Source organism: Burkholderia ubonensis (assembly GCF_902833085.1).
GTDB lineage: Bacteria > Pseudomonadota > Gammaproteobacteria > Burkholderiales > Burkholderiaceae > Burkholderia > Burkholderia ubonensis.
The window spans coordinates 112,565-224,662 of the sequence record NZ_CADFEB010000012.1 but is presented as its reverse complement, the minus strand read 5'-3'; the positions used below and the strand labels follow the sequence as shown (position 1 = coordinate 224,662).

The window sequence follows — 112,098 nt, the reverse complement described above, 5'->3', positions numbered from 1 at the left end:
GTACGGCGGCCAGGCGATCAACGCCGGCGGCATCATCGTGCGTCAGCGCGGCACCCGCATGCACGCTGGCGAGAACGTCGGCATGGGCAAGGATCACACCCTGTTCGCGCTGGTCGACGGCCACGTGAAGTTCGCGACGAAGGGCGCGGACAAGAAGCATCTGGTCATCGTTGTCCCGGCGGCTGCCTAAGTTCAGGCACCCACGGGCTTCGTAGCCGAAAGGCCCCGCAGTTGTCGCGGGGCCTTTTTTATTTTGTCGCTGCGCAAGCGCGGGCGGCCGGTCGCGGCGGTTGGCCGGACGGCCGATTGTTCAGGCGCGGCGGAGCGCGGCACAATAGCGAAAATACTGGGCGGAGTAACGAATGAAGTTCATTGACGAAGCGCGAATCGAAGTCATCGCCGGAGACGGAGGCGATGGCAGCGCGTCGATGCGCCGCGAGAAATTCGTTCCGTTCGGCGGGCCGGACGGCGGCGACGGCGGCCGGGGCGGCAGCGTCTACGCGGTCGCCGACCGCAACATCAACACGCTGATCGACTACCGTTACGCGAAGAAGCACCTGGCGCGCAACGGCGAGAATGGCCGCGGCTCGGACTGCTACGGCAAGGGCGGCGACGACATCACGCTGCGCATGCCGGTCGGCACGATCATCAACGACATGGACACGGGCGAGCTGATCGCCGACCTGACCGAGCACGACCAGAAGGTGATGCTCGCGCAGGGCGGTGCCGGCGGCCTCGGCAACCTGCATTTCAAGTCGAGCACGAACCGCGCGCCGCGCCAGAAGACCGACGGCAAGCCGGGCGAGCGGCGGATGCTGCGCCTCGAGCTGAAGGTGCTGGCCGACGTCGGCCTGCTCGGCATGCCGAACGCGGGCAAGTCGACGTTCATCTCGTCGGTGTCGAACGCGAAGCCGAAGATCGCCGACTACCCGTTCACGACGCTGGCCCCGAATCTTGGCGTCGTGCGCGTCGGGCCGAGCAAGAGCTTCGTGATCGCCGACATTCCCGGGCTGATCGAGGGCGCGGCCGAAGGCGCCGGCCTCGGGCATCAGTTCCTGCGTCACCTGCAGCGCACCGGGGTGCTGCTGCATCTTGTCGATCTTGCACCGTTCGACGAAAGCGTCGATCCGGTCGCGGAGGCGACGGCGATCGTCGGCGAGCTGCGCAAGTACGACGAGGCGCTGTACGAGAAGCCGCGCTGGCTCGTGCTCAACAAGCTCGACATGGTGCCGGAGGACGAGCGCGAGGCGCGCGTCGCGAATTTCCTCGAGCGTTTCGGCTGGGACGGCCCGGTGTTCGAGATCTCGGCGCTGACCGGCCAGGGCTGCGAGGCGCTGTGCTACGCGATCTACGACTACCTCGCGGAGCATTCGGATGCGCATCGCGCGGCCGAGGCGGAAGACCTGGCGGCGGACGTGCGCTTCCGCGACACGCCCGCGCGCGACGGGCAGACGGCATCGGACGCCGACGCCTGAGCGTCAGGTGCGCGCCGGGCGCGAGCCGCCCGGCGCCGGAATTCAATCGCGCCCGGCCAGGCCAGGCATCACATACAGGAGACAGCGCACGATGCGTTCGATCATCGCGGATTCGAAGCGACTGGTGGTGAAGGTGGGGTCCAGCCTCGTGACCAACGACGGTAAAGGGCTCGATCACACCGCAATTGGCCGCTGGGCCGCCCAGATCGCCGCGCTGCGCGACCAGGGAAAGGAAGTGGTGCTCGTCAGCTCGGGCGCGATCGCGGAAGGGATGCAGCGGCTCGGCTGGAGCAAGCGTCCGCGCGAGATCGACGAACTGCAGGCCGCTGCCGCGGTCGGGCAGATGGGGCTCGCCCAGGTGTATGAAAGCCGCTTCTCCGAGCACGGGATCCGCACCGCGCAGATCCTGCTCACGCACGCCGACCTCGCGGACCGCGAACGCTACCTGAACGCACGCTCGACGCTGCTCACGCTGCTGCGGCTCGGCGTCGTGCCGATCATCAACGAGAACGACACGGTCGTGACCGACGAAATCAAGTTCGGCGACAACGACACGCTCGGCGCGCTCGTCGCGAATCTGATCGAAGGCGATGCGCTGATCATCCTCACCGACCAGACAGGCCTGTTTACCGCCGATCCGCGCAAGGACCCGGCCGCGACGCTCGTCGCGGAAGCGAGCGCCGGCGCGCCCGAACTCGAGGCGATGGCGGGGGGCGCGGGGTCGAGCCTCGGCCGCGGCGGCATGCTGACGAAGATTCTCGCGGCCAAGCGCGCGGCGCACAGCGGCGCGAACACCGTGATCGCGAGCGGGCGCGAGCCGGACGTGCTCGCGCGTCTCGCGGCGGGCGAGGCGATCGGCACGCAGCTGATCGCGCGCACGGCGCGGATGGCGGCGCGCAAGCAGTGGATGGCCGATCACCTGCAGGTGCGCGGGCATGTCGTGATCGACGCCGGCGCGGTCGAGAAGCTGACGTCGGGCGGCAAGAGCCTGCTGCCGATCGGCATCGTCAACGTGCAGGGCGTGTTTGCGCGCGGCGAGGTGATCGCCTGCGTCGGGCCCGACGGGCGGGAAGTCGCGCGCGGGCTGACCAACTACAGCAGCGCGGAAACGAAACTGATCCAGCGCAAGCCGAGCGGCGAGATCGAAGCGGTGCTCGGCTACATGCTGGAGCCGGAGCTGATTCACCGCGACAACCTGGTGCTCGTGTGACCTGTCCGGTCCGGTGATCGTCGATACGCAAAAGCCCGCGAAACGCGGGCTTTTTGCATGGCGGCTTCGGCCGGCCGGCGCGATCAGCGCAGCTGGTTCAGTGCGGTGCGGTGATACTTGATGTTCTCGAGGATCGACTGCGTCGTGCCCAGCGGCATCTTGTTCGCGCAGAAGTAGTCCTGGTAGAGCGCCGCGTGATACGCGTTCAGCTCACCGTTCTCGATGCGGCGCCAGTCGTTCTCGACCGTGCGGTCCCAGCCGTCGTGATCCGCATTGAGACCCGCATACTGGCGCCATTCATACGTGTCGCAGCGGATGCCCTCGTAATTGACGTTGCGCGCGCCGGCCGGGCTCGTGACGACCACCGTATACCGCACGATGCCGTCGGTGCCGACCGCCAGCGACTTCGCATCGACGAAGAACTTGAGCGGCGTGTTCTGCGACACGTTGAACGACAGCAGGTCGCTCGGCGTTGGCAGCGCGGGGAGCGTGTCGACCTTGTTTTCCTTCCATTCCCCCTGACGGTCCAGCAGATAGACGAACGCGCTGTCGTCCTTGTTGGACGGCGTGTTCGAATGCGCGCAACCGGCCAGCACAGCCGCTGCGGCGATCGACGTGAGCGCGAGAGCAATCGCTTTCAATATGCATTCCTCGTAAAAAAAGGGCGCGACACCAAGGTCGCGCCCGGTCATGCAGTCCGACTTGTCATTCGCCGAGGATCAGGCGAGGAGGCGTCTCGTCGAGCGTGCTCGCTTCCACTTCGATCTCGGAACAGACCACCGATGTGTCGACAACCGTCAACGTCTGCCGGGGCTGCGACTCCACGACGCGCGGATAGCGCGGACGCGGACCCCGCGGCTTGTCTGCCCGCTGCGCCGGGCGGCGCAGGAAGCGCGACAGTTCCGTCAGCGCCAACTGATAAACATCCCGCTTGAACTCGATCACCGCATCGAGCGGCACCCAGTACTCGTTCCAGCGCCACGCATCGAACTCCGGGTGGTCGGTCGCGCGCAAGCAAATGTCGCAATCGCGTCCTACCATCCGCAGCAGGAACCAGATCTGTTTCTGGCCGCGGTAATGACCGCGTACTTCACGCTTGATGAACTTGTCAGGCACCTCGTAACGCAACCAGTCGCGAGTGCGGCCGATTATCTTGACGTGCTCCGGGTGCAGGCCGGTTTCCTCGTGCAGCTCCCGGTACATCGCCTGCATGGGGGTCTCGCCGTACTTGATCCCACCTTGAGGAAACTGCCAGGAATGCTCGCGGAGCCGCTTGCCCCAAAACACCTCGTTGCGCGCGTTCAAGAGGATGATGCCGACGTTCGGGCGAAAGCCTTCACGATCCAGCATACAACCACCTTCGAATCCTTTAAAATTGCTTTGATTATAAACAGATAACGGGCGCCGCGCACCGTAACGGAGCGAATCCGCGCCGGGCGCGCCGGTTGAACTGTCCCTGATTTGTCTGCCAAGTCATCTGCGCGATCGTTGTTCGCCGCGCGCAGCTTTTTCACCTTGAATCTTTTTCGGGCGCCCCGCCTGGGGGCGCCGTTTTTGGAACCGTCCGCATGAAAGCTTCCCGTTTCTTTATCGGCACCCTGAAAGAAGCACCCGCCGACGCAGAGATCGTCAGCCACAAGCTGATGGTGCGCGCCGGCATGATCCGTCGCGTCGCCGGCGGCATCTACAACTATCTGCCGATCGGCCTGCGCTCGATTCGCAAGGTCGAGGCGATCGTGCGCGAGGAAATGAACCGGGCCGGCGCGATCGAACTGCTGATGCCGGCCGTCCAACCGGCCGAGCTGTGGCAGGAGTCGGGCCGCTGGGAGCAGTATGGTCCCGAGCTGCTGCGCTTCAAGGACCGCAAGGACAACGAGTTCGTGATCGGGCCGACGCACGAGGAAGTGATCACCGACATCGCGCGCAACCAGATCAAGAGCTACCGGCAGATGCCGGTGAACTTCTACCAGATCCAGACGAAGTTCCGCGACGAGATCCGTCCGCGCTTCGGCGTGATGCGCGGCCGCGAGTTCATCATGAAGGACGCGTACTCGTTCGACAAGGACGCCGACGGCCTCGCCGAGTCGTATCGCAAGATGTACGACGCGTACGTGCGCATCTTCACGCGCCTCGGTCTCGAGTTCCGTCCGGTTGCGGCCGACAGCGGCTCGATCGGCGGCAACTTCTCGCACGAGTTCCACGTGATCGCCGACACCGGCGAGGACGCGATCGCGTACTGCCCGAGCTCCGATTTCGCGGCGAACGTCGAGGCGGCCGAAGCGCTGCCGCTGATCGCCGAACGCGCCGCGGCCGCCGAGCCGATGGCCAAGGTCGCGACGCCGGGCAAGGCAAAGTGCGAGGCCGTCGCCGAGCTGATGGGGATTCCGCTCGCGCGCACGATCAAGTCGATCGTGCTCGCGACCGACAACGAAGGCGCCGAACCGACGATCTGGCTGCTGATGCTGCGCGGCGACCACGACCTGAACGAGATCAAGGCGTCGAAGCTGCCGGGCCTGAACAACCACCGCTTCGCGACCGAGCAGGAAATCGTCGAGTGGTTCGGCACGCCGCCGGGCTACCTCGGCCCGGTCGGCACGAAGAAGCCGGTGAAGGTGATCGCCGATCGCACGGTCGCGAATATGAGCGATTTCGTCGTCGGCGCGAACGAGGTCGACTACCACATCGCCGGCGTGAACTGGGGCCGCGATCTGCCGGAGCCGGAAGTCGCCGACATCCGCAACGTGCAGAAGGGCGACCCGTCGCCGGACGGCAAGGGCGTGATCGACATCTGCCGCGGCATCGAGGTCGGCCACGTGTTCCAGCTCGGCACCAAGTACTCGGAAGTGATGGGCGCGACGTTCATCGACGAGTCGGGCAAGCCGCAGCCGATGCTGATGGGCTGCTACGGCGTCGGCATCACGCGCATTCTCGGCGCGGCGATCGAGCAGAACTTCGACGACCGCGGCATCATCTGGCCGGAGTCGATCGCGCCGTTCGAGGTTGTGCTGTGCCCGATGGGCTACGACCGCAGCGACGCGGTGCGCGAAGCGGCCGACACGCTTTACGCGGAGCTGGCCGCGGCCGGCATCGACGTGATCCTCGACGATCGCGGCGAGCGTCCGGGCGTGATGTTCGCCGACTGGGAACTGATCGGCGTGCCGCATCGCCTCGTGATCGGCGAGCGCGGGCTGAAGGAAGGCAAGCTCGAGTACCAGGGCCGCCGCGACGCCGAAGCGACGCTGCTGCCGGCCGACACGGCCGCGGCAACGGTCGTGGAGAAGGTCCGCGCCGCGCTTGCGCGCTAAGCCGGCCGACCGGGGGACACGGTGGAATACACCTTCCTGTCGGCCACCGTGCTCCTTCTGCTGATCACCGATCCGCTCGGCAACATTCCGCTGTTCATCTCGGCGATGCGGAGTGTGCCGCGCGAGCGGCGCGTGAAGCTGATCCTGCGCGAAGTGGGGATCGCGTTCGTGATCCTGCTGTTCTTCATGGTCGTGGGCGACCGCTTCCTGCGGATGATGAACCTCACCGACCTGTCGCTGCGCATCGGCGGCGGCATCGTGCTGTTCCTGATCGCGCTGCGGATGATCTTCCCGCATCCGGACGGCGCGCTCGGCAACGATCCGCGCGCCGGCGGCGAGCCGTTCATCGTGCCGCTGGCGATTCCGGCGCTGGCCGGACCGTCGGCGCTCGCGACGGTGATGCTGCTGACGTCGCAGGCGCCCGGCAAGATGCTCGAGTGGGCGGGCGCGCTGACGGTCACGATGATCGTCTGCGCGGTCACGCTGGTGCTGGCCGAGCGGATCCAGCAATGGCTCGGCGAGCGGACGGTCGCCGCATTCGAGCGGCTGATGGGCCTCGTGCTCGTCGCGATCTCGGTCGAGATGATGCTGGGCGGCATTCGCGTATTCGTGCACCAGCTGTAGCACGGCGACGCCCCAACGTAAAAAGCGGCGCTCCGGAAGAACCGGAGCGCCGCTTTCTTTATGCGGACCGCGCGGGCGTCAGGCGTTCGCGGTCAGTGCGCGGATCGTCGGCAGGTTGCGCCAGTAGCCCTTCGCGTCCATTCCGCAGCCGAACACGTAGCGGTCGGGCACGGCGAAGCCGCAGAAATCCGGGTGCAGCGGCTTGGCCTTCGTGAGCGTCTTCTCGCACAGCACGGCGGACATGAAGCGCGTCGCGCCCATGTCCAGAATGCGGTCGCGGATCGCGGCCATCGTCTCGCCTTCGTCGAGGATGTCGTCGAGCACGAGCACGATGCGGTCCTTCACCGATTCGCGCGGCGCGACGCGCCAGTGCATCTCCGGGCTGCCCTGCGTCGTGTTGCGGTAGCGGGTCAGGTGGATGTAGTCGAATTCCAGCGGGAAATCGAGATGCGGCAGCAGCATCCCGGTAAACACCGCGGCGCCGCCCATCACCGAGAGGACGAGCGGGAACGCGTCGCCGATCTCGGCGCGGATCGCTTCGGCCATCCGGGCGATCGACGCGTTGACGGCGTCCGCCGAGACGATCTCTTCGGAGTGTTCGAAAATGTGGAGGGCTTCTTCGCGGTTCATGAGTTCTGGCGGGCAGTCGGTATACAAATAAGAATGAAGCAGATCGGGCGGCGCGCGCTACAGCAAAAACCCGCGCGCCGGCCGACGGGCGGAATCAGCGCAGGCCGGGCATCATGCCCTTCAGGCCGCGCATCATCTTCTGCATGTTGCCGCCCTTCAGCTTCTTCATCATCGTACGCATCTGGTCGTACTGGTTCAGCATCCGGTTGACTTCCTGCACCGGCACGCCCGCGCCGGCGGCAATGCGGCGCTTGCGCGTCGCCTTGATGATCTCGGGTTTCGCGCGCTCGGCGGGCGTCATCGAGCTGATGATGCCTTCCATCCGGCGGATCTGCTTTTCGGCCTGGCCCATGTCGGCGCCGGCCGCCGCCTGCTGGAACTGCGCGGGCAGCTTGTCCATCAGCGACGACAGGCCGCCCATGTTCTTCATCTGCGAGATCTGCGCACGGAAATCGTTCAGGTCGAAGTCGCCGCCTTTCTTCACCTTGTCGGCGAGCTTCTGCGCGGCCTGCACGTCGACGCCGCGCTGCGCTTCCTCGACGAGCGCGAGGATGTCGCCCATGCCGAGGATCCGGTTCGCCATCCGGTCCGGGTGGAAGATCTCGAGGCCGTCGAGCTTCTCGGCGACACCGACGAACTTGATCGGCTTGCCGGTGATGTGGCGCACCGACAGCGCGGCGCCGCCGCGCGAGTCGCCGTCGAGCTTGGTCAGCACGACGCCGGTGAGCGGCAGCGCGTCGTTGAACGCCTTCGCGGTGTTGACCGCATCCTGGCCGAGCATCGCGTCGACGACGAACAGCGTTTCGGCCGGCTTCAGCGTGGCGTGCAGCGCGGCGATCTCCTGCATCATCGCTTCGTCGATGCCGAGACGCCCCGCCGTGTCGACGATCAGCACGTCATGGTAGTGGCGCTTCGCCCAGTCGACCGCGGCGAGCGCGATATCGACCGGCTTCTGGTCCGGCGTCGACGGGAAGAAATCGGCGCCGACCTGTTCGCTCACCGTTTTCAGCTGCATGATCGCGGCGGGGCGGTACACGTCGCACGACACCGTCAACACTTTCTTCTTGTACTTCTCGCGCAGCAGCTTCGCGAGCTTGCCGGCGGTGGTCGTCTTGCCCGCGCCCTGCAGGCCGGCCATCAGGATCACCGCGGGCGGCGTGACGGCGAGGTTCAGCTCGGCGGCCTTGCCCTCGTAGTCGCCGCCGATCACGGCGGTCAGCTCCTTCTGGACCACGCCGACGAGCGCCTGGCCCGGCGACAGGCTGCTGATCACTTCCTCGCCGAGGGCTTTTTCCTTGACCTTGGCGATGAATTCGCGGACGACGGGCAGCGCGACGTCGGCCTCGAGCAGCGCGAGGCGCACCTCGCGGAGCATCTCCTGGGTGTTCGCCTCGGTGAGCCGGGCCTCGCCGCGCAGCGTCTTGACGACGCGCGCCATCCGTTGAGTGAGATTGTCGAGCATGGGGAGCGATGGACAGTGGGGCCCGAAGGCGGCGGAACTCAACAAGGGAGCCGTCGCGGGAAGGGGGCCTAGTGTAAACTTCGAACATGGATATTGTACTGTATGCCCTCACCGCATTCCTGTACGGCGGCCTCGCCGTTGCCGGCTGGCGCACGCACCGTCAGGGCGCGGGCTCGCCGCTCGTGGCGAGCGTGCCGGCCGTGCCGGTTCCGGCTTCCGCCGCCTCCGGGATGAGCGGGCCCGGCCGCACGCTGCTGTTTGGCGCGCTCGTCGCGCATGGCGTGCTGCTGCACATGACGATCTTCCCGCACGACGCGATGGTGTTCGGCTTCGCGTTCGCGCTGTCCGCGATGTTCTGGCTCGGCGCCGGCATCTACTGGATCGAGAGCTTCTTCTTCCCGCTCGACAGCCTGCGGCTGCTCGTGCTGCCGCTCGCGTGCGGCGCGTCGCTGCTGCCGCTGGTGTTCGGCGGCGTGCGGGTGCTGCCTTATGCCGCAGCGCCGTTGTTCAAGCTGCACTTCCTGATCGCGAACATCGCGTACGGCCTGTTCGCGATCGCGGCGCTGCACGCGGTCCTGATGCTGATGGTCGAGCGGCGCCTGCAGTCGCTGCGCAGCGGCGGGCGCGACGGCTCGACGGGCTGGATCGCGAGCTGGCTCGAGACGCTGCCGCCGCTGCTCACGCTCGAGAAGCTGCTGTTCCGCCTGATCGGCGCGGGCTTCGTGCTGCTCACGCTGACGCTCGCGTCCGGGATCCTGTTCAGCGAGCAGATCGACGCGCGCGCGATGCGGCTCGACCACAAGACCGTGTTCGCGATCCTGTCCTGGCTGATGTTCGGCGGGCTGCTGGTCGCGCGCAGGACGTCGGGCTGGCGCGGGCGGGGCGCCGCGCGTTGGGTGCTCGTGTCGTTCGCCGCGCTGTTGCTCGCGTATGTCGGCAGCCGGTTCGTTTTCGAGGTGCTGCTGCACCGCTCCGTGGTTTGACCGGCTGATTCCCGATGCGACAGATTCTTCTCCTCATCCTCGTGTTCTTCGCGACCTCGTGGGTCGCGCGCAAGCTGCGCCAGGCGCAGGCGCGGACCGGGCAGGGCGCCGGTCGCGAAGCGGGCGCCGGTGCGCAAGGCTACGGCGGCGCCGCGCGCCCGGGCGGCGCGCAGCCGCTTCCCGAGCCGATGGTGCGCTGCGCCGAGTGCGGCGTGCACGCGCCGAAGGGCGACGCGGTCGTCGCGGGCGGCGAGTATTTCTGCAGCGCCGAGCACGCGCAGCGCCACGCCGCGCGTGCGGACGACCGCGGCACGCGATGAGCGGCGCGCAGTTCCTGTCGATCGACGCGAACGGCTGGGTGCGCGATGCGCGCCATGCGCCGTCGCCGAACTTCGAGGCGCGGCCCGCCGGTGCGGTGCCGACGCTCGTCGTCGTTCACAACATCAGCCTGCCCCCCGGCGAATTCGGCGGCGACGCGATCGAGGCGCTGTTCCTGAATCGTCTCGACTGCGACGCGCACCCCTATTACCAGGCCCACCTGCGCGGCGTGCGGGTGTCCGCGCACTTCCTGATCCGTCGCGACGGCGAACTCGTGCAGTTCGTGTCGTGCGACGAGCGAGCATGGCACGCGGGCACGTCCGAGTTCTTCGGCCGGCCGCGCTGCAACGATTTCTCGATCGGCATCGAGCTCGAAGGCGCGGACGACGTGCCGTTCGAAGCCGCCCAGTACGCGACGCTCGGCACGCTCGCGCGCGGGCTCGCAGCCCGCTATCCGGTCGACGCGTTCGCCGGTCATTCCGACGTCGCGCCGGGCCGCAAGACCGACCCCGGCCCGCACTTCGATTGGCAACGCTTTGCAAGCGATGCAGGCTTTTCCGCCGAATACTTTCCTTTCCGGCAGCACTGATCGCGGGGTTTTTTGACGCGCGGGAACTATTTTTCCGGCGAATGCCTTGTCGCGTCTGACCGTTCGCGATGTCAAGGGCTCTATCGCAAATTCTCTGGTTGGACGTGGTTCGAATGTCCACTATACTTGGTGCCGATTGAGCAGTTCTGCACTAGATATAGTGTGTGCCGCGGGGAAAACCCGGACGGCACGGACCGGCGGGCAACGCCGGCGGAAAGAGTTCTCAGGGCGACGCGTCAGGCCGGCGGTCCGGGCGTCGCGATCAGCGCAGCAAGTGTCGACGGGGCGCAGGACACATGACGAAGCACCAGGCCGGATCACGTGCATCACGACGACCGAACCGGCCCCCTCGACGCGTCGCTCGCGTCTTACCGCTCGCGCACCGCATTGCGCAGCGATCGTTTTAATCCGCGGTTCCCCCCGCATCACCCAACACCAGGAGCTTTGCACATGCAAACCACCGACAACGCGACGTCCCAATACGAGAGCGCATCGAGCCGCCCTCTCGGCGGGACCGAACAAGGCGCGCAGGCGCTCGCGCCGCAGGCCACGTTCGCCGACTACAAGGTGATCCGCCGCAACGGCAGCGTGGTGTCGTTCGAGCCGTCGAAGATCGCGATCGCGGTGACCAAGGCTTTCCTGGCCGTGAACGGCGGGCAGGGCGCGGCCTCGGCACGCGTGCGCGAGCTGGTCGAGCAGCTGACGCACAACGTGGTGCGTGCGCTCGTGCGCAGCCGTCCGAACGGCGGCACGTTCCATATCGAGGACATCCAGGACCAGGTCGAGCTCGCGCTGATGCGCGGCGGCGAGCACAACGTCGCGCGTGCGTACGTGCTGTATCGCGAAAAGCGTCACCTCGAGCGCCAGCACGCGGGCGAGGAAGCGCCGGCGGTCGAATCGAGCGGCGGCATCAACGTCGTCGACAACGGCGTGACCCGTCCGCTGGACCTGAACGCGCTGCGCGCGCTGATCGTGTCCGCATGCGACGGCCTCGGCGCTGCGGTTAACCCTGACCCGATCGTCGCGGAGACGGTGAAGAACCTGTACGACGGCGTGCCGATGAGCCAGGTCTACGACTCGGCAATCCTGGCCGCACGCACGATGATCGAGAAGGACCCGGCATACAGCCAGGTCACGGCACGCATCCTGCTGCACACGATCCGTCGCGAGATCCTCGGCGAGGAAGTGATCCAGGCCGAGATGTCGGCCCGCTACACGGAGTACTTCCCGCAATTCCTGAAGCGCGGCGTCGACGCCGGGCTGCTCGACGACAAGCTGCTGCAGTTCGACCTGAAGCGCCTCGGCGACGCGCTCGACGCGAGCCGCGACCTGCAGTTCGGCTACCTCGGCCTGCAGACGCTGTACGACCGCTACTTCCTGCACGTCGACGGCAGCCGCATCGAAATGCCGCAGGCGTTCTTCATGCGCGTCGCGATGGGCCTCTCGCTGAACGAGATCGACCGCGAAGCGCGCGCGATCGAGTTCTACAACGTGCTGTCGAGCTTCGACTTCATGAGCTCGACGCCGACGCTGTTCAACTCGGGCACCCACCGCTCGCAGCTGTCGTCGTGCTACCTGACGACGGTCGCGGACGACCTGGACGGCATCTATGAGGCGCTGAAGGAAAACGCGCTGCTGTCGAAGTTCGCCGGCGGCCTCGGCAACGACTGGACCCGCGTGCGTGCGCTCGGCTCGCATATCAAGGGTACGAACGGCAAGTCGCAAGGCGTGGTCCCGTTCCTGAAGGTCGTCAACGACACCGCGGTCGCGGTCAACCAGGGCGGCAAGCGCAAGGGCGCGGTCTGCGCGTACCTGGAATCCTGGCACCTCGACATCGAGGAATTCCTCGAGCTGCGCAAGAACACCGGCGACGATCGCCGCCGCACGCACGACATGAACACGGCGAACTGGATTCCCGACCTGTTCATGAAGCGCGTGATGGAAGGCGCTGACTGGACGCTGTTCTCGCCGTCGACCTGCCCGGACCTGCACGACAAGTTCGGCGCCGCGTTCGAGACGGCCTACACGGCGTACGAGGACAAGGTCGCTCGCGGCGAGATCAAGCTGTTCAAGAAGATCCCGGCGCAGCAGCTCTGGCGCAAGATGCTCGGCATGCTGTTCGAAACGGGCCACCCGTGGATCACGTTCAAGGATCCGTGCAACGTGCGCTCGCCGCAGCAGCACGTCGGCGTCGTCCACTCGTCGAACCTGTGCACGGAAATCACGCTGAACACCAGCGACACCGAGATCGCGGTCTGCAATCTGGGCTCGGTGAACCTGGTCGCCCACCTCGTGAAGCAGGCGGACGGCAGCTACGCGCTCGACCACGACAAGCTGAAGCGCACGGTCAGCGTCGCGATGCGCATGCTCGACAACGTGATCGACATCAACTACTACGCGGTGCCGAAGGCGCGTAACTCGAACCTGAAGCACCGCCCGGTCGGCATGGGCATCATGGGCTTCCAGGACTGCCTGCACCTGCTGCGCACGCCGTATGCGTCGCAAGCGGCGGTCGAGTTCGCCGACCGCTCGATGGAAGCGGTCTGCTACTACGCGTACTACGCGTCGACCGAGCTGGCCGAGGAGCGCGGCCGCTACTCGAGCTACCGCGGCTCGCTGTGGGATCGCGGCATCCTCCCGCAGGACACGCTGAAGCTGCTGACGGAAGCCCGCGGCGGCTATGTCGAGGTCGACACGTCCGAGTCGCTCGACTGGTCGGAGCTGCGTTCGCGGATCGCCGCGCACGGGATGCGCAACTCGAACTGCGTCGCGATCGCGCCGACGGCGACGATCTCGAACATCATCGGCGTGTCGGCATGCATCGAGCCGACCTTCCAGAACCTGTACGTGAAGTCGAACCTGTCGGGCGAGTTCACGGTGGTCAACGAGTACCTGGTGCGCGACCTGAAGGAGCGCGGCCTGTGGGACGAGGTGATGGTCGCCGACCTGAAGTACTTCGACGGCATGCTGTCGCGCATCGACCGCGTTCCGGCCGACCTGCGCGCGATCTACGCGACCGCATTCGAGGTCGATCCGACGTGGCTGGTCGAGGCGGCGTCGCGCCGTCAGAAGTGGATCGACCAGGCGCAGTCGCTGAACATCTACATGGGCGGCGCATCGGGCAAGAAGCTCGACGAGGTCTACAAGCTCGCATGGCTGCGCGGCCTGAAGACGACGTACTACCTGCGCACGATGGCGGCGACGCACGTCGAGAAGTCGACGGTCGCGCACGGCGCGCTGAACGCGGTGCCGACGAGCGGTGGTGCAGGCGGTGCGCAGGGCGCGGCGGGCGGCTTCGGTGCAACGGGCGGCGAAGCGTCGGCAGCGGGCACGGTGAATGCGGCGCCGGTCGAGGCGGAAGGTCCGGTATGCATGATGCGTCCGGGCGACCCGGGCTTCGACGAGTGCGAAGCGTGCCAGTAACGCGGCGCGACTGACTCGGCAGGGCTCCGGGCGGCGCGCACGGCAACCGATAAAGGTTGAAGTGCGCGCCGCTCTCAACTAAAAAAATGATAAGGAATCTGTAACGCGGCAAGCGCGTTGCAGGCAGTGACAAGCGATCGAAGCAGCCCCGACGGCGTCACGTTTCGATCCGCGTTCGATGCGTCGAGCGCACCTCGCGATACATGTGCGACACACGTCGCGCGCTGCATGAACGACGAAGCGTTGCTCAAAGTGTTGTATCGAGGTCGCAACGCGAATCGAAAAAGGGATTTTTCGTGAGCGAGCCCTTTTATCGCTCAGGAAAAGATGGTACAAACCGTTCTAAATTGATGGTGAGAATTTATGCTCAACTGGGATGACGAGAAGACTGCCGTAACTCCCGCGAGCGGAGCGCAGCAGAACGCGATGCGCACCCCCGCAGGAATGGCTGTCGGAATGCAGGCTGCAGCGCCTGCCGCCCAACAGGCTCGTGACATTTTCGAAGGCGATCTCGCGGTCGCACCGCACGCATCGGCTGCTCCCGCTGCCGGTTCGGAAGCGCGCGTGAATGTCGCCGACAAGCGCATCATCAACGGCCAGACTGACGTCAATCAGCTGGTGCCGTTCAAATACAAGTGGGCGTGGGAAAAGTATCTGGCCGGTTGCGCGAACCACTGGATGCCGCAGGAAATCAACATGTCCCGCGACATCGCTCTGTGGAAGGATCCGAACGGGCTGACCGAGGACGAGCGCCGCATCGTCAAGCGTAACCTCGGCTTCTTCGTGACGGCCGATTCGCTGGCGGCGAACAACATCGTGCTCGGCACGTACCGCCACATCACGGCGCCCGAGTGCCGGCAGTTCCTGCTGCGCCAGGCGTTCGAAGAGGCGATCCACACGCACGCGTACCAATATATTGTCGAATCGCTCGGTCTCGACGAAGGCGAGATCTTCAACGCGTACCACGAGGTCGCGTCGATCCGTGCGAAGGACGAATTCCTGATCCCGTTCATCCATACGCTGACGGACCCGGCCTTCAAGACCGGCACGCTCGAAGCGGATCAGAAGCTGCTGAAGTCGCTGATCGTGTTCGCCTGCATCATGGAAGGCCTGTTCTTCTATGTCGGGTTCACGCAGATCCTCGCGCTCGGCCGCCAGAACAAGATGACGGGTGCTGCAGAGCAATATCAGTACATCCTGCGCGACGAGTCGATGCACTGCAATTTCGGCATCGACCTGATCAACCAGATCAAGCTCGAGAATCCGCATCTCTGGACCGCGGAATTCCGCGCGGAGATTCGCGAGCTGTTCAAGCAGGCTGTCGATCTCGAATACCGCTACGCCGAGGACACGATGCCGCGCGGCGTGCTGGGTCTGAACGCGTCGATGTTCAAGAGCTATCTGCGCTTCATCTGCAATCGCCGTTGCCAGCAGATCGGCCTCGATCCGCTGTACCCGAACGAGGAAAACCCGTTCCCGTGGATGAGCGAGATGATCGACCTGAAGAAGGAACGCAACTTCTTCGAGACGCGAGTGATCGAGTATCAGACGGGGGGCGCGCTGTCCTGGGAATGACCCGCAGCAGCGACTCCGTCACGACGACGAGAAGCCGGCCGCCTCACGGCGCCGGCGCAAGGTTTAGGAGCAAGAACGCCTGATGCAAAGCACGCCCGGTGCCTTAACGGCCCAACGACATGACAGGCACTTTGCGAACCCTTCAGTGGGATGGGCAAACTTCCCTCCGGAAAAAGCGAACCGCCGTGTGGCGGTCCGCTTGATCAAGCGATCTGGGGTGGCGGCGCGTGGCGCGCCGGCCACCGACTTGATTTGGCGCGCGAGGCCCGATGGCCACGCGCGCCATACCGTATTCATTAGCGTAAGCGTGTGGTATCCGCGTACGCCGATGAATAGCCCGCTTCGAAGCGCACGTCCTGAACAGCGTCCGCGGGAAGCGGGTTTTGACGAAGGGTGTAGTTTGAACTGACTCTCATCTGAACCTGAAGGAGAAAAAAATGGCTACTGCCAAGAAGAAACCGGCTGCGAAGAAGGCAGCTGCGAAGAAGGCTGCTGCACCGGCGAAGAAGGCCGCTGCAGTGAAGAAGGTTGCTGCGAAGAAGGTCGCCGTGAAGAAGGTTGCTGCGAAGAAGGCGGCACCGGCGAAGAAGGCAGCAGCGAAGAAGGTTGCTGCGAAGAAGGTCGCAACGAAGAAGGTTGCTGCAAAGAAAGTCGCCGCGAAGAAAGTCGCGGTGAAGAAGGTTGCTGCAAAGAAAGTCGCTGCGAAGAAAGTCGCGGTGAAGAAGGTTGCTGCAAAGAAGGCGGCGCCGGCGAAGAAGGTTGCCGCAAAGAAGGTTGCGGTGAAGAAGGTTGCGGTGAAGAAGGTCGCCGCGAAGAAGGCTGCACCGGCGAAGAAGGCCGCTGCGAAGAAGGCGGCGCCGGCGAAGAAGGCTGCTGCGAAGACCGCGGCGCCGGCGAAGAAGGCTGCTGCGAAGGCGGCAGCGCCCGCCAAGAAGGCTGCTGCGCCGGCGAAGAAGGCTGCGGCTCCGAAGAAGGCTGTCGTGAAGAAGGCCGCACCGGCGACGACCGCGTCGACGGCATCGGTTGCACCGGCATCGGGCGTGAAGACCGCGCTCAACCCGGCAGCAGCATGGCCGTTCCCGACCGGCAGCCGTCCGTAATCGCGGATCGCTTTGCCACCCGGACACTCAAGCGGTGTCCGCGGGTTGAGTAGCGCTACTCAATCGGTCCCGCCACCTGGTCTGGGTGGCGGGATTTTTTTCGTCTGCACGCGGCAGCGTGGGACGGCCGGGCGAAAAAAAACGCATGCGCAGCTTCGCGCATGCGTTCGACCGCGGCTTGCGCCGCGTGCTGAGGATACCGGTTAGTGCGTGACGCGCGTGACGCCGCCGCTCGACAGCAGCCGCACGCGTTCGCCGGCGCGGAACGCCTCGCCGCTCGCCGCTTGCGTGATCGAGCGCAGGTCGCCGTTGTCGAGGCGCACGGTGATTTCCACACCGTTCGCGGTGCTGAGGTTTTCGCCGATCGCATTGCCGGCGACCGCGCCGGCGAGGCCGCCCGCGATCGCCGTGATGATCGAGCCCTTGCCGCCGCCGATCGCGCTGCCCGCGACCGCGCCGAGCGCGCCGCCGCCGAGTGTGCCGATCGCACTGCCGCCGCCTTCGGACTGGATGCGAACCGCGCGGACGCTTTCGACCGTGCCCATGCGGACGGTCTGTTCGCGCTGTGCCTGACCGACGCTATAGACGTCGGCCGAGCCCGGCGGCGTGAAGCAGCCGGCCAGCGTCAGCGTGGCAGCCAGCATGGCCGTGAGCGTGAGGGTGTTCTTCGTCAACATTATTGCTCTCCCACAAAATTCATTTGAGACTGTAACCGAATGCAGTCTCGAAGCGTGTGTCGATTTCGGCGCGGGTCAGCGAGTAGGATTGCGGCCCCTGGTGGGCGATCTTGATCGAGCCCATCAGGCTGGCCAGACGCCCCGTGGTCGCCCAGTCGAGGCCCTTTTCGATGCCGTACAGCAGGCCGCCCCGGAAGGCGTCGCCGCAGCCCGTCGGATCGGCGATGCGCTCGGCCGGCACGACAGGGACCTGCTCTACGCCCTGCTTGTGGCGGATTGTTGCGCCATGCTCGCCGCGCGTGATGACGAGCGCGTCGACCCGGCTGGCGATTTCGTCTTCGGACCATCCCGTCTTGTCGCTCACCAGCTTGGCCTCGTAGTCGTTGACCGCAACGTAGGTCGCAAGTTCAATGCTGCGACGCAGCGTCGCGCCGTCGAACAGCGGCAGGCCTTGGCCCGGGTCGAACACGAACGGTACGCCGGCCTTCGCGAGCTCTTCCGTATGCTGCACCATCCCGTCGAAGCCGTCCGGGCCGACGATCGCCAGCGTGATGTCCGGCGCGTCGCCCACGTGGTTCAGGTGCGACTGCATCATCGCGCCCGGGTGAAATGCCGCGATCTGGTTGTTGTCGAGATCGGTCGTGATCATCGCGTGCGCCGAGTGCATGTCGGGCAGCACGCGAACGTGGTCGCGGCGCATGCCGAGCCGGTCGAGCCGATCGAGATACGGTTGCGCGTCGAGCGCGCCGAGCGTGCCCATCATCCGTGCGTCGCCGCCGAGCAGATGCAGTGCATAGGCGATGTTGCCCGCGCAGCCGCCGAATTCACGACGCATCGTCGGCACGAGGAAGCTCAGGTTGATGAGGTGCACCTGGTCGGGCAGGATGTGCTCGCGGAACCGCCCTTCGAAGGTCATGATGGAGTCGTAGGCGATCGAGCCGCAAATCAGCGTAGCCAAGGTGTGCGTTCCTGTAGAAATGAGGGACCCTGCGTGACAGCGCCGCGCGAAAGGGCGCGGCGCGACAGGGGGAGCGGGGGAAGGGCTTACTTCAGCGCAGCGAGCGCAGCGTCGTAGTTCGGCTCGTCCTTGATCTCGCCGACGAGCTGCGCGTGGATCACCTTGTCCTGCGCGTCGAGCACGACGACGGCGCGCGCGGTCAGGCCGTTCAGCGGACCGCTCGTCACGTCGACGCCGTACGCGTTCGCGAATGCGCGGCCGGTGCGGAACGTGGACGCGGTCAGCACGTTCGCGAGGCCTTCGGTCGTGCAGAAGCGCGTCGCCGCGAACGGCAGGTCGGCCGACACGACGATCACGACGGTGTTGTCGAGCGACGACGCCGCTTCATTGAACTTGCGGGTCGACGTCGCGCAGGTCGGGGTGTCGAGGCTCGGCACGATGTTCAGCACCTTGCGCTTGCCGGCGAAGCTGGCGAGCGACAGGTCGTTGAGGTCCTTGCCGACCAGCGAGAAGTCAGGGGCTTGCGAACCGGTGGACGGGAACGTGCCGGCGATGTCGATCGGGTTGCCACCCAGCGTAACTTTGCTCATGTTCGTGCTCCGAAGTAGCGCGTCGCCAGGACGCGCGGGTTGAAACCGGCGCGCGTGAGCGCGCCGCGGGGCGTCACGGATAGAAGATCTGGACGCGGAAATTCGAGGCGGGCGCGCCGTTCGTCTCGAGGCGGACGATCATCGTCTGCGTCGCGCCGGCCGGCAAGCCCGCGTTGATCGGCGTGCCCGGCCGGACGTAATCGCGCGGGGCGAGCACGCGGCGCACGGTGACGTGATTGGTGTCGTCGAGCAGCGTCAGCTCGAGCGACGGATACGCAAGCGCGACGCGGTAGCGGTTCGTCAGCGGTGCCTTCAGCTCGAGCACGCGCGGGCCGTCGATCTGGCGCAGATCGGTCGCATCGAGCCGCAGCCCGTCGATCGCGCGCGGCGGCGCGACGGTGCAGCCGAGCGGCACGCAGACGCGCTGGAACCAGCCGAGCGTGACCGGCCAGTAGATCATCAGCGTTTCGCGTTGCCACCACGCGAGCTGGAGCGTCAGCAGCACGGTGAGCATCGCGGCCACGAGGCCGCCGAAAAAGCCGCCGAGCAGACCGCGGCGCTGCGGCGCGCGGGTCTCGCGCGTGACGGTGAAGGGCGGACGGTCGTCGTCGGCGGCCGGGATGGCCGAGAACGGTTCGGAGGCCACACCGGCGGCGAATTGCGGTTCGCGCTGCGTGCCGGTGGCGGCGCGATCGGCGTCGGCATCGGCTGCGAAGCGGGGCTCGTGCTTGTCATGCGCGGAGGCGAGCGGCGCGCGTTCGTCAGCGGCCGGTGCGTGTTCGCGCGTCTCGGACGGCGCTTCGGACGCGAGGCGCGGCTCGCGCGCATCGTGTCGTGCGTCATCCGCCGCCGGGCCGAGGTCCGCGGACGCCGACGGTGCCGCCGGCTGCGCGGCAGCGGCGGCCGCTGCCGCAGAACCGGGGGACGGTTCCGGAGTTGCAGTCAGGCGAACGACGCCCGGTGCAGTTTCGTGCGCGGCATTCGTGTCGGGCAGCGCAAGCGGAATCAGCGGTTCGGCGCTGATGTTCCGGCCACTGTGCTGCAATGAAGGATCGACGTTGCCGTCGAGCCACGGCGCCCACATGTCCCAGTGATCCGGACGGAAGTCGGCATGCGTCGCGTGTTCGCCGGGCGCGTTGTCGACGAACAGCCGCGGCGGGGGGGGAGCGGGCAAGTCCGCGGCATGATGCGCTTCGGTTTCGGGAGCGGGGCTTGCGGCAGCTGGCGTTCCGGCGGCGGGTGCTTCGACAGCCGGAGATTCGATCGCAGCCGCTTCATCGGCGAGTGCTTTGGCCGGAGTGGTTTCGACGGCGGGCGTTTCGGCAGCAGGTGCTTCGACAGCCGGGGATTCGATCGCAGCCGCTTCATCGGCGCGTGCTTTGGCCGGAGTGGTTTCGGCGGCGGGCGTTTCGACAGCAGGTGCTTCGGCAGCCGGAGGTTCGATCGCAGCCGCTTCATCGGCGAATGCTTTGGCCGGAGGGGCTTCGACGGCGTGCGTTTCGGCAGCAGGTGCTTCGACAGCCGGCGATTCGATCGCAGCCGCTTCATCGGCGCGTGCTTTGGCCGGAGGGGTTTCGACGGCGGGCGTTTCGGCAGCAGGTGCTTCGGCAGCCGGAGATTTGATCGCAGCCGCTTCATCGGCGAATGCTTTGGCCGGAGGGGCTTCGACGGCTGGCGTATCGGCAGCAGGTGCTTCGGCAGCCGGGGATTCGATCGCAGCCGCTTCATCGGCGAATGCTTTGGCCGGAGGGGCTTCGACGGCGTGCGTTTCGGCAGCAGGTGCTTCGACAGCCGGCGATTCGATCGCAGCCGCTTCATCGGCGAATGCCTTGGCCGGAGGGACTTCGGCAGCAGGCGCTTCGGCAGCAGGCGCTTCGGCAGCAGGCGCTTCGAAATCGGTGGCTTTGGTCGAAGGTGCTTCGACCCTGGCCGCTTCTACGGCAGCCGCGTGGTCAGCACCGGCTGCCTCCACGGCAGAGCGTTCATGATCCGCATCGCCGGCGAGCGCTGCCTCCGGCTGCGGCGCATGCTCGTGGACGAGCGATTCCGCCGCGTCGAAGATTTGCCGGCAATGCCCGCAGCGCACCAGCCCGCCGTGCAGCACGAGCTGTTCCTGCTGCAGGCGGAAGACGGTTTCGCAATGGGGGCAGCGCGTCGCAAGAAGCATGTCGAGCCGGGCGGCCTGCTGGCCAGAGTGAAGGACAGCGCTATTCTAATGGCTTTCGCGCCGGGTTCCGGCAAGGCATACCCAACCTTCGTGCTCACGCCAGACCGAGATGTCGACGTAGCGCGCATAGACGGCCGCGACTTCGTCCGCCTGGCGCGCGAGCACGCCCGACAGCGCGATGCGTCCGCCCGGCTTTACCTTCGACGCGAGCATCGAGGCCATCAGTTTCAGCGGATTCGACAGGATGTTGGCGACGACGATGTCGAATTCGCCGGCAGGGCACGCGTCCGGCAGGCCGTACGTGACGTCCGCGCGGTTGCGCTCGCTGTTGTGCCGCGCCGATTCGACCGCTTGCGGATCGATGTCGATGCCGACGACGGGGTTCGCCCCGCATTTCTTCGCGAGGATCGCGAGAATCCCGGAGCCGCAGCCGTAGTCGAGCACCGACTGGCCGGGCTGCACCGATTGCTCGAGCCATTCCATGCAGAGGCGCGTCGTCGGGTGGCTGCCGGTGCCGAACGCGAGGCCGGGGTCGAGCTCGAGCACGAGCGCGTCGGGATCGGGCGCATCGTGCCACGACGGCACGACCCAGATCCGTTCGCCGATCGGAATCGGCTCGAATTGCGATTGCGTGAGACGCACCCAGTCCTGCTCCTCGACTTCACGCACGCTGAACGCCGGCGTCGCCGCAAGGCCGACGTCGTTCGCGGCCGCCGCGAGCAGCACGGCGGGATCGTGCTCGGGCGGCAGCAGCGCGATCACGCGCGAGTGCTGCCATGCGGTGCGCTCGGGCACGAGGCCCGGCTCGCCGAACAGCGGCTGCTCGTCAGGCGTGTCCGCGTCGGCGTCCTCGACGGACACCGACAGCGCGCCCAGCTCGAGCAGCGCGTCGGACAGCGCCTCCGCGTGCTCCCGGGCCAGTTCAACGACGAGTTCGCGATAGCTCATGCGTTACGCTTCTTCCGGTGCGACCTGCTGCTTCTGCGCGAGCCGGTTTTCGAGGTAGTGGATGCTGGTGCCGCCTTCGACGAACTTCGAGTCGATCATCAGCTCGCGGTGCAGCGGGATGTTGGTCTGGATGCCTTCAACCACCATTTCCGACAGTGCGATGCGCATCCGGCTGATCGCCTGCTCGCGGGTCGCGCCGTAGGTGATCAGCTTGCCGATCATCGAATCATAGTTCGGCGGCACGAAATAGCCATTGTAGGCGTGCGAATCGACGCGCACGCCCGGGCCGCCCGGCGTGTGCCACGACGTGATCCGGCCCGGCGACGGCGTGAACTTGAACGGATCTTCGGCATTGATCCGGCATTCGATCGCATGTCCGCGGAACTGGATGTCGCGCTGGCGCAGCGTGAGCTTCTCGCCGGCCGCGATGCGGATCTGTTCCTGCACGATGTCGACGCCCGTGATCAGTTCCGACACCGGGTGCTCGACCTGCACGCGCGTGTTCATCTCGATGAAGTAGAACTCGCCGTTCTCGTACAGGAACTCGAACGTGCCCGCGCCGAGGTAGCCCATCTTCTTGCACGCGTCCGCGCAGCGGTCGCCGATCCGGTCGATCAGGCGGCGCGGAATGCCGGGCGCCGGCGCTTCCTCGATCACCTTCTGGTGGCGGCGCTGCATCGAGCAGTCGCGCTCGCCGAGCCACAGCGCGTTCTTGTGCGCGTCGGACAGCACCTGGATCTCGATGTGGCGCGGGTTCTCGAGGAACTTCTCCATGTAGACCTGCGGATTGCCGAACGCACGGCCGGCTTCCTCGCGGGTCATGTTCACCGCGTTGACGAGCGCCGCCTCGGTGTGCACGACGCGCATCCCGCGGCCGCCGCCGCCGCCCGCCGCCTTGATGATGACCGGGTAGCCGATCGCGCGGGCAATCTTCACGATCTCCTTCGGATCGTCCGGCAACGCGCCTTCCGAGCCCGGCACGCACGGCACGCCGGTCTTGATCATGGTCTGCTTCGCTGTGACCTTGTCGCCCATCAGGCGGATCGTCTCCGGACGCGGGCCGATGAACGTGAAGCCCGATTGCTCGACGCGTTCCGCGAAGTCGGCGTTTTCCGACAGGAAGCCGTAGCCGGGGTGGATCGCCTCGGCGTCGGTGACTTCCGCGGCGCTGATCAGCGCCGGCATGTTCAGGTAGCTCAGGTTCGACGGGGCCGGGCCGATGCAGACGGCTTCGTCCGCGAGGCGCACGTACTTGGCTTCCTTGTCGGCTTCCGAGTAGACGACCACCGTCTTGACGCCGAGCTCGCGGCACGCGCGCTGAATGCGCAGCGCGATTTCACCGCGGTTGGCAATGAGGATTTTTTCAAACATAGCGAGTATTCGTCTCTTCGAGGGGCGCGCGAATGGCGCCTGGAGAGCATCGGCGGCGCGCGGCGCAGCGGCCGCGCGGCGGACTTTAGCCGATCACGAAAAGCGGCTGGCCGTATTCGACGGCCTGGCCGTTCTCGACGAGGATTTCCTTGATCACGCCGGCCTTGTCGGACTCGATCTCGTTGAGGAGCTTCATCGCTTCGATGATGCAGAGCGTCTGGCCTTCCTTGACCGTGTCGCCGACCTGGGCGAACGGGTCGGCGCCCGGCGACGGCGCGCGGTAGAACGTGCCGACCATCGGCGACGTCACGACGTGGCCCTGCGGCACGGCGGGCGCGGCGGCGCCTGCGGCCGGCGCGGCAGCGGCGTTTTCAACCGGCAGCGCGACCGTCTGCGCGGGCGCGCTGATTTGCGGGGCATACCCGCCCGTCGGCTGCACGTAGACCGGCGGCGCGTTCTTGACGATGCGCACCTTGCCTTCGCCTTCCGTCACTTCCAGCTCGGAGATGCCGGATTCGGAGACGAGGTCGATCAGAGTTTTCAGCTTACGAAGATCCATCGGGAATTCCCCTTTCAATACGTGAAAGCGCCGGTTGGAGCCGGCGCTGAATCTAGATCGTGAAATCAGCCGCGCGACGCGCCTTGCAGCTTGTCGAGCGCGTATTCGAGCGCGTACAGGTAACCTTTCCAGCCGAGCCCGCAGATGACGCCTTCGGCCTGGTCGGAAAAGTAGGAGTGGTGCCGGAACGCTTCGCGGCGGTGCACGTTCGACAGGTGAATCTCGACGAACGGGATGCCGACGCCGGCGAGCGCGTCCCGGATCGCGACGCTCGTATGCGTATACGCGGCCGGATTGATCAGAATGAAATCGGTTTGTTCATCCCGCGCGGCCTGGATGCGGTCGACGAGCGCGCCTTCGTGGTTGCTCTGGAACGACGTCAGCTCGACACCCGCTTCCTGCGCCCGCGCGGCAAGCGCCTGATCGATCTGCGCGAGCGTGACGCGGCCGTACACCTCCGGTTCCCGGGTGCCGAGAAGGTTCAGGTTGGGGCCGTGCAGCACCAGCAATCGTGTCATGGTCGCTTCTATTTCTGCGGAATTGCGCGAACTTTAGCGCTATTTAGAGAAATTTGTCCAGTTTCGCCGAACGGCCAGCCGCGCGGCGCCGGCAAGATTTACCGGCGCGCGGACAAAGTGTTCGCGAATTCACGCGAATTTGATGCGATCGCTATCCAAATCGCCGACAACGTGCAGCACGTTCGCCGGGCGGCTCAAAGCGCGTCGAGGGTCTTTTTCAGCTCCGCGGGTTGGATTTGTCCTAATTTCGTCTCGCGGATTTTGCCATGTTCGTCGATGACGACCGTAAACGGCAGGGCGCCGGCCGTGTTCCCGAAATTACGGGCCAGATCGGCCCCGGCATAGCCGCTGACGAACACCGGATAGTCGACCTTCACCTTCTGCAGGAAATTCTTCACGTTCTGTCCGGAATCGACGCCGATCCCGATGAAACGGATGCCTTTCTGCCGGTATTCGTGCGACAGCGCGACGAGCTCGGGCATCTCCTGGACGCACGGGCCGCACCATGACGCCCAGAAATTGACGACGACCTTCTGGCCCTTGAACGACGCGAGCGTCGCCGGCTTGCCGTCGGCGTCGGTCAGCGCGGCGGCCCACAGCTGGGCGACCGCGTCGCCCGGGGCGGGCGCCGCCTCGGCGACGTTCTCGGCCGGGCCGCCCCGGAACCAGTGGCCGGCGGCGAGGCCGCCCGCGACGGCGACCGCGGCCACGACGGCGAGCGTCAGCATGCGTTTCGTGTTCATCATCGAATCAAGTGGGTTCTGAAGAGGTGTCGCTGGCCGCGAGGAGCGCACGCAAGGCGGTTGCGTCGGCGCGCGGCAGCCGGCCGCGCGCGTCGGCCTTCACCGCGCCGCGCAGGTCGTCGCTCGCATACAGCGCGACGTGGATGCCGACCGGCTCGTCGTCGCGCCGGCCACGCCACAGGAAGCTCAGCGTCTCGACGTCGCCGCGGCCGGCGAAGTGCCGGGTTTCGGACACGTCGTACTGGACATTCTGGTTCAGCAGCGAAATCGCAACATCCTTCGGGTTGTCGGTAAACGTCTGCAGGTGAATGTCCGAATGCGCGTTCGCGGTGCCGTTCAGCACCGCGCCCGTCACGTACGGATTGAAATCGGCGAGCCGACGCATCCAGTCGAGCGCGACCTCGCGCAGCCGCCGCAGTTCGTCCGGCTGCGTGTCGCTCTGGAACAGCACGAGATATTCGCGCAGTTCCTCCTCGAGCTGGTCGTTATCCGGCAGCCATTCGCCGGCAACGCGCGCATCGCCGAGCAGCTGGCGCGCGGCCTTGCGCTTCGCGCCGGCGTAGTCCAGGCCGTCCTCCGCGATCAGGCGCGCGGCGGCCTGGGCAATTTCCTCGCGGACGCGCCGCGGGTCGACTAAGGGTTTGCGAGACATGATGCGGCAATCATACTCGATCGACGCCGCGGTCGATGGCGGTGCGGCCGCTTGCCGCCGGCTGCCGGCTGCCGCGGCGGCCGGCGTCGCACGGGCCGCCGGGCGCCGCAGGCCGTCAGTTACAATAGCGGCCGGCGACCTGCGCCGGCCGCGCGGCCTGTCCGGCGCCTCGCCCATCCACTTTCCGAATCGACGGCGCCCCGGCGGCGCGAAAGCATTCTTCTATGCACATCCATATTCTTGGCATCTGCGGCACCTTCATGGGCGGTCTGGCCGTACTCGCGCGCGCGGCGGGGCATACGGTCACCGGCTGCGACGCGGGCGTCTATCCGCCGATGAGCACGCAGCTCGAGGCGCAGGGCATCCAGCTGGTCGAGGGCTACGGCGCCGAACAGATCGACCTGAAGCCGGACCTGTTCGTGATCGGCAACGTCGTGACGCGCGGCAACCCGCTGATGGAGGCGATCCTCGATCGCGGCCTGCCGTACGTGTCGGGCCCGCAGTGGCTCGGCGAGCACGTGCTCGCCGGCAAGTGGGTGCTCGCGGTCGCGGGCACCCACGGCAAGACGACCACGTCGTCGATGCTCGCATGGCTGCTCGAGGACGCGGGCCTGAATCCGGGCTTCCTGATCGGGGGCGTGCCGCTGAATTTCGGCGTATCGGCGCGGCTGACCGATTCGAGTTTCTTCGTGATCGAGGCGGACGAATACGACACCGCGTTCTTCGACAAGCGCTCGAAGTTCGTCCATTACCGGCCGCGTACCGCGGTGTTGAACAATCTCGAGTTCGATCACGCCGACATCTTCCCGGATCTCGCCGCGATCGAGACGCAATTCCACCATCTCGTGCGCACCGTGCCGGGCGTCGGGCGGCTCGTCTCGAACGGCCGCGAGGACGCGCTCGAACGCGTGCTCGCGCGCGGCTGCTGGAGCGAGGTCGAGCGCTTCGGCGTCGACGGCGGCTGGCAGGCGCTGGCGGCCGAGGACGGCGTGCCGGTCGACGAGCGCTTTGCCGTCTACTGGCGCGGCGAGCGGCTCGGCGAAGTCGCGTGGCAGGTGCAGGGCGAGCACAACCGGATGAACGCGCTCGCGGCGATCGCCGCCGCGCGCCACGTCGGCGTGCCGCCGGCGCAGGCGGCAGCTTCGCTCGCGTCGTTCCGCAACGTGAAGCGGCGCATGGAAGTGCGCGGCAGCGTGAACGGCGTGACCGTCTACGACGACTTCGCGCACCATCCGACCGCGATCGAAACCACGATCGCCGGCCTTCGTGCGCGCATCGGCCAGCAAAATGCCCGCATTCTCGCAGTGCTCGAGCCGCGTTCGAACACGATGAAGCTCGGCGTGATGAAGTCGCAATTGCCGGCGAGCCTCGCCGATGCCGACCTCGTGTTCGGCTACGGCGCGCCGGCCGGCCGCGACGCGCTCGGCTGGAACCTCGGCGAAGCACTCGCGCCGCTCGGCGACAAGGCCCACGCGTTCGACGACCTTCATCAACTGGTGAAGGCGGTCGTGGCGGTGGCGCGCCCGGGTGACCACGTGCTCGTGATGAGCAACGGCGGTTTCGGCGGCGTCCACCAGAAGCTGCTCGATGCGCTCGACGCCGGCGGGAGCCGCGCGTGATCCTGTATCTGCACGGCTTCCGCTCGTCGCCGGAATCGATGAAGTCGCGGCTGCTCGCCGCGCGCATGGCCGAACTGGGCCGCACCGCCGAATGGCGCTGCCCGTCGCTGTCGATGTCGCCGCTCGCGGCGATCGCCGCGGCGCAAGCCGAGGTCGCCGGCGCGCGCGACGTGACGGTGATCGGCAGCTCGCTCGGCGGCTATTACGCGACCTGGCTCGCCGAGCAGCACGGCTGGAAGGCGGTGGTGCTGAATCCCGCCACCGAGCCGCAGCGCGACCTGGAGCAGTATCTCGGCGAACAGCCGCTGTGGCACGGCGGCGGCACGATCGTCGTCGAGCGGCATCATCTGGACGAACTGAACGCGTTGCGCGTGGCGGCGATCACGCGTCCCGAGCGCTACTATCTGTTCGCGGCGACCGGCGACGAAGTGCTCGACTATCGCGAGATGCTCGCCCATTACCCCGGTGCGAAAACCCGCGTGATCGCCGGCAGCGATCACGGGATCAGCGAATTTGCCGACTACGTCGACGACGTTCTCGCGTTTTGCGACGGGAAGACGACGTAAGCCGGCCGCAGGCCATCGAATCCCATTATCACGTGGCGTCGTCGTGCGACGGCGGCGCCCGGCAGTCTGAACGAGAGTACTGAGTGAACGTTTTCTTCGAGGAATCGGGCAGTTTCAAGGCGGGCAGCGTGCTGTCGCGCCAGGGCGACGCGTTTCAGGTCGAGCTGCCCGGCGGGCGGCGCGCGAAGGTGCGCGCGAAGGACGTGCTGATCGAATTCGAGAAGCCGGCCGCGAGCGAGCTGATGCAGCAGGCCGACGCGGCCGCGCAGGAGATCGACCTGGATTTCCTGTGGGAATGCGCGCCGGCGGAGGAATTCGCGTATACGGCGCTCGCCGCGGAATACTTCGGCGAAACCTACGGCCCGGTCGAGCGCGCGGCGCTCGTGCTGCGCCTGCACGGCTCGCCCGTGTACTTCCGCCGCAAGGGGCGCGGGCAGTACCAGCGCGCGCCGGAGGAGCAGCTGAAAATGGCGCTCGCGTCGCTCGAGCGCAAGCGCCAGCAGGCGCTCGTGCAGGCGCAGTACGAGGAAGAGCTGAAGGCCGGCAAGCTGCCCGCCGCGTTCGACGGCAAGGTGCTCGGGCTGCTGACGCGCCCGGACAAGAACGCGATCGAATACAAGGCGCTCGAGGCGGCGGCCGGCGCGCTGGGCGTGTCGCCGGCGCGGCTGATGCTCGACTGCGGCGGCATCGCGTCGGCGCGCGCGCTGCACGAGGCGCGCTTCCTCGCCGAATTCTTCCCGCACGGCACGGGCTTTCCGCCGGTTGCGGTCGGCGGCCTGCCGGACGACCTGCCGCGCGCCGACGTCAATGCTTTCTCGATCGACGACATCACGACGACCGAAATCGACGACGCGTTCTCGGTCGAGCACCTGGCCGACGGCCGCGCGCGGATCGGCGTGCACATCGCGGCGCCGGCGCTCGGCATCGTGCGCGGCGATGCGGTCGACGCGATCGCGCGCACGCGCCTGTCGACCGTCTACATGCCCGGCGACAAGATCACGATGCTGCCGGACGACGTGGTCGACGTGTTCACGCTGAAGGAGGGCGACTACCGCCCGGCGCTGTCGCTGTACATCATCGTGAACCGCGATACGCAGGAGATCGTCGCGAACGAGACGCGCGCGGAACTCGTGTTCGTCAAGAACAACCTGCGCCACAACACGCTCGACGAGCTCGTCACCGAACAGACGCTCGCCGACGGCAGCGGCGACTATCCGCACAAGGACGACATCGCGGTGCTGTGGCCGCTCGCGCAGGCGCTGTTCGAGAAGCGCCAGCTGGCGCGCGCGGGCTACGGCCTGAAGCGCGAGGTGCAGCGCAACACCGACTACAACTTCTACGTCGACGGCGAACACGTGACGATCACGCCGCGCCGGCGCGGCTCGCCGCTCGACCTGATCGTGTCGGAGCTCGCGATCCTCGCGAACTCGACGTGGGGCGCGTTCCTGCACGACCACACGGTGCCGGGCATCTATCGCTCGCAGCGGGGCTTCGGCGCGCCGGGTCCGAAGCGCACGCGCATGCAGACGAGCGCCGCGCCGCACGAAGGCCTCGGCGTGCCGCAGTACGCATGGAGCACGTCGCCGCTGCGCCGCTACGTCGACCTCGTCAACCAGTGGCAGCTGCTCGCATGCGTGCAGCACGGCGTCACCGCGAAGCTCGCCGCGCCGTTCAAGCCGAAGGACGCCGACCTGTACGCGGTCGTGCAGGGCTTCGACGACACCTATTCCGCGTATGCCGACTACCAGCGCCGGATGGAATATTTCTGGTGCCTGCGCTGGCTCGTCCAGGAGGGCAAGAAGCAGGTCGTCGCGAGCGTCGTGAAGGGTGACCTCGTGCGTCTCGAGGACGTGCCGCTGCTGCTGCACGTGCCGGCGCTCGGCGTGCATGCGCGCGGCACCCGCGTGCTGCTCGACGTGATGTCGATCGACGAGCTGACGATCGAGGCGTCGGTGCGGCTGCTCAACGTGCTCGACGCGCCTGTCGTGCCGAGCGGCGAAGCGGCCGAGGAAGAGGAAGACGGCGAGAACGGCGACGACGTGCTGCTCGACGCGGGCGACGCGTCGGCGGAATCCGAGGCCGAGGCGCTCGCCGAGGCGGATGCCGGCCCCGCGGAGGGCGATGGTGCCGCGGCGGAAAGCAACGGCAACGAGGAGGAGCGCGCATCATGAATCCGGCCGCGTCGACGCGTGGGCCCGACCGCTACGTCGTGTTCGGCAACCCGGTGGCGCACAGCAAGTCGCCGTTCATCCACGCGCAGTTCGCCGCGCAGACCGGCGAGCCGGTCGTCTACGAGCACCGGCTCGCGCCGGTCGACGGCTTCGAGCCCGCCGTGCGCGCGTTCATCGCCGAAGGCGGACGCGGCGCGAACGTGACGGTGCCGTTCAAGCTGGACGCGCACGCGCTCGCCGACACGCTGTCGCCGCGCGCGGCGGCCGCGGGCGCGGTGAACACGCTGCGCTTCGACGCCGACGGCATCTTCGGCGACAACACCGACGGCGTCGGCCTCGTGCGCGACATCGAGACGAATCGCGGCGTGCGCCTCGCCGGCGCGCGCATCCTGCTGCTCGGCGCGGGCGGCGCCGCGCGCGGCGTCGTGCTGCCGATGCTCGAGCGCGCGCCGCTGTCGATCACGATCGTGAACCGCACGGCCAGCAAGGCGGAAGCGCTGGTCGGCCAGTTCACGCAGGCGGCGCACGACGCGGGCTGCACGCTCGCGGGCGGCGGCCCGGACACGGTCCGCGCGGAACCGTACGACGTGATCGTCAACGCGACCGCGGGCAGCCTCGACGCCGCGCTGCCGGAATGCAGCCCGGCCGCGTTCGGCCCGGACACGCTCGCGTACGACATGATGTACGGCGCGCAGCCGACCGTGTTCATGCAGCATGCGGCGTCGCTCGGCGCGCGCGCGGCGGACGGGCTCGGCATGCTCGTCGAGCAGGCGGCCGAATCGTTTTTCATCTGGCGCGGCGTGCGGCCGGACAGCGCGCCGGTGCTCGCGGCGCTGCGCCAGGCGCTCGCCGCCCACTGAGCGGAGGCGGCGGCAGGTGGTCGCGGTCAGCGGTGCGCAGCGGCGCGAGCGGGCGGTCGGCCCGGCGCGCTGGCTCGTCTACGCGGGCTCGGTGTTCGCGGGCGCGTGGCTCGCGACGCAGCTCTACTATTTCGCGCAGATCGCGATCTGGTCGGTCGTGAACCCGGGCTCGACCGCATTCATGCGCACCGATGCGTGGTGGCTGTCGCGCGACAATCCTCCCGCGTCGATCCAGCATCAATGGGTGCCGTACGACCAGATCTCGCGCAACCTGAAGCGCGCGCTCATCGCGTCGGAGGACGCGACCTTCGCGACCAACAACGGCTACGACGCCGACGCGATCCTGCAGGCGTGGGAGAAGAACAAGGCGCGGGGCCGGATCGTCGCCGGCGGCTCGACGATCACGCAGCAGCTCGCGCGCAACCTGTTCCTGTCGCGCGAGAAGAGCTACATCCGCAAAGGGCAGGAGCTCATCATCACGTGGATGCTCGAGACTCTGCTCGACAAGGAGCGGATCTTCGAGATCTATCTGAATTCCGTCGAATGGGGGCGGGGCGTGTACGGCGCCGAGGCGGCCGCGCGCTATTACTACCGGATTCCGGCCAGCCGGCTCGGCGCGTGGCAATCCGCGCGGCTCGCGGTGATGCTGCCGAAGCCGCGCTATTTCGACGCGCATCGCGGCACCGCCTACCAGGCGCAGCGCGCGGCCGTCATCGCCCGGCGCATGGGCGCGGCCGCGCTGCCGCAGTCGGAGTGAGCGCGCCGCGCGCGCGCGTTTGGCTCGATCTGCCCGATCGGCCGTTCAGCGGTTCCTGCCTCATTTTTGCGCTGCAATGCATGCGCGACGTCATGCATTGCGCACGCATTATCTAGACGAATTCCTCTATTTCAGTTTGCTGACCAATGCCCGTGTTCGGGCCCTGTTTGGTTGCAGACACAACGAAAACCCGGCAGTTGTCAGTAAATTCGAATGAACGCGCAGCTTGTTGAAAGCCACGCGAAATGCAACGTTTCGGAACTCGAATCATTTCTGAAAGCTCCGCACTGCATCGAATATCCTTCGAATATTTCCAAATTTTTCAAAGCGGACCGGCTCACGTATATTGGCCTGCGCCTCGGCCTATCGGCCGTGCCTTCGAGGCAGGGGGCGGCCTATCCGACCGCTCGACACAACAATATTCGAGAGAAGGAAAACAACGATGCCAGCGAGCAAAGCGAAGTTGTTATTGGGTGCAGTTCTCTCTTCGCTGATCCTGGCGGCGTGCAATGGAGACGACGTGACGTCGGCCTCCAGCTCCGCAAGCGCCGACAGTTCAGCCGATGCCTCTTCAACGGCGGACAAGCCGTACAACGATCCCAACCGCTATTCGTCGGACCCGGGCGCGTCGATCACTGCGTCGGCCGCGCTCGAACGCGCCGCCGTCACGCATCACCAGATCACGCTGAACGGCAAGACGATCCGCTACACCGCCACGACCGGCCACCTGACCGCGCGCAATCCGCAGACGGGCGCGCCCGAGGCGTCGTTCTTCTACGTCGCGTATACGGCCGACAACCAGCCGGCGGCGCAGCGGCCGGTCACGTTCTTCTATAACGGCGGGCCGGGTTCCGCGTCGGTGTGGCTGCATCTCGGCTCGTTCGGCCCGCGGCGCGTCCAGACCGGCGACCCGAACGCGAACACGTCGTCGTTCCCGTTCGTCGACAATGCGGAAAGCCTGCTCGACACGTCCGACCTCGTGTTCGTCGACGCGATCGGCACCGGCTTCTCGGAGGCGATCGCGCCGAACACGAACCAGTCGTTCTGGGGCGTCGACGAAGACGCGGGCGCGTTCCGCGACTTCGTGACCCGCTACCTGGCCGTGAACCAGCGCAACGGCTCGCCGAAATACCTGTTCGGCGAATCGTACGGAACGCCGCGCACCGACGTGCTCGCGAACCTGCTCGAGACCGCCGGCGTGAATCTCACGGGCATCGTGCTGCAGTCGTCGATTCTCGACTACAACAGCAACTGCGACATGGCGAGCAACAACGTCGGCAGCTCGAACAACGGCGCGAGCCCGGTGAGCTGCGCGGGCTACGTGCCGAGCTATGGCCAGGTCGGCGCGTACTACCAGCTCGACAATCCGAACCCGTCCAGCATGCCGCAGTATGCGGACCAGATGCGCCTGCTGACGGCGGGCTCCTACGTGCCGGCGGTGAACGCCTACCTCGCGAGCCATACCGCGCCGCCGGGCAGCCTCGTCACGACGATGGCGAATGCGACCGGCGCGAAGGCGCCGATGTGGCGCGCCGACTTCAACGTGATCCCGACCTACTACGACAACAGCTACCAGCTGTCGCTGATCCCGGGCACGCTGATCGGCCGCTACGACGCGCGCGTGAACGTGCCGGTGTCGAGCCCGCTCGCGTCGGAAGGCGATCCGTCGAGCACGTTCATCACGAAGCCGTTCACCGACACGATCGGCCGCTATCTGCCGAACGAGCTGAAGTACACGGCGCAATCGGCCTATTCTGTAAGCAGCAATGCGATCCAGACGTGGGACTGGAGCCACGACGGCCTCGCGATGCCCGACACGATCCCCGATCTCGCCGCGGCGCTGACGCTGAACCCGGCGCTGAAGGTGCTGTCGCTGAACGGGTATCACGACATCGCGACGCCGTTCTACCAGACGGAGCTCGATCTTGCGCGGCTCGGGTCGCAGCCGAACCTGACGATCAAGGACTATCAGGGTGGACACATGGTCTATCTCGACGATACGTCGCGTCCGCAGGAGAAGGCCGATCTCGTGACCTTCTACAACGCGATCGCGCATTGATCCGATGCGCGGACCGGCGGCGCGCGCCACGGCGCGGGCCGCCGGCCGTCGACGACCTCATTCCAGACTGGAGCCTGACATGAAGAAGCGATTTATCGTCATCGCCGCAGCGCTCGCCTGCGGCAGTCTCGCCACCTCGTTGTCCGCGCTCGCGCAGGCGAGCGACGCCGCCGCACCGGTGCGATCCCGCCAGGCGCAGCTCGGCGATCCGTACGTGCCGCCCGCCGCGCGCAAGCCGACCGCGGGCACGCAGACGACCGGCGCCGCGCTGCACGCGCAGGTGGTGGCCAAGCTCGCCCGGCAGTTCCGCGCGGCCGACACGCAGAACACCGGCTCGGTGACCGAGGCGCAGGCGCGCGCGGCCGGACTCGGCTACGTCGCGAACCACTTCCGGCAGATCGACGCGACCGGCAGCGGGCGCGTGTCGTTCAGCGACGTGCAGCGCTACATGCAGACGCGCGACGCGAACCAACAGTAAGCGCGCCACGGCACGACAAACGGGGGCGGAACCTGCGGCGAATGCGGGTTCCGCCCCCGTATTGCATCGTGCACACGCGCCGCAATATCTCATTATCTGGACAACGCATTCAAATATTGGAGCTGAATGCGCGCACTCCTACAATCCGAAGCACATCGACAAGCTTCGGACTTCCGCATCGCGCGGTGCCCGACGCACACGGAGACACTTTCCATGACGTACGCCGGGCGCTTTACTCGGTGCATCGACCGCCGCTTCGCCGCGGCGCCGGATCACGGTCCGGCGCGCGCGCCGCGGCATGACCGATTCCGTTGAAGACAGCCCGCTCATGACCAACATGCCCGCATCTTTTGCCCTCGACGTCCGCCGTCCGGCACCGGACGGCGCGCCGCCCCTCACCGACAGCATCGGCGCGACCAGCACGCCGCTCGATCTCGCGGCGCAGCAGGCCGGCACGCAGACGCTGCTGCGCGGCCTCGCGATCCTCGAGGCGATCGCGAACGGCGCGCGCGACATGCGCGCGATCGGCGCGGCGCTCGGCACGACGCGCAGCACCACGCACCGCCTCGTCAGCAGCCTCGTGCAGGCGCGCTACCTGCGCCAGGTGCAGGGCGGCTACCTGCTCGGCCCGAAGCTGATCGAGCTCGGCACGATCGCGCTCGAGCAGATGCCGCTGACCGCGGTCGCGCGGCCGCACCTGGAGGCGCTCGCCGAAGCGACGCTCGACACGATCCACCTCGGCGTGCGCGACGGCGACGACGTGCTCTACATCGACAAGATTCCCGGCACGCGCGGGCTCGAGATGCGCTCGCGCGTCGGCCACCGGATGCCGCTCGCGTCGACCGGCATCGGCAAGGCGATGATGCTCGACCTCGAGCCCGACACGTGGCGCACGCTGTTCGAAGCCGCGCGGCGCGCGCTCGCCGGCGTGAACTTCAAGCCGGACCGGCGCCCCGACGCGAGCGCGTTCCTGCAGCGCATGGCGCATTATGCGGCGGGCGGCTACACGTTCGATCTCGAGGAAAACGAAGCGTCGATCCGCTGCGTCGCCGCGCCGATCCGCGACGCGTCCGGCGCGATCGTCGCGGCGGTGTCGGTGGCGAGCACGATTCCGTACATGCCGCACGACCGGATGGACGAGCTGATTCCGCTCGTGCAGCGCGAAGCGCGAGCCATTTCCGCGGAACTGGGCTGGAGCCCGCCGCAGGGTACCCGCAGGATCAAACGATGACAAACCAGACCCGGATCGCTCCGGACACCTTCACCACCGCCCCGGCGCTGATCGCGCTCGACTGGGGCACGACGTCGCTGCGCGCGTACCTGTACGACGCGCACGGCGCGCTGCTCGCGACACGCAGCCGCGCGGCGGGCGTGATGCACGTGCCGGCCGGCGGCGCGCGCGCGTTCGACGCCGCGTTCGAGGACGCATGCGGCGACTGGCTCGACCGCGCGCCCGGCGTGCCGGTGCTCGCCGCCGGCATGGTCGGCAGCGCGCAGGGCTGGCGCGAAACGCCTTACGTCGAAGCGCCGGCCGGCGTCGACGCGCTGGTCGCCGGCATCGTCACGCTCGAAAGCGCGCGCGGCGCGACGGTGTCGATCGTGCCGGGCGTGATCGCGACGGGCGAGTTGCCCGACGTGATGCGCGGCGAAGAAACGCAGATCGTCGGCGCGCTCGATGAAGCGTCTTCAATTGGAGCGGATCATTCAGGTCTACTGATCGGGCTGCCGGGCACGCATGCGAAATGGGCGTGGGTGAAGCGCGGGCTCGTCGAGCGTTTCCAGACCTTCATGACGGGCGAGCTGTTCGGCGCGCTGCGCGATCACACGATCCTCGGCCGCACGATGCGCTCGCCCGATGAACCCGATCGCGCGGCGTTCCTGCGCGGCGTGTCGGTCGCGCGCGGCGCGCAGCGGGCCGGCCTGCTCGCGACGATTTTCAGCACGCGCACGCTGGGCCTGACCGGCCGTCTCGCGCCGCAAGCGCAGGGCGACTACCTGTCCGGCCTGCTGATCGGCCACGAGCTGAATGCGCTCGACGCGATGCTCGCGGAGCGAGGCGTCGCGCTCGCGAACCAGCCGCTGCTGCTGATCGGCGACGACGCGCTGTGCGCGCGCTACTCGGCCGCGCTGCACGCGTTCGGTTGCCCGCATGCGCGGGTCGTCGCCAATGCGACCGAGCGCGGGCTGTGGCGGATCGCGTCGCGCGCCGGGCTCGTGCGCGCGGACGGCGCGCCGGTCTGCGCCGATCTATGAAACGAACCGATTGCGGAGGAAAGCCATCCATGTCGTCCGAACTCACGCTGCCCGCGCCGTATGCGCCGCATCCCGCGCTGATGCAGGCGTTCGCCGCGTGCCCGCTGATCGCGATCCTGCGCGGCATCGCGCCCGACGACGCGGCGGCGCACGGCCGCGCGCTCTATGAAGCGGGCTTCCGGATCGTCGAAGTGCCGCTCAACTCGCCCGAGCCGTTCGACAGCATCACGGCGCTGCGCCGCGCACTGCCCGACGACGCGATCGTCGGCGCGGGCACCGTGCTGCGGGCCGAGTATGTCGACCGCGTGCGGGACGCGGGCGGCGCGCTGATCGTGATGCCGCACAGCGACGGCGCGGTGATCCGCCGCGCGCGCGAGCTGGGCCTCGCGAGCGCGCCCGGCGTCGCGACGCCGACCGAGGCGTTCGCCGCGCTCGCGAACGGCGCGGACGTGCTGAAGATGTTCCCGGCCGAGCAGCTTGGCCTGACGGTCGTGAAGGCGTGGCGCGCAGTGATCGATCACACGGTGCCGCTGGTGCCGGTCGGCGGCGTCACGCCCGACAACATGCAGCCGTTCCTCGCCGCCGGCGCGAACGGCTTCGGGCTCGGCTCCGCGCTGTACCGGCCCGGCCAGTCCGCCGACGCGACCGCGGCCCACGCGCGCGCGTTCCAGGCCGGGCTGCGCGCGGCGCGCGGCGGAGCCGCATGATGGGCCGCCTCGCGGGCAAGGTCGCGATGGTGACGGGCGCAGGGCGCGGCATCGGCGCGGCGATCGCGCACGCGTTCGCACGCGAAGGCGCGGCGGTCGCGCTCGTCGACGTCGATCTGCCGCAGGCTTGCACGACCGCGGACGCGATCGCGCGGGAGATCGACGGTGCGCGCGTGCTGCCGCTCTACGCGGACGTCACGCGCCAGGACTCGGTGAGCGACGCGCTCGCGCAGGCCGAAGCGTCGCTCGGGCCGCTCGACGCGCTCGTCAACAACGCGGGCATCAACGTGTTCTGCGATCCGCTGACGATGACCGACGACGACTGGCGCCGCTGCTTCGCGGTCGATCTCGACGGCGTGTGGCACGGCTGCCGCGCGGCGTTGCCCGGCATGGTGGAGCGCGGGCGCGGCAGCATCGTGAACATCGCGTCGACGCATGCGTTCCGGATCATTCCGGGCTGCTTTCCGTACCCGGTCGCGAAGCACGGCGTGCTGGGCCTGACGCGCGCACTCGGCATCGAATACGCGGCGCGCAACGTGCGCGTGAACGCAATCGCGCCGGGCTACGTCGAGACGCAGCTCACGCGCGACTGGTGGGACGCGCAGCCGGACCCGGCCGTCGCGCGGGCCGACACGCTCGCGCTGCAGCCGATGAAGCGGATCGGCCGGCCGGAGGAAGTCGCGATGACGGCCGTGTTCCTCGCGTCGGACGAAGCGCCGTTCATCAACGCGACCTGCATCACCGTCGATGGCGGGCGCGCGGCGCTGTACCACGACTGAAGGACTCAAAGAACCTGCAGGACCGAATCGAAAGACCGCAGCGTGCGATGGCCGCGCGCACGCTGCGTCGACACTAATAGGCGGCCGTATTCCGATCGCTGAAGACAAGGAGACGCTGGAGATGAAACGCAGATCGTTCGTCACGCTCGCCGCCGCCGCCGCGGTGCTGATGGGCAGCCCGCTCGCGCACGCGGCCGACCCGGTCAAGATCGGCTTCCTCGTGAAGCAGCCGGAGGAGCCGTGGTTCCAGGACGAGTGGAAGTTCGCGGAGCTCGCCGCGAAGGACAAGGGCTTCACGCTCGTGAAGATCGGCGCGCCGTCCGGCGAGAAGGTGATGAGCGCGATCGACAACCTCGCCGCGCAGAAGGCGCAGGGCTTCATCATCTGCACGCCCGACGTGAAGCTCGGGCCGGGCATCGTCGCGAAGGCGAAGTCGCACGGGCTGAAGATGATGACCGTCGACGACCGCCTCGTCGACGGCGCCGGCAAGCCGCTCGAGGCGGTGCCGCACATGGGCATCTCCGCGTACAACATCGGCAAGCAGGTCGGCGACGGCATTGCGGCCGAGATCAAGAAGCGCGGCTGGAACATGAAGGAGGTCGGCGCGATCGACATCACCTACGAGCAGTTGCCGACCGCGCACGACCGCACGAGCGGCGCGACCGACGCGCTCGTTGCCGCCGGCTTTCCGAAGGCGAACGTGATCGCCGCGCCGCAGGCGAAGACCGATACCGAGAACGCGTTCAACGCCGCGAACATCGCGCTCACGAAGAACCCGCAGTTCAAGCACTGGGTCGCCTACGGCCTGAACGACGAAGCGGTGCTCGGCGCGGTGCGAGCGGCCGAAGGGCGCGGCTTCAAGTCGGCCGACATGATCGGCATCGGCATCGGCGGCTCCGACTCGGCGCTGAACGAGTTCAAGAAGCCGCAGCCGACCGGCTTCTTCGGCACCGTGATCATCAGCCCGAAGCGCCACGGCGAGGAAACGTCCGAGCTGATGTACGCGTGGATCACGCAGGGCAAGGCGCCGGCGCCGCTCACGCTCACGACCGGCATGCTCGCGACGCGCGAGAACGTCGGCAAGGTGCGCGACGAGATGGGGCTCGCGTCGAAGTAAACGTCCCGGGCGGCTGCCGCGCGCTGCGGCGGCCGACGGTCGATCGATCGTAACTGGAGAGGCGAAGTGTCAGCGGCACTGCGTTTTGACAATATCGGCAAGGTGTTTCCCGGCGTGCGCGCACTCGACGGCATCTCGTTCGACGTGCGTGCGGGCGAGGTGCACGGCCTGATGGGCGAGAACGGCGCGGGCAAGTCGACGCTGCTGAAGATTCTCGGCGGCGAATATCAGCCCGATGCGGGCAGCGTGCTGGTCGACGGCCGGCCCGTGCATTTTCCGAATGCGGCCGCGTCGATCGCGGCCGGCATCGCGGTGATCCACCAGGAGCTGCAGTACGTGCCGGACCTGACGGTCGCGGAGAACCTGCTGCTCGGCCGCCTGCCGAATGCGTTCGGCTGGGTGAGGAAGGGCGAGGCGAAGCGCTACGTGCGCGAGCGGCTCGCCGCGATGGGCGTCGATCTCGATCCGGACGCGAAGCTCGGCCGGCTGTCGATCGCGCAGCGGCAGATGGTCGAGATCTGCAAGGCGCTGCTGCGCAACGCGCGCGTGATCGCGCTCGACGAGCCGACGAGCTCGCTGTCGCACCGCGAGACCGAGGTGCTGTTCAAGCTCGTCGACGACCTGCGCGCAGAAGGCCGCGCGCTGATCTACATCTCGCACCGGATGGACGAGATCTACCGGCTGTGCGACGCGTGCACGATCTTCCGCGACGGCCGCAGGATCGCGTCGCACGCGTCGCTCGCCGACGTGCCGCGCGAGCGCCTCGTCGCGGAGATGGTCGGGCGCGAGATCGCCGACATCTATCACTACGCGCCGCGCGCGCTCGGCGACGTGCGCCTGTCGGTCGAAGGGATCGAGGGCGACGCGCTGCGCGAGCCGGCCAGCTTCGCGGTGCGCGCGGGCGAGATCGTCGGCTTCTTCGGGCTCGTCGGCGCGGGGCGCAGCGAGCTGATGCGGCTCGTGTACGGTGCCGATCGCAAGCGCGCGGGCGCGCTCGCGCTCGACGGCGCGCGCATCGACGTGAAGCGCACCGGCGACGCGATCCGCCACGGCATCGTGCTGTGCCCGGAGGACCGCAAGGAGGAAGGGATCATCGCGATGGCGTCGGTCGCGGAGAACATCAACATCAGCTGCCGTCGCCATTCGCTGCGCGCGGGCCTGTTCATCGACCGCAGGACCGAGAGCGAAACCGCCGACCGCTTCATCCAGCGGCTGAAGATCAAGACGCCGAGCCGCCGCCAGAAGATCCGCTTCCTGTCGGGCGGCAACCAGCAGAAGGCGATCCTGTCGCGCTGGCTCGCGGAGCCCGATCTGAAGGTCGTGATCCTCGACGAGCCGACGCGGGGCATCGACGTCGGCGCGAAGCACGAGATCTACGACGTGATCTACCGGCTCGCGGAGCGCGGCTGCGCGATCGTGATGGTGTCGTCGGAGCTGCCGGAAGTGCTCGGCGTGTCCGACCGCATCGTCGTGATGCGCGAAGGGCGCATCGCGGGCGAGCTGCCGCGCGCGCAGGCGAACGAGCATGCGGTGCTGAACCTCGCGCTGCCGCAGACGAGCGCCGCGCAGGCGGCCTGAATTCACCACGACATTCGATTCCCGCGCGGCCGCCGACGGACCGCGCGATGCAGGAGCAGGAGACACCACCATGCAAGTCAGAGAAAACCTCGCCAGTGCCGCCGTGAAGCCCGCGGCCGACGCGCTGGTCCCGCAGCCGTCCGATCGCCAGAAATGGTGGCAGCAGCTCACCGACTACAGCCTGATCGCGATCTTCGCGGCGATGTTCGTGACGATGTCGCTGAGCGTCGATCACTTCTTCTCGATCGACAACATGCTCGGCCTCGCGCTGTCGATCTCGCAGATCGGGATGGTCGCGTGCACGATGATGTTCTGTCTCGCGTCGCGCGACTTCGACCTGTCGATCGGCTCGACCGTCGCGTTCTCGGGCGTGCTGTGCGCGATGGTGCTCAACGCGACCGACAACACGTTCGTCGCGATCCTCGCCGCGGTCGCGGCGGGCGCCGCGATCGGCTTCGTGAACGGCGCGGTGATCGCCTACCTGCGGATCAACGCGCTGATCACGACGCTGGCGACGATGGAGATCGTGCGCGGGCTCGGCTTCATCGTGTCGAAAGGGCAGGCGGTGGGTGTGTCGTCGGACACCTTCATCGCGCTCGGCGGCCTCACGCTGTTCGGCGTGTCGCTGCCGATCTGGGTCACGCTGCTGTGCTTCGTCGTGTTCGGCGTGCTGCTGAACCAGACCGTGTACGGGCGCAACACGCTCGCGATCGGCGGCAACCCTGAGGCGTCGCGGCTCGCGGGGATCAACGTCGAGCGCACGCGCGTCTGGATCTTCCTGATCCAGGGCGCGGTGACCGCGCTCGCGGGCGTGATCCTCGCGTCGCGCATCACGTCGGGCCAGCCGAACGCCGCGCAGGGCTTCGAGCTGAACGTGATCTCCGCGTGCGTGCTCGGCGGCGTGTCGCTGCTGGGCGGGCGCGCGACGATCTCGGGCGTCGTGATCGGCGTGCTGATCATGGGCACCGTCGAGAACGTGATGAACCTGCTGAACATCGACGCGTTCTATCAATACCTGGTGCGCGGCGCGATCCTGCTGGCGGCCGTGCTGCTCGACCAGCTGAAGAATCGCGGCGGGCGCGACTGAACCGATGGAGCTTACCGACATGCATAACGAAACGTCCGCGCACTATGCGCGCTTCCCGAGCCTTACCGACCGCACCGTGCTGATCACCGGCGGCGCGACCGGCATCGGCGCCGCGTTCGTCGAGCACTTCGCGGAGCAGGGCGCGCGCGTCGCGTTCGTCGATCTCGACGCCGCGGCGGGGCAGGCGCTCGCCGCGCGTCTCGCGCATGCGCGCCATGTGCCGCTGTTCGCCGCATGCGACCTCACCGACGTCGGCGCGCTGCGTCGCACGATCGACGCGATCCGCGCGCAGGCCGGCGCGATTGCGGCGCTCGTCAACAACGCGGCGAACGACGTCCGCCACGAGATCGGCGACGTGACGCCCGAATCGTTCGACGCGGGCATCGCGGTGAACCTGCGCCACCAGTTCTTCGCCGCGCAGGCGGTGATCGACGACATGAAGCAGCTCGGCGGCGGCTCGATCATCAATCTCGGCTCGATCAGCTGGATGCTGAAGAACGGCGGCTATCCCGTGTACGTGACGGCGAAGGCGGCCGTGCAGGGGCTCACGCGCGGGCTTGCACGCGACCTCGGCCCGTTCGGCATCCGCGTCAATTCGCTGGTGCCGGGCTGGGTGATGACCGACAAGCAGCGCCGGCTGTGGCTCGACGACGCGGGCCGCGCGGCGATCAAGGCCGGCCAGTGCCTCGACGCCGAGCTGCTGCCCGCCGATCTGGCGCGCATGGCGCTGTTCCTCGCGGCCGACGACAGCCGGATGATCACCGCGCAGGACGTGATCGTCGACGGCGGCTGGGCCTGAGCCGCGGCCGCGCGCCGCGAACCGACGACACTTCGACGAAGGAGCCCCTCATGACCGCTACGTCCTCGCTTGCCGCGTCGGCGGCGCCGCAATCGCGCCGCGCGCGCCTCGCCGCCGCCGCGCATCCGGTCAGCGCCGGACCGCAGACCGCCGCGCTCGCGCAGGGCGTCGGCGCGTCGCACACGGCGGCCGTCACGCTGTCGAACGCGGCGCTGCGGGTCGACGTGCTGCCGCATCTGGGCGGCGGGATCGCGCGCTTCGACTGGCGCGACGACGGTGCGCTGACGCCGGTGTTCCGCCGCTGCGAACGGCCCGATGCCGCGACCGATCCGAACGAGCTCGCGTGCTATCCGCTGCTGCCGTACTCGAACCGGATCGGCGGCGCGCGCTTCGAATGCGACGGCCGCCGCGTCGCGGTGCCGCGCAACCGCGTCGACGAGCCGCTGCCGATCCACGGCGACGGCTGGCTCGCACGCTGGCAGGTCGACGCCGCGACCGACACGACGCTGCGGCTGTCGCTCGATCGCGGCGACGGCGCGCCCTATGCGTTTCGTGCGACGCAGACCTTCATGCTCGACGACGCGACGCTGTCGATCGCGCTGACGATCGAGAGCGCCGGCCGCGCGCGGCTGCCGTTCGGGCTCGGCGTGCATCCGTTCCTGGTGCGCGACGACGCGACCGCGCTCGCCGCCGCGGCGGGCGGGCTGTGGCTGTCGGGCGCGGACTTCCTGCCGGTGCGGCACGTGAACGTGCCGCCGGCGTGGCAGTTCGGCGTCGCGTATCCGCTGCCGGCGACGCTCGTGAACCATGCATTCACCGGCTGGGGCGGCCATGCGACGGTGAGCTGGCCGCGCCGCGGGCTCACGCTGACCGTCGCGGCCGATGCGGATGCCTACGTGCTCTATACGCCGCCCGGCGAGGATTTCTTCTGCTTCGAGCCGGTCGATCATCCGATCAATGCGGTGAACCTGCCGGGCGGCGCGGCCGCGCACGGGATGACGCTGCTCGCGCCGGGCGAGCGGCTCGCGCGGCGCTTCGCGTTCACCGTCGAGCGCAGCGACGTGCGCGGCGATGCACGCGCTGATGCGCTCGCGCGCGAAAGCCGCCGGCGACGCAGGTAAAATGGGCGGTCTACCAACGGTCAGCCGCGAGTACCCGCCATGTCTTCCCCGCTTACTTTCATCGAATCGCTGCGCGCCGCGTGGCAGCGCACCAATTCGCTGCTGTGCGTCGGCCTCGATCCCGAGCCGTCGCGCTTCCCCGTGCAGTTCGACGGCCAGCCCGACGCGATCTTCGAATTCTGCCGGCAGATCGTCGACGCGACCGCGCCGTACGCGAGCGCGTTCAAGCCGCAGATCGCCTACTTCGCCGCGCATCGCGCGGAAGACCAGCTCGAGCGGCTGATCGCGCACATCCACCTGCAGCATCCGGGCCTGCCGGTGATCCTCGACGCGAAGCGCGGCGACATCGGCAGCACCGCCGAGCAATACGCGCGCGAAGCGTTCGAGCGCTACCGTGCGGATGCGGTGACGGTGAACCCGTACATGGGCTTCGACTCGGTCGAGCCGTATTTCGAGCACGAAGGCAAGGGCGTGATCGTGCTGTGCCGCACGTCGAACCCGGGCGGCTCGGACCTGCAGTTTCTGGAAACGGGCGGGGCCGGCCATCCGGGCCGCCCGCTGTATCAGGTGGTCGCCGACCTCGCGGCGAACAAGTGGAACGCGAAGAACGGCCAGCTCGGCCTCGTCGTCGGCGCGACGTTCCCGAACGAAATCGAAGTCGTGCGCGGGATCGTCGGCGACATGCCGCTCCTGATTCCGGGCATCGGCGCGCAGGGCGGCGACGTGGAGGCGACCGTCCGCGCGGGCCGCACGGCCGACGGCACCGGGATGATGATCAACTCGTCGCGCGCGATCCTGTATGCGAGCAAGGACGAGGATTTCGCCGAAGCCGCGGCGCTCGCCGCGCAGAAGACCCGCGACGCGATCAACGCGCATCGTTGAGCGGGGCGGGCCGCCGATCGCGGCCCGTATCATGGGGCCATCCGGTGCGGCCCTCTCTTGCGGCCCGCACCGGGCCGCCGGCGCGTCAGCCCTCGCGCTCTTCGAGCAGCTTCAGCAGGCCGCGCAGCGCATGCACGGCGGCCTGCGTACGGATCTGCTCGCGGTCTCCCTTGAACACCAGCGTCTCGGCGTCGGTATGCAGCCGGTTGCTCCACGCGAACGACACGGTGCCGACCGGCTTCTTCTCGCTGCCGCCCGCGGGCCCGGCGATGCCGGTCACCGCGAGCGACACCTGCGCGCGGCTGTTGCGCAGCGCGCCTTCGGCCATCGCGCGCGCGACCGGCTCGCTGACGGCGCCGTGCCTGTCGATCAGCTCGGGCGGCACGCCGATCATCTCGCTCTTGGCTTGGTTCGAATAAGTAACGAAGCCGCGCTCGAACCACTGGCTGCTGCCGGAGATGTCGGTGATCGCCGCGGCGATCATCCCGCCGGTGCAGGATTCGGCGGTCGCGAGCAGCAGGTGCTCGTCGCGCAGCTTGTTGCCTGCGCGGATCGCAAGCTGATGGACGACGGAATCGGTTGGCATGCGAAAGGGGAGTACAGGAGTCGGAAAGGTCAGCCGGCGAAGGACCGCCACAGCGCGATCACGAGCAGCGACATGAACGCGGCGATCAGGTCGTCGGCCATGATGCCGAGGCCGCCCTTCATCCGGCGTTCGAGGTAGCGGATCGGCGGCGGCTTGAGCATGTCGAAGCAGCGGAACACGACGAAGGCCCAGAGCTGGCCGACGAACGTCGCCGGCGTGACGAACAGCATCACGATCCAGATCGCGACGATCTCGTCCCAGACGACCGGGCCCGGGTCGGCGTCGCCCAGCTGCTTCGCGGTGAAGCCGGTGAGCCAGACGCCGGCGACGAAGCCGGCCGCGATCAGCCCCCACCATTCGGGCACCGTCAGGTAGCGGCTGAACGCGACGAACGTCAGCCAGCCGAACAGCGTGCCGAACGTGCCGGGCATGATCGGCGCGAGGCCGCTGCCGAACCCGAGCGACAGCAGGTGCGCGGGATGCGAGAACATGAAGCGCGCGGTGGCGCGTCTCGGCGTGCGGGGCGTTGCGCCGGCGTCGGCCGCGGCGCGCGGGGGCGTCGGGTCAGTCTGCATGGAAGTGATCGAAACCGTGCAACGTGAGAGCCAGGGGCGCGCCGGCGGCGTCGTGCCACGCGATCGCGGGCCGCTCCGACGGCGCGGACAACGCGCGTATTGTACCGATTCGCGTGACCGCGACGCCGGCGCCGGCGCCCGCCGCCTCGACCGCCGCGCGGGCGGCGGCGGGCGCGGTGAAGCACAGTTCGTAGTCGTCGCCGCCGGCGAGCGTGCAGCGGCGCTGCACGTCGGGCGGCAGCGTCGCGAGCGCGGCCGAGCGCGGCACCGCGTCGGCGTCGATGTCCGCGTGCACGCGCGAGCGCTCGAGGATGTGCTGCAGGTCGCCCGCGAGGCCGTCCGAGAGGTCGAGCGCCGCGTGCGCGACGCCCGCGAGCGCGAGGCCGAGCGCGACGCGCGGCTCGGGGCGCTCGAGCGCCGCCCGGAACACGGCCGCCGCCTGCGCGCCGGCCGTCCATTCGCCGCGCGCGACGCCGAGCCCGGCCCGCGCGTCGCCGAGCGTGCCGGACACCCAGACGTCGTCGCCGTCGCGCGCGGCGTCGCGCCGCAGCGCGGCGTCGGGCGCGACTTCGCCGAACACGGTCACGCACAGGTTCAGCGGCCCGCTCGTCGTGTCGCCGCCGATCAGCTCGCAGCCGAACCGCTCCGCAAGCGCGAAGAGCCCGTCGCTGAATGCTTCGAGCCACGCCGCGTCGGCGCGCGGCAGCGCGCACGCGAGCGTGAACGCGCGCGGCTCGGCGCCCATCGCCGCGAGGTCGGACAGGTTGACCGCGAGCGTCTTGTGGCCGAGCGCATGCGGCGCGACGTCGGGGAAGAAGTGGCGGCCCTCGACCAGCATGTCCGTCGAAATGGCGAGCAATTTCCCGGATCGCGGTGCGAACAGCGCGCAATCGTCGCCGATCCCGAGCGTCGCGGCGCGCGCGCCCCGGGCCGCGCGCCGCGCGAAGAAGCGGTCGATCAACGAGAACTCGGAGAGGGAGGCTGGCACGGCGGACGGACCCGAAGCGGTTGAGAGAACGGCACATTGTACGAGGCGAACGGCGGCGTTCCTGCACCGTTCAGTACAATTTTGTCGCGACTGTTGCACCCGAATCGGGGTTTTGGCGACTTCGATTGGCGCTACAATGCGTCGACTAGGTATTCTAATCCGCACGCCACGAGACACATGTCCACGCAAGCCTCCTCCAAAGCCAAGCTCCGCGAAGCCGCCCTCGACTACCACGAATTCCCGACCCCCGGCAAGGTCGCGATTGCGCCGACCAAGCAGATGATCAACCAGCGCGACCTGGCGCTCGCCTATTCGCCGGGCGTCGCGTTCGCGTGCGAGGAGATCGTCGAGAATCCGCTCAACGCGGCCCGCTTCACCGCGCGCAGCAACCTGGTCGGCGTCGTCACGAACGGCACCGCGGTGCTCGGCCTCGGCAACATCGGCCCGCTCGCGTCGAAGCCGGTGATGGAAGGCAAGGCCGTGCTGTTCAAGAAATTCGCCGGCATCGACGTGTTCGACATCGAGCTGAACGAGTCCGATCCGCACAAGCTCGTCGACGTGATCGCCGCGCTCGAGCCGACCTTCGGCGGCATCAACCTGGAAGACATCAAGGCGCCGGACTGCTTCATCGTCGAGCGCGAAGCCCGCAAGCGGATGAAGATCCCGGTCTTCCACGACGACCAGCACGGCACCGCGATCGTCGTCGCCGCGGCCGTCACGAACGGCCTGAAGGTCGTCGGCAAGGACATCAAGGAAGTCAAGCTCGTCGCGTCCGGCGCGGGCGCGGCCGCGCTCGCGTGTCTCGACCTGCTGGTCGACATCGGCCTGCCGCTCGAGAACATCACGGTGACCGACCTGGCCGGCGTGGTCTACAAGGGCCGCACCGAGCTGATGGACCCGGACAAGGAGCGCTTCGCGCGCGAAACCGACGCGCGCACGCTCGCCGAGGTGATCGACGGCGCGGACATCTTCCTCGGCCTGTCGGCGGCCGGCGTGCTGAAGCAGGAGATGGTCAAGGGGATGGCCGAGCGCCCGCTGATCCTCGCGCTCGCGAACCCGACGCCGGAAATCCTGCCGGAGCTCGCGCTCGAAGTGCGCCCGGACGCCGTGCTCGCGACCGGCCGCACCGATTATCCGAACCAGGTCAACAACGTCCTGTGCTTCCCGTTCATCTTCCGCGGCGCGCTCGACGTCGGCGCGACGACGATCACGCGTGAAATGGAGATCGCCGCCGTCAACGCGATCGCCGAGCTCGCGCAGCAGGAGCAGAGCGACATCGTCGCGACCGCGTACGGGATCCAGGACCTGTCGTTCGGCCCCGAATACCTGATTCCGAAGCCGTTCGATCCGCGCCTGATCGTGAAGATCGCGCCGGCCGTCGCGCAGGCCGCGATGGACGGCGGCGTCGCGACGCGCGCGATCGAGGACATGGACGCGTACAAGCAGCACCTGCAGCAGTTCGTGTATCACAGCGGCACGACGATGAAGCCGATCTTCCAGCTCGCGCGCAGCGTGTCGGCCGAGAAGAAGCGCGTCGTGTTCGCGGAAGGCGAGGAAGAGCGCGTGTTGCGCGCCGTTCAGATCGTCGTCGACGAAAAGCTCGCGAAACCGATCCTGATCGGCCGTCCGGCCGTGATCGAGCACCGTATCCAGCGCTACGGCCTGCGCCTGACGCCGGGCGTCGACTACACCGTCGTCAACACCGAGCACGACGAGCGCTACCGCGAGTTCTGGCAGGACTACGCGAAGATGATGGCCCGCAAGGGCATCAGCGAGCAGCTCGCGCGCGTCGAGATGCGCCGCCGCACGACGCTGATCGGCTCGATGCTCGTGAAGAAGGGCGAAGCGGACGGGATGATCTGCGGCACGATCAGCACGACGCACCGCCACCTGCACTTCATCGACCAGGTGATCGGCAAGCGCCCGGGCTGCAGCGTGTACGCGGCGATGAACGGCCTTGTGCTGCCGGGCCGGCAGATTTTCCTCGTCGACACGCATGTGAACGTCGATCCGACCCCGGAACAGCTCGCCGAGATCACGATCATGGCGGCCGAGGAAGTGCGCCGCTTCGGCATCGAGCCGAAGGTCGCGCTGCTGTCGCACTCGAATTTCGGCACGAGCAACGCGCCGTCCGCGCAGAAGATGCGCGATACGCTCGCGATCCTGCAGGAACGCGCACCGGACCTGAAGGTTGACGGCGAAATGCACGGCGACGTCGCGCTCGACGCGGCGCTGCGCAAGGAAATCCTGCCGGAATCCACGCTGGAAGGCGAAGCGAACCTGCTGGTCCTGCCGAACATCGACGCCGCGAACATCGCGTACAACCTGCTGAAGACGGCCGCGGGCAACAACATCGCGATCGGGCCGATCCTGCTCGGCGCCGCGCAGCCGGTGCACGTGCTGACCGAGTCGGCGACGGTGCGCCGGATCGTCAACATGGCCGCGCTGCTCGTGGCCGACGTGAACGCAACGCGTTAAGCGAATTTGTAAATAAAAGAAAAAACGGCGTGCCCGCAATGGGCACGCCGCCGGGCAGGGCGCGCACGCGCTTCCCATAAGCAACAGCAGCATCTCTCCACTCCGGGTTGCGAGCGTGGCAAGGAGGCAGGGTCTTGCCATGCGAGAGATGCCGTCGGCATTTTATCTCATGTAAGATAAAAGCAACCATATTTCGGTAAAATTTGCGCGGGGCCCGATCCGGACGAGCTTTCAATCCCCAAACGAACATTGATTCGCGCGGACAATAGCGCTACGCTAACGCCTTTGTTGGTCGTCAACTACTTGATTTAACAGCGGGAACCCTGGTTCATGGCACGCAAGTGGCTCCGCAACGGCGCGCTCGCGTCCGTCTTCGCGATGTTCGCGATGGGTATCGTCGGCACGCCGACGGGCAGTCTGGTTTCCGCCGCCTACGCACGGCAGGCCGTTACGGCCGACGTGGCCGCCGGCGGGTTCGATACGATCCCGACCGCCCGCCTTCCGCGCGAGGCCGTGACCACGCTCGGCCTGATTGCCGGTGGCGGTCCCTATCCGTACGAGAAAGACGGCGTCGTGTTCGGCAACCGCGAGCGGATCCTGCCGAAGGCGAAGCGCGGCTTCTACCACGAGTACACCGTGCCGACCCCGCGCGCGCGCAATCGCGGTGCGCGCCGGATCGTCTGCGGCGGGCCGCTGCGCCGGGTCGACAATTGTTATTACACGGACGACCACTACAACAGTTTCAAACGTATTGTTGAATGACTTCGGGATGAACGGCATGAGCGACTCCATCTACACGCACGACACGGCGTCGGCGGCGGATCTGTTCGCGGCCGGCGACGGCAATCTGTTTCAGCGCGTGATGCAGCTGCGCGCGGCGGTGCAGGCCGGCGACGCGCCGGCAGAGCAGGAAGCCAGCCCCGGGCTTTCATCGAACGAGGAGCCTATGAGCCTTTTCACGACCGTGCGACCCAATCTCGTGCAGTCGATCCGCGCGTTTCGCGTGCAGGATCTCGCCGACGAAGCCGGCCGGCTCGGCCAGCATTTCCTGTATGCGTATTGCGGCGCCGCGCAGTCGAAGCAGGAAGTGATGGAAACGATCGCGACGTCGTTCCTGTTTCCGAAACATTTCGGCAAGAACTATGACGCGCTGTACGACTGCCTGACCGACCTGGTCGCGAAGGCGGGCGCGCAGCCCGGCTTCGTGATCGTGCTCGAAGGGCTGCCGATCGCGCAGAAGTTCGACAAGGAAGGCCGCGAGACGCTGCTCGACGTGTTCCGTGAAGCGGCCGAATTCTGGGCCGAGCGCAAGGTTGCGTTCCGCGTGTTTTATTCGTTCGCGTAAAAGTCCGGCGCTCGTCTCGGTCGTACAAGAAAGCCCGCCTTCGTGCGGGCTTTTTTGCGTCTGTGGAACCGGCGGCGGTGCGCCGCCTGCGGCGCGAGCCCGTCGACGCTTTCATCGCGCGCCATTTTCCGGGACAATCGGCCGCCGTCCGGCGCGTCGGGGCTTGCGGCGACGCAGCCGACTTCGTGTGCCGGACCGACAATTCGATCAATCCGAGAGAGAGGGCTGTATTCCCATGACCGATTTCCGTCTCGCGCGGCGTGCCGCCGTGCGCGTGCTTGTCCTGTCGGCGCTCGCCGTCGCCGGCGTCGCCAATGCCGCACCAGTTTCGCCGATCCGCACCACCGAGCTGTTCCTTGGCCTGTTCGTGAACGGCGACCTGTCGAAGGGCCGGGAATACAACGACGCGATGCGCGACTATCTGCACGGCAAGAACGCGTTCGATCTCGATGCGTACGAGAAGACGAGGACCGACCTGCGCAAGCAGTTGGCAGACCGGCTCGTGGATGCGCTGCCGCCCAACGTGCGCGCGCGCCAGGAAAAGCCGGCCCGCGACATGATGGCCGCGTTTGCTTCGACGACGAGCCGGTCCCGGTGCAGGGTGACGGGCGAGACGCGTGCGCCGAACCCCGGCCGCGACGGACAGTCGATCGCGACCGTGACCTATGCATGCGACGTGGCGAATGTCGGGCCCGGCGTAAAGCAGGTGGAGGCCGCGGTGCTGCCGGCGCCGGGCAAGTCGGAACAACAGCGCAGGGCGGCGTTCGACACGATATTCGCCGACATGGCCCGAGCGATGAACGACGCGCCGGTCGATCTGCCGATGACCGGTTCGATCGAACTGTTCGGCAGCGACGATACGGCGTGGACGAGCCCGTACGCAGGCGACATGTACCAGGCCGTGGCCGACTCGATTTTCAAGTCGGTCAGGATGCCGCGGATGGAGCGCGGCGACGAATGACGGGGCCGGCGAGCGCGCTGCCGGCGGCGGCGTGGCGACGTCCGCCGTTGCCGTCACGGCCGGCGTCGGTCACCACCCGCCCCAGCGCGCCGCCAGCGCGGCCAGCACCGCCGCGCCGGCCGTCTCGGTGCGCAGCACGCGCGGCCCGAGCGACAGCGCGGTGAACCCGTGCGCGCGCGCCGCGTGTTCCTCGTCGGGCGACAGCCCGCCTTCCGGGCCGATCAGCAGCATGACGTTCGCCGCGGGCGGCGAATCCGGCAACGACGCGAACGGGATGCTCGCGCGCGGCGACAGCAGCAGCCGCAGCTCGCCGTCGGCCGGCGCGGCCGGCAGCGCATCGAGCCACGCGTCGAAGCCGCGCACCGGCGCGACGTCCGGCACGCGGTTGCGTCCGCACTGTTCGCACGACGCGCGCACGATGCCGCGCCAGTGCGCGACGCGCTTCTCCGCGCGCTCGCCCGACAGCCGCACGACGCCGCGCGACGTCGACAGCGGCGCGATCGCCGCGACCCCGAGCTCGACCGCCTTCTCGATCACCCAGTCCATCTTGTCGCCGCCGGCGATCCCCTGCGCGAGCGTCACGCGATACGGCGGCTCCGCCTCCGCCGGCTCGAACGCGTCGAGTTGCGCGACCGCGCTGCGCTTGTCGATCTCGACGAGCCGCGCGCGGTACTGGCCGCCCGTGCCGTCGAACAGCGCGAGCGCATCGCCCGGCTGCAGCCGCAGCACCTGCGCGTGACGGGCGACGTCGGCCGGCAGCGTGAGCACGGCGCCGGCGCTCAGCGCCGCTTCGACGAAAAAGCGCGGCACGGCCGCGGTCGTAGTGGCTTCGCTCATGATTCGAGACGGCGCGCGAGCGCCCAGCGGTAGCCGTCGAGATCCTCGACCTGCGCGAAGCGGTCGCCCCAGAACTGGTCCTGCGGCGCGCTCAGCGATTTCGCGCCGGCGTCGAGCGCGCGCTGCCAGGTCGCGTCGACGTCGTCGACGTACAGATAGAACGATTGCGGCGCAGTCGCGCCCGCGCTCCGCGGCGTGCGGGCGGTCGAGCCGAACGCGCCTTCGGGCGCGAACATCACGATCAGCTGGCCGCGATAGACCATCTCGACGTGCATGATCGCGCCGTCCTCGTCGAGCATGTCGCGCAGCTCGAAGCCGAACGCGGCCTTGAAGAAATCGATGCTCGCGTGCGCGTTGCGCACGGCCAGGTAAGGCGTCAACCAAGGCACGTCGGCCGGACGTGGATCGGCCATGAAAATCTCCTGCATGGGGAAAGCGGAACGGCGCGACAGCTCAGCGGCGCGCGCCCAGTGTATCGCGCAGCGCGCGCGGCAACGCGAACAGCGCCGGGTGCAGCCGCGCGTCGTAGTAGCGCAGCCCTTCGACGCCGCGGCTCGCGAGGCGTTCCTCGATGTCGTGCATGAACAGCGATGCGGCGTCGAGCGTGTCGCTCGCGATCGCCATCAGCCACACCGAGCCGTACAGCGGTACGTGCGCGGACAACGGATCGACGAACGCGAAGCTCGCGCGCAGGTCGGCGAGCAGCGCGGCGATGCGCGCCGCGTGAAAGACCGGCGAGCCGAGATGCATCGTGATCGCGCCGCACGGCGTCAGGATCCGCTTGAGATGCTTGTAGAAATCGCGCGTGTAGAGGCCGGCCGCCGGGGACTCCGGCGGCGTGAGATCGAACACGACGAGATCGAAATGCTCGACGGTCGATTCGACGAAGTGCGCGGCGTCGCCGATCACGACCTCGACGCGCGGGTCGTCGAGCGCGCCCTGGTGCACGTCGTCGAGGAAGCGGCGCGCCATGCCGACGACCTCGTCGTCGAGCTCCGCGACCACGATCCGCTCGATGCACGCGTGCTTGAGCAGCTGGCGCGCCGCGCCGCCGTCGCCGCCGCCGAGCACGAGCGCCTTGCGCGGCGCGGGATGCGCGAGCGCGGCCGGGTGGGTCATGCATTCGTGGTAGATGTACTCGTCGCCGACCGACGTCATCGGCCGGCCGTCGAGCGTGAACAGTCGGCCGAGCTGTGGGGTCTCCCACACCTCGATCTGCTGGTGCGGGGACGCGACGTGCGCAAGCCGCCGCGCATGCGGAAAGCCGTAGGCGGAGTCGGGCGTCGGGTGAAAGAGAAGCGTCGTGCTCACGGGCGGGGCGGACAGTTCCAACGTCTGAATTATAGAGGGCGTACAGAGGGGGCGAAACGGACAGCGGGAAGTTTGACGGAAAACCGTGCCGGAACGCCGACCGTTCGGAAGGGAAATGCCGGCCCATCTGGTAAAATAATGCGCTTTGCAGCCCTGTCCGTTGGCTCCGTCCGCTTCGCGTCCACCCTGGCGCCGCACTGCGCGCCGGGAGCGGCTGACTAGCGAGCTTCCGGATACCGCACGTGCCCCGTTTTCTCGACTCGATCTCCGGACTCGACATGACGACTTCGTCTCCCGCCTCCACCACCCTGATGGCCAACGCGATCCGCGCGCTCGCGATGGATGCCGTCCAGCAAGCGAATTCCGGCCACCCCGGCATGCCGATGGGCATGGCCGAAATCGGCGTCGCGCTCTGGTCGCGCCACCTCAAGCACAACCCGGCGAACCCGCACTGGGCCGACCGCGACCGCTTCGTGCTGTCGAACGGCCACGGCTCGATGCTGCTGTACGCGCTGCTGCACCTGACCGGCTACGACCTGCCGATGGAAGAGCTGAAGAACTTCCGTCAGTTGCACTCGAAGACGCCGGGCCACCCGGAATACGGGATCACGCCGGGCGTCGAGACGACCACCGGCCCGCTCGGCCAGGGTCTCGCGAACGCGGTCGGCATGGCGCTCGGCGAAGCGCTGATGGCCGACGAGTTCAACCGCGACGGCGCGAAGATCGTCGATCACCACACGTACGTGTTCCTCGGCGACGGCTGCCTGATGGAAGGCATCTCGCACGAAGCCTGCTCGCTCGCGGGCACGCTGAAGCTGAACAAGCTGATCGCGCTGTACGACGACAACGGCATCTCGATCGACGGCGACGTCGTCAACTGGTTCCACGACGATACCCCGAAGCGTTTCGAGGCATACGGCTGGAACGTGATCCCGAACGTGAACGGCCATGACGTCGACGCGGTCGACGCGGCGATCGCGAAGGCGAAGCTGTCGGACAAGCCGACGCTGATCTGCTGCAAGACGGTGATCGGCAAGGGCGCGGCGACCAAGGCCGGCGGCCACGACGTGCATGGCGCGGCGCTCGGCGCGGAAGAAATCGCGAAGACGCGCGAGGCGCTCGGCTGGAAGTGGGAGCCGTTCGTGATTCCGCAGGAAGTCTACGCGGCGTGGGATGCGAAGGAAGCGGGCAAGCGCGGCGAGTCCGACTGGGACGCGGCGTTCGCGCAATACCGTGCGAAGTATCCGGCGGAAGCGGCCGAATTCGAGCGCCGGATGGCCGGCAAGCTGCCCGCCGACTGGGCGGAGAAGGCGAAGGCGATCATCGCCGGCGCGAACGAGCGCGGCGAAACCGTCGCGACCCGCAAGGCGTCGCAGCAGGCGATCGAAGGGCTCGCCGCAGTGCTGCCCGAACTGCTCGGCGGCTCGGCCGACCTGACCGGCTCGAACCTGACCAACTGGAAGGCGTCGAAGGCGGTTCGTGCGAATCCGGAAGGCCCGGGCGTCAAGCTGGGCAACCACATCAACTACGGCGTGCGCGAATTCGGCATGAGCGCCGCGATCAACGGCCTCGCGCTGCACGGCGGCCACAAGCCGTTCGGCGGCACGTTCCTGACGTTCTCCGACTACAGCCGCAACGCGCTGCGCGTCGCCGCGCTGATGAAGGTGCCGTCGATCTTCGTGTTCACGCACGACTCGATCGGCCTCGGCGAAGACGGCCCGACGCACCAGTCGATCGAGCACGTGTCGAGCCTGCGCCTGATTCCGAACCACGACGTGTGGCGCCCGGCCGACACGGTCGAGACGGCCGTCGCGTGGACCCACGCGGTCGCCGCCGATCGTCCGTCGAGCCTGATCTTCAGCCGCCAGAACCTCGCGTTCAACCCGCGCACCGACGCGCAGATCGCGAACGTCGAGAAGGGCGGCTACGTGCTGAAGGACTGGGACGAGGAGATCGTCGCGCGCAAGATCATCCTGATCGCGACGGGCTCGGAAGTCGAGCTCGCGATGAAGGCCGTCGAGCCGCTCGCGCAGCAGGGCATCGCCGCACGCGTCGTGTCGATGCCGGCGACCACCGTGTTCGACCGCCAGGACGCCGAATACCGTGAACGCGTGCTGCCGCACGGCGTGCGCCGCGTCGCAATCGAAGCGGGCGTGACGAGCTTCTGGCACAAGTACGTCGGCCTGGAAGGCGGCGTGGTCGGGATCGACACGTTCGGCGAATCGGCGCCGGCCGGCGTGCTGTTCAAGCACTTCGGCTTCACCGTCGACAAGGTCGTCGAGACGGCCAAGGCCGTGCTGGCCTAAAAGCATTCGCGGCGCGCGCGTTCCCCACGCGCGCGCCGCACCGTGAAGCTGCACGAAACGAATTTTTTTCAGCCATCAGGAGATAGACATGACGATCCGCGTCGCAATCAACGGCTACGGCCGCATCGGCCGCAATACGCTGCGCGCGTTCTATGAAAACGGCAAGAAGCACGATCTCGAGATCGTCGCGATCAACGACCTGGGCGACGCGAAGACCAACGCGCACCTGACCCAGTACGACACCGCGCACGGCAAGTTCCCGGGCGAAGTGTCGGTCGACGGCGACTACCTGGTCGTCAACGGCGACAAGATCCGCGTGCTGGCGAACCGCAACCCGGCCGAGCTGCCGTGGGGCGAGCTGGGCGTCGACGTCGTGATGGAGTGCACGGGCTTCTTCACGACCAAGGAAAAGGCGAGCGCGCACCTGAAGGGCGGCGCGAAGAAGGTGATCATCTCGGCGCCGGGCGGCAAGGACGTCGACGCGACGATCGTCTACGGCGTGAACCACAACGTGCTGAAGGCCGAGCACACGGTCATCTCGAACGCATCGTGCACGACGAACTGCCTCGCGCCGCTCGTCAAGCCGCTGAACGACAAGATCGGCCTCGAAACCGGCCTGATGACGACGATCCACGCGTACACGAACGACCAGGTGCTGACGGACGTCTACCACGAAGACCTGCGCCGCGCGCGTTCGGCCACGCACAGCCAGATCCCGACCAAGACGGGCGCGGCTTCCGCGGTCGGCCTCGTGCTGCCGGAACTGAACGGCAAGCTGGACGGCTACGCGATCCGCGTCCCGACCATCAACGTGTCGATCGTCGACCTGTCGTTCATCGCGAAGCGCGACACGACGGTCGAGGAAGTCAACGCGATCATGAAGGAAGCGTCGGAAGGCGCGCTGAAGGGCATCCTCGGCTACAACGACGCGCCGCTGGTGTCGATCGACTTCAACCACAACCCGGCTTCGTCGACGTTCGACGCGACGCTGACCAAGGTGTCGGGCCGTCTCGTCAAGGTGTCGAGCTGGTACGACAACGAATGGGGCTTCTCGAACCGCATGCTGGATACGGCAGTCGCATTCGCGAACGCGAAGTAATCCCGCACGCGCACGGCCGCCGCAAGGCGGCTGGCGCGGCGCTCGGGCCCGGTTCGGCTTCTGGCCGGCCGGGCTTTTTTGTTGTCTTTTGCGAATTGCCGGAACAGGCAACATCGATTCTGGGGAACAGGCCGGTGCCGTGAGCGTAGCCGCAGACCATACGCTTTATGACCCCCGGACACGCTTGCCGATGGCCTCGAACTGACCGGTGTGCATCGGCGCGCGTCAAAAAAGAATGTGGTCTCGCTCACGCCCGGCAACGAGACGAAATTCAGCTTCCCCGATGGCGGCGAGAGAACGGCGAACGTCTGTCGAGCGACAGTCAACGACCATCCCCTCGATACTCTGGTGCCTGACGACGGAGCGCCTGCGGGTACCGCATCGCCGGACCCAGAACGCCATCGCGAAGGGGCTGGGTGCCGCGCCGCCGAATCCGCCAACATGTACTGGTCCAGCAAAGGCACGCCTTGCGAGCAGGAAAGACGAAAACGCTACCCCGCCCGTTATGAACACTTCGACAAGATCGCCAAGCAATTTCTGCCGCGCGTCAGCGGCCGTCATCGTGTCCGCGTTGCTGGCGTGCGGTTGTGCGTCAGGTGCATTGGGAGCAAGCAGCATGTCAAAACCATTTCCGCCGGGCGCGCAGGATCCGCACGCGCCTCACCCTGGTTCGATCTCCGTGAAGTACGCATGGAACGGTTCGACGGAGACCTGGAAGGCCGCCGAATTGCCGGAGTCGTTCGTATTTCGCTGCAGCGATGCGAACGGGCATTCCGTCGCGCGGGATCACGCTGCGTGGTGTATTGCTGTCGTCGAAATCGAGACCGTTTCGGTCGATCAGGCTGGCCGGCCAGCCGAGCCGACGGTAGCCCATTCGATCTCGAGCTCGCTCTACGGACCCGGTCATACCTTCCTCGAGCAGGTGACGTCTGGACCCTCAAGCACGAAATGACTCCAGGCGAAATGATGCATGTCCGCGGGAATCTCCATGACCGATGATCTCTCCGTCTACACGGTTCAACCGAACGACACATTGAGCGCTATCGCCGTTTGCGCAAGGCATATTGTCTGGTCCGACCTACAAGGAAAACGACTACGACGGCAAGATGAAGGCCAATTTCGACGTATTCGAAAAGGCGGATGCCGACAAGAAAAAGGGAAAGTGATGAAGCGATTCTTGTTGGGATGGGCGGCGGCCGCGGCTCTGATGGCGGTGGGGGGCGCAGGCGCCGACGAATTGCGCGCGGGCGTCTACGAATTGCGCAGCGTGCCGGGTGCGCAGCTTGACTATCGGAAGGTCTACGTCGCGGTCGACAAGGGGGCGGTGACCGGCTATTTCGACAACCCGTTCACGGCGCCGGCCGTGAACAATCCGGATCGGGATCCGACATGCCGTTTCCTGCTGAAAGGGGGGGCGGAGAAGGGCGGTGCGGTCAGTCTCGCCACATATTTCGCGGGTGAACGGGGCGGGCGGATAAGCGTTTCGTCACGCGATCGCGGCGTATGGAACGTGCGAGTCGACGGAGATCTGCCCAATTGCGAAGTGCCGACTATCGAAAGCGGGGATTTCCTGACGTTCAAGGCGAGCCGAAACTGGATCGGCTTCGCGACGGTTGCCAGTAAGCGGGCGCCGCTCTATATGGCTGCGCAGGATTCTGCACGCAGCAAGGCCTATGTCGTGAACGGCGACGTCGTCGCCGTGCTCGTGAGGCAAGGCGACTGGGTTCAGATCGATTACTTTGCGCGCGGCAGCGACGTGGTCCGCTGGATCAAGCGGAGCGACCTGCGCGACGATTGACCGGCGCAAGCGCAACTTGCTCGACGGCATCGACGAAAGCCCGCTTGAGCTGGCTGTCGAGATCGGTCCACGCGAGGCCGATGCCGGTGCGGTGTCCGCCGAGATCGAGCGGCCGCGCGAGCACGTTCGGCGGCAGCGCGCTCGCCGCTTCCGCCGGGATCAGCCCGATCCCCATTCCCGCCGCGACGAGCGCGAGCATCGTCGTGAACTCGCCGAACTCCTGCGCGATTTCGAGCGTCGTGCCAGCGCGGCTCAGCGCGAGCAGCATGTCGTCGTGGAAGCCCGGCGCATAGCGCCGCGCGAGCACGAACGCTGGATGGCCGCGCAGGTCGGCCGGCGCGATCGCGTCGCGCGCGGCGAGCGGATGCTCGAGCGGCAGCGCGACGATGAACCCTTCCTCGAGCACCACGCGCGTGTCGATGCCCGCATACGCGGCCGGCAGGCGGATCATCCCGAAGTCGATCCGGCGGTCGCGCAGCGCCGCGACCTGGTCGGGCGTCGGCATGTCCTTCAGTTCGAGCGTGATCAGCGGGTAACGCGCACGCATCTCGCGCAGCACCGCCGGCAGCAGCACCGGCAGCACCGATGACACGAACGCGATGCGCAGCGTGCCGATCTCGCCGCGGCTCGACAGCCGCACGATCTGCTCCGCGCGTGCGGCCTGCTGCAGCGTCGCGCGTGCCTCCGGCAGGAACAGCCGCCCGGTGTCGCTCAGTTCGACCTTGTGCCGGTCGCGCTCGAACAGCCGCGCGTCGAGTTCCGCCTCGAGCGCCTTGATCTGCATGCTCAGCGCGGACTGCACGATGAACAGGCGCTGCGCGGCGCGCCCGAAATGCAGTTCTTCCGCGAGGGTGACGAAGGCGCGCAGTTGCTTGAGTTCCATGGGCGGCGGGCCGAAGGGCGACGGAAATCCGGTGATCGGATTCCATGATAACCACATCAAAAAAGACCATTGGCGCAGTGCCAGGGCAGGGACCGAAGATACGGTCAGCGCGAGACCGGCCGCGATGGGCGGCCGGCTCGCCCGGCACCGAGGAGACAAACATGACGAACGCGCTTGACCGGTTCCGCCTGGACGGCCGCCGTGCGCTGATCACCGGATCGGGACGCGGGATCGGGCTGACGCTCGCCCGCGGCCTGGCCGAAGCGGGGGCGGCGATCGTCATCAACGATCGCGATGAGGGCAAGGCGGCGTCGCTCGCGCGCCAATTCCGCGAGGAAGGCTTCACGGCCGACTATGCGGTGTTCGACGTGACCGAGCATGGCCAGGTGCGTGCGGCGATCGACGATTTCGAGGCGCGCGTCGGCGCGATCGACATCCTCGTCAACAATGCCGGCATTCAGCGCCGCGCGCCGCTCGACACGTTCGATCCCGACGACTGGCACGCGCTGATGCGCGTGAACCTCGACGGCGTGTTCAACGTCGCGCAGGCGGTCGCGCGCCACATGATCGCGCGCGGGCACGGCAAGATCATCAACATCTGCTCGGTGCAGAGCGAGCTCGCGCGGCCGTCGATCGCGCCGTATGCGGCCACCAAGGGCGCGGTGCGGATGCTGACGAAGGGCATGTGCGCGGACTGGGCGCGCCACGGCATCCAGGCCAACGGCCTCGCGCCCGGCTATTTCGAAACCGAACTGAACCGGGCGCTGGTCGACGATCCCGAGTTTTCCGGCTGGCTGTGCAAGCGCACGCCGGCCGGCCGCTGGGGGCGCGTCGACGAGCTGTGCGGCGCGGCGATCTTTCTGGCGTCCGCGGCATCCGACTTCGTGAACGGCCAGACGCTGTTCGTCGACGGCGGCATGACGAGCGCCGTATAAGGAGAACCATCATGCGCATGCGTTGCATGTGTCTCGTGATCCACGGGCCGAACGACCTGCGGCTCGAGGAGCAGGACCCGGGCGAGATCGGCCCGGGCCAGGTGCGGGTCGACGTCGCGATGGGCGGCATCTGCGGGTCCGACCTGCATTATTTCCGGCACGGCGGCTTCGGGACGGTGCGCCTGCTGCAGCCGATGGTGCTCGGGCACGAGGTGGCCGGCACGGTGGCCGCGGTCGCGCCGGACGTGACGTCGGTGCAGATCGGCGACCGCGTCGCCGTCAATCCGAGCCGGCCGTGCGGCGCATGCCGCTACTGCGCCGAAGGCTTGCCGAACCAGTGTCTCGACATGCGCTTCTACGGCAGCGCGATGCGGATGCCGCACGTGCAGGGCGCGTTCCGCAATGCGCTGGTGTGCGACGCGCGCCAGTGCGTGAAGGTCGCGGACCACGTGCCGCTGTCGCTCGCCGCGCTCGCGGAGCCGTTCGCGGTCGGCCTGCACGCGGTGTCGCGCGCCGGTCCGCTGATCGGCCGCCGCGTGCTGGTGTCCGGCTGCGGGCCGATCGGCGCACTGGCCGTGGCGGCCGCCCGCGCGCACGGCGCGGCGGAAGTGGTCGCGACCGACGTCGTCGACGAGCCGCTCGCGATCGCGCGCGCGCTCGGCGCCGACCGCACGATCAACGCGGCAACCGATACGGCGTGGGTCGCGCGCCATGCCGCGGACAAGGGCACGTTCGACGTGATGATCGAGTGCTCGGGCAACGCGCGCGCACTGCGCGACGGGCTCGACGTGATGCGCCCGCGCGGCGTCGTCGTGCAGCTCGGCCTTGGCGGCGACGTGAGCCTGCCGCAGAACGTCGTGGTCGCGAAGGAGCTGACGATCTGCGGGTCGTTCCGCTTTCATTCGGAATTCGCGCTGGCCGTGCAGCTGATCAACGAAGGCCGCGTCGACCTGCGGCCCGCCGTGACCGGTGTGTTCCCGATGCGCGACGCGGGCCGCGCGTTCGAGCTGGCGGGCGACCGGCGGCGCGCGATGAAGGTGCTGATCGATTTCGCGGACGAAGCGGCGTGACGCCGGCGGGGCGGATGGGTGGTCGGGCGGCCGTCATCCGGTCCTGCGCGATCCCGCGACGGATTGCGTCCTGCCGGCGGGCGTCGCGCTACTGCGTCGCCTGCCTTGCGCCGACGCGCTGCGACGCAAGCCAGAGCGCGATCAGCGCGCCCGCCAGCACCGCGCCCGCGGCGCACACGCCGCGCCAGCCGTCGGCGCCGAACGCGACGCTCGCCGCGAACGAGCCGAGCGCGCCGCCGATGAAATAGCTCGTCAGGTAGATCGTCGTCACGCGGCTGCGCGCGTTGCCGGCGAGCGCGTAGATCACGCTCTGGTTCGAGATGTGCATCCCCTGCACGCCGACGTCGAGCAGCAGGATCCCGGCGATCAGCGCCGCGAGCGAGTGCGCGCCGGCGGCGATCAGCGCGAACGACGCGAGCACCGCGGCGGCGAACAGGCCCGTCGCCGCGTTGCCGTGCCCGCGGTCGACGAGCCGCCCCGCCGACGTCGCCGCCAGCGCGCCGACCGCCCCGACCACGCCGAACAGGCCGATCCGGCCTTCCGTATAGCCGTAGGGCGGCTGGCTGAGCAGGAACGTGAGGCCGGTCCACAGCAGGCTGAAGCACGCGAACACGAGCGCGCCGTAGGCGGAGCGCAGCGCGATCAGCGGCTGCGCGCGCACCAGCGCGGCGAGCGACTTCATCAGCGCCGCGTAATCGACGAGACCGAGACGCGCATCGCGGCGGTCCTTCGGCAGCTTCGCCGTGAGCACGCCGGTCAGGCCCAGCACCATCAGCGCGGCGATCGCGTACACCGCGCGCCAGCCGAGCCAGTCGGCGATCGCGCCGGCCGCGACGCGCGCGAGCAGGATGCCGAGCAGCAGGCCGCTCATCACCGTGCCGACTGCGCGGCCGCGCGTGCGCGCGTCGGCGAGCGACGCGGCGAACGGCACCAGGAGCTGCGTCGAGCAGGTGACGAAGCCGAGCGCCACGTTCGCGGCGATGAACGCATGGAAGTTCGTGCTGCACGCGACGGCCGCCAGCGCGACGACGTTCAGCACGAGCAGCCGCACGATCAGCGTGTGGCGGTTGAGCGCGTCGCCGAGCGGCACGATCAGCAGCAGGCTCGCCGCATAGCCGAGCTGCGTGAGCGTGACGAGAAAGCCGAGCTCGGCCGGCGTGCGCCCGAAGCTGTGCGCGATCGCGGCGAGGAGCGGCTGCGCGTAATAGATGTTGCCGATGACGATGCCGCACGCGCAGGCAAACAGCAGCGTCATGCCGCGCGTCAGGGTGGGGTTGGTGTCGTGGTGCGGGTTCATCTTTCCGGAAATTGGCGGCGCGGGTTACGGGAAACGGGCCGGCGCGGTTGCCGCGTTCGCGGGCCGCACCGATGCGGCGGGCGGGCACGGCGTGCCGGTATGGAAGCGCGTATGATGCGGACATCCGGCCATAGCGTCCAAGACTGGCTTGTTATGGTTTCGATTGGTCAAACCAATACCTGATTCGCGATGCTGCTCCGCCACATCCGCTATTTCCTAGCCGTCGCCGAACAGCGCAATTTCACGCGCGCGGCCGAGGTGCTGCACGTGTCGCAGCCGACGCTGTCGCAGCAGATCCGCCAGCTCGAGGATCAGCTCGGCGTGCAGTTGTTCGACCGCTCGGGCCGTGCCGTGTGGCTCACCGAATTCGGCGAGGCCTACGCGCGGCATGCGCGCGCCGCGTTGCACGAGCTCGACGCGGGGCAGCGCGCGGTGCATGACGTCGCGGACCTGAGCAGCGGGTCGCTGCGGCTCGCGATGACGCCGACCTTCACCGCGTACCTGATCGGCTCGCTCGTCGATGCGTTCAACACCGCGTACCCGAACGTCACGCTGACGATCGACGCGATGCCGCAGGAGCGGATCGAGGCGCTGCTCGCCGACGACAGGCTCGACGCCGGATTCGCGTTCACGCCCGCGCGGCTGCCGGACATCGACGCGACGCCGCTGTGGGACGAATCGCTCGTGCTCGTGGCGGGCCGCACGCACCGTCTCGCGCGCCGCCGCCGCGCGCTGACGCCGGCCGAGCTCGGCGACGAGCCGCTGATCCTGTTGAGCCGCGCGTTCGCGACGCGCGCGAGCATCGACCAGTATTTCGTCGATCACGGCGCGCGGCCGCGCATCGCGATCGAGGTGAACGCGATCAACGCGATTCTCGAGCTGGTGCGGCGCGGCCGCCTTGCGACGGTGCTGCCGGACGCGATCGCGCGGGCGAGCGGCGATCTGTGCGCGCTGAAACTCGATCCGCCGCTGCCGACGCGCACGGCCGCGCTGCTGACGCGCAAGGGCGCTTACCGCAGCGTCGCGGCGCGCGCATTCGCCGAACGCACGCTCGCGCATGGCGATGCGCAGGCGCGCGGGCGTTAGCGGACGTTGGTTGACGTTGGTGGGTTTGGCCGGAACGCGCGCGGAGACCGAAAAGACTGAAGCGCGCCGCAAGCGCCCGAAGTGCCGCAAAGGCGGAACACCCGCCCGACCGGCGGCTCAGGCGCCCGGCGTCGGGAAGAACACGCCCGCGCGCTGCGCGGCGTTCGAGATGTGCGTCTCGATCGCCGCGCCGGCGGCGTCCGGGTCGCGCGCGATCAGCGCGTCGACGATCGCGCGGTGCTCGTGCCACGTCGAGAACAGCAGCTCGCGCCGGTAGAACGGCATCCGCTGGCTTTCCTTCATGATGTCGGCGCTGCTGCGCAGGATCGATTCGATCGCCGCGTTGCCGGCCACGTTGACGATCCGCATGTGGAATTCGAAGTCGAGCTGCGACGCGTCGTCGAGCGCGCTCTCGGTCAGCGCGACGTGCAGCTCGGCGAGGTTGTCCTCGAACCACGCGATGTCGTCGTCGGTGACGACGCGCGCGGCCATCCGCGCGGCGAAGCCTTCGAGCGCATAGCGCATCTGGTAGGTGTCGGGCGGCGACGACTGCTCGGCGAAGCGCCACGCTTGGCCGGTGCTCGCCTGCGCGCTTTCGACGTAGACGCCCTTGCCCGCGCGGATGCGCAGCATCCCGAGCGCCTCGAGCGTCGACAGCGCCTCGCGCAGCGACGCGCGGCTGATCTCCAGCTCCTCGGAAAGCTGGCGCTGGGCCGGCAGCAGGCTGCCGACCGGATACACGCCTGCCTCGATCCGGTCGCGGATCGTCGCGATGGCGGCGTCGGTCACGGTGTGCGGAACGTTCTTCATGATGCGAATGATGGCCGGTCTGACCGGCATTGTAATCCGCACATGCGCGGTGCATCGCCGGCCTACGGGAAAGTCACGATCCGGCTCGCGCTCCGGCCCCGCCGGAGGGGCTGGAAAGGGGCGGGAAATCCCTATTTTGTTCTTCCTTGACTCGACTATATCGGCTTCCTACTATCGTCCATAACATCACTGGTCTTACCAGTATGAACAGACGAAACTGCAACCGTTGGTTCGGGAGAGCGCCGTGTCGAAATTCCTCAATTCGCTGTTTGGCCGGGTAGTCGTCGCATTGGTCCTCGGGGTCGCGCTAGGCGCGTTCTTCCCGCATTTCGCGGAGTCGCTGCGGCCGCTCGGCGACGGTTTCCTGAAGCTCATCAAGATGGTCATCGGCCCGATCGTGTTCTGCGTCGTGGTCAGCGGGATGGCCAATGCGGGCGACCTGAAGAAGGTCGGCCGGGTCGGCCTGAAGGCCGTCGTCTACTTCGAGGTGATGACCACGCTCGCGCTCGGCATCGGGCTCGTGCTTGCGTGGCTGACGCGCCCGGGCGTCGGCATGAACATCGACCTGCATTCGCTCGACGCGGCGTCGCTCGCGTCGTACGCGAAGAACGCCGAGAGCCTGAAGGACACGGCCGGCTACCTGATGAAGATCATCCCCGACACCGCGCTCGACGCGTTCGCGAAGGGCGACATCCTGCAGATCCTCGTGTTCGCGGTGCTGTTCGGCTCGGCGCTGTCGCTGCTCGGCGACAAGGCGAAGCGCGTCAACTCGCTGATCGAGGAGCTGTCGCACGTGTTCTTCCGCGTGATCGGCTTCATCATCAAGCTCGCGCCGCTCGGCGTGCTCGGCGCGATCGCGTTCACGACCGGCAAGTACGGCGTCGCGTCGCTCAAGCAGCTCGGCTACCTCGTCGCGGTGTTCTACCTGAGCTGCATCGTGTTCGTCACCGTGGTGCTCGGCATCGTGATGCGGCTCGCCGGCTTCTCCGTGTTCAAGCTGATCCGCTACCTGCGCGAGGAGCTGTCGATCGTGCTCGGCACGGCGTCGTCGGACGCGGTGCTGCCGCAGGTGATGCGCAAGCTCGAATACCTGGGCATCAAGGACTCGACGGTCGGCCTCGTGATCCCGACCGGCTATTCGTTCAACCTCGACGGCTTCTCGATCTACCTGACGCTCGCGGTGCTGTTCATCGCGCAGGCCACCAACACGCCGCTGTCGACGCACGACCTGATCGTCGTGCTGCTGGTGTCGCTCGTCACGTCGAAGGGCGCGCACGGGATTCCCGGCTCGGCGATCGTGATCCTCGCGGCGACGCTGTCGGCGATTCCCGCGATTCCCGTCCTCGGCCTCGTGCTGATCCTGCCGGTCGACTGGTTCGTCGGCATCGCCCGCGCGCTGACCAACCTGATCGGCAACTGCGTCGCGACGGTCGTCGTCGCGGTGTGGGAGAACGATATCGACAAGGCGCGCGCGAAGCGCGTGCTGAACCGCGAACTGCGCTACGTGCCGGTCGAGGAGGAGGATGTCGCGGGCGGCTCGCCGCTCGCCGGCGACCAGGCCCACGCGATCTGAGCGCGCTTCGACCCGCATTCCCGACATACCGCCGGCGCCTCGACGCGCCGGCGTTCCAGCCAGAATTGAGGAGACGACATGGCAGCCCCCGTTCTCGATCCGAACGCGCCGGCCTTCACGCGGCGCTACATGAACCTCGCCGATCCGCGCCTCGGTGCGAAGGCCCTCCACGCGAGCGACGAGTTCTTCGCGCCGAAGGAGCGCATGCTGAACCCGGAGCCGGCCGTGTTCATTCCCGGCAAGTACGACGACCACGGCAAGTGGATGGACGGCTGGGAGACGCGTCGCAAGCGCACGACCGGCCATGATTTCTGCGTGATCCGGCTCGCGCGGCCGGGCGTGATCCACGGCGTCGATCTCGATACCAGCCACTTCACCGGCAATTTCCCGCCGGCCGCGTCGATCGAAGGCTGCTTCGCCGACACGGACACGCCGCCCGACGGCGCCGAATGGCGCCCGATCGTGCCCGCGACGACGTTGCAGGGCAATAGCCACCATTACGTCGACGTGACCGATCCGCGGCCCTGCACGCACCTGCGCGTGAACCTGTACCCGGACGGCGGGCTCGCGCGGCTGCGCGTGTACGGCCAGCCGCAGCGCGACTGGAGCCGCGCGCCGCACGGCGAGCTGACCGACCTCGCGGCGGCCGAGCACGGCGGCTACGTGGTCGCCGCGAACAACCAGCACTTCGGCGCGGCGTCGCAGATGCTGATGCCGGGGCGCGGTGTGAACATGGGCGACGGCTGGGAAACCCGCCGCCGCCGGGAGCCGGGCAACGACTGGGCGATCGTCGCGCTCGCGCGGCCGGGCGTGATCCGCCGCGTCGAGGTCGACACCGCGTTCTTCAAGGGCAACTTCCCGGACCGCTGTTCGCTGCAGGCCGCCTACGTCGCGGGCGGCACCGACGAGTCGCTGGTCACGCAGGCGATGTTCTGGCCCGAACTGCTCGGCGAGCAGAAGCTGTCGATGGACCACGTCCACACGTTCGACCAGCTGGCGGCGCTCGGCCCGGTCACGCACGTGCGCTTCAACATCTTCCCGGACGGCGGCGTGTCGCGCCTGCGTCTGTGGGGCGAACCGGCCTGACGGAGGGGAAGGACATGAGCGGACCGCACATCCTGCGCGTCGAGCGCCTGACCCGCGACGCGTTCGCGCCGTTCGGCGACGTGATCGCGCTCGACGGCGCCCGGCATTTTCCGATCAACGGCGGCACGACCGAACGGTTCCACGACCTCGCGACGATCGACGTATGCGAGGACGGCGGGCGCCCGCTCGTCAGCGTGTTCCGCGCGCAGCCGCGCACGCTGCCGATCGCGATCACGATGATGGAGCGCCATCCGCACGGCAGCCAGGCGTTCATTCCGCTCGCGGCGGTGTCGCGCTATGCGATCGTCGTCGCGCCGGCGGGCGAGTTCCGGCCGGACGCGATGCGCGCGTTCCTGGCGGAAGGCTGGCAGGGCGTGAACTACGCGAAGGGCGTCTGGCACCATCCGCTGCTCGCGCTCGATGCGGTGAGCGACTTCGTCGTCGTCGATCGCGGCGGCGCGCAGCCGAACTGCGACGAGATTCCGCTCGACGCCGCCTGGCGGCTCGAACTGGCGCCGGCCTGCGCAAGCGCGGCCTGACCGGCGCCGGAACGCGCCCCGAAAGACGACGGCCCGGCCGGCGCAATGCCGGGCGGGCCGTCTCCCATGCGCGTGCGCGCGGATCAGTGCTTGCGGTGCGGGCAGTTCTCGGTCGTGCACGAGCCGTACATCGCGAGCGAGTGCTCCTGGAGCTTGAAGCCGCGTTCCCGCGCGATCGACTGCTGGCGGCTCTCGATCTCCGCGTCGAAGAACTCCTCGACCCGGCCGCAGTCTAGGCACACGAGGTGGTCGTGGTGCGAGCCCTCGTTCAGCTCGAACACCGCCTTGCCGGACTCGAAGTTGCTCCGTGTCAGCAGGCCGGCCTGCTCGAACTGCGTCAGCACGCGGTAGACCGTCGCGAGCCCGATGTCGAGCTGCTCGTTGAGCAGGTTGCGATAGACGTCTTCGGCCGTCAGGTGGCGGACGGGGCTTTGCTGGAAGATCTCGAGAATCTTGAGGCGCGGTAGGGTGGCCTTCAGCCCGATATTCTTGAGATCCGTCGGATTGGTCATGGCTAGGCATCCCTAGAGTACAATGCAGGGCTTCAATGTTACCGGCTTTTCGCCGTTACAGAAACACGCGCGGCCTGCCAGGCGGGCCAGCACGGTGAGGGAAATGATTCCAGAATCTCTTTCGCACTTTCAGAGGAGCCGCATGCGGAGTGTCATCATCGCTGCCGCCGCCGTTGCTGCGCTGGCTGGTTGTTCGTCGTACGACAGCGTGACGCAGCGCATCGCGCAGCGCATCACGCCCTACCGGATCACGGTCGTGCAGGGTAACTTCGTGTCGCAGGAGAAGGCGTCGCAGCTGCAGACCGGGATGACGCGCGAGCAGGTGCGCGCGCTGCTCGGCACCCCGCTGCTCTCGGACATGTTCCACGCCGACCGCTGGGATTACCTGTTCTACTTCAAGCGCGGCTCGACGGCCGTCGTCCAGCAGCGCGATCTCGTCCTGACGTTCTCGGGCGACCGCCTCGCAGGCTGGACGGGCGCCGACAACCTGCCGTCGGAGCTCGACCTGCTGGCCGACATCGACGGCGACAAGCGCGGCAAGAAGGCGAAGCAGTCGGCTGCGACCGCCGCTGCCGCGAGCGGCGCGAGCGCGGTGCAGGCGGCCGCCGCACCGGCGGCGGTCGTGGTGCCGGAAGCGGCGAGCGCCGGCGCCGTCGCCGACCAGGACGCGAACGCGCAGGCCGCGCGCGCGGCCAACCGCGCGACCAGCCAGGTGTCCGGGCAGGGCGGGTCCTCGCGGCGCTTCACGCCGTCCGCGCACGCGTCGGCCGCCGCGCCGGTGCCGGGCGGGCAGCCGCCGGGCGCGAACCCGACGATCCAGCCGCAGTTCCAGTTCCATCGCCCGCCGCAGCCGACCGTGCCGAACGAGGCAGCGCCGCCCGTCGGCCCGCAGGGGTCCGATGCGCTGCAGAATCAGCCCGTCAGCGCGCCGGCGCAATAAGCGCGCGGCGCACGGAAACGGGGCGGCATGCGCCGCCCGCTCTTGACCCTCTCGTGTAGAAAGCCATGAAGATTGCGATTGCCGGGGCGTCGGGCCGCATGGGCCGGATGCTGATCGAAACCGTTCTTAACGATTCCGACGCGCAGCTCGTCGGCGCGCTCGACCGCGCCGGCTCGCCGCATCTCGGCCAGGACGCGGGCGCGTTCCTCGGCAGGGAAACCGGCATCCGGCTGACCGATGACATCGACGCCGTGTTCGCGCAGGCCGACTACCTGATCGATTTCACGCGTCCGGAAGGCACGATCGCGCACGTCGAGGCCGCACTGCGCCACGACGTGAAGCTCGTGATCGGCACGACCGGCTTCACCGACGAGCAGAAGGCAACGCTGCGCACCGCGTCGGACCGGATCGGCATCGTGTTCTCCGCGAACATGAGCGTCGGCGTGAACGTCACGCTGAAGCTGCTCGAATTCGCCGCGAAGCACTTCTCGCACGGCTACGACATCGAGATCATCGAGGCCCATCACCGTCACAAGGTCGATGCGCCGTCGGGCACCGCGCTGATGATGGGCGAAGCGGTCGCCGGCGCGCTCGGCCGCTCGCTCGACGACTGCGCGGTATACGGCCGCCACGGCGTGACGGGCGAGCGCGATCCGTCGACGATCGGCTTCTCGGCGATCCGCGGCGGCGACATCGTCGGCGATCACACCGTGCTGTTCGCCGGGATCGGCGAGCGGATCGAGATCACCCACAAGTCGTCGAGCCGCGTGTCGTACGCGCAGGGCGCGCTGCGCGCGGTGCGCTTCCTGTCGGCGCGCGGCGCCGGCCTGTACGAGATGCAGGACGTGCTCGGCCTGCGCTGACGCGCGCCGGACACTCCGATGGCGATTCCCACCGGCGTCATCCACTACCTCGAAAGCGGCGATGCGGTCACGCACGCCGTCGCCTACGTGCTGGCGGCGATGTCCGTCGCCAGCTGGTGCTTCCTCATCGTGAAGGCCTGGCTGCTGGTCCGTGCGAAGTGGCAGGGGCCGGGCGCGCTCGCCGCGTTCTGGCGGGCGCCGACGCTCGACGCGGGCATCGCGGCGCTCGCCGGCGCCGATCGCGAGCGCGTGTTCGTGCCGCTCGCCGAAGCCGCGCGCGACGCGGCCCACGACCACGACCCCGCTGCGCTGGCCGCGCGCGTCGAACGCAGCGAGCGGGTGCTGCGCGCGCTGCGCCATGCGATGCTGCGCTCGCAGCGGCGGCTCGAGTTCGGCCAGGTGCTGCTCGCGTCGATCGGCAGCACCGCGCCGTTCGTCGGGCTGCTCGGCACCGTCTGGGGCATCTATCACGCGCTCGGCAGCATCGCCGCGAGCGGGCAGGCGCAGATCGAGAGCGTCGCGGGGCCGGTCGGCGAGGCGCTGATCATGACCGCGTTCGGGCTCGTGGTCGCGATCCCGGCCGTGCTCGCGTACAACATCCTCGGGCGGCTCGTGCGCCAGCTCGCCGAGGAGCTCGACGGCTTCGCGCGCGACCTGCACGTGTTCGTGTGCGCGGGCGACGCCTGACGCGCGCTTTCCGAAAAAGGGGCAGCCATGGCATTCGGCGGACTGGAGCACCACAAGACGTCCGCGCCGATGGCGGAGATCAACATGACGCCGCTGATCGACGTGATGCTCGTGCTGCTCGTCATTTTCATCGTGACCGCGCCGCTGATGACGCATGCGATCCGGCTCGATTTGCCGAAGGTCGCGGCCGAAGCCGCGCGCGACACGCCGCAGGCCATCACGCTGTCGATCGACGACGCGGGCAAGCTCTATTGGGACGACACGCCGGTCGCGCTCGACGCGCTGCCGGCGCGGTTCCGCACGGCCGCCGCGGGCGGCGCGCCGCCCGAGCTGCGGCTGCGTGCGTCGCGCGCGACGCGCTATGACGTGATCGCGCAGGTGATGGGCGCGGCGCAAGCCGCGGGCCTCGCGCGGATCGGCTTCGTGACCGACCTGCCGACGCCGCAGCGCGGTTCCGCCGCGCCGCCTGCCGTGCCGGCGAACCGCTGAGCGGGCCGGGGCCTGCCACACCGCCGGCGCGAACGGGCGCGACCCGCGAGACCGGCCGTGCGGGCCGGCGCGGACGGTATAATCGTCGTTTTTCCCCGGTTGGCAGATATTCTCCAGGTAACCCGGGCAAGCACGAATTTCGATCCACTCCCGCGCGTGTCCGTCACGCCGCTTAAAGCCTAGTCCGAACCACACCATGCACGAGAGATACGTACCCGCCGACGTCGAAGCCGCCGCCCAGCGCGACTGGCGCGCAGCCGATGCTTACAAGACGAAGGAAGACTCGCAGAAGCCGAAGTTCTACTGCGTGTCGATGCTGCCGTACCCGTCCGGCAAGCTGCACATGGGTCACGTGCGCAACTACACGATCAACGACGTGATGTACCGGTATCTGCGGATGAACGGCTACAACACGTTGATGCCGATGGGCTGGGATGCGTTCGGGATGCCGGCCGAGAACGCCGCGATGGCGAACGGCGTGCCGCCCGCGAAGTGGACCTACGACAACATCGACTACATGAAGGGCCAGATGCAGTCGATGGGCCTCGCGATCGACTGGTCGCGCGAGATCGCGACCTGCAAGCCCGACTACTACAAGTGGAACCAGTGGCTGTTCCTGAAGATGCTCGAGAAGGGCATCGCGTACAAGAAGACGGGCACCGTGAACTGGGACCCGGTCGACCAGACCGTGCTCGCGAACGAGCAGGTGATCGACGGGCGCGGCTGGCGCTCGGGCGCGCTCGTCGAGAAGCGCGAGATCCCGATGTACTACCTGCGCATCACGCAGTACGCGGACGAGCTGCTGAACGACCTCGACGGCCTCGGCTGGCCGGAGCGCGTGAAGATCATGCAGCAGAACTGGATCGGCAAGAGCTTCGGCGTGAACTTCGGCTTCCCGTATGAACTCGACGGCGAGCAGAAGCTGCTGCGCGTGTTCACGACCCGCGCCGACACGATCATGGGCGTGACGTTCTGCGCGATCGCGGCCGAGCACCCGCTCGCGACGCGTCTCGCGCAGGGCAAGCCGGAACTGCAGGCGTTCATCGATGAATGCAAGCGCGGCGGCGTCGCCGAGGTCGACATGGCGACGATGGAGAAGAAGGGCGTCCCGACCGGCTTCACGGTCAAGCATCCGCTGACGGGCGAGCCGGTCGAGGTGTGGATCGGCAACTACGTGCTGATGAGCTACGGCGAAGGCGCGGTGATGGGCGTGCCCGCGCACGACGAGCGCGACTTCGCGTTCGCGAAGAAATACAACCTGCCGATCAAGCAGGTGATCGCGGCCGAAGGTCAGACGTATTCGACCGACGCGTGGCAGGAGTGGTACGGCGACAAGGACGTCGCCGTGTGCGTGAACAGCGGCAAGTACGACGGCCTGAACCATGGCGCGGCGGTCGACGCGATCGCGGCCGACCTGAAGGCCGGCGGCTTCGGCGACAAGCAGGTCACGTGGCGCCTGCGCGACTGGGGCGTGTCGCGCCAGCGCTACTGGGGCACGCCGATCCCGATCATCCACTGCCCGTCGTGCGGCGACGTGCCGGTGCCGGAGCAGGACCTGCCGGTCGTGCTGCCGGAAGACCTCGTGCCGGACGGCTCGGGCAACCCGCTCGCGAAATCGGAAGCGTTCCTGAACTGCGCATGCCCGAAGTGCGGCGCGGCCGCGAAGCGCGAGACCGACACGATGGACACCTTCGTCGATTCGTCGTGGTATTTCTCGCGCTACACGGCGCCGGATGCCGACACGATGGTCGACGCGCGCACCGACTACTGGATGCCGATGGACCAGTACATCGGCGGCATCGAGCACGCGATCCTGCACCTGCTGTACTCGCGCTTCTGGACCAAGGTGATGCGCGACCTCGGCCTCGTGAAGTTCGGCGAGCCGGCGAAGAACCTGCTGACGCAGGGCATGGTGCTGAACGAGACGTTCTACCGCGAGGATGCATCGGGCAAGAAGACCTGGTACAACCCGGCCGACGTGACCGTCTCGTTCGACGACAAGGGCCGCCCGGTCGGCGCGACGCTGAACGCCGACGGCCAGCCGGTCGTGCTCGGCGGCATCGAGAAGATGTCGAAGTCGAAGAACAACGGCGTCGATCCGCAGGTGCTGATCGACCAGTACGGCGCGGATACCGCACGCCTGTTCACGATGTTCGCCGCGCCGCCCGAGCAGCAGCTCGAGTGGTCGGGCTCGGGCGTCGAGGGCGCGAGCCGCTTCCTGCGCCGCGTGTGGAGCTTCGGCGCCGCGAACCGTGAAGCGCTCGCGGAGCGCGCGGCGTTCGACGCGGGCAAGCTCGGCGACGCCGACAAGGCGCTGCGCCGCGAGATCTACGGCGTGCTGAAGCAGGCCGACTTCGACTATCAGCGCCTGCAGTACAACACGGTCGTGTCGGCCACGATGAAGATGCTCAACGCGATCGACGGCGCGAAGGGCGCGACGCCCGCCGTGCTGCGCGAAGTGTACGGCGTGCTGTTGCGCGTGCTGTATCCGGTCGTGCCGCACATCACGTTCGAGCTGTGGAAGACGCTCGGCTATGCGGACGAATTCGGCCCGCTGCTCGACGCGCCGTGGCCGAAGGTCGACGAGGCTGCGCTCGAGCAGGCCGAGATCGAACTCGTGCTGCAGGTGAACGGCAAGGTGCGCGGCGCGCTGAAGGTCGCGAAGGACGCGAGCCGCGAGGCCATCGAGGCCGCGGCGGTTGCCGACGAGGCGTTCGCGAAGTTCGGCGAGGGCAGGCCGGCGAAGAAGATCGTCGTCGTGCCGGGCCGCCTCGTGAACATCGTCGTCTGAGGGCCGGCAGGCCCTCGGCGAATTCTGAAGGAGCGAAGGTGATCCGCAGATCGTTTTTGATGCTCGTCGGCAGCGCGGTCATGCTGTCGGGATGCGGTTTCCAGTTGCGGGGTCAGCAGGACTACGCGTTCAAGCACCTGCTGGTCGCCGGCGCGCCGGCGCCCGTCGAGGCGCGGCTCACGCGCCTCGTCGAGGCCGGCAGCGACACGAAGATCGTCAAGGTGCCGGACGATGCAGACGCGGTGCTGCGCATGTCGGAGTCGCGCGGGCAAGGTACGCTGACGCTGAACCGGTACGGCGCGGTCGCGGAATACGTGCTCAACTATTCGTTGGGCTACACGCTGACGAGCAAGGACGGCACGGTGCTGATTCCGCCGAGCGTGATCGCGCTGAACCGCGCGATGACGTACAGCGACCAGTTCACGAACGCGAAGGCGCAGGAAACCGAGATCCTCTTCGGCGACATGCAGCGGGACGCGGTCGACCAGCTGATGCGCCGTCTCGCGATCGTGCATTCGCTGAATCCGGCGCCGCAAGACGTGGTGCCGGGCGTCGCGCCGCGCGCGCCGCTGCCGCCGCCGCCGCTGTGAAACGCGGGCGCACGAACCGATGCAACTGCGACTAGACGCGCTGGAGCCGCACCTCGCGAAGGGGCTGGCCGGGCTCTACACCGTATTCGGCGACGAGCCGCTGCTCGCGCAGGAAGCGTGCGACCGGATTCGCGCCGCCGCGCGCGCGGCCGGCTTCACCGAGCGCTCGGTGCACACCGTCGAGCGCGGCTTCGACTGGAGCCTGCTGCTCGGCGCGACCCAGGCGATGTCGCTGTTCGGCGAGCGCCAGCTGATCGAGCTGCGCATTCCGTCGGGCAAGCCCGGCAAGGAAGGCGCCGACGCGCTGAAGGCGCTCGCCGCCGCGAACAATCCGGACGCGCTGGTGCTCGTCACGCTGCCGCGCCTCGATGCGGCGACGCAGAAATCCGCGTGGTTCACCGCGCTCCTGAACGGCGGCGTCGCGCTGAAGATCGACCCGGTCGACCGCGCGCAGTTGCCGAACTGGATCGGCCAGCGCCTCGCGATCCAGGGGCAGCGCGTCGCGGCCGGCGAGGATGGCCGGCGCGCGCTGCAGTTCATTGCGGAGCGCGTCGAGGGCAACCTGCTCGCCGCGCACCAGGAAATCCAGAAGCTCGGCCTGCTGTATCCGCAGGGCGCGCTGTCGTTCGAGCAGGTGCACGACGCGGTGCTGAACGTCGCCCGCTACGACGTCTTCAAGCTGAACGAGGCGATGCTCGCCGGCGACGCCGCGCGGCTCGCGCGGATGATCGACGGCCTGAAGGGCGAGGGCGAGGCGATCGTGCTCGTGATGTGGGCGGTCGTCGAGGAACTGCGCACGCTGCTGCGGATCAAGCGCGGCGTCGCGGCCGGCAAGCCGCTCGCGACGCTGCTGCGCGAGAACCGCGTATGGGGGCCGCGCGAGCGGCTGGTCGGCCCCGCGCTCGGCCGCGTGACCGAAGCCGCGCTCGAGAAGGCGCTGGCGTTCGCCGCGCGGCTCGACCGGCAGGTCAAGGGCCTGTCCGCGGTGACGCCGGGCCGGCGCACGCAGGACGAGCCGCCGCCCGATCCGTGGGACGGCCTGTTCCAGCTCGCGATGACGGTCGCGGGTGCGCAGGGTGCGCAAGGCGAGCGACCGCCGACCGCGGGTCGCGGCGTGCGGCGCTAAGTCCCGCCTGCGGCGCCAGCGCGCCGTCCGCAACCCGCATACAATTGCTTCGACGGCCGGCGCGGCAGCGCCGCGCGCTTCCCGATGATTTCATGCCGCACTGAGCGGCCCGCTTTTCGAGTCACATGATGGATATCGACCAGTACATGACGGACCTGGGTCGCCGCGCCCGGCAGGCTTCCCGCGCGATGGCGCGCGCCAGCACCGCAGCGAAGAACGCGGCGCTCGATGCGGTCGCCCGCGCGATCGAGCGCGATGCGCAGGCACTGAAGGACGCGAACGCGCGCGACGTCGCGCGGGCTCGCGACAAGGGGCACGATGCGGCGTTCATCGACCGCCTGACGCTGTCCGACAAGGCGTTGAAGACGATGGTCGAAGGGCTGCGCCAGGTCGCGTCGCTCGCCGATCCGATCGGCGAGATCGGCAATCTCAAGTTCCGCCCGAGCGGGATCCAGGTCGGCCAGATGCGCGTGCCGCTCGGCGTGATCGGCATCATCTACGAATCGCGCCCGAACGTGACGATCGACGCGGCGGCGCTGTGCCTGAAGTCCGGCAACGCGACGATCCTGCGCGGCGGCTCCGAGGCGCTCGAATCGAATGCCGCGCTCGCGAAGCTGATCGGCGAAGGGCTCGCGTCGGCGGGCCTGCCGCAGGACGCGGTGCAGGTCGTCGAAACCGCCGATCGCGCGGCGGTCGGCAAGCTGATCACGATGACCGAATACGTCGACGTGATCGTGCCGCGCGGCGGCAAGAGCCTGATCGAGCGCCTGATCAACGAGGCGCGCGTGCCGATGATCAAGCACCTCGACGGCATCTGCCACGTCTACGTCGACGATCGCGCGGACCTCGACAAGGCGCTCACCGTCTGCGACAACGCGAAGACGCACCGCTACGGCACGTGCAACACGATGGAGACGCTGCTCGTCGCGAGCGGCGTCGCGCAAGCCGTGCTGCCGCCGCTCGGCCGCCTGTATCGCGAGAAGAACGTCGAACTGCGCGTCGATGCGGCCGCGCGCGCGGTGCTCGCCGACGCCGGCGTCGGCCCGCTCGTCGATGCGACCGAGGAAGACTGGCACACCGAATACCTCGCGCCGGTGCTCGCGATCAAGGTCGTCGACGGGCTCGACGCCGCGATCGAGCACATCAACCATTACGGCTCGCACCACACGGACGCGATCGTCACCGAGGATCACGACCGCGCGATGCGCTTCCTGCGCGAAGTCGATTCGGCGAGCGTGATGGTCAACGCATCGACGCGCTTCGCCGACGGTTTCGAATTCGGCCTCGGCGCGGAGATCGGCATCTCGAACGACAAGCTGCATGCGCGCGGCCCGGTCGGCCTCGAAGGGCTGACGTCGCTGAAGTACGTCGTGCTCGGGCACGGCGAAGGCCGTCAGTAACGCGAGGCGCGCAATCGATGGCAATGCTCTGGGTCAAGACGTTCCATATCGTACTGATCGCGTCGTGGTTCGCGGGGCTGTTCTACCTGCCGCGCATCTACGTGAACCTCGCGATGGAAACCGATCCCGCCGCGATTCGCCGGCTGCTCGTGATGGCACGCAAGCTGTTCCGCTTCATGACGCTCATCGCGGTGCCGGCGCTCGCGTGCGGCATGTGGCTGTGGCTTGCGGTCGGCATCGGCCAGGGGCAGGGCTGGGTGCACGCGAAGGTCACGGTCGTGCTGCTGCTGATCGTCTATCACGCGTATTGCGGCCACCTGCTGAAGGTGTTCGAGCGCGGCGAGAACCGGCGCTCCGACCGGTGGTATCGCGTGTTCAACGAACTGCCGGTGCTCGGGATGCTCGCGGCGGTCGCGCTCGCGGTGATCAAGCCGTTCTGATTTCGTCGTTTCCGCCCGCACCGGACAAACGGCGCTCTTCGGGGCGCCGTTTGTCGTTTACGCGTTCCGCGGGGACGAGCGTGCCTACTCCTTCGCGTTCGCGTCGATCCGGCGGCGCGTGATCGCTTCCTTCGCGCGGCCGACCCGTTCCATCAGCGCGGGCCCGCGCGACAGCGCGACGCCGACCGCGAGGATGTCGCCGATCGCGAGGTGCGACATCCGCGACGTCATCGGCGAGAACACGTCGGTTTCCTCCGCGACGTTCGACGCGAGGCTCACCGTCGCCAGCTTCGCGAGCGGCGAGTGGCTTTGCGTGATCGCGACGACTTTCGCGCCGCACGCGAGCGCCGCGCGCGCGGCCTCGACGATGTCGCGCGTGCGGCCGGTGTTCGAGATCGCGACGACGACGTCCTGCGGGCCGAGCAGCGCCGACGACATCGAGAACGTGTGCGGATCCGAATACGCGACGCTCGGCACGCCGAGCCGGAAGAACTTGTGCTGGATGTCCTGCGCGGCGATGCCCGAGCCGCCCGCGCCGTAGAACTCGATGCGCGACGCGTTCGACAGCAGCGCGATCGCCTCGGCGACGCTGCCCGCCGACAGGCTGTTGCGCACCTCGATCAGCGCGCCGATCGTGCGGTCGAACACCTTGCCGATGATGCCCGGCGCGGGCTCGTCCGGCTCGACGTCGCGGTAGACCGACGACACGCCCGGCGCGACGCTCTGCGCGAGCCGGATCTTGAATTCGCGAAAGCCGCTGCAGCCGAGCGCCTGGCAGAAGCGCGCGATCGTCGGCTGGCTGACGCCGGCGCGCGCGGACAGCTCGGTCATCGCGAGGTCGAGCACCTCGCGCGGCGCGGCGAGGATGTAGTCGGCGAGCTTGCGCTCGGACGGGCGCAGGTCGGGGCGGATCGCTTCGATGCGGGGCAGCATGGGACGGCAGGTGGTAATCGGGTTCGGATGCGCGAGTGTATCGCAAACGAATTGTAGAAAATCTACATGAAAATGCTAGCTCGAATTGGAGGGTTCGCTGGCAAGGTGTAGAGGTTGGATTAGGGTTTTCACTAATCAATACCTTGCCTGTAGCGGGAGTGCGGGTTTCGGGTCTGCCAATCCGCATTGCGTGTGTGTAGTTTTTCTACTAGACTGGCTGCGTTCAGTCGTTGCATTCGACCGTCCCCACGATTCCAACCGCCGGTGTCGGCCGGCATACAGGAGCGCCCAGCATGACCTCGCTGCATCCCACTCTGGCGAAAGTCACCGAACGCGTGATCGCGCGCAGCCGGTCGACCCGTTCCGCTTACCTGAAGCGCATCGACGGCGCGCAGGGCCGGTTCCCCGCACGCGGCGCGCTGTCGTGCGCGAACCTCGCGCACGGGTTCGCGGGCCTTGAAGGCAACGACAAGTTCGAGATCAAGGCGATCAAGCAACCGAACATCGGCATCGTGTCCTCGTACAACGAGATGCTGTCCGCGCACGCGCCGTACAAGGATTTCCCGGACATCATCAAGGCGGCCGCGCGCGCGAACGGCGGCGTCGCGCAGTTTGCGGGCGGCGTGCCGGCGATGTGCGACGGGGTCACGCAGGGCAACCCGGGGATGGAGCTGTCGCTGTTCTCGCGCGAGGCGATCGCGATGGGCACCGCGATCGCGCTCACGCACAACATGTTCGACGCGGCGCTGTGCCTCGGCATCTGCGACAAGATCGTGCCGGGCCTCCTGATCGGCGCGCTGCAGTTCGGCCACCTGCCGACGATCTTCGTGCCGGCCGGCCCGATGACGAGCGGCCTGTCCAACGACGACAAGGCGAGAATCCGCCAGCAGTTCGCGACCGGCCAGGTCGGCCGCGACGCGCTGCTCGAGGCCGAATCGGCCGCGTACCACGGCCACGGCACCTGCACGTTCTACGGCACCGCGAACAGCAACCAGATGCTGATGGAGCTGATGGGCCTGCACCTGCCGGGCTCGGCGTTCGTCCATCCGCATACGCCGCTGCGCGACGCGCTGACGGCCGAGGCCGCACGCCGCGTGCTCGACCTGACCGTCGAGCGCGGCCACTACACGCCGATCGGCCACGTGATCGACGAGAAGGCGATCGTCAACGGCATCGTCGCGCTGCTCGCGACGGGCGGCTCGACCAACCACACGCTGCACCTCGTCGCGATCGCGCGCGCGGCCGGCATCCTGATCGACTGGGACGACTTCGACGAGCTGTCGGCCGCGGTGCCGCTGCTCGCGAAGATCTATCCGAACGGCAAGGCCGACGTGAACCATTTCCACGCGGCGGGCGGCATCGCGTTCCTGGTGCGCAACCTGCTCGAAGGCGGGCTGCTGCATGAGGACGTGACGACCGTCGCCGGCAAGGGTCTTTCGCACTACACGAAGGAGCCGAGACTGATCGACGGCACGCTGACGTGGGTCGACGGCGCGGCCGAGAGCCACGACACGAAGGTGCTGCGCCCGATCGGCGAGCCGTTCCAGCCGGACGGCGGGCTGCGCCTGATGCAGGGCCGCCTCGGCCGCGGCGTGATCAAGATTTCGGCGGTCGCGCCGGAGCACCGCAAGGTGACGGCACCCGCGATCGTGTTCGATTCGCAGGAGGCCGTGCAGGAAGCGTTCGATCGCGGCGAGCTGAAGCGCGACTTCGTCGCGGTGGTGCGCTTCCAGGGCGCGCGCGCGAACGGGATGCCCGAGCTGCACCGTTTGACGCCGCTGCTCGGCGTGCTGCAGGATCAGGGCTTCCATGTCGCGCTCGTCACCGACGGGCGCATGTCCGGTGCATCGGGCAAGGTGCCGGCGGTGATCCACGTATCGCCGGAAGCGCTGCTGAACGGCCCGCTCGGCAAGGTGAAGACGGGCGACGCGATCGTGATCGACGCCGAGGCCGGCGTGCTCGACATCGCGGTCGACGACGCCGAATGGCACGCGCGCCCGGTCGCGCAGCCGCTGCACCAGGCGGACAACGAGATGGGCTTCGGGCGCGAGCTGTTCGGCGTGTTCCGCGCGGCGGCCGCGCCGGCGGAGCAGGGCGCATCGGTTTTCGGGGCGCTGGTCGGCGAAGCGGCCGCCCGCGTCACCGCGTAACTTCGAGATTCAAGGAGAGGCATCGATGAAGACGATTGGCGAAATCGTGAAGCTGGGCCCGGTGATTCCGGTGCTCGCATTCGACTCGGTCGAGCAGGGCGAACAGGTGTCGCGCGCGCTGCACGCAGGCGGCGTGAAGGTGCTCGAGATCACGCTGCGCACCGCGGCGGGCCTCGCGGCGATCGAACGCGCGAGCCAGCTCGCGGACGACATCGTCGTCGGCGTCGGCACGATCACGAAGCCCGAGCATTGCGCGCAGGCGAAGAAAGCCGGCGCACAGTTCGGCGTGTCGCCGGGCCTGACGAAGGACCTGCACCTTGCCGCGCTCGACGCGGGCCTGCCGCTGCTGCCCGGCGTGATGACGCCGAGCGACATCATCCAGGCGCTCGAATTCGGCTACGAGATCGTCAAGTTCTTCCCGGCCCAGCAGGCGGGCGGCGTGCCGATGCTGCAGGCGTTCCACGGCCCGTTTCCCGCGCTGAAGTTCTGTCCGACGGGCGGCATCACGGTCGACACCGCGCCGAATTTCCTCAAGCTGCCGAACGTCGTGTGTGTCGGCGGCTCATGGCTGACCCCGAAGGCGGCGCTCGCCGCGCAGGACTGGGCGGAAGTCACGCGCCTCGCGCAAGCCGCCAGCCTGCTCCCTCGTTGAACTTGTACGAAATGGCATCTTCACCCTCGGTCGAACAGTGCTTAGTGCTTGTTTTGCCGAGGGTTTTTGCTGATGGAACCGGTTCTATCGCTCGGCGGTAAAGATAAGTAAAATTCAGCGTCCTGACGGCGGGGTGCCACCCCGCCATTTCGGAGACCTGCATAGCCGGGCATACTCGCAACCAGCTTCGCGCATGGCGCAAGGCGGCCCGGTTCGAATAAATCCCAAGGAGGAGTCCACATGGGCGCTGTCCAAGGCAGCATGCTGCTCATTTACACCGTGATCGCGATCGTGGCGCTGATCGTGATGATCGCGCGGTTCAAGATCTATCCGTTCCTGGTCCTCATCATCGTGTCGCTCGGCCTCGGCCTGGTCGTCGGCATGCCGATGGACAAGATCGTCAAGTCGTTCGAGACGGGCACCGGCGGCACGCTCGGCCACATCGCGATCGTCGTCGGCCTCGGCACGATGCTCGGCAAGATGATGGCCGAATCGGGCGGCGCGGAGCGAATCGCGACCACGCTGATCGACTGGTTCGGTGAAAAGAACATCCACTGGGCGATGATGTTCGTCGCGATCATCGTCGGCCTGCCGGTGTTCTTCGAAGTCGGCTTCGTGCTGCTGATTCCGATCGCGTTCAACGTCGCGAAGCGCACCGGCAAGTCGCTGCTCGTCGTCGGCCTGCCGATGGTCGCGGGCCTGTCGGTCGTGCACGGCCTGATTCCGCCGCACCCGGCCGCGCTGCTCGCGGTCCAGCAGTACGGTGCCGACATCGGCAAGACGATCGCGTTCGGCCTGATCGTCGGCGTGCCGACCGCGATCGTCGCCGGTCCGCTGTTCGCGCTGACGATCTCGAAGTTCGTGAAGCTGCCGAACAACAACCCGCTCGCCGCGCAATTCGTCGAATCGCACACCGAGGGCAAGAAGCGCGAACTGCCGGGCTTCGGCATCACGCTGTTCACGATCATGCTGCCGGTGATCCTGATGCTGGTCGGCAGCTGGGCCGACCTCGTGTTCGCGCCGAAGACGCTGCCGAACAGCCTGTTGCGCTTCGCCGGCAACTCGGACGTCGCGCTGCTGATCGCGGTGCTCGTGAGCTTCTTCACGTTCGGCAGGCTGCAGGGCTTCAACCGCGAGCAGATCCAGAAGTTCTGCGGCGAGTGCCTGGCGCCGATCGCAGGGATTACGCTGATCGTCGGCGCGGGCGGCGGCTTTGGGGGTATCCTGCGTGACAGCGGGATCTCGCAGCAGATCGTCGCGACCGCGACGCAGGCGCATCTGTCGCCGCTCTTGCTCGGCTGGTTCGTCGCGGCGCTGATTCGTCTGGCCACGGGCTCGGCGACGGTCGCGATGACCACCGCCTGCGGCATCGTCGCGCCGATCGCGGCCGCGTCGGGCGTGACGGTGCGTCCGGAACTGCTGGTGCTGGCGACGGGATCGGGTTCGCTGATCTTCTCGCACGTCAACGACGGCGGCTTCTGGCTGATCAAGGAGTATTTCGGGATGACGGTCGGCCAGACGTTCAAGACCTGGACGCTGCTCGAAACGATCATCTCGGTGCTCGGCCTCACGTTTACGCTGGTGCTGAGCGCGTTTCTGTAACTAGGGGTAGTCAATGATTCTGATCGCAATGGGCGTGTCGGGCGCGGGCAAATCGCGAATCGGCGAGATGCTGGCGGAGCGCCTGTCGTGCAGCTATACCGACGGCGACGCGTTTCACAGCGCCGCCAACAAGGAGAAGATGCACCAGGGCATTCCGCTGACCGACGACGACCGCTGGCCGTGGCTGCGGACGATCCGTGCCGCCATCGAGGAGAAGCGGCGCGCGGGCGAGACGGCCGTCTTCACCTGCTCGTCGCTGAAGCGTTCGTACCGCGACGTGCTGCGCGGCAACGACGCCGACGTGCGGTTCGTGTACCTGAAGGGCTCGTTCGACGTGCTGCACGAGCGCCTGAAGAGCCGCACCGGCCATTTCTTCGATCCGTCGCTGCTGCAGAGCCAGCTCGACACGCTCGAGGAGCCGGGCCCGGACGAAGCGATCGAGGTCAGCATCGAGCTGACGCCCGAACAGATCGTCGATCACGTGATGCAGAAGATCGGCGTCGCGCAGCAGCACTGAGCGCGGTTCGCGGCAATCGGACAGGCAAGGGCGCCCCACTCGAGGGCGCCCTTGCTCATTCTGCGGCCGGTGTTCGTGCGTGCTGCGCGATGCCGTCGAGCAGCACGTCGAGCATCGTGTCGTGCACGACGGCCGGATCGAGGCGCGCATAGAGCGGCGCGGCGGATTTCACGAGCGGGTGGCCGGCGTCGGACAGCGCGTCGATTTCCGCGAGCTCGACGTCGTTGGCCGGCCGCGTCAGGCCGCCGGCTTCGGCCGCGGCGAGCCCGATCACGCTCGCGTACCAGCCGACGCACACGCACGGCCGCGCCGCGCGCGGAATGCCGGCGTCGGCCAGTGCGCGGTGCACGGCCTCGATGTGCGCGAGATCGGCCGGCCCGGTGCTGACGTGACGCTGCAGCAGGCCGAACGCGGCCGGATAGCGGAGCGCGAGCCCGCGGTACTGGCGCGCGAGGTCGCGCAGCCGGTCGCGCCACGGCAGGCGGTCGTCGACCGGCGTCAGCGAGCGCGACAGCGCGTTCGCGATCGCCCGGCTCAGCCCTTCCTTCGACTTGAAGTGATAGAGCACGCTCATCGGATCGCACCCGACCGTCTGAGCGAGCTTGCGCACACTGAATGCCGCTTCGCCGACTTCTTCGAGCAGCGTCAGCGCGGCCGCGACGATCGCGTCCTTGTCGAGGCCGCGCGGGCCTTGGGCGGGTTTGTCCTTCATCGGTGCGGAACGTCGGCCGGCGCATGCCGAACCGTAAGCTTGACGAAAGTATATTCTACACTGTAGAATTATTTCTGCGGTGTAGAAATTGGGTGTCCCGGCACCTTTCAATACGTGCTTGCGCACAGTCCGGGATTCAGGCGACACGAGCGTGTCCGCCGTCAACACGGGCCATCACGCCCCTTTTCTCGTTGACACCCATGTGGAACCGGCTGCCCCACCCGCGAAGCCAATACGGCTCTTCGACAGGCGGCCCAAGACCATGCAAGTGCAAAACATGACCTCCAACAAGCCCCTGATTCAGGACGAATCGCGCTTTGAACAAACGCAACTGAATATCGAGAAAGACAACTGGAACTGGTGCGATCCGGCCCGTTACGACGGCGAGCGGCCGGCCAACTGGTACGAGGCATCGCTGTCGCGCTGGGAAAACGGCGCGCCGCTCGCGCGCGATGTCGTGTGCGACGTGCTGGTGATCGGCGGCGGCCTGCTCGGCGCGTCGGCGGCGCTGCACCTGGCCGAGGCGGGCGTCGACACGATCCTCGTCGACAAGCATCACATCGGTTCGGCCGCGTCGGGCCGCAACGGCGGCCAGCTGACCCCGGGCCTCGCGCGCTGGGAGGCGGCCGACATGATCGACCAGTTGTCGCATGAGGACGCGAAGCGCCTGTGGCGTTTCGCGTCGGCCGAGTCGATGGACCTGATCGACGCGATCGGCGCGCGCTACGCGCTCGACCTCGACCGCAAGCGCGGCCACGTCACGGCGGCGGTCCACCCCGGCCACATGAGCGCGCTGCTCGACGGCGCGGATGCGCGCCGCAGCCTCGGCGACGCAAGCGTGACGCTGGCCGGCAAGCATCAGTTGCAGGACGAATACGTGCGCTCGGCGCTGTATCACGGCGCGGCGATCGACGCGCTGGGCGGCCAGATCCATCCGCTCGCGCTGGTGCGCGGCCTCGTCCACGGCTTCCGCCTGAACGGCGGCGCGCTGTACGAGGGCACCGAGGTGCTCGAGCTCGACGAGACGCCGGACGGCGTCGTCGCAACGACGCCGGGCGGGACGATCACCGCGCGCAAGGGCGTCGTGCTCGCGCTGCACAACACGACCTTCCGGCTGCTCGACGACGGCGGCGCGACGACCGTGCCGTTCTTCACGTACGTGAGCGTGACGGCGCCGCTCGACGTCGACGTCGCGACGCTGATGCCGGCCGGCATGCCCGTGTACGACACGCAGTTCCAGATCGACTACTACCGGCCGGTGCGCGGCAACCGCCTGCTGTTCGGCGGGCAGGGCACCGGCACCTGCTGGGCGCAGCCGGACGTCGACGCGTACCTGCTGACCCGGCTGAATACGGTGTTCCCGCAATATGACGGCCGCTTCGCGCTCGATTACTGCTGGAGCGGCGTCAGCGACTTCACGCTGAACGGCGCGACCGACAGCCGCAAGACCGATGGCCGCGTGCCGATGTACATGGTGCAGGGCTGGAGCGGCCACGGGGTCGCGCAGACGGTGCGGATCGGCAAGGCGATTTGCGACGACTTCGTCGGCCGCAACGACGATTTCTCGATGCTGACCGGCATCGATCACCGCGCGATTCCGCTCGGCCGCCAGCTGTCGCCGATCGCGATTCCGGCCGCGAAGGCCGCGATGAGCATGATGACGGCGCTGAATCCGGGGAAGATGATCTCGTTCTGATCGTGCAACGCGGATCGCCGGCCGCACATACGAAAACGCCCGATGCGCGATGCATCGGGCGTTTTTCTTGGGCGCGGCGCGGTGTTACGCGATCCGCTTAGCGAGCTCGACGGCCTTGCCGATGTATGACGCGGGCGTCATCGCGAGCAGGCGCTCCTTCGCGTCCTGCGGGATCGCGAGCGTGCCGACGAATTCCTGCAGCGCTTCGCGCGTGATGCCCTTGCCGCGCGTCAGCTCCTTCAGCTGCTCGTACGGGTTCTCGATGCCGTAGCGGCGCATCACCGTCTGCACCGGCTCGGCGAGCACTTCCCAGCAGTTGTCGAGGTCTTCGTTCAGGCGCTGCGGATTCACTTCGAGCTTGTCGAGGCCGCGGATCAGCGAGTCATACGCGAGCAGCGAGTAGCCGAGCGCGACGCCCATGTTGCGCAGCACCGTCGAATCGGTGAGGTCGCGCTGCCAGCGCGACACCGGCAGCTTGTCGGCGAGGTGGCGCAGCGTCGCGTTCGCGAGGCCGAGGTTGCCTTCCGAGTTCTCGAAGTCGATCGGGTTGACCTTGTGCGGCATCGTCGACGAGCCGATCTCGCCGGCCTTGGTCTTCTGCTTGAAGTAGCCGACCGAGATGTAGCCCCACACGTCGCGGTCGAGGTCGAGCAGGATCGTGTTCGCGCGCGCGACCGCGTCGAACAGCTCGGCCATGTAGTCGTGCGGCTCGATCTGGATCGTGTACGGGTTGAACGTGAGCTTCAGGCGGTTCTCGATCACGTCGCGCGAGAACGCTTCCCAGTCGAATTCCGGGTACGCGGAAAGATGCGCGTTGAAGTTGCCGACCGCGCCGTTCATCTTGCCGAGGATCTCGACCTTCTCGATGCGCGTGATCGCGCGCGCGAGGCGCGCCGCGACGTTCGCGAGCTCCTTGCCGAGCGTCGTCGGGCTGGCCGGCTGGCCGTGCGTGCGCGACAGCATCGGCTGTTCGGCATGCGCGTGCGCGAGCGCGACGAGGCGCTGGTGGACCGTGCGCAGCGCCGGCAGGATCACGTGCTCGCGCGCGCCGGCGAGCATCATTCCGTGCGACGTGTTGTTGATGTCCTCGGACGTGCACGCGAAGTGGATGAATTCGCTGGCCTTCTCGAGTTCGGCCTGGCCCTTCACCGATTCCTTCAGCCAGTATTCGACGGCCTTCACGTCGTGGTTCGTCACGCGCTCGATGTCCTTGATGCGTGCGGCGTCGTGCGCGGTGAAGCGCTCGACGAGCTGCAGCAGGAACTGCTCGGCGGCGTCGGAGAAGCGCGGCACTTCGGCGAAGCCGGCGCGCGACAGCGCGATCAGCCAGTGCACCTCGACGGTGACGCGGTGGCGCATGAAAGCGGCTTCGGAGAGCCAGTCGCGCAGCGCTTCGGTCTTGCTGGCGTAGCGGCCGTCGATGGGCGAGAGCGCGGTGAGGGCGAAAAGCGTATCGGGACGAGTGTCGGACATGATCGGGCGGGCCTTGGGGCCGGGTCGAACGAGGGGGGGAGGAGAATCCGGCATTTTACCATCGGCGCGCGACGGTCCCGACCGTGCGCGGCTGCGGCGGGTGCCGGCGCGTGCCGCCGCCGCGCCGGCGCGGGTCCGAGGCGGTCGGGCCGCTGGGCCGCCCGCGCCGCCGGCCGGGCCCGCCCGCCGGTAGAATGCAGGCTTCTTCCCGACTGCCGCCCGCCGCGCCCGCCCGCATGGAACTGAAATGGCTCGAAGACTTCGTCTCGCTCGCGGAGACGCGCAGCTTTAGCCGGTCCGCCGAGTTGCGGCACGTGTCGCAGCCGGCGTTCTCGCGCCGCATCCAGGCGCTCGAGGCATGGCTCGCGACCGAACTGATCGATCGTTCGGTCTATCCGACCCGCCTCACGCAGGCCGGCCAGATCTTCTACGAGCAGGCGCTGACGATGCTATCGCAGGCGCACGAGGCGCGCACGCTGCTGCGCGGCCACGTCGGCGCGCCGGTGCCGACGATCGAATTCGCGGTGCCGCACACGCTGTCGCTCACCTATTTCCCGCGCTGGCTGCAGCGGATCGAGGCGAAGATGGGGCCGGTTCACACGCGGCTGCGCGCGCTGAACGTGCACGACGCGGTGCTGTCGCTCGTCGAGGGCGGCTGCGATCTCGTGATGGGCTATCACCATCCGAGCCATCCGGTCGCGCTCGATCCCGCGCGCTACGACATGCTGACGCTCGGCAGCGAGCCGATCAGCCCGTTTTCGGCGCCGGGCCGCGCGGGGCGGCCGCGCTACACGCTGCCGGGCGCGGCCGATGCGCGCGTGCCGTACCTGTCGTATACGCCGAACGCGTATCTCGGCCGGATGACCGAGGTGATCATCGCGAACGCGCCGACGCCGCTGTTCCTCGATCGCGTTTACGAAACCGACATGGCGGAAGGCTTGAAGGCGATGGCGCTCGCCGGCCACGGCATCGCGTTCCTGCCGCACAGCGCGGTCGAGGACGCGGTCGCGAGCGGCCGGCTGATCCGGCTCGACCGCGCGGTGCGCGGGGGCGCGCATCCGTTCACGCTGACGATGGAGATCCGGCTGTACTGCGACAAGGTCGCGCTGCAGGGCGGCGAGCCGCGGCAAAAGCTCGTGCGCGCGCTGTGGGACGTGGTGAGCGACGAGCTGCGCGAGGCGGCCGGCTGACGCCTGTCCACGTTTTCCGGCGCGCCGGATGCCGGGCCGATCGCGGCCGTTCTTGCGCAAATCGACCGCGAATTTGCGAAAAATCGCGATCATGCAGGAAACGCATAATCGAATAAGCAAACGGCATTGGATAAAAAAAACGGGTTTTTCGACAATGTGCGCCATCCGTTGACCGTTGGAGAATCCATGTCTTCGCAACAGCAGTCCATCCCGTCCTACCTGCACGCCGACGATCTCGGCCCGTGGGGCAACTACCTTCAGCAAGTCGATCGCGTCGCGCCGTACCTCGGCTCGCTGTCGCGCTGGCTCGAAACGCTGAAGCGTCCGAAGCGCATCCTGGTCGTCGACGTGCCGATCGAGCTCGACAACGGCACCGTCGCGCACTTCGAGGGCTACCGCGTGCAGCACAACGTGTCGCGCGGCCCGGGCAAGGGCGGCGTGCGTTACCACCAGGACGTGACGCTGTCGGAAGTGATGGCGCTGTCCGCGTGGATGTCGGTGAAGAACGCAGCAGTGAACGTGCCGTACGGCGGCGCGAAGGGCGGCATCCGCGTCGACCCGCGCAAGCTGTCGCGTGGTGAGCTCGAGCGCGTGACGCGCCGCTACACCAGCGAAATCGGCATCATCATCGGCCCGAACACCGACATTCCGGCGCCGGACGTCAACACCAACGAACAGGTGATGGCGTGGATGATGGATACGTACTCGATGAACCAGGGCCAGACGGCCACCGGCGTCGTGACCGGCAAGCCGATCTCGCTCGGCGGCTCGCTCGGCCGCAAGGAAGCGACCGGCCGCGGCGTGTTCGTGGTCGGCTGCGAAGCGGCGAAGAAGAAGGGTCTCGAAATCGCCGGCGCGCGCATCGCGGTGCAGGGCTTCGGCAACGTCGGCGGCATCGCGGCGAAGCTGTTCCAGGAAGCGGGCGCGAAGGTGATCGCGGTGCAGGATCACACCGGCACGATCTACAAGCCGTCCGGCCTCGACGCGAACAAGCTGCTCGACCACGTGGCCCGCACGGGCGGCGTCGCGGCCTTCGAAGGCGCGGAACCGATGCCGAACGACGAGTTCTGGACGGTCGAGACCGACATCCTGATCCCGGCGGCGCTGGAAAACCAGATCACCGAGAAGAACGCGGGGAAGATCCGCACCAAGATCATCGTCGAAGGCGCGAACGGCCCGACGACGACCGCGGCGGACGACATCCTGACCGCGAACGGCGTGCTGGTGATCCCGGACGTGATCGCGAACGCGGGCGGCGTGACCGTGTCGTACTTCGAGTGGGTGCAGGACTTCTCGAGCTTCTTCTGGACGGAAGACGAGATCAACCACCGTCTCGAGCGCGTGATGCGCGAAGCGTTCGCCGGCGTGTGGGCGGTCGCGGAAGAGCACAAGGTGTCGGTGCGCACCGCGGCGTTCATCGTCGCGTGCAAGCGCATCCTGATGGCGCGCGAAATGCGCGGCCTGTACCCCTGATCGGTCGACCTCGTTCGATCCTGACCAGAACATGACGCAATCCACCCGATTGCGAACATGACCCTCGCGGGCGGCGCCGGATCCGGTGCCGCCCGCTTGCGCATTCGGGCGCCCGGAGCCGGGAGGACGGCTTCGCGCGGGGCGCGCCGCAGTGCGGAAAACAACCAGTACTTTCAGAAAAATTACTTTGATACACTGGCGCGGGTTTTAGCCAAGGAGATGAAGAAAATGAAATACCACAAGGCAATCCTGATGGCCGCGGCGCTGTGTGCGTTCGCAAGCGGCGCGCATGCGCAGGAGACCGGCACGCTGAAGAAAATCAAGGACACGGGCGTGATCGCGCTGGGCCACCGCGAATCGTCGATCCCGTTCTCCTACTACGACCAGAGCCAGCAGGTGGTCGGCTATTCGCGCGAATTCCAGCTGAAGGTGGTCGACGCGGTGAAGAAGAAGCTGAACCTGCCGAACCTGCAGATGAAGAACATCCCGGTCACGTCGCAGAACCGCATCCCGCTCGTGCAGAACGGCACGGTCGACATCGAGTGCGGCTCGACGACCAACAACGCCGAGCGTCAGCAGCAGGCTGCGTTCTCCGACACGATCTTCGTGATCGGCACGCGCCTGATGACGAAGAAGGATTCGGGCGTCAAGGATTTCGCGGACCTGAAGGGCAAGACGGTCGTGACGACGGCCGGCACGACGTCCGAGCGCCTGCTGCGCAAGATGAACAACGACAAGCAGCTCGGCATGAACATCATCAGCGCGAAGGATCACGGCGATTCGTTCAATACGCTGGAATCGGGCCGCGCGGTCGCATTCATGATGGATGACGCGCTGCTCGCGGGCGAGCGCGCGAAGGCGAAGCAGCCGGGCGAATGGGTGATCGTCGGCACGCCGCAATCGGAAGAGGCGTACGGCTGCATGATGCGCAAGGGCGATACGGAGTTCAAGAAGGTCGTCGACGACGCGATCGCGCAGGTCGAGAAGTCGGGCGAAGCCGCGAAGATCTACGCGAAGTGGTTCGAGAACCCGATCCCGCCGAAGGGGCTGAACCTGAACTTCCCGCTGTCCGATTCGATGAAGAAGCTGTACGCGAACCCGAACGACAAGGCGCTCGACTGACCCGCGTGTCCGTTGATGCAGAAATGACGCTGACGAAACGGAAGAGGCCACGCTTCTTCCGTTTCTTTTTGCTGGAGTCTTGTCCATGTCATACCACTGGAACTGGGGCATCTTCCTGAGCCCCGTCTCGACCGGCGAGCCGACCACTTACTTCGGATGGCTGATGTCCGGGTTCTGGGTGACGATCAAGGTGTCGCTCACCGCCTGGGTGATCGCGCTGATCGTCGGCTCGCTGTTCGGCGTGCTGCGCACGGTGCCGAACAAATGGCTGTCGGCGATCGGCACGGTCTACGTGTCGATCTTCCGGAACATCCCGCTGATCGTGCAGTTCTTCGTCTGGTACCTCGTCGTGCCGGAACTGCTGCCGCCGTCGATCGGCACCTGGATCAAGCAGTTGCCGCCCGGCACGCAGTTCTTCACCGCGTCGATCGTCTGTCTCGGCCTGTTCACGGGCGCGCGCGTGTGCGAGCAGGTGCGCTCGGGCATCAACGCGCTGCCGAAGGGCCAGCGCGCCGCCGGCCTCGCGATGGGCTTCACGCAATGGCAGACGTACCGCTACGTGCTGCTGCCGGTCGCGTACCGGATCATCGTGCCGCCGCTCACGTCGGAGTTCCTGAACATCTTCAAGAACTCCGCGGTCGCTTCGACGATCGGCCTGCTCGACCTGTCCGCGCAGGCGCGCCAGCTCGTCGACTACACCGCGCAGACGTATGAATCGTTCATCGCCGTCACGCTCGCGTACGTGGTCATCAACCTCGTCGTGATGGCGTTCATGCGCTGGGTCGAAAGCAAGTCCCGGCTGCCCGGCTACATCGGAGGCAAGTGATGCATCAGTTCGACTGGAGTAGTATTCCCGGCGCGCTGCCGACGCTCTGGACGGGCGCGATCATCACGTTCCAGATCACGGCGCTGGCGATCGTCGTCGGCATCGTCTGGGGCACGCTGCTCGCGCTGATGCGGCTGTCGGGCGTCAAGCCGCTCGCGTGGTTCGCGCAGGGCTACGTGACGGTGTTCCGCTCGATCCCGCTCGTGATGGTGCTGCTGTGGTTCTTCCTGATCGTGCCGCAGCTGCTGCAGGGCGTGCTCGGGCTGTCGCCGACGATCGACATCCGGCTCGCGTCGGCGATGGTCGCGTTCTCGCTGTTCGAGGCCGCGTATTATTCCGAGATCATCCGCGCCGGCATCCAGGCGGTGCCGCGCGGGCAGGTGAACGCCGCGTTCGCGCTCGGCATGAACTACGCGACGGCGATGCGCCTCGTGATCCTGCCGCAGGCCTTCCGCGCGATGGTGCCGCTGCTGCTCACGCAGGCGATCGTGCTGTTCCAGGACACGTCGCTCGTCTACGTGATCAGTCTCGCGGACTTCTTCCGCACGGCGGCGAACATCGGCGATCGCGACGGCACGAGCGTCGAGATGATCCTGTTCGCAGGCGCATGCTATTTCGTGATTTGCTCGTTGGCGTCCGCCCTCGTCAAAGGTCTCCAGAAAAAGGTCACAAGATGATTTCCATCAAGAACGTTTCGAAGTGGTACGGCCAGTTTCAGGTCCTCGCCGATTGCACGACCGAGGTGAAGAAAGGCGAGGTGGTCGTCGTCTGCGGTCCGTCGGGTTCGGGCAAGTCGACGCTGATCAAGACCGTGAACGGCCTCGAGCCGTTCCAGCAGGGCGAGATCCTCGTCAACGGCCAGTCGGTCGGCGACAAGAAGACGAACCTGTCGAAGCTGCGCTCGAAGGTCGGGATGGTGTTCCAGCACTTCGAGCTGTTCCCGCACCTGTCGATCACCGAGAACCTGACGCTCGCGCAGATCAAGGTGCTCGGCCGCGGCAAGGACGAGGCGACCGAGAAGGGCATCAAGCTGCTCGACCGCGTCGGCCTGAAGGCGCACGCACACAAGTATCCGGGCCAGCTGTCGGGCGGCCAGCAGCAGCGGGTCGCGATCGCGCGCGCGCTGTCGATGGACCCGATCGCGATGCTGTTCGACGAGCCGACGTCGGCGCTCGATCCCGAGATGATCAACGAAGTGCTCGACGTGATGGTCGAACTCGCGAAGGAAGGGATGACGATGATGGTCGTCACGCACGAGATGGGCTTCGCGAAGAAGGTCGCGCACCGCGTGATCTTCATGGACAAGGGCGCGATCGTCGAGGACGACCGCAAGGAAGACTTCTTCGCGAATCCGCGGTCGGACCGCGCGAAGGACTTCCTCGCGAAGATCCTGCACTGACGCCGGGAGGGCGGCGGGGCCGCCCTTCGCATGCCGCTGCACACGAAAACGCCCGGCGCTGCCGGGCGTTTTTTTCGTATCCGCGCGCCGGGGCGCGCGTTCAGAAGTCGAACGCGTCCTCGCTGACGTCCGCCTCGACGGCCGGCAGCGGCCGCGTGGGCGCGGACGCCGACGCGTCGAGCGCCGGGTTGCGCAGCTTCTCGAGCACGGCGGGCGGCACCGGGATCTGCATGCGCGCGGCGACGTCGCCGCACTGGAACATGATCAGCTCGCCCGGCTCGAACGCGGTCCACACTTCGTTGTCGGTGAGCGGCTGCGTCGCGATCACCGCGACGCGGTCTTCAGGCGTCGTGTATTTCGCGAAGTCGATCGACAGGTCTTCGTCGACGAGATGCGCGGTCGAGAACGGCCAGCGGCGCACGATGTAGTGCAGCCGCGTCGAGCAGTGCGCGAACAGCGCCTGGCCGTTCGACATCAGGAAGTTGAATACACCGTGGTCGGTGATGCCGCGCGTCAGCTCGCCGACCCGCTCGAACAGCTCGGGCAGCGGCGGCTGCGCGCCGGGGAACGCTTCGCGCAGCCCCTGCATCAGCACGCAGAACGCGCGTTCGCTGTCGGTCGTGCCGACCGGGTGATAGACGCTGCCTTCCATGTCCGGCGCGTAGTCCTGCAGGTCGCCGTTATGCGCGAAGATCCAGTGCCGGCCCCACAGTTCGCGCATGAACGGGTGGCTGTTCTCGAGCAGGATATGGCCTTGCGTCGCCTTGCGGATGTGCGCGATCGTGTTCTTCGACTTGATCGGGTAGCGCTTGACCATCTCGGCGATCGGCGACGTGGCCGATGCCTGGTGATCGATGAACAGGCGGCAGGCCTTGTCTTCGAAGAACGCGATGCCCCAGCCGTCGGCATGGTGATCGGTGAGTCCGCCCCGGGCCGCGAAACCGGTGAAGGAGAATGTGACGTCCGTCGGCGCGGCGCAGTTCATTCCTAAGAGTTGGCACATTTTACTTGGGGCGGCAGGCTGAAGCGGATAACGCACCGGGCGAACCCCGGTACAATGCATGCTTCTAGCATATCACCGAGCCAACAGCGGTAAAAAGCGGATTCCGCCGACGAACGGCCCCGTGTTGCGGTTAGCCGTCAGTCGGCCCGCGCCGGCGGCATTCGGCACCGTTTTTCCGCTCCCGTTCCCCACGACGCCTCCTATGACTGCCTCGAACGCTTCCTCCCCGGCGACGCTGACGCTCGCCCGTCCCGACGACTGGCACCTGCACGTCCGCGACGGCGAGATGCTTGCCGCCGTGCTGCCGCACACCGCGCGCCAGTTCGGCCGCGCGATCATCATGCCGAACCTGAAGCCGCCCGTGACGACCACCGCGCAGGCGCACGCGTACCGCGAGCGAATCCTGGCCGCGGTGCCGGCCGGCGTGACGTTCGAGCCGCTGATGACGCTGTACCTGACCGACAACACGCCGCCCGACGAGATCCGCCGCGCGCGCGAAAGCGGCTTCGTGCACGGCGTGAAGCTGTATCCGGCGGGCGCGACGACCAATTCGGACCATGGCGTGACCGATCTCGCGAAATGCGCGAAGACGCTGGAGGCGATGCAGGAAGCCGGGATGCCGCTGCTCGTGCACGGCGAGGTGACCGACGCGTCGATCGACCTGTTCGACCGCGAGAAGGTCTTCATCGACCGCGTGATGACGCCGCTGCGCCGCGATTTCCCGGGCCTGAAGGTCGTGTTCGAGCACATCACGACGAAGGATGCGGCCGACTACGTGCGCGACGCCGACACGGCGCCGGGCCTGATCGGCGCGACGATCACCGCGCATCACCTGCTGTACAACCGCAACGCGATCTTCGTCGGCGGGATTCGTCCGCATTACTACTGCCTGCCGGTGCTCAAGCGCGAGACGCACCGCGTCGCGCTCGTCGAGGCGGCGACCTCGGGCAACCCGCGCTTCTTCCTCGGCACCGACAGCGCGCCGCATGCGCGCAACGCGAAGGAAGCCGCGTGCGGCTGCGCGGGCTGCTACACGGCGCTGCACGCGCTCGAGCTGTATGCGGAGGCGTTCGACAACGCCGGCGCGCTCGACAAGCTCGAAGGCTTCGCGAGCTTCTACGGCGCCGATTTCTACGGCCTGCCGCGCGCGGCCGAGACGGTCACGCTGCGCCGCGAACCGTGGGAGCTGCCGCTCGAGATTCTCGCGGGCGACACGCCGGTCGTGCCGCTGCGCGCGGGCGAATCGATCGGCTGGAAACTTGCGTGAGCGCCGCGCCGCCGCGCGCGGCCGGTGAGCCGGACAGCGGTGCGGCGGCGTTTGCGCGGATCGACTGGTCCGCGCCGTGGCTCGCGAGCTTTGCCGCGACGGGGCGGGTCGTGCAGGCGGGGGCGCTCGACGGCGAGCCCGCGCTGCTCGCCGCGCTGAACGGCGCACTGAATGGCACGACGGGCGACACGCCGCTCGTCACCGGCCGCGGCGCGACGCTGCGCTTCGCGCCGCAAGCCGACCTGCCGGCAGGCGTCGCGTACGAGACCCATATCGCCGCAACGGGCGGCGTGCCGACCCGGCACAATCTCCACGATTTCTTCAATGCGCTCGTCTGGTTCGCGTATCCGCGCATCAAGGCGGCGCTGAACGCACGCCAGGCCGCGGCGATCGATATGGCGGGCGGCGTCGGGCCCGTGCGCGGCTCGTTGCGCGACGCGCTGACGCTGTTCGACGAGAATGCCGCACTGTTCGTGACGGCCGATCCGGCGCTTGCCGATGCGCTGCGCGGTTTCGACTGGCGCGCGCTGCTGGTGGCCGCGCGCGACGCGTGGGGCGCACGTTGCGAGGTGCGGCTCGTCGGGCATGCGCTGCTCGAGAAGCTCGTCGCGCCGTACAAGTCGTGCACCGCGCACGCGTGGATCGTCGAAGTGAGCGACGATTATTTTTCGTGGCCGGCCGCGCGCCGGGCCGCGCACATCGATGCGCAGGTCGCGCGGATGCTCGTGACGAAAGACCTGACGAGCCGCGATTTCGCGCCGCTGCCGGTGCTGGGCGTGCCGGGCTGGTGCGCGGCAAACGCCGATCCCGGCTTCTACGACGATTCCGCGGTGTTTCGCAGCGGGCGGCGAACTCGGCCGCTGTAAAGGCCGGCCGCACGGTGCTAGAATGCGCGTCGCAAAGCAGGCCAGGCAGTCGCGGCCTCGCCGCCTTCGGGCAGGCGGGGGCGAGGAAAGTCCGGACTCCACAGGGCAGGGTGATGGCTAACGGCCATCCGTGGCGACACGCGGAACAGGGCAACAGAAAGCAAACCGCCGATGGCCCGGCGCAAGCCGGGATCAGGTAAGGGTGAAACGGTGCGGTAAGAGCGCACCGCGGCGACGGCGACGTTCGCCGGCACGGTAACCTCCACCCGGAGCAATTCCAAGTAGGCAGGCGCGCATCTCCGGATGCAGGACGGGGCCCCCGTCTCGTCTGCGGGTAGGAAGCTTGAGCGCGTCAGCAATGGCGCGCCTAGAGGAATGGCTGCCACGCGCCGCGCGCTTCGGCGTGCAGCGTGCACAGAATCCGGCTTATCGGCCTGCTTTGCCGTTCGAATGCGACAGGGCCGGCGTCTCCTTGCGGGACGCCGGCCCTTTTTCTTTCCGGTGCCGCGTGGCGCCCGATCAGCCCGTGACGATGTCGAACGAGTGCGTGAGCTCGGCCGTCTTCGCGATCATGATCGACGCCGAGCAGTACTTGTCGTGCGACAGGTTGATCGCGCGCTCGACCGTCGCCGGGTTCAGGTTGCGGCCCGTGACGGTGAAGTGGAAATGGATCTTCGTGAAGACCTTCGGATCTTCGCTCGCGCGCTCGGCCTTCAGCGTGACCGAGCAGCCGGTGACTTCCTGGCGGCTCTTCTTCAGGATCAGCACGACGTCGTACGCGGTGCAGCCGCCGGTGCCGAGCAGCACCATCTCCATCGGCCGCGGCGCGAGATTGTGGCCGCCGCCCTCGGGCGCGCCGTCCATCGTGACGAGGTGCCCGCTTCCGGTCTGGGCGGAAAACGCCATGCCGTCCTGGCCCAACCAGCTAACTTTGCATTCCATGCTTGCGCTCCAGCGTTGCCTGATTCGAATTCGATCCGGCATTGTAGCCCGCACGGCCGCGGCCGGCTGATGCGCCGCACGATGCGGATCGGCGTGCACCGACGCGGGCTTCGCGACGGGGCGCGGGAACGCGAATTCCCTTCGGGAATTAGGGGTTTTGCTCTAGGAGGGTGCTGCCGGCTCGGTTCGCTGGAATCTGCAAATAGATGATTTTAAAAGGAAAGGTGGATGACGGGCTTGCGCTGCCAAGATTTCGCATTGTGGTTGTAGATTTCGTAATGCAAATTTTCTTGTGCTGCCGGCTGCCCGTTCGTATAATGCGACTCATTGGTTGTCGCGCTGCGGCAACCTCCGAATGTCTCCTCCACCCTCCTCCTATGGTGGATTAAGCCCGAACCAGCCGTTCGGGCTTTTTTTCGTCCCATGCAAACATCGGCGCGCAATGTGCGCGTCCCGCGAGCATCAGGCACCTGGGGCGTCGACGGCCGATGCATGGCCTTGGCGGCGCGCGCAGAAGTGGCGCACCCGTTCGCGCACGGCGCGCAGTTTTGCGATGCGGTCCTCGGCGCGCGCTTCGCGCGCGGCGGCGATGCGCGCGTCGAGCGCGTCGAGCTTCGCGTTGCAGCCGGCCGGGTCGGCGGCGGCCGATGCGGCGCTGCCCAGCAGGGCGGCCGTCAGGAGTGGCGTGAGTCGTTTTTTCATGTGGTTGTTGTTTTTCCTTGTCCGGCACGTTCTCGCGTGCGCCGATGGATGCCCCCGGGGCGCTCGGAATCGCCGGATATAACGGGGTGGGACCGGATTTTGGCCGATTTTCGGCGCGCCGGACACCCGGATGCGGATTCCCTTTGACCGTGGCGCGGCAATTCCTTTATAATTCAGGGCTTTTCCGCATTCATGCCCACGGAAAAAGAACAGGGAGAGCCTGCACCGCGCCTCGAAGCGCACCTACACAAGCAGGAAAGAACACATCGGGCACAGCATTTTTTTTGGATCGATCATGAAGACGTTTTCCGCAAAAGCCCATGAGGTGACGCGCGAATGGTACGTGATTGACGCGACGGATAAGGTTCTCGGCCGTGTTGCCAGCGAAGTGGCACGCCGTCTGCGCGGCAAGCACAAGCCTGAGTTCACCCCGCACGTCGACACTGGTGATTTCATCATCATCATCAACGCGAGCAAGTTGAAGGTCACGGGCAACAAGACTCTGGACAAGAAGTACTACCGTCACTCGGGCTACCCGGGCGGTATCTATGAAACGACGTTCGGCAAGATGCAGGAACGCTTCCCGGGCCGCGCGCTCGAGAAGGCGGTCAAGGGCATGCTGCCGAAGGGCCCGCTCGGCTACGCGATGATCAAGAAGCTGAAGGTCTACGCAGAAGCGACGCATCCGCACTCGGCTCAACAGCCGAAGGCGCTCGAGATCTAAGGGGAGCCCACATGATCGGTAACTGGAACTACGGTACGGGCCGCCGCAAGAGCGCCGTCGCTCGTGTCTTCATCAAGGCTGGCAAGGGCGACATCGTCGTCAACGGCAAGCCCATCGCTGACTACTTCTCGCGCGAAACGTCGCTGATGATCGTGCGTCAGCCGCTGGAACTCACGAACCACGGCCAGACGTTCGACATCAAGGTGAACGTGACGGGCGGCGGTGAAACGGGTCAGGCAGGTGCAGTGCGCCACGGCATCACCCGTGCACTGATCGACTACGACGCGACGCTGAAGCCGTCGCTGTCGAACGCAGGCTTCGTCACGCGCGATGCACGTGAAGTCGAGCGTAAGAAGGTCGGTCTGCGCAAGGCACGCCGCGCCAAGCAGTTCTCGAAGCGTTAATTCCGCTTCGTGGCCGCGCCGCTCCAGGGCGGCGTCCGCCGAAAAAACCGCCAGCTTTTGCGCTGGCGGTTTTTTTTTGCGCGACCGTTTCGCGGTTGCGCGCCGCCGCCGGCCGCCGGTTTGACGAAATCGACAAGAACCTGTTGATTTCATGGACTTCGGCACGATCTTGAGATCGGCCCTACAATAGCGGCTAAAGCTTTTTGGAGAGTTCGCATGAACGCTGTTACCGAATCCGCAGCCACGACCGAAATGCCGGCTCCGTTCGTCTTCACCGACGCGGCGGCCGAGAAGGTGAAGCAACTGATCGACGAAGAGGGCAACCCTGACCTGAAGCTGCGCGTGTTCGTGCAGGGTGGCGGCTGCTCCGGCTTCCAGTACGGCTTCACGTTCGACGAGGAAGTCAACGAGGACGACACCGTGATGAACAAGAACGGCGTCCAGTTGCTGATCGACTCGATGAGCTACCAGTACCTGGTCGGCGCAGAGATCGACTACAAGGACGATCTGAACGGCGCGCAGTTCGTGATCAAGAACCCGAACGCGACGACCACCTGCGGGTGCGGTTCGTCGTTCTCGGTCTGAGCGCACGACGCGTCCGATCCGGTTCGCCGGAATGAAAAAACGGGGCATGAAGCCCCGTTTTTTATGCGCGCATGCCGCTTCAGCGCGGATAGAGCGCGCCGAGCACGCGCTCGCCGGCCGCGCCGGTGACCGTCGCGAGGCTGCCGGGCTCGCGTGCGACGAAGCGGTACGCGAGCCACGCGAACGCGAGCGCCTCGACCTGCTGCGGCGGCACGCCGAGCGCGGCCGTCGTGTCGACTGCCGCGCGCACGCCGCGGTCGCGCAGCGCGCGTGAAATCGCGTCGAGCAGCACGGGGTTGCGGGCGCCGCCGCCGCACACATGGACGGACGTGCAATCGGGCGCATGCTGCGCGATCTCGTGCGCGATCGACACGGCCGTCAGCGCCGTGAGCGTGGCCTGCACATCCTCCGGCGCGAGCTGCGCGAATGCGGCCAGCCTGGCATCGAGCCAGGCCGGATTGAACAGGTCGCGTCCGGTGCTCTTGGGTGGCGGCGCGTCGAAATAGGGCTCGTCGAGCAGCGCATCGAGAAGCGGCGCATGGACCGTGCCGCGCGCGGCGAACTTGCCGCCTTCGTCGTAGGGCTTGCCGAGATGGCGGCTCGCCCATTCGTCGATCAGCGCATTCGCGGGGCCGCAGTCGAAGCCGCGGACGTCGCCGCCGTCGCCGGGCAGGATCGTGATGTTGCTGATTCCGCCGAGATTGCAGACGACCCGCGTCTCGCGCGGCGCACCGAATACCGTCGCATGGAACGCCGGCACGAGCGGCGCGCCCTGGCCGCCCGCGGCCACGTCGCGGCTGCGGAAGTCGGCAATCACGTCGATGTGCGTCAGTTCGGCGAGCAGCGCCGGATTGTTGGTCTGCCGCGTGTAGCCGCGCTCGGGGCGGTGGCGTACCGTCTGCCCGTGCACGCCGATCGCGCGCACCTGGTCGGGCGACAGGCCGGCCGCGCGCTGCAGTTCATGGCAGCAAACCGCGTAGCGGGCCGCGAGCGCATTGGCGGCCAGCGCCTCGCGCTCGATCTCGTTTTCGCCCGGCTGCTGCAGCGCGAACAGCGCGTCGCGCAGCGTCTGCGCGAACCCGACGAAGGCCTCGGCAAGCACGGCCGGCGGCTTGCCGGTCTCGAAGCGCACGGCGACGCCGTCGACGCCGTCCATGCTCGTTCCCGACATCAATCCGAAATAAACGCCGTCGGCCGGGTGGCCGGATGATGGACGTCGCAGCGGCACGTGAACCCTCCTGGATCGTGCGGCGGCGGCCGGTGCCGCGCGCCGTGCGGCCGATTATCCGCGCAAGCGGGACCGCCGTTAAGCGATGCGCGCGCAAGTTATGGGAAAATCCCTGTTTTTGCGACCTTCTTCCTGGCACCGATGAGCACCGAAACCAGTTCCAAGCCTGTTTTCCCGATCACAGATGAAGTGCGGCATGCGCTCGCCGTCACGAAGCGCGGCGTCGACGAGCTGCTGATCGAGGAAGAGTTCGCGCAGAAGCTCGCGCGCAGCGCGGCCACGGGCAAGCCGCTGCGCATCAAGCTCGGCCTCGACCCGACCGCGCCGGACATCCACATCGGCCACACGGTCGTGCTGAACAAGATGCGTCAGCTGCAGGACCTCGGCCATACGGTGATCTTCCTGATCGGCGACTTTACGTCGCAGATCGGCGATCCGTCCGGCCGCAACGCGACGCGCCCGCCGCTCACGCGTGAGCAGATCGAGGCGAACGCGAAGACCTATTTCGAGCAGGCGGCGCTGGTGCTCGACCGCGACAAGACCGAGATCCGCTACAACAGCGAATGGTCGATGCCGCTCGGCGCCGACGGGATGATCAAGCTCGCGTCGCGCTATACGGTCGCGCGGATCCTCGAGCGCGAGGACTTCACGAAGCGCTTCCAGAGCGGCGTGCCGATCTCGATCCACGAGTTCCTATACCCGCTGATGCAGGGCTACGACTCGGTCGTGCTGAACGCCGACCTCGAGCTGGGCGGCACCGACCAGAAGTTCAACCTGCTGGTCGGCCGCGAGCTGCAGAAGCAGTACGGCCAGGAACAACAGTGCATCCTGACGATGCCGCTGCTCGAAGGCCTCGACGGCGTCGAGAAGATGTCGAAGTCGAAGGGCAACTACGTCGGCATCAGCGAGAAGCCGAACGACATGTTCGGCAAGCTGATGAGCATCTCGGACACGCTGATGTGGCGTTACTTCGAGCTGCTGTCGTTCCGCAGCATGGACGAGATCATCGGCTTCCGCCGCGAGATCGAAGCCGGCCGCAATCCGCGCGACTTCAAGGTGCTGCTCGCGCAGGAAATCGTCGCGCGCTTCCATTCGCAGGCCGACGCCGAGCACGCGCTCGAAGACTTCAACCACCGCGCGAAGGGCGGCGTGCCGGACGACATCCCGTCGGTGACGCTCGCGGGCGCGCCGCTCGCGATCGGCCAGCTGCTGAAGCAGGCCGGCCTCGTGCCGTCGACGAGCGAAGCGCTGCGCAACATCGAGCAGGGCGGCGTGAAGATCGACGGTACGGCGATCACGGACAAGGGTCTCAAGATCGAGGCCGGCGAGTACGTCGTGCAGGTCGGCAAGCGCCGCTTCGCGCGCGTGACGCTGACCGCATGATCGCGTTGATCCAGCGCGTGAAGCGCGCCGACGTGCGCGTCGGCGAGCGCGTGACGGGCGAGATCGGCGCGGGCCTGCTCGCGCTCGTCTGCGCGGAGCGCGGCGACACCGAGGCGGCGGCAGACAAGCTGCTCGCGAAGGTGCTCGGCTATCGCGTGTTCAGCGATGCGGCCGGCAAGATGAACCTGCCGGTGTCGAACATCGACGGCGCGGGGCGCGCGGGCGGCCTGCTGCTCGTGTCGCAGTTCACGCTCGCGGCGGACACCAACAGCGGCCTGCGTCCGAGCTTCACGCCCGCGGCGCCGCCCGACGAGGGCGCGCGCCTGTTCGACTATTTCGTCGACACGGCGCGTGCGCGCCATCCGCTCGTCGCGACCGGCGAGTTCGGCGCCGACATGCAGGTTTCGCTCGTCAACGACGGGCCCGTGACATTCTGGCTGCAAGTGCGGCCCTGATTCTTCCCGGAGGCGCCGTCGCGATGGCCACCACGCAGATCCTCTTCATCCGTCATGGCGAGACGGCCTGGAACCGCATCAAGCGCATCCAGGGCCATATCGACATTCCGCTGGCCGACTCGGGCCTCGCGCAGGCGCAGCGGCTGGCCGTGCGTCTTGCGCGTGAGACACGCGACGGGGCGCGCGTCGACGCGATCTATTCGAGCGACCTGATGCGTGCGCAGCAGACCGCGCAGCCGGCCGCCGATGCGCTCGGCCTGCCGCTCGTGCTGCGCGCAGGCTTGCGCGAGCGTGCGTACGGCATCTTCCAGGGGCACGACAGCACGGAGATCGAGGCGCGGTTTCCCGACGCGTACGCCGCGTGGCAGACGCGCGACCCCGGCTTCGAGCCCGAAGGCGGCGAGTCGCAGCGTGCGTTCTACCACCGCGTGCTGCACGCGCTCGAGCCGATCGTCGCCGCGCATCCGGGCGGGCGGATCGCGTGCGTCGCGCACGGCGGCGTGCTCGACTGCGTGTACCGGTTCGCGAACGGGCTCGATCTCGCCGCGCCCCGCAACTATCAGCTGCTCAACACGAGCATCAACGTCGTCGACTACGTGGACGGACGCGCGAACGTCGTGCAGTGGGCAGACGTGTCGCACCTGGACGAGGCGAGCGACGACGACGGGTACCGCAAGGTGCTCTGAGCGCAGGCGATCTTGCCGGGCTTGCCGGCCGTGCGCGGCCGACGCAACGTGTCAGACGAATATCGCGGCAAATTGAACTACTTGGAAGCCGGCTGTCAGGCGGAAGGCTTGCCGCTTTGCGGCGCTGCGGTCGCGCGCCGCCGGGCGCGCCTCGATGCGCCATTGACGAGCGCCCAGCGCAGCACCGGCGCGACCACGCGCACACCCGGCCGGACCACCGCGCGCCGCAGCGGCGCGAATCTCGACACCCCGAGCATGTCCTGCGCCCACGGCGGCAGCAGGTCGATGCCGGCGTGCATCACGAGGGTCGCGGCGGGCCGCATCGCCGGCCGTGCGACCGGCGCATTCAGCAGGATCCGCATTACCTCGAACGTGCGCGGCCCGGCTTCGAGTGCGGGCCGCATGCGCGCCAGATACGCGTCGATCTCGGCGCGTGAGCGGGGCACGTCCTGCGCGCCGAGCATCTCGGCGATGCGCGCCGTTTCCGCGTAATAGCGATCTTGCAGCTCGCCCGGCAAGGCCGGGTTCACGTAGCGCAGATGCGCGGCGAGAAAGCTCGATACCTCCGCGACGTGCACCCAGGTCAGCAGCGCCGGATCGTCGGCCCGGTACGGCCGTCCGTCGGGCGCGGTGCCGTGCACCTTCGCGTGAATCGCCTTCACGCGCTCGATCAGCGCGAGCGCGTCCGCGCGGTTGCCGAACGTGGTGCCGGAAATGAACGTCGCGGTGCGCCGCAATCGCCCGAGGATGTCGGTGCGAAACGACGAGTGATCCCATACGCCGGCGAGCGCGAGCGGATGCAGCGCCTGCAGCAGCAGCGCGGAGATGCCGCCCGTCATCATCGACGCGAAGTCCGCATGCACGCGCCAGCAGACCGCGTCGGGGCCGAACAGGCCCGGATCGCCGGGCGGCGACGAAAAGTCGAGCGACGGGCCGCCGCCGCCCGTCGTCAGATGCGTGACGCCGGCCACGAGCCGCTTGCGGATCGGCTCGAGCCAGCGCGGGTGCGGCACCGGCGCGCCGGGGGGCGGATTGGATGGCGTCGTCATCGCCGGTGTAGCGTCGGGCGGGCGGTCACTGCCCGTCGGACGCCTCCCATGCGCCGCGCGCCGGGTTGCCCGTATCCGGCGCGGCGAGCCCGAAATGGCGGTAGGTCAACAGCGTCGCCACGCGCCCGCGCGGCGTGCGTTGCAGGAAGCCTTGCTGGATCAGGTACGGCTCGAGCACGTCCTCGATCGTGTCGCGTTCCTCGCCGATCGCCGCGGCGAGGTTGTCGATGCCGACCGGGCCGCCGTCGAACTTGTACAGGATCGCTTCGAGCAGCTTGCGGTCCATCAGGTCGAAGCCGACCGGATCGACGTCGAGCATCGCGAGCGCCGCATCGGCGACGGTCGCGGTGATGTTGCCGTCCGCCTTCACTTCCGCGTAGTCGCGCACGCGGCGCAGCAGCCGGTTCGCAATCCGCGGCGTGCCGCGCGAGCGCTTCGCGATTTCGAGCGCGCCGTTCGGATCGATCTGCGCGTTGAGCAGCGACGCCGAGCGGCGCACGATGCGCGACAGCTGCTCCGCATCGTAGAACTCGAGGCGCGCGACGATCCCGAAACGGTCGCGCAGCGGGTTGGTCAGCATCCCGGCGCGGGTGGTCGCGCCGACGAGCGTGAACGGCTGCAGGTCGAGCTTCACGCTGCGCGCGGCCGGACCCTCGCCGATCATGATGTCGATCTGGTAGTCCTCGAGCGCCGGATACAGGATTTCCTCGACGACCGGCGACAGCCGGTGGATCTCGTCGATGAACAGCACGTCGTTCGCTTCGAGGTTCGTCAGCAGCGCCGCGAGGTCGCCCGCGCGCTCGAGCACCGGGCCCGACGTCTGGCGCAGGTTGACGCCCATCTCGCGCGCGATGATGTGCGCGAGCGTCGTCTTGCCGAGACCGGGCGGGCCGAACAGCAGCACGTGGTCGAGCGGCTCGGAACGGCGCTTCGCGGCCTCGATGAAGATCTCGAGCTGGCCGCGCACCTTTTCCTGGCCGACGTATTCGTCGAGCTGGCGCGGCCGCAGCGCACGTTCGAACACCTCCTCGTGCGACGAGGCGGGCGTGGCGGCGATGATCCGCTCGGTGGCGAGTTTGTCGGTTTCAATCATGCGGCCATTGTACCGCGCGCCGTCGCGAGGCAAACCTGGCCGAACGGCCGACTGGCGCGCCGCATGCGGCGGCGCGACACTGCGTCGGACGCGTGGCCGTTACGCCTTCGACAGTGCCTTCAGCGCGAGCTTGATGCCCTCGGACACACCGGTGCCGGCCGGCACGTTCTTGATCGCGGCGAGGCCTTCCTTCTCCGAGTAGCCGAGCGCGAGCAGCGCGTTGAGGATGTCGGTCGCGTGGTCGGACGGCGACGCGGCGCCGGCGAGCGCGCCGAGGTCGGCGCCGAGCTTGCCTTTCAGCTCCAGCAGCAGGCGCTCGGCGGTCTTCTTGCCGATCCCGGGCAGGCGGGTCAGGCGGGCGGCGTCCTGCATCGTCACCGCCTGCGCGAGCTCCTGCACGCTCATGCCGGACAGCACGGCGAGCGCCATGCGCGCGCCGATGCCGGTGATCTTCAGCAGCTCGCGGAAGGTCGTGCGCTCCTGCGGGCTCAGGAAACCGTACAGCAGGTGCGCGTCCTCGCGGACGATCTGCTGCGTGAGCAGCACGACCCGCTCGCCGGTCTGCGGCAGGTTGTAGAAGGTGCTCATCGGCACGTCGATTTCATAGCCGACGCCGTTGCAGTCGACGAGCAGGTGAGGCGGGTTCTTTTCGAGGAGGATGCCGGCGATGCGACCGATCATGGATTGAGCGAGGCGATGAGGAAAGCGCGAGTGTAGCGCACGCGCGGCGGAAAACCGATGGGCCGGCCGTTCGGCCGGGGGCGCAGAAAGCGGGGCGCGCGGCAGGGAGACCGCCCGGCGCACGCCGCCGGGCGTCAGCCGACGAGCCGGCCGCGCCGCACGCGCAGCCCTTTCTTCGCGAGCGCCGGCGCGAGGCCGCCGAGCATGCCGAGCGTGTTGCCGCCGTGTGCGTGGCAGATCGCCATGCCGAGCGCGTCGGCCGCATCGGTGCCGGGCTGGCCGGACAGATTCAGGAGCCGCGTGACCATTTCCTGCATCTGCGCCTTGGTCGCGCGGCCGTAGCCGACGACGGCCTGCTTGAGCTGCAGCGCGGTGTATTCGGCGACCGGCAAACCGCCCGTAACGAGGCCGCAGATCGCGGCGCCGCGCGCCTGGCCGAGCAGCAGCGTCGACTGCGGGTTGACGTTGACGAACACCTTTTCGATCGCGGCCTGATCGGGCGCGTGTTCGCGCACGAGCGTCGAGACGCCCTGGAAGATCGTGCCGAGCCGGGTGGCCAGATCGGCCGTCGGCGTGCGGATCACGCCGCTCGTGACGTAGGCGAGCCGGTGGCCGCTGACGTCGATGACGCCAAAGCCGGTGACGCGCAGGCCGGGGTCGATGCCGAGAATTCGCATGTAAGGAGGGAATTGCGTGATGCAGCGATACTACAACGAAAGGCGCGGCACGCCGCCGCGATGCGGCCGCGCAACAAAAAACCCGGCGGGTGCGACGCCGCCGGGCTCGTGTATCGCGGCCCCGCGGGCCGCGCGTCGTCGATCAGTGACGGAAGTGGCGCACGCCCGTCAGGATCATCGCGATGTTGTGCTCGTCGGCCGCCGCGATTACTTCGTCGTCGCGCACCGAGCCGCCCGGCTGGATCACGCAGGTCGCGCCCGCCGCCACGACGACGTCGAGGCCGTCGCGGAACGGGAAGAACGCGTCCGACGCGACTGCCGAACCGTTGAGCGTGAGACCCGCGTTCTGCGCCTTGATGCTCGCGATGCGCGCCGAATCGACGCGGCTCATCTGGCCCGCGCCGACGCCGAGCGTCATGCCGTTGCCGCAGAACACGATCGCGTTCGACTTCACGTACTTCGCAACGCGCCACGCGAACAGCAGGTCGTCCATTTCCTTCGGCGTCGGGTGGCGCTTCGTGACGACGCGCAGCTCGTGCGGCTGCACGTTCTTCGCATCGAGCGACTGCACCAGCAGGCCGCCGCCGACGCGCTTCAGGTCGAACGCGTTATGGCCTTCGCCGAGTGCGATCTCGAGCAGGCGCACGTTCTGCTTCGCGGCGAACACCTGCTTCGCGGCGTCGGTGAACGACGGCGCGATCAGCACTTCGACGAACTGCTTCGCGACGGCCTGTGCGGCCGCTTCGTCGACTTCGCGGTTGAACGCGATGATGCCGCCGAACGCCGACGTCGGATCGGTCTGGAACGCCTTCGCGTATGCGTCGGCCGAGTCGTTGCCGACCGCGACGCCGCACGGGTTCGCATGCTTGATGATCACGCAGGCCGGCACGTCGAACGTCTTCACGCATTCCCATGCGGCGTCCGAATCGGCGATGTTGTTGTACGACAGTTCCTTGCCCTGCAGCTGGCGGTAGTTCGCGAGCGCGCCGGCGGGCGTCGCGATGTCGCGGTAGAACGCGGCGCTCTGGTGCGGGTTCTCGCCGTAGCGCAGGTCCTGCACCTTGTCGAACGCCATGTTCAGCGTTGCCGGGTACGGGTTGCGCGACGTGTGCTTGAGCTCGTCGGTCAGGCTCGTCAGGTAGTTCGTGATCGCGCCGTCGTACTGCGCGGTGTGCGCGAACACCTTGGTCGCGAGACGGAAGTTGGTCGGATAGCCGACCGTGTTGCCGTTCGCCTTCATCTCGTCGAGCACGACCGCGTAGTCGGCCGGATCGACGATCACCGTCACGTCGCGATGGTTCTTCGCCGCCGAGCGCAGCATCGTCGGGCCGCCGATGTCGATGTTCTCGATCGCGTCCGCGAGCGTGCAGTCGTCCTTCGCGATCGTCGCGACGAACGGGTACAGGTTCACGACGAGCAGGTCGATCGTCGGGATGTCGTGCGCGGCGAGCGCCTGCATGTGCTCGGGCAGGTCGCGGCGCGCCAGGATGCCGCCGTGCACCTTCGGATGCAGCGTCTTCACGCGCCCATCGAGCATTTCCGGGAAGCCGGTGTAGTCGGCCACCTCGGTGACGGGCAGGCCGGCGTCGGCCAGCAGTTTCGCGGTGCCGCCGGTCGACAGCAGCTTGACGCCGAGGTCGGACAGCGACTTCGCAAAGTCGACGATGCCGGTCTTGTCGGAAACGGAAATGAGCGCTTGCTTGATCATGATGGAACCACCGATAGCCAGGGAAACGGGGACAGGGCGGCCAGCTACAGCAGGCCGTGCTGCTGCAGCTTCTTGCGCAGCGTATTGCGGTTGATGCCGAGGTACTCCGCGGCGAGCGACTGGTTGCCGCCCGCCTGTTCGAGCACGACCTCGAGCATCGGCTTTTCGACGCAGGACATCACCATTTCGTAGACGTCGTGCGGATTGGAGCCGTCTAGATCCCGGAAATACACGTCCAGGCTCTCGCGGACACATTGTTCGATGTTGTGCTTGCTCATGCTGCTAACTGGTTATGGTCGTCCGACTCGCCGTGGTCATCCCCGTCCTCGTCGACGTAGACGAGGTGATCGGACAGCGCCTTCTGCGCTTCGAAGAATGCATTGACGGCGGCGAGCTGCTCGCGGGTGGAATCGAGCGTGTTCATCCGGTGCCGGAACCCGTTGGCGCCGGAAAGGCCGCGAGTGTACCAGCCGATGTGCTTGCGCGCAGTACGGACTCCCGTGAATTCTCCGTAGAACGCGTAGTGATCTTCCAGATGCTCGTTCATCACCTGCTGGATCTCGTCGATCAGCGGCGGCGGCAGCAGCTCGCCGGTTTGCAGGAAATGATCGATTTCACGGAACAGCCACGGCCGGCCTTGCGCGGCACGACCGATCATCAGTGCGTCGGCGCCGGTCGCGTCGAGCACCGCCTTCGCCTTTTGCGGCGACGTGATGTCGCCGTTCGCGACGACCGGAATGCCGACCGCCGCCTTCACGGCAGCGATGGTCTCGTACTCGGCTTCGCCGCGGTACAGGTCGGCGCGCGTGCGGCCGTGCACGGTGAGCATCGAGATGCCGGCGGCCTCGGCGAGGCGCGCGACCGTGATCGCGTTCTTGTGCTCGCGGTCCCAGCCGGTGCGGATCTTCAGCGTGACGGGCACGGCGTCGGGCCCCGTGCCGACCGCGCCGACGACCGCCTCGACGATCTGCTTCACGAGCGGCTCGTTCTGCAGCAGCGCGGAGCCCGCGGCGACGTTGCAGACCTTCTTCGCCGGGCAGCCCATGTTGATGTCGATGATCTGCGCGCCGTTGTCGACGTTGTAGCGGGCGGCTTCGGCCATCATCGCCGGGTCGGCGCCGGCGATCTGCACGGCGATCGGCTCGACCTCGCCTTCGTGGTTCGCGCGCCGCATCGTCTTGGCGCTTTTCCACAGCTGGGCGTTGGACGCGACCATTTCGGACACGGCATAGCCGGCCCCCAGCCGTTTGCACAGCTGGCGGAACGGCCGGTCCGTCACGCCGGCCATCGGGGCGACGAACAGGTTGTTGCGCAATACGTGAGAGCCGATAACGGGCATCGCAATGACATCGCCCGCGGACCAGCGCGGGCATGAAAACGGCGGAGGGAAACGCGCATTTTACCGTATTCCCCTGCCGCGCCGATTTGACCCGGTTTGTCCGGCGCGCTGCGCGTGGCGCGCATCGGACACCGCGCGGCGCGGCGGGGGCGCAGCCGCGCGCGTCAGCGGCGCTGGCCGAACATCATCTGGCGGGCGATCGCGGTCTTGAGCGGCGGCACGAGTTCGAGCGCGGTCAGCGCCGCGCCGCGCAGCAGCGTGAGCGGGCCCGTCTCGATCGTGAACAGCCGCGCGAGCGTGTCGGTCGCGCCGATCGTGAAGCGCCGGTCGAGCGCGCGCCGCGCATTGAAGGCCGCGAGCGCGGCCGGCTCGGCGCCGTGCGCGGACAGCGTGTCGACGAGCGTATGCGCGTCGCGCAGGCCGAGGTTGAGCCCCTGGCCCGCGACCGGGTGCAGCGTCTGCGCGGCATTGCCGACGATCGCGGTGCGGCGGTCGACGAGCGTCTGCGCGGCGTTCAGGCCGAGCGGGAACGATGCACGCCCGGCGATCGCGACGAAGCGGCCCATGCGCTCGCCGAACGCGATGCCGAGCTCGCGCAGGAACGCGTCGTCGGGCAGCGCGGCGCGGCGAGCGGCTTCGCCGGGCTCGCAGCACCACACCAGCGCGTAATCGGCGCCGCCGAGCGGCAGCAGCGCGAGCGGCCCTTCGTGCGTGAAGCGCTCCCACGCGACGTTCGGGCGCGGCGCGGACACCGTCACCGTGCCGACGAGCGCGGTCTGGCCGTAGTCGCGGCGGTGCTTGCCGTCGTCGTCCCGCTGCTCGTGGAACAGCCCGCCTTCGGCGTTGACGACGATCCGCGCGCGCAGCGTGCGTTCGCCCTGCGGGCCGTCGAGCGTCAGCGTGACGCCGTCGGCGTCCTGCCGCGGCGCGCGCGCCGAGGTCGACGTGAGCCAGTCGACGCGCGTGCCGCGCACCGCGCCCGCCAGCGCCTGCACGATCGAGCCGTAGCGCACGACGTAGCCGAGCGCCGCCACGTCGTGCTCGTCGCGGTCGATCAGCGTGCGGCCGAAATGGCCGCGCTGCGACACGTGAATGTGTTCGATCGGCGTCGCGTCGGCGGGCCACGCGAGCGTGTCGAGCAGCACGCGGCTGCCGTGCGACACCGCGATCGCGCGCGGATCGTTCGCGCTTGCGGCGGGCTCGCGCGCGTCGATCAGCGCGATCGACCAGTGCCGCGTCGCGCTGCGACGCGCGAGCCAGCCGGCCAGCGCAAGCCCGACGGGGCCCGCGCCGACGATGGCGATGTCGTGGTCCGGCGTGGCCGGGGAGGAATCGGTCGTCATCAGGAATCGTGAAACGGATGAAACGGTCGGCAGCCGCCTGCTCAGGCGTCGTGCGCCGTGCCTGCGCGCATCAGCGCCTCGATCTCGGCGGCCGCGACGGGCACGTC

Annotated in this window: 110 protein-coding genes, 1 other RNA gene and 2 pseudogenes (2 of these 113 only partly in view); 72 read left to right on the top strand and 41 right to left on the bottom strand. The window is 67.8% G+C overall.

Going from position 1 to position 112,098, the window contains the following annotated elements; genetic code table 11:
• The 3 genes from rpmA to proB form a co-directional block, all read left to right on the top strand.
• On the top strand, nucleotides 1-190 hold the 3' portion of the coding sequence (rpmA, locus tag HWX31_RS31165) for a 50S ribosomal protein L27 (protein ID WP_006476999.1). It extends 74 nt beyond the left edge of the window; 190 of the gene's 264 nt are visible here — the last part of the coding sequence; the start codon falls outside the window, past its left edge; the stop codon is at nucleotides 188-190.
• Nucleotides 191-362: 172 nt separating this feature from the next.
• Nucleotides 363-1,475, top strand: a complete 1,113-nt coding sequence (gene obgE, locus HWX31_RS31160; protein WP_174965139.1) for an Obg family GTPase CgtA — start codon at nucleotides 363-365, stop codon at nucleotides 1,473-1,475.
• A gap of 91 nt (nucleotides 1,476-1,566) precedes the next feature.
• Complete coding sequence (gene proB, locus HWX31_RS31155) at nucleotides 1,567-2,685, top strand: glutamate 5-kinase (protein WP_174965138.1); 1,119 nt, start codon at nucleotides 1,567-1,569, stop codon at nucleotides 2,683-2,685.
• A gap of 83 nt (nucleotides 2,686-2,768) precedes the next feature.
• Here proB and HWX31_RS31150 read toward each other — a convergent pair whose 3' ends face one another.
• Nucleotides 2,769-3,326, bottom strand: a complete 558-nt coding sequence (locus tag HWX31_RS31150) for a CNP1-like family protein (RefSeq protein WP_230459338.1) — start codon at nucleotides 3,324-3,326, stop codon at nucleotides 2,769-2,771.
• Nucleotides 3,327-3,390: 64 nt separating this feature from the next.
• Complete coding sequence (locus HWX31_RS31145; RefSeq protein WP_010091266.1) at nucleotides 3,391-4,035, bottom strand: RNA pyrophosphohydrolase; 645 nt, start codon at nucleotides 4,033-4,035, stop codon at nucleotides 3,391-3,393.
• Between the two features lie 218 nt (nucleotides 4,036-4,253).
• Between HWX31_RS31145 and HWX31_RS31140 the strand changes: the two genes are divergently transcribed.
• The gene (locus HWX31_RS31140) at nucleotides 4,254-5,990 is read left to right on the top strand and encodes a proline--tRNA ligase (protein WP_174965137.1); all 1,737 of its coding nucleotides are present in this window, start codon (nucleotides 4,254-4,256) and stop codon (nucleotides 5,988-5,990) included.
• Nucleotides 5,991-6,011: 21 nt separating this feature from the next.
• A complete protein-coding gene (locus HWX31_RS31135; protein WP_042583062.1) occupies nucleotides 6,012-6,614 on the top strand; it encodes a MarC family protein in 603 nt (200 codons plus the stop codon).
• Nucleotides 6,615-6,692: 78 nt separating this feature from the next.
• Here the strand turns inward: HWX31_RS31135 and HWX31_RS31130 are convergent, their stop codons facing one another.
• A complete protein-coding gene (locus tag HWX31_RS31130; RefSeq protein WP_042583063.1) occupies nucleotides 6,693-7,244 on the bottom strand; it encodes a hypoxanthine-guanine phosphoribosyltransferase in 552 nt (183 codons plus the stop codon).
• Nucleotides 7,245-7,338: 94 nt separating this feature from the next.
• On the bottom strand, nucleotides 7,339-8,706 hold the full coding sequence (gene ffh, locus HWX31_RS31125) for a signal recognition particle protein (RefSeq protein ID WP_010091270.1): 1,368 nt from the start codon (nucleotides 8,704-8,706) through the stop codon (nucleotides 7,339-7,341).
• A gap of 86 nt (nucleotides 8,707-8,792) precedes the next feature.
• Here ffh and HWX31_RS31120 point away from each other — a divergent pair, with 86 nt between their 5' ends.
• The 7 genes from HWX31_RS31120 (at nucleotide 8,793) to HWX31_RS31090 (ending at nucleotide 16,694) form a co-directional block, all read left to right on the top strand.
• Nucleotides 8,793-9,689, top strand: coding sequence for a cytochrome C assembly family protein (locus HWX31_RS31120; protein WP_174965136.1), 897 nt, complete (start codon nucleotides 8,793-8,795; stop codon nucleotides 9,687-9,689).
• A gap of 14 nt (nucleotides 9,690-9,703) precedes the next feature.
• Nucleotides 9,704-10,009: a PP0621 family protein gene (locus tag HWX31_RS31115; protein WP_174965135.1), complete on the top strand. Its 306-nt coding sequence runs from the start codon at nucleotides 9,704-9,706 to the stop codon at nucleotides 10,007-10,009.
• Entirely contained in the window at nucleotides 10,006-10,596 is a 591-nt protein-coding gene (gene ampD / locus HWX31_RS31110; RefSeq protein ID WP_174965134.1) for a 1,6-anhydro-N-acetylmuramyl-L-alanine amidase AmpD, read from the top strand. Before HWX31_RS31115 ends, ampD begins: the two co-directional genes overlap by 4 nt.
• Nucleotides 10,597-11,046: 450 nt before the next feature.
• Nucleotides 11,047-14,019 (top strand): ribonucleoside-diphosphate reductase subunit alpha, encoded by a 2,973-nt coding sequence (locus tag HWX31_RS31105; protein WP_174965133.1) that lies wholly within the window; start codon nucleotides 11,047-11,049, stop codon nucleotides 14,017-14,019.
• A gap of 363 nt (nucleotides 14,020-14,382) precedes the next feature.
• Nucleotides 14,383-15,594, top strand: a complete 1,212-nt coding sequence (locus HWX31_RS31100; RefSeq protein ID WP_010091276.1) for a ribonucleotide-diphosphate reductase subunit beta — start codon at nucleotides 14,383-14,385, stop codon at nucleotides 15,592-15,594.
• An 82-nt stretch (nucleotides 15,595-15,676) separates the two neighbouring features.
• Nucleotides 15,677-16,003, top strand: coding sequence for a hypothetical protein (locus HWX31_RS31095; protein ID WP_080438427.1), 327 nt, complete (start codon nucleotides 15,677-15,679; stop codon nucleotides 16,001-16,003).
• Between the two features lie 28 nt (nucleotides 16,004-16,031).
• Entirely contained in the window at nucleotides 16,032-16,694 is a 663-nt protein-coding gene (locus tag HWX31_RS31090; protein WP_174965132.1) for a histone H1-like DNA-binding protein, read from the top strand.
• Between the two features lie 203 nt (nucleotides 16,695-16,897).
• Here HWX31_RS31090 and HWX31_RS31085 read toward each other — a convergent pair whose 3' ends face one another.
• From HWX31_RS31085 to HWX31_RS31035, 11 genes and pseudogenes are all read right to left on the bottom strand, one after another.
• A complete protein-coding gene (locus HWX31_RS31085) occupies nucleotides 16,898-17,371 on the bottom strand; it encodes an outer membrane lipoprotein (RefSeq protein WP_010091280.1) in 474 nt (157 codons plus the stop codon).
• Between the two features lie 19 nt (nucleotides 17,372-17,390).
• Entirely contained in the window at nucleotides 17,391-18,329 is a 939-nt protein-coding gene (locus tag HWX31_RS31080; RefSeq protein WP_059609292.1) for a carbohydrate kinase family protein, read from the bottom strand.
• Between the two features lie 86 nt (nucleotides 18,330-18,415).
• Complete coding sequence (gene tpx / locus HWX31_RS31075; RefSeq protein ID WP_059760509.1) at nucleotides 18,416-18,919, bottom strand: thiol peroxidase; 504 nt, start codon at nucleotides 18,917-18,919, stop codon at nucleotides 18,416-18,418.
• A 73-nt stretch (nucleotides 18,920-18,992) separates the two neighbouring features.
• Nucleotides 18,993-20,213: pseudogene (locus HWX31_RS31070) on the bottom strand (DUF3426 domain-containing protein); the annotation flags it as partial.
• 807 nt (nucleotides 20,214-21,020) lie between these two features.
• Nucleotides 21,021-21,086 (bottom strand): annotated as a pseudogene (locus HWX31_RS35075) (MJ0042-type zinc finger domain-containing protein); the annotation flags it as partial.
• A 45-nt stretch (nucleotides 21,087-21,131) separates the two neighbouring features.
• Nucleotides 21,132-22,034, bottom strand: a complete 903-nt coding sequence (gene prmA / locus HWX31_RS31060) for a 50S ribosomal protein L11 methyltransferase (RefSeq protein WP_174965131.1) — start codon at nucleotides 22,032-22,034, stop codon at nucleotides 21,132-21,134.
• Between the two features lie 3 nt (nucleotides 22,035-22,037).
• Nucleotides 22,038-23,405, bottom strand: a complete 1,368-nt coding sequence (gene accC, locus HWX31_RS31055) for an acetyl-CoA carboxylase biotin carboxylase subunit (protein ID WP_059609294.1) — start codon at nucleotides 23,403-23,405, stop codon at nucleotides 22,038-22,040.
• 85 nt (nucleotides 23,406-23,490) lie between these two features.
• Nucleotides 23,491-23,964 (bottom strand): acetyl-CoA carboxylase biotin carboxyl carrier protein, encoded by a 474-nt coding sequence (accB, locus tag HWX31_RS31050; protein WP_174965130.1) that lies wholly within the window; start codon nucleotides 23,962-23,964, stop codon nucleotides 23,491-23,493.
• 65 nt (nucleotides 23,965-24,029) lie between these two features.
• Nucleotides 24,030-24,482: a type II 3-dehydroquinate dehydratase gene (gene aroQ, locus HWX31_RS31045; RefSeq protein ID WP_029226401.1), complete on the bottom strand. Its 453-nt coding sequence runs from the start codon at nucleotides 24,480-24,482 to the stop codon at nucleotides 24,030-24,032.
• Nucleotides 24,483-24,676: 194 nt separating this feature from the next.
• Nucleotides 24,677-25,225: a TlpA family protein disulfide reductase gene (locus HWX31_RS31040; protein ID WP_059760823.1), complete on the bottom strand. Its 549-nt coding sequence runs from the start codon at nucleotides 25,223-25,225 to the stop codon at nucleotides 24,677-24,679.
• Between the two features lie 7 nt (nucleotides 25,226-25,232).
• Nucleotides 25,233-25,877, bottom strand: a complete 645-nt coding sequence (locus HWX31_RS31035; RefSeq protein ID WP_174965129.1) for a UDP-N-acetylmuramate--alanine ligase — start codon at nucleotides 25,875-25,877, stop codon at nucleotides 25,233-25,235.
• Between the two features lie 188 nt (nucleotides 25,878-26,065).
• Between HWX31_RS31035 and mpl the strand changes: the two genes are divergently transcribed.
• From mpl to pyrF, 17 genes are all read left to right on the top strand, one after another.
• Entirely contained in the window at nucleotides 26,066-27,496 is a 1,431-nt protein-coding gene (gene mpl, locus HWX31_RS31030) for a UDP-N-acetylmuramate:L-alanyl-gamma-D-glutamyl-meso-diaminopimelate ligase (RefSeq protein WP_244143889.1), read from the top strand.
• On the top strand, nucleotides 27,493-28,062 hold the full coding sequence (locus HWX31_RS31025; protein ID WP_059609300.1) for a YqiA/YcfP family alpha/beta fold hydrolase: 570 nt from the start codon (nucleotides 27,493-27,495) through the stop codon (nucleotides 28,060-28,062). Before mpl ends, HWX31_RS31025 begins: the two co-directional genes overlap by 4 nt.
• A gap of 83 nt (nucleotides 28,063-28,145) precedes the next feature.
• Entirely contained in the window at nucleotides 28,146-30,233 is a 2,088-nt protein-coding gene (locus HWX31_RS31020) for an RNB domain-containing ribonuclease (protein WP_174965127.1), read from the top strand.
• Complete coding sequence (gene aroE, locus HWX31_RS31015; RefSeq protein WP_174965126.1) at nucleotides 30,230-31,093, top strand: shikimate dehydrogenase; 864 nt, start codon at nucleotides 30,230-30,232, stop codon at nucleotides 31,091-31,093. The genes HWX31_RS31020 and aroE overlap by 4 nt, the downstream gene beginning before the upstream one ends.
• A 16-nt stretch (nucleotides 31,094-31,109) precedes the next feature.
• Nucleotides 31,110-31,850 carry a monofunctional biosynthetic peptidoglycan transglycosylase gene (gene mtgA / locus HWX31_RS31010; RefSeq protein WP_059932181.1) on the top strand — a complete coding sequence of 247 codons (741 nt, stop codon included), beginning with the start codon at nucleotides 31,110-31,112 and terminating at the stop codon, nucleotides 31,848-31,850.
• 442 nt (nucleotides 31,851-32,292) lie between these two features.
• Nucleotides 32,293-33,909 carry a S10 family peptidase gene (locus tag HWX31_RS31005; RefSeq protein ID WP_174965125.1) on the top strand — a complete coding sequence of 539 codons (1,617 nt, stop codon included), beginning with the start codon at nucleotides 32,293-32,295 and terminating at the stop codon, nucleotides 33,907-33,909.
• 79 nt (nucleotides 33,910-33,988) lie between these two features.
• Nucleotides 33,989-34,387, top strand: a complete 399-nt coding sequence (locus HWX31_RS31000; protein ID WP_174965124.1) for an EF-hand domain-containing protein — start codon at nucleotides 33,989-33,991, stop codon at nucleotides 34,385-34,387.
• Nucleotides 34,388-34,715: 328 nt separating this feature from the next.
• Nucleotides 34,716-35,618, top strand: coding sequence for an IclR family transcriptional regulator (locus tag HWX31_RS30995; protein ID WP_059672948.1), 903 nt, complete (start codon nucleotides 34,716-34,718; stop codon nucleotides 35,616-35,618).
• Nucleotides 35,615-36,640: a 2-dehydro-3-deoxygalactonokinase gene (locus HWX31_RS30990; RefSeq protein WP_174965123.1), complete on the top strand. Its 1,026-nt coding sequence runs from the start codon at nucleotides 35,615-35,617 to the stop codon at nucleotides 36,638-36,640. Before HWX31_RS30995 ends, HWX31_RS30990 begins: the two co-directional genes overlap by 4 nt.
• A gap of 29 nt (nucleotides 36,641-36,669) precedes the next feature.
• Nucleotides 36,670-37,347 carry a 2-dehydro-3-deoxy-6-phosphogalactonate aldolase gene (locus tag HWX31_RS30985; RefSeq protein ID WP_174965122.1) on the top strand — a complete coding sequence of 226 codons (678 nt, stop codon included), beginning with the start codon at nucleotides 36,670-36,672 and terminating at the stop codon, nucleotides 37,345-37,347.
• Nucleotides 37,347-38,126 (top strand): SDR family oxidoreductase, encoded by a 780-nt coding sequence (locus tag HWX31_RS30980; protein ID WP_174965143.1) that lies wholly within the window; start codon nucleotides 37,347-37,349, stop codon nucleotides 38,124-38,126. The genes HWX31_RS30985 and HWX31_RS30980 overlap by 1 nt, the downstream gene beginning before the upstream one ends.
• A 121-nt stretch (nucleotides 38,127-38,247) precedes the next feature.
• Entirely contained in the window at nucleotides 38,248-39,243 is a 996-nt protein-coding gene (locus HWX31_RS30975; RefSeq protein WP_174965121.1) for an arabinose ABC transporter substrate-binding protein, read from the top strand.
• Between the two features lie 66 nt (nucleotides 39,244-39,309).
• Nucleotides 39,310-40,821 (top strand): L-arabinose ABC transporter ATP-binding protein AraG, encoded by a 1,512-nt coding sequence (araG, locus tag HWX31_RS30970; protein ID WP_174965120.1) that lies wholly within the window; start codon nucleotides 39,310-39,312, stop codon nucleotides 40,819-40,821.
• Nucleotides 40,822-40,891: 70 nt separating this feature from the next.
• Nucleotides 40,892-41,908, top strand: a complete 1,017-nt coding sequence (gene araH, locus HWX31_RS30965; protein WP_174965119.1) for an L-arabinose ABC transporter permease AraH — start codon at nucleotides 40,892-40,894, stop codon at nucleotides 41,906-41,908.
• Nucleotides 41,909-41,927: 19 nt separating this feature from the next.
• Nucleotides 41,928-42,707, top strand: coding sequence for an SDR family NAD(P)-dependent oxidoreductase (locus HWX31_RS30960; RefSeq protein WP_174965118.1), 780 nt, complete (start codon nucleotides 41,928-41,930; stop codon nucleotides 42,705-42,707).
• Between the two features lie 50 nt (nucleotides 42,708-42,757).
• Nucleotides 42,758-43,828 (top strand): aldose 1-epimerase, encoded by a 1,071-nt coding sequence (locus tag HWX31_RS30955; protein ID WP_174965117.1) that lies wholly within the window; start codon nucleotides 42,758-42,760, stop codon nucleotides 43,826-43,828.
• A 39-nt stretch (nucleotides 43,829-43,867) separates the two neighbouring features.
• Nucleotides 43,868-44,710, top strand: coding sequence for an orotidine-5'-phosphate decarboxylase (gene pyrF / locus HWX31_RS30950; protein ID WP_174965116.1), 843 nt, complete (start codon nucleotides 43,868-43,870; stop codon nucleotides 44,708-44,710).
• 85 nt (nucleotides 44,711-44,795) lie between these two features.
• On the opposite strand, the gene HWX31_RS30945 is transcribed toward pyrF, so the two are convergent.
• Genes HWX31_RS30945 through thiL form a run of 3 tightly spaced genes read right to left on the bottom strand, consistent with a single transcriptional unit; the run spans nucleotide 44,796 to nucleotide 46,859 of the window.
• Nucleotides 44,796-45,296 (bottom strand): CinA family protein, encoded by a 501-nt coding sequence (locus tag HWX31_RS30945; protein ID WP_059617126.1) that lies wholly within the window; start codon nucleotides 45,294-45,296, stop codon nucleotides 44,796-44,798.
• A 29-nt stretch (nucleotides 45,297-45,325) separates the two neighbouring features.
• Nucleotides 45,326-45,871: a phosphatidylglycerophosphatase A family protein gene (locus tag HWX31_RS30940; RefSeq protein ID WP_059617124.1), complete on the bottom strand. Its 546-nt coding sequence runs from the start codon at nucleotides 45,869-45,871 to the stop codon at nucleotides 45,326-45,328.
• Complete coding sequence (thiL, locus tag HWX31_RS30935; RefSeq protein ID WP_175934003.1) at nucleotides 45,861-46,859, bottom strand: thiamine-phosphate kinase; 999 nt, start codon at nucleotides 46,857-46,859, stop codon at nucleotides 45,861-45,863. The genes HWX31_RS30940 and thiL overlap by 11 nt, the downstream gene beginning before the upstream one ends.
• A gap of 177 nt (nucleotides 46,860-47,036) precedes the next feature.
• Here thiL and HWX31_RS30930 point away from each other — a divergent pair, with 177 nt between their 5' ends.
• From HWX31_RS30930 to HWX31_RS30915, 4 genes are all read left to right on the top strand, one after another.
• Nucleotides 47,037-49,337: an NADP-dependent malic enzyme gene (locus HWX31_RS30930; protein ID WP_174965888.1), complete on the top strand. Its 2,301-nt coding sequence runs from the start codon at nucleotides 47,037-47,039 to the stop codon at nucleotides 49,335-49,337.
• Nucleotides 49,338-49,667: 330 nt separating this feature from the next.
• Nucleotides 49,668-50,099: a ribonuclease gene (locus HWX31_RS30925; RefSeq protein ID WP_174965887.1), complete on the top strand. Its 432-nt coding sequence runs from the start codon at nucleotides 49,668-49,670 to the stop codon at nucleotides 50,097-50,099.
• A gap of 16 nt (nucleotides 50,100-50,115) precedes the next feature.
• The gene (locus HWX31_RS30920; protein ID WP_010094281.1) at nucleotides 50,116-50,682 is read left to right on the top strand and encodes a barstar family protein; all 567 of its coding nucleotides are present in this window, start codon (nucleotides 50,116-50,118) and stop codon (nucleotides 50,680-50,682) included.
• Nucleotides 50,651-51,643: a hypothetical protein gene (locus HWX31_RS30915; protein WP_174965886.1), complete on the top strand. Its 993-nt coding sequence runs from the start codon at nucleotides 50,651-50,653 to the stop codon at nucleotides 51,641-51,643. Before HWX31_RS30920 ends, HWX31_RS30915 begins: the two co-directional genes overlap by 32 nt.
• A 69-nt stretch (nucleotides 51,644-51,712) precedes the next feature.
• On the opposite strand, the gene HWX31_RS30910 is transcribed toward HWX31_RS30915, so the two are convergent.
• Genes HWX31_RS30910 through speE form a run of 3 tightly spaced genes read right to left on the bottom strand, consistent with a single transcriptional unit; the run spans nucleotide 51,713 to nucleotide 53,791 of the window.
• Complete coding sequence (locus HWX31_RS30910) at nucleotides 51,713-52,480, bottom strand: 16S rRNA (uracil(1498)-N(3))-methyltransferase (RefSeq protein ID WP_174965885.1); 768 nt, start codon at nucleotides 52,478-52,480, stop codon at nucleotides 51,713-51,715.
• Nucleotides 52,477-52,893, bottom strand: coding sequence for a VOC family protein (locus HWX31_RS30905; protein ID WP_059483457.1), 417 nt, complete (start codon nucleotides 52,891-52,893; stop codon nucleotides 52,477-52,479). Before HWX31_RS30905 ends, HWX31_RS30910 begins: the two co-directional genes overlap by 4 nt.
• 40 nt (nucleotides 52,894-52,933) lie before the next feature.
• Nucleotides 52,934-53,791, bottom strand: coding sequence for a polyamine aminopropyltransferase (speE, locus tag HWX31_RS30900; RefSeq protein ID WP_174965884.1), 858 nt, complete (start codon nucleotides 53,789-53,791; stop codon nucleotides 52,934-52,936).
• Between the two features lie 233 nt (nucleotides 53,792-54,024).
• On the opposite strand from speE, the gene tkt reads away from it, so the two are divergent.
• The 4 genes from tkt (at nucleotide 54,025) to HWX31_RS30880 (ending at nucleotide 58,994) form a co-directional block, all read left to right on the top strand.
• On the top strand, nucleotides 54,025-56,097 hold the full coding sequence (gene tkt, locus HWX31_RS30895) for a transketolase (RefSeq protein WP_174965890.1): 2,073 nt from the start codon (nucleotides 54,025-54,027) through the stop codon (nucleotides 56,095-56,097).
• A gap of 88 nt (nucleotides 56,098-56,185) precedes the next feature.
• A complete protein-coding gene (gap, locus tag HWX31_RS30890) occupies nucleotides 56,186-57,196 on the top strand; it encodes a type I glyceraldehyde-3-phosphate dehydrogenase (RefSeq protein WP_010091320.1) in 1,011 nt (336 codons plus the stop codon).
• Nucleotides 57,197-57,812: 616 nt separating this feature from the next.
• Nucleotides 57,813-58,148 carry a Maf family protein gene (locus tag HWX31_RS30885; protein ID WP_174965883.1) on the top strand — a complete coding sequence of 112 codons (336 nt, stop codon included), beginning with the start codon at nucleotides 57,813-57,815 and terminating at the stop codon, nucleotides 58,146-58,148.
• A gap of 36 nt (nucleotides 58,149-58,184) precedes the next feature.
• Nucleotides 58,185-58,994: a hypothetical protein gene (locus HWX31_RS30880; protein WP_174965882.1), complete on the top strand. Its 810-nt coding sequence runs from the start codon at nucleotides 58,185-58,187 to the stop codon at nucleotides 58,992-58,994.
• On the opposite strand, the gene HWX31_RS30875 is transcribed toward HWX31_RS30880, so the two are convergent.
• On the bottom strand, nucleotides 58,966-59,877 hold the full coding sequence (locus HWX31_RS30875) for a LysR family transcriptional regulator (protein WP_174965881.1): 912 nt from the start codon (nucleotides 59,875-59,877) through the stop codon (nucleotides 58,966-58,968). The genes HWX31_RS30880 and HWX31_RS30875 overlap by 29 nt on opposite strands.
• A gap of 161 nt (nucleotides 59,878-60,038) precedes the next feature.
• Between HWX31_RS30875 and HWX31_RS30870 the strand changes: the two genes are divergently transcribed.
• Entirely contained in the window at nucleotides 60,039-60,812 is a 774-nt protein-coding gene (locus tag HWX31_RS30870) for an SDR family NAD(P)-dependent oxidoreductase (RefSeq protein ID WP_059729309.1), read from the top strand.
• 11 nt (nucleotides 60,813-60,823) lie between these two features.
• On the top strand, nucleotides 60,824-61,882 hold the full coding sequence (locus HWX31_RS30865) for an L-idonate 5-dehydrogenase (RefSeq protein ID WP_174965880.1): 1,059 nt from the start codon (nucleotides 60,824-60,826) through the stop codon (nucleotides 61,880-61,882).
• A gap of 88 nt (nucleotides 61,883-61,970) precedes the next feature.
• On the opposite strand, the gene HWX31_RS30860 is transcribed toward HWX31_RS30865, so the two are convergent.
• Nucleotides 61,971-63,179 (bottom strand): MFS transporter, encoded by a 1,209-nt coding sequence (locus HWX31_RS30860; protein WP_174965879.1) that lies wholly within the window; start codon nucleotides 63,177-63,179, stop codon nucleotides 61,971-61,973.
• Nucleotides 63,180-63,368: 189 nt separating this feature from the next.
• Here HWX31_RS30860 and cynR point away from each other — a divergent pair, with 189 nt between their 5' ends.
• Complete coding sequence (gene cynR / locus HWX31_RS30855; RefSeq protein WP_174965878.1) at nucleotides 63,369-64,265, top strand: transcriptional regulator CynR; 897 nt, start codon at nucleotides 63,369-63,371, stop codon at nucleotides 64,263-64,265.
• 117 nt (nucleotides 64,266-64,382) lie between these two features.
• On the opposite strand, the gene HWX31_RS30850 is transcribed toward cynR, so the two are convergent.
• Nucleotides 64,383-65,105, bottom strand: a complete 723-nt coding sequence (locus tag HWX31_RS30850) for a FadR/GntR family transcriptional regulator (RefSeq protein ID WP_080400549.1) — start codon at nucleotides 65,103-65,105, stop codon at nucleotides 64,383-64,385.
• A gap of 214 nt (nucleotides 65,106-65,319) precedes the next feature.
• Here HWX31_RS30850 and HWX31_RS30845 point away from each other — a divergent pair, with 214 nt between their 5' ends.
• The 3 genes from HWX31_RS30845 to HWX31_RS30835 all read left to right on the top strand — a co-directional run bounded on the left by HWX31_RS30845 (nucleotide 65,320) and on the right by HWX31_RS30835 (nucleotide 68,273).
• On the top strand, nucleotides 65,320-66,648 hold the full coding sequence (locus HWX31_RS30845) for a C4-dicarboxylate transporter DctA (protein WP_174965877.1): 1,329 nt from the start codon (nucleotides 65,320-65,322) through the stop codon (nucleotides 66,646-66,648).
• Nucleotides 66,649-66,726: 78 nt separating this feature from the next.
• Nucleotides 66,727-67,734 carry an allantoicase gene (alc, locus tag HWX31_RS30840; protein ID WP_174965876.1) on the top strand — a complete coding sequence of 336 codons (1,008 nt, stop codon included), beginning with the start codon at nucleotides 66,727-66,729 and terminating at the stop codon, nucleotides 67,732-67,734.
• A 14-nt stretch (nucleotides 67,735-67,748) separates the two neighbouring features.
• Entirely contained in the window at nucleotides 67,749-68,273 is a 525-nt protein-coding gene (locus HWX31_RS30835; RefSeq protein ID WP_059611394.1) for an ureidoglycolate lyase, read from the top strand.
• Between the two features lie 83 nt (nucleotides 68,274-68,356).
• Here HWX31_RS30835 and fur read toward each other — a convergent pair whose 3' ends face one another.
• Nucleotides 68,357-68,785: a ferric iron uptake transcriptional regulator gene (gene fur, locus HWX31_RS30830; RefSeq protein ID WP_010091326.1), complete on the bottom strand. Its 429-nt coding sequence runs from the start codon at nucleotides 68,783-68,785 to the stop codon at nucleotides 68,357-68,359.
• Nucleotides 68,786-68,927: 142 nt separating this feature from the next.
• Here fur and HWX31_RS30825 point away from each other — a divergent pair, with 142 nt between their 5' ends.
• From HWX31_RS30825 to HWX31_RS30785, 9 genes are all read left to right on the top strand, one after another.
• On the top strand, nucleotides 68,928-69,725 hold the full coding sequence (locus HWX31_RS30825; RefSeq protein WP_175934002.1) for an outer membrane protein assembly factor BamE: 798 nt from the start codon (nucleotides 68,928-68,930) through the stop codon (nucleotides 69,723-69,725).
• A 65-nt stretch (nucleotides 69,726-69,790) separates the two neighbouring features.
• On the top strand, nucleotides 69,791-70,588 hold the full coding sequence (dapB, locus tag HWX31_RS30820; protein WP_174965967.1) for a 4-hydroxy-tetrahydrodipicolinate reductase: 798 nt from the start codon (nucleotides 69,791-69,793) through the stop codon (nucleotides 70,586-70,588).
• A gap of 18 nt (nucleotides 70,589-70,606) precedes the next feature.
• Entirely contained in the window at nucleotides 70,607-71,275 is a 669-nt protein-coding gene (locus tag HWX31_RS30815) for a MotA/TolQ/ExbB proton channel family protein (RefSeq protein WP_174965968.1), read from the top strand.
• A 27-nt stretch (nucleotides 71,276-71,302) separates the two neighbouring features.
• Nucleotides 71,303-71,764: an ExbD/TolR family protein gene (locus HWX31_RS30810; RefSeq protein WP_174965969.1), complete on the top strand. Its 462-nt coding sequence runs from the start codon at nucleotides 71,303-71,305 to the stop codon at nucleotides 71,762-71,764.
• Nucleotides 71,765-71,960: 196 nt separating this feature from the next.
• Complete coding sequence (gene leuS, locus HWX31_RS30805; RefSeq protein WP_174965970.1) at nucleotides 71,961-74,555, top strand: leucine--tRNA ligase; 2,595 nt, start codon at nucleotides 71,961-71,963, stop codon at nucleotides 74,553-74,555.
• A 38-nt stretch (nucleotides 74,556-74,593) separates the two neighbouring features.
• Nucleotides 74,594-75,145 (top strand): LPS-assembly lipoprotein LptE, encoded by a 552-nt coding sequence (locus tag HWX31_RS30800; protein ID WP_174965971.1) that lies wholly within the window; start codon nucleotides 74,594-74,596, stop codon nucleotides 75,143-75,145.
• Between the two features lie 19 nt (nucleotides 75,146-75,164).
• Nucleotides 75,165-76,271, top strand: a complete 1,107-nt coding sequence (holA, locus tag HWX31_RS30795; RefSeq protein ID WP_174965972.1) for a DNA polymerase III subunit delta — start codon at nucleotides 75,165-75,167, stop codon at nucleotides 76,269-76,271.
• Nucleotides 76,272-76,399: 128 nt separating this feature from the next.
• Nucleotides 76,400-77,671, top strand: a complete 1,272-nt coding sequence (locus HWX31_RS30790; RefSeq protein ID WP_174965973.1) for a glutamate-5-semialdehyde dehydrogenase — start codon at nucleotides 76,400-76,402, stop codon at nucleotides 77,669-77,671.
• Between the two features lie 17 nt (nucleotides 77,672-77,688).
• Nucleotides 77,689-78,111: a CopD family protein gene (locus HWX31_RS30785; protein WP_080401447.1), complete on the top strand. Its 423-nt coding sequence runs from the start codon at nucleotides 77,689-77,691 to the stop codon at nucleotides 78,109-78,111.
• Nucleotides 78,112-78,195: 84 nt separating this feature from the next.
• On the opposite strand, the gene HWX31_RS30780 is transcribed toward HWX31_RS30785, so the two are convergent.
• Nucleotides 78,196-79,044 carry a MurR/RpiR family transcriptional regulator gene (locus HWX31_RS30780; RefSeq protein WP_059611049.1) on the bottom strand — a complete coding sequence of 283 codons (849 nt, stop codon included), beginning with the start codon at nucleotides 79,042-79,044 and terminating at the stop codon, nucleotides 78,196-78,198.
• Between the two features lie 293 nt (nucleotides 79,045-79,337).
• On the opposite strand from HWX31_RS30780, the gene edd reads away from it, so the two are divergent.
• From edd to HWX31_RS30760, 4 genes are all read left to right on the top strand, one after another.
• Nucleotides 79,338-81,194: a phosphogluconate dehydratase gene (gene edd / locus HWX31_RS30775; protein WP_174965974.1), complete on the top strand. Its 1,857-nt coding sequence runs from the start codon at nucleotides 79,338-79,340 to the stop codon at nucleotides 81,192-81,194.
• A 25-nt stretch (nucleotides 81,195-81,219) separates the two neighbouring features.
• Entirely contained in the window at nucleotides 81,220-81,846 is a 627-nt protein-coding gene (gene eda / locus HWX31_RS30770; protein ID WP_010091337.1) for a bifunctional 4-hydroxy-2-oxoglutarate aldolase/2-dehydro-3-deoxy-phosphogluconate aldolase, read from the top strand.
• Nucleotides 81,847-82,086: 240 nt separating this feature from the next.
• On the top strand, nucleotides 82,087-83,448 hold the full coding sequence (locus HWX31_RS30765) for a GntP family permease (protein ID WP_059654636.1): 1,362 nt from the start codon (nucleotides 82,087-82,089) through the stop codon (nucleotides 83,446-83,448).
• Nucleotides 83,449-83,461: 13 nt separating this feature from the next.
• Nucleotides 83,462-83,965 (top strand): gluconokinase, encoded by a 504-nt coding sequence (locus tag HWX31_RS30760; RefSeq protein ID WP_174965975.1) that lies wholly within the window; start codon nucleotides 83,462-83,464, stop codon nucleotides 83,963-83,965.
• 55 nt (nucleotides 83,966-84,020) lie between these two features.
• On the opposite strand, the gene HWX31_RS30755 is transcribed toward HWX31_RS30760, so the two are convergent.
• Entirely contained in the window at nucleotides 84,021-84,677 is a 657-nt protein-coding gene (locus HWX31_RS30755; protein WP_174965976.1) for a TetR/AcrR family transcriptional regulator, read from the bottom strand.
• 277 nt (nucleotides 84,678-84,954) lie between these two features.
• On the opposite strand from HWX31_RS30755, the gene HWX31_RS30750 reads away from it, so the two are divergent.
• Nucleotides 84,955-86,373: an NAD(P)/FAD-dependent oxidoreductase gene (locus HWX31_RS30750; RefSeq protein ID WP_174965977.1), complete on the top strand. Its 1,419-nt coding sequence runs from the start codon at nucleotides 84,955-84,957 to the stop codon at nucleotides 86,371-86,373.
• 84 nt (nucleotides 86,374-86,457) lie between these two features.
• Here the strand turns inward: HWX31_RS30750 and purB are convergent, their stop codons facing one another.
• Nucleotides 86,458-87,846 carry an adenylosuccinate lyase gene (gene purB, locus HWX31_RS30745; protein ID WP_174965978.1) on the bottom strand — a complete coding sequence of 463 codons (1,389 nt, stop codon included), beginning with the start codon at nucleotides 87,844-87,846 and terminating at the stop codon, nucleotides 86,458-86,460.
• 236 nt (nucleotides 87,847-88,082) lie between these two features.
• On the opposite strand from purB, the gene HWX31_RS30740 reads away from it, so the two are divergent.
• From HWX31_RS30740 to HWX31_RS30715, 6 genes are all read left to right on the top strand, one after another.
• On the top strand, nucleotides 88,083-89,036 hold the full coding sequence (locus HWX31_RS30740; protein ID WP_010091343.1) for a LysR substrate-binding domain-containing protein: 954 nt from the start codon (nucleotides 88,083-88,085) through the stop codon (nucleotides 89,034-89,036).
• A 186-nt stretch (nucleotides 89,037-89,222) separates the two neighbouring features.
• Nucleotides 89,223-90,509 carry a Glu/Leu/Phe/Val family dehydrogenase gene (locus HWX31_RS30735; RefSeq protein WP_059611065.1) on the top strand — a complete coding sequence of 429 codons (1,287 nt, stop codon included), beginning with the start codon at nucleotides 89,223-89,225 and terminating at the stop codon, nucleotides 90,507-90,509.
• 228 nt (nucleotides 90,510-90,737) lie between these two features.
• The gene (locus tag HWX31_RS30730) at nucleotides 90,738-91,631 is read left to right on the top strand and encodes a glutamate/aspartate ABC transporter substrate-binding protein (protein ID WP_174964831.1); all 894 of its coding nucleotides are present in this window, start codon (nucleotides 90,738-90,740) and stop codon (nucleotides 91,629-91,631) included.
• 85 nt (nucleotides 91,632-91,716) lie between these two features.
• A complete protein-coding gene (locus HWX31_RS30725; protein ID WP_059611067.1) occupies nucleotides 91,717-92,457 on the top strand; it encodes an amino acid ABC transporter permease in 741 nt (246 codons plus the stop codon).
• Nucleotides 92,457-93,134 carry a glutamate/aspartate ABC transporter permease GltK gene (gene gltK / locus HWX31_RS30720; RefSeq protein ID WP_174964832.1) on the top strand — a complete coding sequence of 226 codons (678 nt, stop codon included), beginning with the start codon at nucleotides 92,457-92,459 and terminating at the stop codon, nucleotides 93,132-93,134. Before HWX31_RS30725 ends, gltK begins: the two co-directional genes overlap by 1 nt.
• On the top strand, nucleotides 93,131-93,856 hold the full coding sequence (locus tag HWX31_RS30715; protein WP_059611071.1) for an amino acid ABC transporter ATP-binding protein: 726 nt from the start codon (nucleotides 93,131-93,133) through the stop codon (nucleotides 93,854-93,856). The genes gltK and HWX31_RS30715 overlap by 4 nt, the downstream gene beginning before the upstream one ends.
• 100 nt (nucleotides 93,857-93,956) lie before the next feature.
• Here the strand turns inward: HWX31_RS30715 and HWX31_RS30710 are convergent, their stop codons facing one another.
• Entirely contained in the window at nucleotides 93,957-94,859 is a 903-nt protein-coding gene (locus tag HWX31_RS30710; RefSeq protein WP_059760598.1) for a class II glutamine amidotransferase, read from the bottom strand.
• Nucleotides 94,860-95,061: 202 nt separating this feature from the next.
• Between HWX31_RS30710 and pyrC the strand changes: the two genes are divergently transcribed.
• From pyrC to rnpB, 3 genes are all read left to right on the top strand, one after another.
• Nucleotides 95,062-96,126, top strand: a complete 1,065-nt coding sequence (pyrC, locus tag HWX31_RS30705; RefSeq protein ID WP_174964833.1) for a dihydroorotase — start codon at nucleotides 95,062-95,064, stop codon at nucleotides 96,124-96,126.
• A complete protein-coding gene (locus HWX31_RS30700) occupies nucleotides 96,123-96,992 on the top strand; it encodes a DUF3025 domain-containing protein (RefSeq protein WP_174964834.1) in 870 nt (289 codons plus the stop codon). Before pyrC ends, HWX31_RS30700 begins: the two co-directional genes overlap by 4 nt.
• A gap of 33 nt (nucleotides 96,993-97,025) precedes the next feature.
• Nucleotides 97,026-97,437: RNase P RNA component class A (gene rnpB / locus HWX31_RS30695), an RNA gene on the top strand.
• Between the two features lie 74 nt (nucleotides 97,438-97,511).
• Here rnpB and HWX31_RS30690 read toward each other — a convergent pair.
• Entirely contained in the window at nucleotides 97,512-97,976 is a 465-nt protein-coding gene (locus tag HWX31_RS30690; RefSeq protein WP_174964835.1) for an OsmC family protein, read from the bottom strand.
• Between the two features lie 420 nt (nucleotides 97,977-98,396).
• Nucleotides 98,397-98,636 carry a DUF1090 family protein gene (locus HWX31_RS30685; protein ID WP_174964836.1) on the bottom strand — a complete coding sequence of 80 codons (240 nt, stop codon included), beginning with the start codon at nucleotides 98,634-98,636 and terminating at the stop codon, nucleotides 98,397-98,399.
• A 295-nt stretch (nucleotides 98,637-98,931) separates the two neighbouring features.
• On the opposite strand from HWX31_RS30685, the gene rplM reads away from it, so the two are divergent.
• The 3 genes from rplM (at nucleotide 98,932) to erpA (ending at nucleotide 100,349) form a co-directional block, all read left to right on the top strand.
• The gene (gene rplM / locus HWX31_RS30680; protein WP_009687896.1) at nucleotides 98,932-99,360 is read left to right on the top strand and encodes a 50S ribosomal protein L13; all 429 of its coding nucleotides are present in this window, start codon (nucleotides 98,932-98,934) and stop codon (nucleotides 99,358-99,360) included.
• 11 nt (nucleotides 99,361-99,371) lie between these two features.
• On the top strand, nucleotides 99,372-99,764 hold the full coding sequence (gene rpsI / locus HWX31_RS30675) for a 30S ribosomal protein S9 (RefSeq protein ID WP_010091355.1): 393 nt from the start codon (nucleotides 99,372-99,374) through the stop codon (nucleotides 99,762-99,764).
• A gap of 216 nt (nucleotides 99,765-99,980) precedes the next feature.
• Nucleotides 99,981-100,349 carry an iron-sulfur cluster insertion protein ErpA gene (gene erpA / locus HWX31_RS30670; RefSeq protein ID WP_010091356.1) on the top strand — a complete coding sequence of 123 codons (369 nt, stop codon included), beginning with the start codon at nucleotides 99,981-99,983 and terminating at the stop codon, nucleotides 100,347-100,349.
• Between the two features lie 79 nt (nucleotides 100,350-100,428).
• On the opposite strand, the gene HWX31_RS30665 is transcribed toward erpA, so the two are convergent.
• Nucleotides 100,429-101,520, bottom strand: coding sequence for an anhydro-N-acetylmuramic acid kinase (locus tag HWX31_RS30665; protein WP_244143888.1), 1,092 nt, complete (start codon nucleotides 101,518-101,520; stop codon nucleotides 100,429-100,431).
• 198 nt (nucleotides 101,521-101,718) lie between these two features.
• Here HWX31_RS30665 and tyrS point away from each other — a divergent pair, with 198 nt between their 5' ends.
• From tyrS to HWX31_RS30650, 3 genes are read left to right on the top strand one after another with little or no spacing between them, the layout of a single operon-like run.
• A complete protein-coding gene (gene tyrS / locus HWX31_RS30660) occupies nucleotides 101,719-102,960 on the top strand; it encodes a tyrosine--tRNA ligase (protein ID WP_174964838.1) in 1,242 nt (413 codons plus the stop codon).
• Entirely contained in the window at nucleotides 102,957-103,415 is a 459-nt protein-coding gene (gene dtd, locus HWX31_RS30655) for a D-aminoacyl-tRNA deacylase (protein ID WP_174964839.1), read from the top strand. Before tyrS ends, dtd begins: the two co-directional genes overlap by 4 nt.
• Before the next feature lie 23 nt (nucleotides 103,416-103,438).
• The gene (locus HWX31_RS30650; protein WP_045566662.1) at nucleotides 103,439-104,101 is read left to right on the top strand and encodes a histidine phosphatase family protein; all 663 of its coding nucleotides are present in this window, start codon (nucleotides 103,439-103,441) and stop codon (nucleotides 104,099-104,101) included.
• Nucleotides 104,102-104,196: 95 nt separating this feature from the next.
• Here the strand turns inward: HWX31_RS30650 and HWX31_RS30645 are convergent, their stop codons facing one another.
• The 9 genes from HWX31_RS30645 to HWX31_RS30605 all read right to left on the bottom strand — a co-directional run.
• Nucleotides 104,197-105,150 (bottom strand): oxygenase MpaB family protein, encoded by a 954-nt coding sequence (locus HWX31_RS30645; RefSeq protein ID WP_174964840.1) that lies wholly within the window; start codon nucleotides 105,148-105,150, stop codon nucleotides 104,197-104,199.
• 25 nt (nucleotides 105,151-105,175) lie between these two features.
• On the bottom strand, nucleotides 105,176-106,243 hold the full coding sequence (gene ruvB, locus HWX31_RS30640) for a Holliday junction branch migration DNA helicase RuvB (protein WP_042583123.1): 1,068 nt from the start codon (nucleotides 106,241-106,243) through the stop codon (nucleotides 105,176-105,178).
• Between the two features lie 99 nt (nucleotides 106,244-106,342).
• Nucleotides 106,343-106,924 (bottom strand): Holliday junction branch migration protein RuvA, encoded by a 582-nt coding sequence (gene ruvA, locus HWX31_RS30635; RefSeq protein WP_059611089.1) that lies wholly within the window; start codon nucleotides 106,922-106,924, stop codon nucleotides 106,343-106,345.
• Nucleotides 106,925-107,058: 134 nt separating this feature from the next.
• The gene (gene ruvC / locus HWX31_RS30630) at nucleotides 107,059-107,601 is read right to left on the bottom strand and encodes a crossover junction endodeoxyribonuclease RuvC (protein ID WP_174964841.1); all 543 of its coding nucleotides are present in this window, start codon (nucleotides 107,599-107,601) and stop codon (nucleotides 107,059-107,061) included.
• Between the two features lie 142 nt (nucleotides 107,602-107,743).
• Nucleotides 107,744-109,309 (bottom strand): bifunctional phosphoribosylaminoimidazolecarboxamide formyltransferase/IMP cyclohydrolase, encoded by a 1,566-nt coding sequence (gene purH, locus HWX31_RS30625; RefSeq protein ID WP_174964842.1) that lies wholly within the window; start codon nucleotides 109,307-109,309, stop codon nucleotides 107,744-107,746.
• Between the two features lie 44 nt (nucleotides 109,310-109,353).
• A complete protein-coding gene (locus tag HWX31_RS30620; protein ID WP_006401675.1) occupies nucleotides 109,354-109,587 on the bottom strand; it encodes a Fis family transcriptional regulator in 234 nt (77 codons plus the stop codon).
• Nucleotides 109,584-110,648: a tRNA dihydrouridine synthase DusB gene (gene dusB, locus HWX31_RS30615; protein WP_010091366.1), complete on the bottom strand. Its 1,065-nt coding sequence runs from the start codon at nucleotides 110,646-110,648 to the stop codon at nucleotides 109,584-109,586. Before dusB ends, HWX31_RS30620 begins: the two co-directional genes overlap by 4 nt.
• Before the next feature lie 164 nt (nucleotides 110,649-110,812).
• On the bottom strand, nucleotides 110,813-111,991 hold the full coding sequence (locus HWX31_RS30610) for a UbiH/UbiF/VisC/COQ6 family ubiquinone biosynthesis hydroxylase (RefSeq protein WP_174964843.1): 1,179 nt from the start codon (nucleotides 111,989-111,991) through the stop codon (nucleotides 110,813-110,815).
• Between the two features lie 41 nt (nucleotides 111,992-112,032).
• A protein-coding gene (locus HWX31_RS30605) for an aminopeptidase P N-terminal domain-containing protein (protein ID WP_174964844.1) crosses the window boundary here: on the bottom strand, nucleotides 112,033-112,098 show its end. Its footprint extends 1,332 nt past the window's final position; the window shows 66 of its 1,398 coding nt (coding positions 1,333-1,398); its start codon lies beyond the right edge, outside the window; it ends in the stop codon at nucleotides 112,033-112,035.

Coding starts and splice junctions, on each gene's coding strand:
- obgE (WP_174965139.1), top strand. CDS start 363: ATGAAGTTCATTGACGAAGCGCGAATCGAAGTCATCGCCGGAGACGGA.
- proB (WP_174965138.1), top strand. CDS start 1,567: ATGCGTTCGATCATCGCGGATTCGAAGCGACTGGTGGTGAAGGTGGGG.
- HWX31_RS31145 (WP_010091266.1), bottom strand. CDS start 4,035: ATGCTGGATCGTGAAGGCTTTCGCCCGAACGTCGGCATCATCCTCTTG.
- HWX31_RS31140 (WP_174965137.1), top strand. CDS start 4,254: ATGAAAGCTTCCCGTTTCTTTATCGGCACCCTGAAAGAAGCACCCGCC.
- HWX31_RS31130 (WP_042583063.1), bottom strand. CDS start 7,244: ATGAACCGCGAAGAAGCCCTCCACATTTTCGAACACTCCGAAGAGATC.
- ffh (WP_010091270.1), bottom strand. CDS start 8,706: ATGCTCGACAATCTCACTCAACGGATGGCGCGCGTCGTCAAGACGCTG.
- HWX31_RS31120 (WP_174965136.1), top strand. CDS start 8,793: ATGGATATTGTACTGTATGCCCTCACCGCATTCCTGTACGGCGGCCTC.
- HWX31_RS31115 (WP_174965135.1), top strand. CDS start 9,704: ATGCGACAGATTCTTCTCCTCATCCTCGTGTTCTTCGCGACCTCGTGG.
- ampD (WP_174965134.1), top strand. CDS start 10,006: ATGAGCGGCGCGCAGTTCCTGTCGATCGACGCGAACGGCTGGGTGCGC.
- HWX31_RS31105 (WP_174965133.1), top strand. CDS start 11,047: ATGCAAACCACCGACAACGCGACGTCCCAATACGAGAGCGCATCGAGC.
- HWX31_RS31100 (WP_010091276.1), top strand. CDS start 14,383: ATGCTCAACTGGGATGACGAGAAGACTGCCGTAACTCCCGCGAGCGGA.
- HWX31_RS31095 (WP_080438427.1), top strand. CDS start 15,677: ATGCAAAGCACGCCCGGTGCCTTAACGGCCCAACGACATGACAGGCAC.
- HWX31_RS31090 (WP_174965132.1), top strand. CDS start 16,032: ATGGCTACTGCCAAGAAGAAACCGGCTGCGAAGAAGGCAGCTGCGAAG.
- HWX31_RS31085 (WP_010091280.1), bottom strand. CDS start 17,371: ATGTTGACGAAGAACACCCTCACGCTCACGGCCATGCTGGCTGCCACG.
- tpx (WP_059760509.1), bottom strand. CDS start 18,919: ATGAGCAAAGTTACGCTGGGTGGCAACCCGATCGACATCGCCGGCACG.
- prmA (WP_174965131.1), bottom strand. CDS start 22,034: ATGAGCTATCGCGAACTCGTCGTTGAACTGGCCCGGGAGCACGCGGAG.
- accC (WP_059609294.1), bottom strand. CDS start 23,405: ATGTTTGAAAAAATCCTCATTGCCAACCGCGGTGAAATCGCGCTGCGC.
- accB (WP_174965130.1), bottom strand. CDS start 23,964: ATGGATCTTCGTAAGCTGAAAACTCTGATCGACCTCGTCTCCGAATCC.
- aroQ (WP_029226401.1), bottom strand. CDS start 24,482: ATGACACGATTGCTGGTGCTGCACGGCCCCAACCTGAACCTTCTCGGC.
- HWX31_RS31040 (WP_059760823.1), bottom strand. CDS start 25,225: ATGAACACGAAACGCATGCTGACGCTCGCCGTCGTGGCCGCGGTCGCC.
- HWX31_RS31035 (WP_174965129.1), bottom strand. CDS start 25,877: ATGTCTCGCAAACCCTTAGTCGACCCGCGGCGCGTCCGCGAGGAAATT.
- aroE (WP_174965126.1), top strand. CDS start 30,230: ATGAATCCGGCCGCGTCGACGCGTGGGCCCGACCGCTACGTCGTGTTC.
- HWX31_RS31005 (WP_174965125.1), top strand. CDS start 32,293: ATGCCAGCGAGCAAAGCGAAGTTGTTATTGGGTGCAGTTCTCTCTTCG.
- HWX31_RS31000 (WP_174965124.1), top strand. CDS start 33,989: ATGAAGAAGCGATTTATCGTCATCGCCGCAGCGCTCGCCTGCGGCAGT.
- HWX31_RS30995 (WP_059672948.1), top strand. CDS start 34,716: ATGACCAACATGCCCGCATCTTTTGCCCTCGACGTCCGCCGTCCGGCA.
- HWX31_RS30990 (WP_174965123.1), top strand. CDS start 35,615: ATGACAAACCAGACCCGGATCGCTCCGGACACCTTCACCACCGCCCCG.
- HWX31_RS30985 (WP_174965122.1), top strand. CDS start 36,670: ATGTCGTCCGAACTCACGCTGCCCGCGCCGTATGCGCCGCATCCCGCG.
- HWX31_RS30980 (WP_174965143.1), top strand. CDS start 37,347: ATGGGCCGCCTCGCGGGCAAGGTCGCGATGGTGACGGGCGCAGGGCGC.
- HWX31_RS30975 (WP_174965121.1), top strand. CDS start 38,248: ATGAAACGCAGATCGTTCGTCACGCTCGCCGCCGCCGCCGCGGTGCTG.
- araH (WP_174965119.1), top strand. CDS start 40,892: ATGCAAGTCAGAGAAAACCTCGCCAGTGCCGCCGTGAAGCCCGCGGCC.
- HWX31_RS30960 (WP_174965118.1), top strand. CDS start 41,928: ATGCATAACGAAACGTCCGCGCACTATGCGCGCTTCCCGAGCCTTACC.
- HWX31_RS30955 (WP_174965117.1), top strand. CDS start 42,758: ATGACCGCTACGTCCTCGCTTGCCGCGTCGGCGGCGCCGCAATCGCGC.
- pyrF (WP_174965116.1), top strand. CDS start 43,868: ATGTCTTCCCCGCTTACTTTCATCGAATCGCTGCGCGCCGCGTGGCAG.
- HWX31_RS30945 (WP_059617126.1), bottom strand. CDS start 45,296: ATGCCAACCGATTCCGTCGTCCATCAGCTTGCGATCCGCGCAGGCAAC.
- HWX31_RS30940 (WP_059617124.1), bottom strand. CDS start 45,871: ATGCAGACTGACCCGACGCCCCCGCGCGCCGCGGCCGACGCCGGCGCA.
- HWX31_RS30930 (WP_174965888.1), top strand. CDS start 47,037: ATGTCCACGCAAGCCTCCTCCAAAGCCAAGCTCCGCGAAGCCGCCCTC.
- HWX31_RS30925 (WP_174965887.1), top strand. CDS start 49,668: ATGGCACGCAAGTGGCTCCGCAACGGCGCGCTCGCGTCCGTCTTCGCG.
- HWX31_RS30920 (WP_010094281.1), top strand. CDS start 50,116: ATGAGCGACTCCATCTACACGCACGACACGGCGTCGGCGGCGGATCTG.
- HWX31_RS30910 (WP_174965885.1), bottom strand. CDS start 52,480: ATGAGCGAAGCCACTACGACCGCGGCCGTGCCGCGCTTTTTCGTCGAA.
- HWX31_RS30905 (WP_059483457.1), bottom strand. CDS start 52,893: ATGGCCGATCCACGTCCGGCCGACGTGCCTTGGTTGACGCCTTACCTG.
- gap (WP_010091320.1), top strand. CDS start 56,186: ATGACGATCCGCGTCGCAATCAACGGCTACGGCCGCATCGGCCGCAAT.
- HWX31_RS30885 (WP_174965883.1), top strand. CDS start 57,813: ATGTCAAAACCATTTCCGCCGGGCGCGCAGGATCCGCACGCGCCTCAC.
- HWX31_RS30880 (WP_174965882.1), top strand. CDS start 58,185: ATGACCGATGATCTCTCCGTCTACACGGTTCAACCGAACGACACATTG.
- HWX31_RS30875 (WP_174965881.1), bottom strand. CDS start 59,877: ATGGAACTCAAGCAACTGCGCGCCTTCGTCACCCTCGCGGAAGAACTG.
- HWX31_RS30870 (WP_059729309.1), top strand. CDS start 60,039: ATGACGAACGCGCTTGACCGGTTCCGCCTGGACGGCCGCCGTGCGCTG.
- HWX31_RS30865 (WP_174965880.1), top strand. CDS start 60,824: ATGCGCATGCGTTGCATGTGTCTCGTGATCCACGGGCCGAACGACCTG.
- HWX31_RS30860 (WP_174965879.1), bottom strand. CDS start 63,179: ATGAACCCGCACCACGACACCAACCCCACCCTGACGCGCGGCATGACG.
- cynR (WP_174965878.1), top strand. CDS start 63,369: ATGCTGCTCCGCCACATCCGCTATTTCCTAGCCGTCGCCGAACAGCGC.
- HWX31_RS30850 (WP_080400549.1), bottom strand. CDS start 65,105: ATGCCGGTCAGACCGGCCATCATTCGCATCATGAAGAACGTTCCGCAC.
- alc (WP_174965876.1), top strand. CDS start 66,727: ATGGCAGCCCCCGTTCTCGATCCGAACGCGCCGGCCTTCACGCGGCGC.
- HWX31_RS30835 (WP_059611394.1), top strand. CDS start 67,749: ATGAGCGGACCGCACATCCTGCGCGTCGAGCGCCTGACCCGCGACGCG.
- fur (WP_010091326.1), bottom strand. CDS start 68,785: ATGACCAATCCGACGGATCTCAAGAATATCGGGCTGAAGGCCACCCTA.
- HWX31_RS30825 (WP_175934002.1), top strand. CDS start 68,928: ATGCGGAGTGTCATCATCGCTGCCGCCGCCGTTGCTGCGCTGGCTGGT.
- dapB (WP_174965967.1), top strand. CDS start 69,791: ATGAAGATTGCGATTGCCGGGGCGTCGGGCCGCATGGGCCGGATGCTG.
- HWX31_RS30815 (WP_174965968.1), top strand. CDS start 70,607: ATGGCGATTCCCACCGGCGTCATCCACTACCTCGAAAGCGGCGATGCG.
- HWX31_RS30810 (WP_174965969.1), top strand. CDS start 71,303: ATGGCATTCGGCGGACTGGAGCACCACAAGACGTCCGCGCCGATGGCG.
- leuS (WP_174965970.1), top strand. CDS start 71,961: ATGCACGAGAGATACGTACCCGCCGACGTCGAAGCCGCCGCCCAGCGC.
- holA (WP_174965972.1), top strand. CDS start 75,165: ATGCAACTGCGACTAGACGCGCTGGAGCCGCACCTCGCGAAGGGGCTG.
- HWX31_RS30790 (WP_174965973.1), top strand. CDS start 76,400: ATGGATATCGACCAGTACATGACGGACCTGGGTCGCCGCGCCCGGCAG.
- HWX31_RS30785 (WP_080401447.1), top strand. CDS start 77,689: ATGGCAATGCTCTGGGTCAAGACGTTCCATATCGTACTGATCGCGTCG.
- HWX31_RS30780 (WP_059611049.1), bottom strand. CDS start 79,044: ATGCTGCCCCGCATCGAAGCGATCCGCCCCGACCTGCGCCCGTCCGAG.
- edd (WP_174965974.1), top strand. CDS start 79,338: ATGACCTCGCTGCATCCCACTCTGGCGAAAGTCACCGAACGCGTGATC.
- eda (WP_010091337.1), top strand. CDS start 81,220: ATGAAGACGATTGGCGAAATCGTGAAGCTGGGCCCGGTGATTCCGGTG.
- HWX31_RS30765 (WP_059654636.1), top strand. CDS start 82,087: ATGGGCGCTGTCCAAGGCAGCATGCTGCTCATTTACACCGTGATCGCG.
- HWX31_RS30760 (WP_174965975.1), top strand. CDS start 83,462: ATGATTCTGATCGCAATGGGCGTGTCGGGCGCGGGCAAATCGCGAATC.
- HWX31_RS30755 (WP_174965976.1), bottom strand. CDS start 84,677: ATGAAGGACAAACCCGCCCAAGGCCCGCGCGGCCTCGACAAGGACGCG.
- HWX31_RS30750 (WP_174965977.1), top strand. CDS start 84,955: ATGACCTCCAACAAGCCCCTGATTCAGGACGAATCGCGCTTTGAACAA.
- purB (WP_174965978.1), bottom strand. CDS start 87,846: ATGTCCGACACTCGTCCCGATACGCTTTTCGCCCTCACCGCGCTCTCG.
- HWX31_RS30740 (WP_010091343.1), top strand. CDS start 88,083: ATGGAACTGAAATGGCTCGAAGACTTCGTCTCGCTCGCGGAGACGCGC.
- HWX31_RS30735 (WP_059611065.1), top strand. CDS start 89,223: ATGTCTTCGCAACAGCAGTCCATCCCGTCCTACCTGCACGCCGACGAT.
- HWX31_RS30730 (WP_174964831.1), top strand. CDS start 90,738: ATGAAATACCACAAGGCAATCCTGATGGCCGCGGCGCTGTGTGCGTTC.
- HWX31_RS30725 (WP_059611067.1), top strand. CDS start 91,717: ATGTCATACCACTGGAACTGGGGCATCTTCCTGAGCCCCGTCTCGACC.
- gltK (WP_174964832.1), top strand. CDS start 92,457: ATGCATCAGTTCGACTGGAGTAGTATTCCCGGCGCGCTGCCGACGCTC.
- HWX31_RS30715 (WP_059611071.1), top strand. CDS start 93,131: ATGATTTCCATCAAGAACGTTTCGAAGTGGTACGGCCAGTTTCAGGTC.
- HWX31_RS30710 (WP_059760598.1), bottom strand. CDS start 94,859: ATGTGCCAACTCTTAGGAATGAACTGCGCCGCGCCGACGGACGTCACA.
- pyrC (WP_174964833.1), top strand. CDS start 95,062: ATGACTGCCTCGAACGCTTCCTCCCCGGCGACGCTGACGCTCGCCCGT.
- HWX31_RS30690 (WP_174964835.1), bottom strand. CDS start 97,976: ATGCCGGATCGAATTCGAATCAGGCAACGCTGGAGCGCAAGCATGGAA.
- HWX31_RS30685 (WP_174964836.1), bottom strand. CDS start 98,636: ATGAAAAAACGACTCACGCCACTCCTGACGGCCGCCCTGCTGGGCAGC.
- rplM (WP_009687896.1), top strand. CDS start 98,932: ATGAAGACGTTTTCCGCAAAAGCCCATGAGGTGACGCGCGAATGGTAC.
- rpsI (WP_010091355.1), top strand. CDS start 99,372: ATGATCGGTAACTGGAACTACGGTACGGGCCGCCGCAAGAGCGCCGTC.
- erpA (WP_010091356.1), top strand. CDS start 99,981: ATGAACGCTGTTACCGAATCCGCAGCCACGACCGAAATGCCGGCTCCG.
- HWX31_RS30665 (WP_244143888.1), bottom strand. CDS start 101,520: ATGTCGGGAACGAGCATGGACGGCGTCGACGGCGTCGCCGTGCGCTTC.
- tyrS (WP_174964838.1), top strand. CDS start 101,719: ATGAGCACCGAAACCAGTTCCAAGCCTGTTTTCCCGATCACAGATGAA.
- dtd (WP_174964839.1), top strand. CDS start 102,957: ATGATCGCGTTGATCCAGCGCGTGAAGCGCGCCGACGTGCGCGTCGGC.
- HWX31_RS30650 (WP_045566662.1), top strand. CDS start 103,439: ATGGCCACCACGCAGATCCTCTTCATCCGTCATGGCGAGACGGCCTGG.
- HWX31_RS30645 (WP_174964840.1), bottom strand. CDS start 105,150: ATGACGACGCCATCCAATCCGCCCCCCGGCGCGCCGGTGCCGCACCCG.
- ruvB (WP_042583123.1), bottom strand. CDS start 106,243: ATGATTGAAACCGACAAACTCGCCACCGAGCGGATCATCGCCGCCACG.
- ruvA (WP_059611089.1), bottom strand. CDS start 106,924: ATGATCGGTCGCATCGCCGGCATCCTCCTCGAAAAGAACCCGCCTCAC.
- ruvC (WP_174964841.1), bottom strand. CDS start 107,601: ATGCGAATTCTCGGCATCGACCCCGGCCTGCGCGTCACCGGCTTTGGC.
- purH (WP_174964842.1), bottom strand. CDS start 109,309: ATGATCAAGCAAGCGCTCATTTCCGTTTCCGACAAGACCGGCATCGTC.
- HWX31_RS30620 (WP_006401675.1), bottom strand. CDS start 109,587: ATGAGCAAGCACAACATCGAACAATGTGTCCGCGAGAGCCTGGACGTG.
- dusB (WP_010091366.1), bottom strand. CDS start 110,648: ATGCCCGTTATCGGCTCTCACGTATTGCGCAACAACCTGTTCGTCGCC.
- HWX31_RS30610 (WP_174964843.1), bottom strand. CDS start 111,991: ATGACGACCGATTCCTCCCCGGCCACGCCGGACCACGACATCGCCATC.